This window comes from Westiellopsis prolifica IICB1, from assembly GCF_004323185.1.
Lineage (GTDB): Bacteria > Cyanobacteriota > Cyanobacteriia > Cyanobacteriales > Nostocaceae > Pelatocladus > Pelatocladus prolificus_A.
The window spans coordinates 638,946-752,714 of sequence record NZ_NAPS01000002.1; the positions used below are offsets into that span (position 1 = coordinate 638,946).

The 113,769-nt window shown below is 40.2% G+C and carries 97 protein-coding genes and 1 pseudogene; 51 read left to right on the top strand and 47 right to left on the bottom strand.

From position 1 onward, the window contains the following. Nucleotides 1-445 precede the first annotated feature (445 nt). The 3 genes from B4U84_RS17005 (at nt 446) to B4U84_RS17015 (ending at nt 3,810) form a co-directional block, all read left to right on the top strand. The gene (locus B4U84_RS17005; protein ID WP_131119630.1) at nt 446-1,540 is read left to right on the top strand and encodes a HEAT repeat domain-containing protein; all 1,095 of its coding nucleotides are present in this window, start codon (nt 446-448) and stop codon (nt 1,538-1,540) included. Nucleotides 1,541-1,715: 175 nt separating this feature from the next. Beyond that, a complete protein-coding gene (locus B4U84_RS17010) occupies nt 1,716-2,654 on the top strand; it encodes a LysR family transcriptional regulator (protein WP_017310286.1) in 939 nt (312 codons plus the stop codon). A gap of 76 nt (nt 2,655-2,730) precedes the next feature. Further along, nucleotides 2,731-3,810 (top strand): anthranilate phosphoribosyltransferase family protein, encoded by a 1,080-nt coding sequence (locus B4U84_RS17015; RefSeq protein ID WP_017310287.1) that lies wholly within the window; start codon nt 2,731-2,733, stop codon nt 3,808-3,810. A gap of 174 nt (nt 3,811-3,984) precedes the next feature. On the opposite strand, the gene B4U84_RS17020 is transcribed toward B4U84_RS17015, so the two are convergent. The 3 genes from B4U84_RS17020 to B4U84_RS17030 all read right to left on the bottom strand — a co-directional run bounded on the left by B4U84_RS17020 (nt 3,985) and on the right by B4U84_RS17030 (nt 5,904). Further along, nucleotides 3,985-4,905 (bottom strand): MBL fold metallo-hydrolase, encoded by a 921-nt coding sequence (locus tag B4U84_RS17020; protein WP_017310288.1) that lies wholly within the window; start codon nt 4,903-4,905, stop codon nt 3,985-3,987. An 11-nt stretch (nt 4,906-4,916) separates the two neighbouring features. Further along, nucleotides 4,917-5,300 (bottom strand): aspartate 1-decarboxylase, encoded by a 384-nt coding sequence (gene panD / locus B4U84_RS17025; protein WP_017310289.1) that lies wholly within the window; start codon nt 5,298-5,300, stop codon nt 4,917-4,919. 91 nt (nt 5,301-5,391) lie between these two features. Next, complete coding sequence (locus B4U84_RS17030) at nt 5,392-5,904, bottom strand: inorganic diphosphatase (RefSeq protein WP_016861634.1); 513 nt, start codon at nt 5,902-5,904, stop codon at nt 5,392-5,394. Nucleotides 5,905-6,907: 1,003 nt separating this feature from the next. On the opposite strand from B4U84_RS17030, the gene B4U84_RS17045 reads away from it, so the two are divergent. From B4U84_RS17045 to B4U84_RS17060, 4 genes are all read left to right on the top strand, one after another. After that, entirely contained in the window at nt 6,908-7,426 is a 519-nt protein-coding gene (locus tag B4U84_RS17045; RefSeq protein WP_017310292.1) for a universal stress protein, read from the top strand. A 463-nt stretch (nt 7,427-7,889) separates the two neighbouring features. Beyond that, the gene (locus tag B4U84_RS17050) at nt 7,890-8,201 is read left to right on the top strand and encodes a ChaB family protein (protein ID WP_131119636.1); all 312 of its coding nucleotides are present in this window, start codon (nt 7,890-7,892) and stop codon (nt 8,199-8,201) included. Between the two features lie 149 nt (nt 8,202-8,350). Then, nucleotides 8,351-9,544, top strand: a complete 1,194-nt coding sequence (locus tag B4U84_RS17055; protein WP_131119638.1) for an NAD(P)/FAD-dependent oxidoreductase — start codon at nt 8,351-8,353, stop codon at nt 9,542-9,544. 302 nt (nt 9,545-9,846) lie between these two features. Continuing rightward, nucleotides 9,847-10,494, top strand: coding sequence for an HAD-IA family hydrolase (locus B4U84_RS17060; RefSeq protein WP_017310295.1), 648 nt, complete (start codon nt 9,847-9,849; stop codon nt 10,492-10,494). A 19-nt stretch (nt 10,495-10,513) separates the two neighbouring features. On the opposite strand, the gene pirA is transcribed toward B4U84_RS17060, so the two are convergent. Then, on the bottom strand, nt 10,514-10,912 hold the full coding sequence (gene pirA / locus B4U84_RS17065) for an arginine synthesis PII-interacting regulator PirA (protein WP_131119640.1): 399 nt from the start codon (nt 10,910-10,912) through the stop codon (nt 10,514-10,516). Nucleotides 10,913-11,571: 659 nt separating this feature from the next. Between pirA and B4U84_RS17070 the strand changes: the two genes are divergently transcribed. Further along, complete coding sequence (locus B4U84_RS17070) at nt 11,572-12,648, top strand: tetratricopeptide repeat protein (RefSeq protein WP_131119642.1); 1,077 nt, start codon at nt 11,572-11,574, stop codon at nt 12,646-12,648. 92 nt (nt 12,649-12,740) lie between these two features. Here the strand turns inward: B4U84_RS17070 and B4U84_RS17075 are convergent, their stop codons facing one another. Together B4U84_RS17075 and B4U84_RS17080 are read right to left on the bottom strand one after the other, a co-directional pair. After that, the gene (locus tag B4U84_RS17075) at nt 12,741-13,436 is read right to left on the bottom strand and encodes a potassium channel family protein (RefSeq protein ID WP_131119644.1); all 696 of its coding nucleotides are present in this window, start codon (nt 13,434-13,436) and stop codon (nt 12,741-12,743) included. Between the two features lie 258 nt (nt 13,437-13,694). Further along, complete coding sequence (locus B4U84_RS17080) at nt 13,695-15,029, bottom strand: TrkH family potassium uptake protein (protein WP_017310299.1); 1,335 nt, start codon at nt 15,027-15,029, stop codon at nt 13,695-13,697. Nucleotides 15,030-15,159: 130 nt separating this feature from the next. Here B4U84_RS17080 and B4U84_RS17085 point away from each other — a divergent pair, with 130 nt between their 5' ends. The 9 genes from B4U84_RS17085 to B4U84_RS17125 all read left to right on the top strand — a co-directional run bounded on the left by B4U84_RS17085 (nt 15,160) and on the right by B4U84_RS17125 (nt 24,664). Continuing rightward, entirely contained in the window at nt 15,160-16,041 is an 882-nt protein-coding gene (locus B4U84_RS17085; RefSeq protein WP_131119646.1) for a methyltransferase domain-containing protein, read from the top strand. A gap of 44 nt (nt 16,042-16,085) precedes the next feature. Continuing rightward, a complete protein-coding gene (locus B4U84_RS17090) occupies nt 16,086-17,027 on the top strand; it encodes a homogentisate phytyltransferase (RefSeq protein ID WP_131119648.1) in 942 nt (313 codons plus the stop codon). A gap of 172 nt (nt 17,028-17,199) precedes the next feature. Continuing rightward, on the top strand, nt 17,200-19,101 hold the full coding sequence (locus tag B4U84_RS17095) for an ATP-binding protein (protein WP_131119650.1): 1,902 nt from the start codon (nt 17,200-17,202) through the stop codon (nt 19,099-19,101). A gap of 131 nt (nt 19,102-19,232) precedes the next feature. Then, nucleotides 19,233-20,516 (top strand): sensor histidine kinase, encoded by a 1,284-nt coding sequence (locus B4U84_RS17100; protein ID WP_131119652.1) that lies wholly within the window; start codon nt 19,233-19,235, stop codon nt 20,514-20,516. Nucleotides 20,517-20,561: 45 nt separating this feature from the next. Beyond that, nucleotides 20,562-21,032, top strand: coding sequence for a tetratricopeptide repeat protein (locus B4U84_RS17105; RefSeq protein ID WP_131119653.1), 471 nt, complete (start codon nt 20,562-20,564; stop codon nt 21,030-21,032). A 434-nt stretch (nt 21,033-21,466) separates the two neighbouring features. Next, nucleotides 21,467-22,183 carry a uroporphyrinogen-III C-methyltransferase gene (cobA, locus tag B4U84_RS17110; RefSeq protein ID WP_131119655.1) on the top strand — a complete coding sequence of 239 codons (717 nt, stop codon included), beginning with the start codon at nt 21,467-21,469 and terminating at the stop codon, nt 22,181-22,183. A gap of 53 nt (nt 22,184-22,236) precedes the next feature. After that, entirely contained in the window at nt 22,237-23,112 is an 876-nt protein-coding gene (locus B4U84_RS17115; RefSeq protein WP_131119658.1) for a uroporphyrinogen-III synthase, read from the top strand. 82 nt (nt 23,113-23,194) lie between these two features. Beyond that, nucleotides 23,195-23,776: a dephospho-CoA kinase gene (gene coaE / locus B4U84_RS17120; RefSeq protein ID WP_044449953.1), complete on the top strand. Its 582-nt coding sequence runs from the start codon at nt 23,195-23,197 to the stop codon at nt 23,774-23,776. Then, nucleotides 23,777-24,664: a LysR family transcriptional regulator gene (locus tag B4U84_RS17125; RefSeq protein ID WP_131119660.1), complete on the top strand. Its 888-nt coding sequence runs from the start codon at nt 23,777-23,779 to the stop codon at nt 24,662-24,664. A gap of 115 nt (nt 24,665-24,779) precedes the next feature. On the opposite strand, the gene B4U84_RS17130 is transcribed toward B4U84_RS17125, so the two are convergent. Together B4U84_RS17130 and B4U84_RS17135 are read right to left on the bottom strand one after the other, a co-directional pair. Continuing rightward, nucleotides 24,780-25,967, bottom strand: a complete 1,188-nt coding sequence (locus B4U84_RS17130; RefSeq protein ID WP_131119662.1) for a glycosyltransferase family 4 protein — start codon at nt 25,965-25,967, stop codon at nt 24,780-24,782. Between the two features lie 143 nt (nt 25,968-26,110). Beyond that, nucleotides 26,111-27,745 carry a DUF2079 domain-containing protein gene (locus B4U84_RS17135; protein WP_044450073.1) on the bottom strand — a complete coding sequence of 545 codons (1,635 nt, stop codon included), beginning with the start codon at nt 27,743-27,745 and terminating at the stop codon, nt 26,111-26,113. A 198-nt stretch (nt 27,746-27,943) separates the two neighbouring features. Here B4U84_RS17135 and B4U84_RS17140 point away from each other — a divergent pair, with 198 nt between their 5' ends. From B4U84_RS17140 to B4U84_RS17150, 3 genes are all read left to right on the top strand, one after another. Further along, nucleotides 27,944-29,338 carry a TldD/PmbA family protein gene (locus B4U84_RS17140; RefSeq protein ID WP_131119664.1) on the top strand — a complete coding sequence of 465 codons (1,395 nt, stop codon included), beginning with the start codon at nt 27,944-27,946 and terminating at the stop codon, nt 29,336-29,338. A gap of 1,406 nt (nt 29,339-30,744) precedes the next feature. After that, complete coding sequence (locus B4U84_RS17145) at nt 30,745-31,122, top strand: hypothetical protein (RefSeq protein WP_131119666.1); 378 nt, start codon at nt 30,745-30,747, stop codon at nt 31,120-31,122. 148 nt (nt 31,123-31,270) lie between these two features. After that, a complete protein-coding gene (locus tag B4U84_RS17150; RefSeq protein ID WP_207390965.1) occupies nt 31,271-33,034 on the top strand; it encodes an alpha/beta hydrolase in 1,764 nt (587 codons plus the stop codon). 77 nt (nt 33,035-33,111) lie between these two features. On the opposite strand, the gene B4U84_RS17155 is transcribed toward B4U84_RS17150, so the two are convergent. After that, the gene (locus B4U84_RS17155; RefSeq protein ID WP_044449949.1) at nt 33,112-33,666 is read right to left on the bottom strand and encodes a Uma2 family endonuclease; all 555 of its coding nucleotides are present in this window, start codon (nt 33,664-33,666) and stop codon (nt 33,112-33,114) included. A gap of 52 nt (nt 33,667-33,718) precedes the next feature. On the opposite strand from B4U84_RS17155, the gene B4U84_RS17160 reads away from it, so the two are divergent. Next, nucleotides 33,719-34,885: a cysteine desulfurase family protein gene (locus tag B4U84_RS17160; RefSeq protein ID WP_131119668.1), complete on the top strand. Its 1,167-nt coding sequence runs from the start codon at nt 33,719-33,721 to the stop codon at nt 34,883-34,885. 113 nt (nt 34,886-34,998) lie between these two features. Here B4U84_RS17160 and B4U84_RS17165 read toward each other — a convergent pair whose 3' ends face one another. Further along, nucleotides 34,999-36,285, bottom strand: coding sequence for a S41 family peptidase (locus B4U84_RS17165; RefSeq protein WP_131119670.1), 1,287 nt, complete (start codon nt 36,283-36,285; stop codon nt 34,999-35,001). A gap of 20 nt (nt 36,286-36,305) precedes the next feature. After that, a complete protein-coding gene (locus tag B4U84_RS17170) occupies nt 36,306-37,433 on the bottom strand; it encodes an ATP-binding protein (protein WP_017310318.1) in 1,128 nt (375 codons plus the stop codon). 133 nt (nt 37,434-37,566) lie between these two features. Here B4U84_RS17170 and B4U84_RS30650 point away from each other — a divergent pair, with 133 nt between their 5' ends. Genes B4U84_RS30650 through B4U84_RS17205 form a run of 8 tightly spaced genes read left to right on the top strand, consistent with a single transcriptional unit; the run spans nt 37,567 to nt 41,736 of the window. Then, nucleotides 37,567-37,719: a hypothetical protein gene (locus B4U84_RS30650; RefSeq protein WP_017310319.1), complete on the top strand. Its 153-nt coding sequence runs from the start codon at nt 37,567-37,569 to the stop codon at nt 37,717-37,719. A gap of 58 nt (nt 37,720-37,777) precedes the next feature. Beyond that, nucleotides 37,778-38,113, top strand: coding sequence for an NADH-quinone oxidoreductase subunit K (locus B4U84_RS17175; RefSeq protein ID WP_017310320.1), 336 nt, complete (start codon nt 37,778-37,780; stop codon nt 38,111-38,113). Beyond that, a complete protein-coding gene (locus tag B4U84_RS17180; RefSeq protein WP_131119672.1) occupies nt 38,110-39,546 on the top strand; it encodes a cation:proton antiporter in 1,437 nt (478 codons plus the stop codon). The genes B4U84_RS17175 and B4U84_RS17180 overlap by 4 nt, the downstream gene beginning before the upstream one ends. Then, nucleotides 39,543-39,932 carry a Na+/H+ antiporter subunit E gene (locus B4U84_RS17185; RefSeq protein ID WP_131119674.1) on the top strand — a complete coding sequence of 130 codons (390 nt, stop codon included), beginning with the start codon at nt 39,543-39,545 and terminating at the stop codon, nt 39,930-39,932. The genes B4U84_RS17180 and B4U84_RS17185 overlap by 4 nt, the downstream gene beginning before the upstream one ends. Beyond that, the gene (locus tag B4U84_RS17190) at nt 39,929-40,195 is read left to right on the top strand and encodes a hypothetical protein (RefSeq protein WP_016858899.1); all 267 of its coding nucleotides are present in this window, start codon (nt 39,929-39,931) and stop codon (nt 40,193-40,195) included. The genes B4U84_RS17185 and B4U84_RS17190 overlap by 4 nt, the downstream gene beginning before the upstream one ends. Then, nucleotides 40,192-40,470, top strand: coding sequence for a monovalent cation/H(+) antiporter subunit G (locus B4U84_RS17195; RefSeq protein WP_131119676.1), 279 nt, complete (start codon nt 40,192-40,194; stop codon nt 40,468-40,470). The genes B4U84_RS17190 and B4U84_RS17195 overlap by 4 nt, the downstream gene beginning before the upstream one ends. After that, on the top strand, nt 40,463-41,080 hold the full coding sequence (locus B4U84_RS17200) for a DUF4040 domain-containing protein (protein ID WP_131119678.1): 618 nt from the start codon (nt 40,463-40,465) through the stop codon (nt 41,078-41,080). The genes B4U84_RS17195 and B4U84_RS17200 overlap by 8 nt, the downstream gene beginning before the upstream one ends. Next, nucleotides 41,077-41,736: a Na(+)/H(+) antiporter subunit B gene (locus B4U84_RS17205; protein ID WP_131119680.1), complete on the top strand. Its 660-nt coding sequence runs from the start codon at nt 41,077-41,079 to the stop codon at nt 41,734-41,736. The genes B4U84_RS17200 and B4U84_RS17205 overlap by 4 nt, the downstream gene beginning before the upstream one ends. Here B4U84_RS17205 and dapF read toward each other — a convergent pair. Continuing rightward, a complete protein-coding gene (gene dapF / locus B4U84_RS17210; RefSeq protein WP_131119682.1) occupies nt 41,718-42,572 on the bottom strand; it encodes a diaminopimelate epimerase in 855 nt (284 codons plus the stop codon). The genes B4U84_RS17205 and dapF overlap by 19 nt on opposite strands. A gap of 222 nt (nt 42,573-42,794) precedes the next feature. On the opposite strand from dapF, the gene B4U84_RS17215 reads away from it, so the two are divergent. Further along, nucleotides 42,795-42,983 (top strand): hypothetical protein, encoded by a 189-nt coding sequence (locus tag B4U84_RS17215; protein ID WP_131119684.1) that lies wholly within the window; start codon nt 42,795-42,797, stop codon nt 42,981-42,983. 174 nt (nt 42,984-43,157) lie between these two features. Here the strand turns inward: B4U84_RS17215 and B4U84_RS17220 are convergent, their stop codons facing one another. Beyond that, complete coding sequence (locus B4U84_RS17220; protein ID WP_017310327.1) at nt 43,158-43,547, bottom strand: hypothetical protein; 390 nt, start codon at nt 43,545-43,547, stop codon at nt 43,158-43,160. 451 nt (nt 43,548-43,998) lie between these two features. On the opposite strand from B4U84_RS17220, the gene cutA reads away from it, so the two are divergent. Then, on the top strand, nt 43,999-44,322 hold the full coding sequence (gene cutA, locus B4U84_RS17225; RefSeq protein WP_131119686.1) for a divalent-cation tolerance protein CutA: 324 nt from the start codon (nt 43,999-44,001) through the stop codon (nt 44,320-44,322). Between the two features lie 79 nt (nt 44,323-44,401). After that, on the top strand, nt 44,402-44,797 hold the full coding sequence (locus B4U84_RS17230) for a phosphomannose isomerase type II C-terminal cupin domain (protein WP_131119688.1): 396 nt from the start codon (nt 44,402-44,404) through the stop codon (nt 44,795-44,797). Between the two features lie 354 nt (nt 44,798-45,151). Here B4U84_RS17230 and B4U84_RS17235 read toward each other — a convergent pair whose 3' ends face one another. Both B4U84_RS17235 and B4U84_RS17240 read right to left on the bottom strand, forming a co-directional pair. Continuing rightward, nucleotides 45,152-45,436, bottom strand: a complete 285-nt coding sequence (locus B4U84_RS17235; protein WP_017310330.1) for a hypothetical protein — start codon at nt 45,434-45,436, stop codon at nt 45,152-45,154. Between the two features lie 114 nt (nt 45,437-45,550). Beyond that, complete coding sequence (locus B4U84_RS17240) at nt 45,551-46,012, bottom strand: VOC family protein (protein WP_131119690.1); 462 nt, start codon at nt 46,010-46,012, stop codon at nt 45,551-45,553. Nucleotides 46,013-46,159: 147 nt separating this feature from the next. On the opposite strand from B4U84_RS17240, the gene B4U84_RS17245 reads away from it, so the two are divergent. Continuing rightward, nucleotides 46,160-46,654: a DUF4385 domain-containing protein gene (locus B4U84_RS17245; protein WP_131119691.1), complete on the top strand. Its 495-nt coding sequence runs from the start codon at nt 46,160-46,162 to the stop codon at nt 46,652-46,654. A 40-nt stretch (nt 46,655-46,694) separates the two neighbouring features. Here the strand turns inward: B4U84_RS17245 and B4U84_RS17250 are convergent, their stop codons facing one another. Next, entirely contained in the window at nt 46,695-47,138 is a 444-nt protein-coding gene (locus tag B4U84_RS17250; RefSeq protein WP_131119693.1) for a DUF4278 domain-containing protein, read from the bottom strand. Between the two features lie 251 nt (nt 47,139-47,389). Here B4U84_RS17250 and B4U84_RS17255 point away from each other — a divergent pair, with 251 nt between their 5' ends. The 4 genes from B4U84_RS17255 (at nt 47,390) to B4U84_RS17270 (ending at nt 52,153) form a co-directional block, all read left to right on the top strand. After that, the gene (locus tag B4U84_RS17255) at nt 47,390-49,549 is read left to right on the top strand and encodes a Tex family protein (protein ID WP_131119695.1); all 2,160 of its coding nucleotides are present in this window, start codon (nt 47,390-47,392) and stop codon (nt 49,547-49,549) included. A gap of 173 nt (nt 49,550-49,722) precedes the next feature. Then, nucleotides 49,723-50,502 carry a DUF1883 domain-containing protein gene (locus B4U84_RS17260; protein WP_131119697.1) on the top strand — a complete coding sequence of 260 codons (780 nt, stop codon included), beginning with the start codon at nt 49,723-49,725 and terminating at the stop codon, nt 50,500-50,502. Between the two features lie 92 nt (nt 50,503-50,594). Then, a complete protein-coding gene (locus B4U84_RS17265; RefSeq protein WP_017310337.1) occupies nt 50,595-50,813 on the top strand; it encodes a type II toxin-antitoxin system HicB family antitoxin in 219 nt (72 codons plus the stop codon). A gap of 215 nt (nt 50,814-51,028) precedes the next feature. Next, nucleotides 51,029-52,153: a protein kinase family protein gene (locus B4U84_RS17270; RefSeq protein ID WP_131119700.1), complete on the top strand. Its 1,125-nt coding sequence runs from the start codon at nt 51,029-51,031 to the stop codon at nt 52,151-52,153. A gap of 182 nt (nt 52,154-52,335) precedes the next feature. Here B4U84_RS17270 and B4U84_RS17275 read toward each other — a convergent pair whose 3' ends face one another. Continuing rightward, nucleotides 52,336-53,208: a DUF4397 domain-containing protein gene (locus B4U84_RS17275; protein ID WP_131119702.1), complete on the bottom strand. Its 873-nt coding sequence runs from the start codon at nt 53,206-53,208 to the stop codon at nt 52,336-52,338. Nucleotides 53,209-54,167: 959 nt separating this feature from the next. On the opposite strand from B4U84_RS17275, the gene B4U84_RS17280 reads away from it, so the two are divergent. Continuing rightward, nucleotides 54,168-55,202 (top strand): DUF2278 family protein, encoded by a 1,035-nt coding sequence (locus tag B4U84_RS17280; protein ID WP_017310340.1) that lies wholly within the window; start codon nt 54,168-54,170, stop codon nt 55,200-55,202. Nucleotides 55,203-55,459: 257 nt separating this feature from the next. On the opposite strand, the gene B4U84_RS17285 is transcribed toward B4U84_RS17280, so the two are convergent. From B4U84_RS17285 to B4U84_RS17385, 21 genes are all read right to left on the bottom strand, one after another. Next, nucleotides 55,460-56,857, bottom strand: coding sequence for a GAF domain-containing SpoIIE family protein phosphatase (locus tag B4U84_RS17285; protein ID WP_017310341.1), 1,398 nt, complete (start codon nt 56,855-56,857; stop codon nt 55,460-55,462). A gap of 793 nt (nt 56,858-57,650) precedes the next feature. Continuing rightward, on the bottom strand, nt 57,651-59,351 hold the full coding sequence (ftsY, locus tag B4U84_RS17290; protein ID WP_131119704.1) for a signal recognition particle-docking protein FtsY: 1,701 nt from the start codon (nt 59,349-59,351) through the stop codon (nt 57,651-57,653). Between the two features lie 163 nt (nt 59,352-59,514). Further along, nucleotides 59,515-60,147, bottom strand: a complete 633-nt coding sequence (gene nusB, locus B4U84_RS17295) for a transcription antitermination factor NusB (RefSeq protein WP_131119706.1) — start codon at nt 60,145-60,147, stop codon at nt 59,515-59,517. A 103-nt stretch (nt 60,148-60,250) separates the two neighbouring features. Next, entirely contained in the window at nt 60,251-61,024 is a 774-nt protein-coding gene (locus B4U84_RS17300) for a DUF502 domain-containing protein (RefSeq protein WP_017310344.1), read from the bottom strand. 460 nt (nt 61,025-61,484) lie between these two features. After that, on the bottom strand, nt 61,485-62,318 hold the full coding sequence (locus tag B4U84_RS17305; RefSeq protein ID WP_131120997.1) for a glycosyltransferase family 2 protein: 834 nt from the start codon (nt 62,316-62,318) through the stop codon (nt 61,485-61,487). Between the two features lie 130 nt (nt 62,319-62,448). Then, a complete protein-coding gene (gene hpsJ-B / locus B4U84_RS17310; protein ID WP_131119708.1) occupies nt 62,449-63,276 on the bottom strand; it encodes a hormogonium polysaccharide biosynthesis protein HpsJ in 828 nt (275 codons plus the stop codon). 79 nt (nt 63,277-63,355) lie between these two features. Continuing rightward, a complete protein-coding gene (locus B4U84_RS17315; protein ID WP_044449872.1) occupies nt 63,356-64,015 on the bottom strand; it encodes a TIGR04282 family arsenosugar biosynthesis glycosyltransferase in 660 nt (219 codons plus the stop codon). Nucleotides 64,016-64,046: 31 nt separating this feature from the next. After that, on the bottom strand, nt 64,047-64,670 hold the full coding sequence (locus tag B4U84_RS17320) for a pilus assembly FimT family protein (RefSeq protein ID WP_131119710.1): 624 nt from the start codon (nt 64,668-64,670) through the stop codon (nt 64,047-64,049). Nucleotides 64,671-64,810: 140 nt separating this feature from the next. Then, on the bottom strand, nt 64,811-65,881 hold the full coding sequence (gene hpsE / locus B4U84_RS17325) for a hormogonium polysaccharide biosynthesis glycosyltransferase HpsE (protein WP_131119713.1): 1,071 nt from the start codon (nt 65,879-65,881) through the stop codon (nt 64,811-64,813). Nucleotides 65,882-66,049: 168 nt separating this feature from the next. Further along, nucleotides 66,050-66,772: a type II secretion system protein gene (locus tag B4U84_RS17330; RefSeq protein WP_131119715.1), complete on the bottom strand. Its 723-nt coding sequence runs from the start codon at nt 66,770-66,772 to the stop codon at nt 66,050-66,052. 202 nt (nt 66,773-66,974) lie between these two features. After that, entirely contained in the window at nt 66,975-67,976 is a 1,002-nt protein-coding gene (hpsC, locus tag B4U84_RS17335) for a hormogonium polysaccharide secretion pseudopilin HpsC (RefSeq protein ID WP_131119717.1), read from the bottom strand. A 32-nt stretch (nt 67,977-68,008) separates the two neighbouring features. Then, nucleotides 68,009-68,701, bottom strand: a complete 693-nt coding sequence (gene hpsB / locus B4U84_RS17340) for a hormogonium polysaccharide secretion pseudopilin HpsB (RefSeq protein ID WP_131119719.1) — start codon at nt 68,699-68,701, stop codon at nt 68,009-68,011. Nucleotides 68,702-68,784: 83 nt separating this feature from the next. After that, nucleotides 68,785-73,701: a hormogonium polysaccharide biosynthesis protein HpsA gene (hpsA, locus tag B4U84_RS17345; protein WP_165490311.1), complete on the bottom strand. Its 4,917-nt coding sequence runs from the start codon at nt 73,699-73,701 to the stop codon at nt 68,785-68,787. 525 nt (nt 73,702-74,226) lie between these two features. Beyond that, on the bottom strand, nt 74,227-74,463 hold the full coding sequence (gene rpmB, locus B4U84_RS17350) for a 50S ribosomal protein L28 (protein WP_017310354.1): 237 nt from the start codon (nt 74,461-74,463) through the stop codon (nt 74,227-74,229). A gap of 217 nt (nt 74,464-74,680) precedes the next feature. Then, on the bottom strand, nt 74,681-76,657 hold the full coding sequence (gene htpG / locus B4U84_RS17355) for a molecular chaperone HtpG (RefSeq protein WP_131119721.1): 1,977 nt from the start codon (nt 76,655-76,657) through the stop codon (nt 74,681-74,683). A gap of 281 nt (nt 76,658-76,938) precedes the next feature. Beyond that, the gene (locus B4U84_RS17360) at nt 76,939-78,111 is read right to left on the bottom strand and encodes a glycosyltransferase family 4 protein (RefSeq protein WP_131119723.1); all 1,173 of its coding nucleotides are present in this window, start codon (nt 78,109-78,111) and stop codon (nt 76,939-76,941) included. A 6-nt stretch (nt 78,112-78,117) separates the two neighbouring features. Then, on the bottom strand, nt 78,118-79,158 hold the full coding sequence (locus B4U84_RS17365; RefSeq protein WP_131119725.1) for a glycosyltransferase family 4 protein: 1,041 nt from the start codon (nt 79,156-79,158) through the stop codon (nt 78,118-78,120). Nucleotides 79,159-79,673: 515 nt separating this feature from the next. Further along, on the bottom strand, nt 79,674-81,062 hold the full coding sequence (gene hisS, locus B4U84_RS17370) for a histidine--tRNA ligase (RefSeq protein ID WP_131119727.1): 1,389 nt from the start codon (nt 81,060-81,062) through the stop codon (nt 79,674-79,676). A 105-nt stretch (nt 81,063-81,167) separates the two neighbouring features. Next, nucleotides 81,168-81,614, bottom strand: coding sequence for a DUF3598 family protein (locus tag B4U84_RS17375; protein ID WP_017310359.1), 447 nt, complete (start codon nt 81,612-81,614; stop codon nt 81,168-81,170). A gap of 13 nt (nt 81,615-81,627) precedes the next feature. Continuing rightward, entirely contained in the window at nt 81,628-82,218 is a 591-nt protein-coding gene (locus B4U84_RS17380; RefSeq protein ID WP_131119729.1) for a hypothetical protein, read from the bottom strand. After that, a complete protein-coding gene (locus B4U84_RS17385; protein WP_131119731.1) occupies nt 82,211-83,626 on the bottom strand; it encodes an aldehyde dehydrogenase family protein in 1,416 nt (471 codons plus the stop codon). The genes B4U84_RS17380 and B4U84_RS17385 overlap by 8 nt, the downstream gene beginning before the upstream one ends. A 61-nt stretch (nt 83,627-83,687) precedes the next feature. On the opposite strand from B4U84_RS17385, the pseudogene B4U84_RS31640 reads away from it, so the two are divergent. Further along, nucleotides 83,688-83,778: pseudogene (locus tag B4U84_RS31640) on the top strand (2Fe-2S iron-sulfur cluster-binding protein); the annotation flags it as partial. Nucleotides 83,779-83,899: 121 nt separating this feature from the next. Here the strand turns inward: B4U84_RS31640 and B4U84_RS17395 are convergent. Beyond that, nucleotides 83,900-84,937 (bottom strand): nitrilase-related carbon-nitrogen hydrolase, encoded by a 1,038-nt coding sequence (locus B4U84_RS17395; protein WP_131119733.1) that lies wholly within the window; start codon nt 84,935-84,937, stop codon nt 83,900-83,902. Between the two features lie 173 nt (nt 84,938-85,110). On the opposite strand from B4U84_RS17395, the gene hslO reads away from it, so the two are divergent. The 3 genes from hslO to B4U84_RS17410 all read left to right on the top strand — a co-directional run bounded on the left by hslO (nt 85,111) and on the right by B4U84_RS17410 (nt 89,339). Then, on the top strand, nt 85,111-86,016 hold the full coding sequence (gene hslO, locus B4U84_RS17400) for an Hsp33 family molecular chaperone HslO (protein WP_131119735.1): 906 nt from the start codon (nt 85,111-85,113) through the stop codon (nt 86,014-86,016). 154 nt (nt 86,017-86,170) lie between these two features. Further along, nucleotides 86,171-88,204 (top strand): coiled-coil domain-containing protein, encoded by a 2,034-nt coding sequence (locus B4U84_RS17405; RefSeq protein WP_131119737.1) that lies wholly within the window; start codon nt 86,171-86,173, stop codon nt 88,202-88,204. A 472-nt stretch (nt 88,205-88,676) separates the two neighbouring features. Beyond that, the gene (locus tag B4U84_RS17410) at nt 88,677-89,339 is read left to right on the top strand and encodes a LabA-like NYN domain-containing protein (protein WP_017310366.1); all 663 of its coding nucleotides are present in this window, start codon (nt 88,677-88,679) and stop codon (nt 89,337-89,339) included. Between the two features lie 101 nt (nt 89,340-89,440). Here the strand turns inward: B4U84_RS17410 and B4U84_RS17415 are convergent, their stop codons facing one another. Both B4U84_RS17415 and B4U84_RS32125 read right to left on the bottom strand, forming a co-directional pair. Next, nucleotides 89,441-90,421 carry an aldo/keto reductase gene (locus B4U84_RS17415; RefSeq protein ID WP_131119739.1) on the bottom strand — a complete coding sequence of 327 codons (981 nt, stop codon included), beginning with the start codon at nt 90,419-90,421 and terminating at the stop codon, nt 89,441-89,443. Between the two features lie 346 nt (nt 90,422-90,767). After that, nucleotides 90,768-90,899 carry a hypothetical protein gene (locus B4U84_RS32125; protein WP_476426484.1) on the bottom strand — a complete coding sequence of 44 codons (132 nt, stop codon included), beginning with the start codon at nt 90,897-90,899 and terminating at the stop codon, nt 90,768-90,770. On the opposite strand from B4U84_RS32125, the gene B4U84_RS17420 reads away from it, so the two are divergent. Next, nucleotides 90,893-92,050, top strand: a complete 1,158-nt coding sequence (locus tag B4U84_RS17420) for a glycoside hydrolase family 10-like protein (RefSeq protein WP_131120999.1) — start codon at nt 90,893-90,895, stop codon at nt 92,048-92,050. The two genes, B4U84_RS32125 and B4U84_RS17420, sit on opposite strands and share 7 nt — an antisense overlap. Nucleotides 92,051-92,125: 75 nt before the next feature. Here the strand turns inward: B4U84_RS17420 and B4U84_RS17425 are convergent, their stop codons facing one another. Next, the gene (locus tag B4U84_RS17425) at nt 92,126-92,743 is read right to left on the bottom strand and encodes a Uma2 family endonuclease (protein WP_131119741.1); all 618 of its coding nucleotides are present in this window, start codon (nt 92,741-92,743) and stop codon (nt 92,126-92,128) included. 40 nt (nt 92,744-92,783) lie between these two features. Beyond that, complete coding sequence (locus B4U84_RS17430) at nt 92,784-93,749, bottom strand: phosphatase PAP2 family protein (protein ID WP_131119743.1); 966 nt, start codon at nt 93,747-93,749, stop codon at nt 92,784-92,786. 520 nt (nt 93,750-94,269) lie between these two features. On the opposite strand from B4U84_RS17430, the gene B4U84_RS17435 reads away from it, so the two are divergent. From B4U84_RS17435 to ppk1, 6 genes are all read left to right on the top strand, one after another. Beyond that, complete coding sequence (locus B4U84_RS17435) at nt 94,270-95,238, top strand: sodium-dependent bicarbonate transport family permease (RefSeq protein WP_017310373.1); 969 nt, start codon at nt 94,270-94,272, stop codon at nt 95,236-95,238. 4 nt (nt 95,239-95,242) lie between these two features. Continuing rightward, on the top strand, nt 95,243-95,554 hold the full coding sequence (locus tag B4U84_RS17440; protein ID WP_017310374.1) for a P-II family nitrogen regulator: 312 nt from the start codon (nt 95,243-95,245) through the stop codon (nt 95,552-95,554). A gap of 27 nt (nt 95,555-95,581) precedes the next feature. Continuing rightward, nucleotides 95,582-96,283 carry a carbonic anhydrase gene (locus tag B4U84_RS17445; protein ID WP_131119746.1) on the top strand — a complete coding sequence of 234 codons (702 nt, stop codon included), beginning with the start codon at nt 95,582-95,584 and terminating at the stop codon, nt 96,281-96,283. A gap of 780 nt (nt 96,284-97,063) precedes the next feature. Then, nucleotides 97,064-98,389, top strand: a complete 1,326-nt coding sequence (locus tag B4U84_RS17455; RefSeq protein WP_131119750.1) for an efflux RND transporter periplasmic adaptor subunit — start codon at nt 97,064-97,066, stop codon at nt 98,387-98,389. 172 nt (nt 98,390-98,561) lie between these two features. Next, the gene (locus B4U84_RS17460) at nt 98,562-101,747 is read left to right on the top strand and encodes an efflux RND transporter permease subunit (RefSeq protein ID WP_131119752.1); all 3,186 of its coding nucleotides are present in this window, start codon (nt 98,562-98,564) and stop codon (nt 101,745-101,747) included. A gap of 677 nt (nt 101,748-102,424) precedes the next feature. Next, nucleotides 102,425-104,566 (top strand): polyphosphate kinase 1, encoded by a 2,142-nt coding sequence (gene ppk1, locus B4U84_RS17465; protein ID WP_131119754.1) that lies wholly within the window; start codon nt 102,425-102,427, stop codon nt 104,564-104,566. A gap of 129 nt (nt 104,567-104,695) precedes the next feature. Here the strand turns inward: ppk1 and B4U84_RS17475 are convergent, their stop codons facing one another. From B4U84_RS17475 to B4U84_RS17490, 4 genes are all read right to left on the bottom strand, one after another. After that, nucleotides 104,696-104,986 carry a hypothetical protein gene (locus tag B4U84_RS17475; protein ID WP_017310381.1) on the bottom strand — a complete coding sequence of 97 codons (291 nt, stop codon included), beginning with the start codon at nt 104,984-104,986 and terminating at the stop codon, nt 104,696-104,698. A 334-nt stretch (nt 104,987-105,320) separates the two neighbouring features. Then, on the bottom strand, nt 105,321-109,037 hold the full coding sequence (locus B4U84_RS17480; protein WP_131119756.1) for a two-partner secretion domain-containing protein: 3,717 nt from the start codon (nt 109,035-109,037) through the stop codon (nt 105,321-105,323). Between the two features lie 291 nt (nt 109,038-109,328). Further along, the gene (locus B4U84_RS17485; protein WP_131119758.1) at nt 109,329-110,774 is read right to left on the bottom strand and encodes a serine/threonine-protein kinase; all 1,446 of its coding nucleotides are present in this window, start codon (nt 110,772-110,774) and stop codon (nt 109,329-109,331) included. A gap of 133 nt (nt 110,775-110,907) precedes the next feature. After that, on the bottom strand, nt 110,908-111,927 hold the full coding sequence (locus B4U84_RS17490; protein ID WP_017310384.1) for a LysR family transcriptional regulator: 1,020 nt from the start codon (nt 111,925-111,927) through the stop codon (nt 110,908-110,910). A gap of 214 nt (nt 111,928-112,141) precedes the next feature. On the opposite strand from B4U84_RS17490, the gene B4U84_RS17495 reads away from it, so the two are divergent. Then, a complete protein-coding gene (locus B4U84_RS17495) occupies nt 112,142-112,858 on the top strand; it encodes an NnrU family protein (protein ID WP_242677658.1) in 717 nt (238 codons plus the stop codon). A gap of 432 nt (nt 112,859-113,290) precedes the next feature. Then, entirely contained in the window at nt 113,291-113,677 is a 387-nt protein-coding gene (locus tag B4U84_RS17500; protein WP_044449833.1) for a thioredoxin family protein, read from the top strand. Nucleotides 113,678-113,769: the final 92 nt, after the last annotated feature.

Below are 113,769 nucleotides of genomic sequence, written 5' to 3' on the forward strand. Positions count from 1 at the left end.
TGGGCATTGGGCATTGGGCATCAGTTATTCTCCCCACACTCCCAGACGCGATGAATCGCGTCTCTACATTACTCCCCATACTCCCCACACTCCCTATTTCCTGTTTCCTATCCCTGACAAATGACAAATAACAAATGACAAATAACTAAGATATGTGGTTAGTTGGTCAATTCTTTTTGAGTACTGAATCGCAATTTTGATTCACATGTACTTAGGTTAAAGTTGCAAAAACATAAAAATCGTATACTTTGTTACGAATTATCTGCAAATATGTACAAAATGTATTAAAAACATGCATTAAATGCATGAAATGTCACGAAAATATAGTCGTAAAGCGTTTAGATACAAGCGATCGCCAGTATTTTTTTGTTAGTTGTTAATTGGTGTTGATTGTTTTCACGGAAGACGCCCTATGGCGTACTCAGGCTAAATAAAGATTTAAAAAATGATAGAAAATCAACAAGAACAGTTGGAATTAGCACTCTCTGCTTTGCTAATGGGAGATTTTCAGCAACGATGGGAGATCACCAAGGTATTTAAACATTTGGGAGCGATCGCGATTCCTCAATTGATAGAGATATTGACAGATGAAGAACTCGAAGAAGAATTGCGCTGGTATGCAGCACGAATTTTGGGAGAATTTCACCACCCAGATGCAATTTCTGCTCTGATAGAATTACTGAAAACCGAAGCAGATGAAGAACTGACAACAATGGCAGTATCGGTACTCGGGCAAATGGGTACCCTTGCGATTGCTGCTTTAAGTGAACTTTTAACAGATGATGAAACGCGCTTGTTAGCAGTGCGATCGCTTTCCCTAATTCGCCACCCAGAAGTTATTACACCATTGTTAACTGTGGTAGACGATCCACTTGTAGCCGTTCGCGCTACTGCGATTGAAGCCCTGAGCAGCTTTCATGATGAACGTATACCACCAGTACTTCTACAGGCGTTAAATGATATTGCTGCCCCGGTTCGGCGGGAAGCTATATTAGGTTTGAGCTTCCGCCCAGAATTACGCGACACATTAGATTTAGTCACAAAATTGCAACCTAGACTCTATGACTTTAATCTGGAAGTCTGTTGTACGGCCGCAGTTGCTTTGTCGCGTATGGGTGGTGACAATGCAGGTCAATTTTTATTTCAAGTACTGGTGTCGCCCCACACACCAATAAAATTGCAAATCGAAACGATCCATGCTTTAAGCTGGATAGAAATACCCTCCAGCTTGGAATATCTTGGCACAGCGCTTAATCAATTAGAATCAGTGGCATTGTGTCAAGAAATCGTAACAGTTCTGGGAAGAATCAAACAACCACAGTTAATCCCAATCGCAACAGAGATATTATTGGCTGTGCTGCAAAAACAGCACCCAGCACTGGAAAATGTAGCATTTAGAGGAGTAACAGCCTTATCTCTGGGACAATTAGGCAGAATAGAAGCTAAAAAAGCTGTAATTGCTCTTGCGGAAGATACAGATGAACGAGTCAGACTACATGCGATCGCAGCACTGAAGAATCTGGATCTCAACAGGGAGTGAGGAGTGGACATTGGAGATTGGGCATTGGGCATTGGGTATGGCTAACAACAACCAATAACTATAATTGTTGTTTTGATTACTAATACAAAATATAGATGTAACAAAGTCTACTAAAATATTGCTAAAAATACGTTAAGTTAGTTTCACTCATAAATGTAATTCAGGCTACATCCACATGCGACTAGAGCAGTTGCAAGCCTTTCTAGCGATCACGGACACTGGTAGCTTCCAAGGGGCAGCAAGAAAATGTAGTGTTACTCAATCGACTATCAGTCGCCAAATCCAGGCACTGGAAGCAGATTTGGGTTTGGAATTATTTCATAGAACTGGTCAAGCAAAGCTGACTTTGGCTGGTGAACGGTTGCTACCTCGTGCGCGTAAAATTTGCCAAGAGTGGCAAACAGCAACTAATGAGATAGCAGATTTAGTAGCAGGAAAACAGCCTGAGTTATGTATAGCAGTAATTCACTCGCTGTGTGCTTATTACTTGCCACCAGTATTGCAACAATTTTGTCACGATTATCCAAACGTGCAACTGCGGGTGACATCCTTGGGTAGCGATCGCGCTTTAAAAGTCCTCAAAGATGGGCTAGTAGATATGGCGATTGTGATGAATAATCGCTTTTTAACTGCGGGTAAAGAAATGGTGGTAGAAGTTTTATATGATGAACCAATAGAAGTCCTGATCGCGGCCAATCATCCACTAGCCCAGTATGAACGCATTCCTTGGTCTGAGTTAGTTCGTTATCCACAAGTAGTTTTTAAAGATGGTTATGGAATGCAACGTCTTGTTCAAGATCGATTTGAGCGCCTGCAAGCTACACTCCGAGCGGTTTTAGAAGTCAACACTTTAGACGCTTTCCGGGGAGTAGTGCGTCAAGGAGAATTAATCGCTTTGCTGCCTAATTCAGCATTGGTAGAAGCACGTAAAGACCCCACCTTAGCTGTTCGTCCTTTGGCTAGTAATGGTTCTGCTGACAACTCCAATCTGACTCGTCGAGTGGTGATGGTGACAACTCAAGATCGTTTGCAAATTCCTCCTATCTTACATTTTTGGCAGTTAGTGAGGGACAATGTACCACCACAAGTTCCTTTAGAGAAATCCGCTTGTTAGATAAAATTAGTCCAAAGTCCAAAGTCAAGAGTCAAAAGTCAAAATCTTGACCCTTGACACTTGACACTTGACAACTATGAGCAATACATTTCGGGATTTACTGAAAAAGGTTGGTAGTGGTAATCACACGGGAGAAAATTTGACTCGTGAGGAAGCTGCTACTGCTACTAGGATGATGCTGTTGGGTGAAGCGACACCAGCCCAAATAGGTGCTTTTCTGATTGCTCACCGCATTAAACGTCCGACCGGAGAAGAATTAGCAGGGATGTTAGATGCCTATGATCAACTAGGACCAAAACTAACACCCATATCTTCTGTAAAACCAGTTATAGTTTTGGGTATACCCTATGATGGCAGAAGCCGCACAGCACCGATTAGCCCGATCACGGCGTTGATCTTAGCTACTGCTGGACAACCAGTAGTAATGCATGGGGGCGATCGCTTACCAACTAAATATGGTTTACCTTTGGTAGAAATTTGGCAGGGTTTGGGGGTTGATTGGACTGGGTTAACCTTGGAAAAAACTCAACAGGTGCTTGAGGAGACGGGTATTGGTTTTGTTTATCAGCCTCAGCATTTTCCATTAACGCAAAGTATTTGGGAGTACCGTGATCAAATAGGTAAGCGCCCGCCCTTTGCCACCATGGAATTAATTTGGTGTCCTTATGCTGGCAATGCTCACATTGTGTCGGGGTTTGTTCATCCTCCCACAGAAGCGATGTTTCAAGATGCTTTGACTCGGCGAGGAGTAACTAATTTTACAACTGTTAAAGGATTAGAAGGTAGTTGTGATTTACCACGCGATCGTACCGCGATTATTGGTTTGTTAACACCTGCAACTAGCAATCAAATAGATAGATTGCATTTGGCGCCCCGCGACTATGGCTTTACTACCAAAAATGTACCCTTGGATACTACTGAACAACTAGTAGCAGATATGCAGGGTGTATTGCAAGGTATATCTTGTGAACTCATGGAAACAGCTTTATGGAACGGTGGGTTTTACCTGTGGCGTTCTGGTATTTGCTCAGATATGCAATCAGGTATCGCCAAAGCAAAAGAATTACTGACAACTGGTGCAGTAGCAGTCAAACTTCAAGAAGTAACCAAAGTATTGATAAACAGAAGTCCACAGTTCATAATTCCAAGCTGCTAACAATTGACTATTGACCTATACTTCCGAACATGGTATAATTAAACACGTTTATCAGTGGGGACGGCACTCAATGTGGCGACGCAGGTAACTCCCTCCGGGACGCTACGCGTAGACCCGCTATACGTGGCTTCTCTTAGAGTACGCCACCGTACCTCGTGAATCCAAAATCTAAAATCAAAAATCCAAAATCGGTTGACCAACATCCAAAATTAACCCTTCACGGGCTATTAGGGCTTTTGGAAAAGCAGATGCAATTTCTATTTGCACCTGATCAAGCCAATCGTCAGAATCGTCTGGGTGATGGTGAGAAAAAACAATTTGCCTAATGTTATATACATTAGCTAAATCCACAACTGTTTGCCAATGTGAATTACCAGAGTCAGTTTTGTGGAAGCTCAAAGGAGTGCTGATATTAGTAATCAGCAAATCAACATCTTGAACTAGCTGAATGATGTTTTCTTGCTCAGTAGGATCAACTTCCTTGGGTAAATCAGTTACATAGGCAACATTATAATTTTGCCAACTGATTTTATAACCTATAGACTTTTGGATTTTATTTACTAGGGCGGTGGTAATCGTGACATCATCTAGCTTTACTATCTTACCCGGATGAAAATTGTGAAACTGCAACTCAGATTGCATTACTTGTAACGGGTAAGGAAAGTGTGGTAGCAGCATTTGGTCATATAAACATTGCTTGATTGAAGCTCCATTTGAAGCTGCTGTTCCATAGATGTGAAAACTATTTTCAGAAATAAATGCTGGCGCAAAAAATGGAAATCCTTGAATCCGATTTGATTGGGAGTTAGTAAAAAATAAATGAGCTTCTAGTGGTTGTTGCTGTTTTAGCCAACTTTTACCAAGTATACGTAAACCAGTTCCTCCATCAAAAACAAGGTGTTTGTTGGCTAACTGCATTTCTACACAAGCGGTATTACCACCATAGCGGCTTGTACTGCTATCTGGAGTGGGAATTAAACCCCGTACACCCCAAAATTGCACTAGGAATTTTCCCTGGTGATTAGAGACTTGAGTACGAGTAACTTGCTTTTGAGTTATGTATATCTGGGATGATGACTGCTCAAGATGTGACATTTTTTTTGCTATTAGGTCTTACTGAGCAGGTCATCGTAGTAGCGAATTTCCGAAATACAATTTTTTGCGTCCACAATGACAACAGTTGGAGAGTAACTTTTTAACTCTTCTGTAGTAAACTGCCCGTAAGTCATTATAATCAAGCGATCGCCTATCATGCCTAGACGTGCTGCTGCACCATTTAGTTCAATCGCCCCAGAATTTTCTGAAGCGGGGATCGCATAAGTAATAAAGCGCTCACCATTAGTACTGTTTACTACTTGTACCTGCTCATAAGGCAAAATACCAGCTTTCTCCATCAACATGCGATCTATACTGATACTACCTACGTAGTTGAGATTTGCTGCTGTAATTGTACAGTTGTGAATTTTTGCTAAAAGAAGTGTGCGCTGCATTGATTGTAGGGGATCGGGGATTGGGGATTGGGGATTGGGGATTGGGGATCGGGGAAGGTGGGGCCCCACCTTCCCCGATCCCCGATCCCTTCTAACCTTTACCAGCTTGAATGCATTTTTCCACTAAAGGCATCACTTTATCAACATCATGCCAACCAAGAATTTCTGTAACTTTTTTTTCCAGATTTTTATATGTGCGGAAAAACTCTGCTATTTCTTCTAACCGATGTGGGGCTATGTCTTTGATTGATTTGACGTTGGTATAGCGAGGATCTTTGTCAGGTACACAAAGGATTTTTTCGTCGCGATCGCCACCGTCTATCATTTCTAACATACCAATAGGTCGGGCGGCAATTACACATCCTGGGAAGGTAGGTTCGTCCATGATCACCATACCATCAAGTGGGTCGCCATCGTCAGCTAATGTGTTGGGAACAAAGCCATAGTCATATGGATACTGCACTGATGCGTAAAGTACTCTATCTAGAGCAAAAGCCTGTAGCTCTTTGTCATACTCATATTTATTTTTACTTCCACCTGTAATTTCAATCAGAACGTTAATGAGACCTGGTTTGGGTTGAGGGGGAATAAGGGATAAGTCCACAATAAAACTCCTGAGATAATGGTAATACACGGGTCAAGCCTTGATTGGCTCCCCGTGTAGAATTTTAGGGCCAAGAGGGACATATCCCAATAGGGAAAAAGGATCAAACTTTCAAAGGGATGGGGAAAGGGGAAGGTAGGGGTCCCCACTCCTTTGGGGGAGTGGGGATTAGGGGCGAAGGGGAACGGGGAATAGGGAAGGGAGAGCGAGTTATTGACTTGATGAAGCAACAGCACAAAGAGTTAAATCTTTCACTAATAACTTAGAGGATGAAATGTGATTTTCCCAGTTCAGCACAGGCATTTCTTCCCAACAATGACGACAAAACCAGTATATTTCAGATCCACGTATATGTAACAAAAGAGGGCTGGAACAGCAAGGGCAGTAATTCATAGTTTTTTGAAAAAATAGTTTAAATTATGTTGATTACGAAAAAACAAACTACAAAATCATTTGTTTATTTATCCATAATCATTACCTACTATAAGAATTAGGTGAATAATATTTAAATAGTTTAAATATTATGTAATCTGTCTCAAGCTTAGAGCGATTATCTATTTTGTCAAATGTAAAGATGAATAAATATAATTTGGTTATCTACTGTAGGAATCTTATTTAATTTTTGTTGGTTTAGCCTGCTCTCTACGTTGAAAATTCAGTTTTATATTCAGAGTTCCCTATTCTCCGTTCCCGATCTTGATAAGATAAGTTCACCCAACCAAACCTGATATCTATATTTGTTTTCACGGTTCGTTCTTCACAAGATCCTCAAATTAATTTTATATAGTTGTAAATGCGAAAAGTAACAATTGCACTTTGAATCTTAATAAATCTAAATAGCGTTTCTCATGAAAGTTATTTTCGCAGGACTTACGCAAAACATAACGAAAGTAGAGGTAATTCATGAATTACCTCTACGCAAGAATAAGGTTTTCGGTCACATCTTGCGTAAGTTCTGTTTCGTAAAAACTTATACATTGTTTTCAAGTAAGGAACAATTAGTATGTTTAAGAAAATTTTGGTTGGTATAGACAACTCTGAAATTGGACAATACGTTTTTGATGAAGCTCTTGCTTTAGCACAAAAACTCAATGCTCGTTTGATGTTGCTTCATGTCCTTGATCCTTTCGATGAAAGTTACCCAAGTTCTATAGCTTTACAAACAGATAGTCTTTATCCAAGTTTTCACTCGGAAGCTGTAAATTACTACATGAGTCGGTGGGAAACACTTAAGCAAGAAGGTATAGAATTTTTAAAAATTTTTTCTAATCAAGCGATCGCCAAAGGTGTAACAACTGAATATACCCAAAATTTTGGTGAACCAGGTAGAGTGATTTGTGAAGTAGCCCGAAATTGGGAAGCTGAGTTAATCATAGTTGGTCGTCGAGGTCGTCGAGGTCTGAGTGAAATTTTCCTTGGTAGTGTTAGTAATTATGTTCTGCATCATGCTTCTTGCTCTGTTTTGACAGTACAAGGATTAATTCATGCAATTGAACCAAATGAGCTAACTGCAAAAACTTAAGTAAGTACACTTTAACTTCTACCAAAGGTATGATTTATTTGTGTGTTTTTGAAACTTTTTCTTTCTAAAGACACCCTTCTCTAGAAAGAAGAAAAAGACTCTTTTACCTTCATAGCATCTGAATAATTGCAAATGTTTGCTCTTCAAAATTTTATAGATGCTTTGGAGGTAAAACTTTATGAGACTAAACTTGATGCTATTTTGGGTAACGTTAGGGTTCGTAGTTGTAGGAGCGATCGCATTAGTTCTGCAACCTTATATTGATACTCATTGATCTTGATATTGATGTCATTAAACTTTGAGACTATTCCCAAAACTGAATGACAACAGGAAAACTCAATTTCTGCAATTACTACTGTGGACTAACTCATATCTATGCTTACAGAAAGAGGAGAATGAGTCTTTGAGTTTTTACGATGAAGTCAAGACTAATTTGAGATAAGATCATATTCGGAGTGGACTAATGACTGATATCAACGTCGAGCAATCAGAAAATCAAAATAATAATGAAGAGCAAACTTCAGCAGAAAGCAAAAATAATAATGCTGGGGTTTTAACTGAAGAAATTAAAGCAGAATTACCTCAAGAAGCCCAACAAATTTTTGCGGCTGCTTTCAAAGCTGCCCAAAGTGATGGTATAAGCGAAGAGGGCGCTCGCCAAGTTGCTTGGAATAGCGTGAAAAATCAATACGAAAAAGGCGCTGACGGTAAATGGCACTCTAAAGGTGAAGTTACTGCCCAACATTATAAAGCTGTCACTTCTGGTGGTAATTAGTTTGTTGCTCACTAGATATTAGACCGAAGGCGGTTTGTGATTGGCGCAAACCGCCTATTGAATTTCATACTGTTTATTAAGAAAAATTCTAGAATTAATTATTAAACTGATAGAAGTTGCCCTACTGGGATTTATTGCCCATTAGAAAAATGAGCGAACATAAAACAAGAATCTGTATACTGGGTGGAGGCTTTGGTGGTCTCTACACAGCTTTGAGGCTGAGTCAGTTACCTTGGGAATCGTTACCCAAACCCGAAATAATTTTAGTAGATCAAAGCGATCGCTTTGTTTTTTCTCCCCTTCTTTACGAACTGCTAACTGGAGAACTGCAAACCTGGGAAATTGCGCCTCCCTTTGCGGAACTATTAAAAGATACGGGTGTGCGTTTTTATCAAGCTGCTGTATCGGGAATTGACATAGAACAGCAACGAGTCCATTTACAGGATGGGCCGGAAATTGGTTATGATCGCTTGGTGTTGGCGCTGGGTGGCGAAACGCCTTTGGATATCGTACCAGGTGCAACTTCTTATGCTTATCCTTTCCGTACAATTGCTGATGCTTACCATTTAGAAGAACGCTTGCGAGTATTAGAAGACTCTGACACAGATAAAATTCGAGTAGCAATTGTTGGTGCTGGTTACAGTGGTGTCGAGTTAGCGTGTAAACTAGCAGACAGACTTGGCTCAAGAGGACGCTTCCGGTTAATAGAACTTACTGACCAAATTTTGCGAACCTCGCCAGATTTTAACCGGGAAGCCGCTAGAAAAGCCCTAGAAGAACGAGGTATATTTATTGACCTAGAAACCAAAGTAGAAGCGATCGCCCAAGATACGATTTCTCTGGAATACAAAGGTCAAATAGATACTATTCCTGTAGATTTAGTAATTTGGACAGTGGGAACGCGAGTCTCACCTGTAGTCCGAAATCTTGGTTTAAAGCAAAATCAACGTGGGCAAATTACGACTACACCAACTCTGCAAGTCCCTGATCATCCAGAAATCTTCGCCTTGGGAGATTTGGCAGAATCTTACGATGCGGAAGGACAACTAATCCCCGCTACAGCCCAAGCAGCTTTTCAACAAGCCGATTACACAGCTTGGAATATTTGGGCAAGTCTGACTCATCGTCCTCAAATTCCATTCCGCTACCAATATTTAGGTGAGATGATGGCATTGGGAACAGACAACGCGACTTTGAGTGGATTAGGCATCAAATTAGAGGGTTCTTTGGCTTATCTAGCCCGTCGTCTAGCCTATCTGTATCGAATGCCAACTCTAGATCATAAACTCAAAGTTGGTTTTAACTGGCTCGCTCGTCCTATTATAGAAACATTATCAAAATAATAGATGGTGTATTGAACGTAGACGTCCTAGTCTGTGTTTTCAAACTGCTTAATACCTTTTCAAGGTAAACGGTAGTCGCTACAAAGGGTACAACACCCGCAAGCGCGCTACCCCAGCTAGATAAACTTAGTCTGTGTATACAGGCTAAATATTATAATTTGGGCAAAATATTTTTAACTCCAGATTGCAATCTGTGAGATAATCAGCTTGAAAATACGCCTATCGTTTTGTCGTAAGACATTGCGTTTCGCACCGAATACATTATTTCTCTAAAATCTAAAATCCAAAATAGTTATAGGTTGATGGAACGACCGAAAGTTATTTTTTTAGATGCAGTTGGCACTCTCTTCGGCGTCAAAGGCAGTGTGGGCGAAGTTTATAGTCAAATCGCACGAGAATTTGGTGTCGAAGTTTCTACTGAAACTTTGAACAAAACCTTTGCCCAAAGCTTGAAAGCTGCACCACCACCTGTATTTGCAACCGCACAAGCGCAAGATATCCCGCAGTGGGAATTTGAGTGGTGGCTTCGTATTGCTTCCGATACTTTTGAAAAAGCAGGTGTTCTAGAGAAATTTTCTGATTTTTCAGCTTTTTTTAGCGAAGTTTATATTCACTTTGGCACAGGTGAACCGTGGTTTGTCTATGCTGATGTTTTACCATCTTTGACAAATTGGCAAAAGATGGGTATAGAACTAGGAATAATATCAAACTTTGATTCTCGTATCTTTTCTGTATTACAGGCTTTAGAACTCAGAGACTATTTCGATTCCGTTACCATTTCTACTCAAGCAGGTGCAGCCAAACCAGACCCCAAAATTTTTACTATTGCTTTGGAGAAACATAACTGTCCACCAACAGCCGCATGGCACATTGGGGACAGTGTTGCAGAAGACTATCAAGCAGCAAAAGCAGCTGGATTACGAGGTATTTGGATAAATCGCGAAAAGTAGAGATGCAAAGCGCCTCTACCTAACTACCAACCATTATTTGTCTTGCTTCATCTTCTAACAGACGAATCAGAGTTTGATCACCTTTTTGTCTGGCTACTTGCAGGCGATATTCTAAATTACTCCGGATATGGGCAAGATGAGTATTTGCTAATTCTTGCCCTGTTTTTTGTGTTGTGTTTGCAGTGGCGATCGCTTGCGGTTGTCTGCCTAGTTTCATTGCTTCTATATCTAGAGGATCACCAACACAATAAGCTACGCCGCGATACTTCAACTCTGCTACTGGTTGAGGTGTAGGAATGTGTCTTGGATAATGACGTCTCCATTGCTGACCACGATACTTACCACTAATTTCCCCTGGAATCGTTTCTACAGCTAGGGGATGAGATTCATAATCTACGCCGCGATAGGTTAGTTTCATTTGCTTCGCCTCGGTTTTAATTGTTTTGTAGGTTGGAATTAAATAGAGGCGCGTTCCTTCAGGATATCTCCTTACTTCCGTCTCTTAAGGTGATTTCCCCCATTCGCTGTAATGTAATCAAAAGCGTCATTTGGTCATTGGCTTGTAAGTAGCTCGTAGTAGGCACTTTTCGTGCTTAGTTGATCGCTTAAGCGCTCACTACGGGAGCATCCCAAATGTTCAAAAAAACGCCTGCGATTGAAATCGCAGTCTTATAGTCAAAGTCTGCTTAAGCAGACTGTTTGATTTTATGAAGTCGTATAAAGACGACTTGCGCTATTAGCAAAGTTTAAACCCTTTGCTTTGCGGTATTTTGAAAAAATTGGTATGCTCCCCTCACTACAAACATTTTGGTTTTTTCTGTTAACCAGATAAGTTACCTGATCAAGACACAATGTGGTATCACAGTCTTAAAGAGATGAACGATTTTATTTCTGTATTTATTGTAACACTTTTGTGAAAAAGTCAAGAAAATCGCATAAAAAATTAATTATTATTCCTCTACAATTTAGATGCTAAATAGTCCAAAATCAGAAATTTTGTTACACATTCATTTTTGCTCTATGTACTGGGTAATCTGACTTTATGAGGATTTAGCTATCAGTACAGGTCTGCCGAACATGTCTCAAAAATATCAAACTAGTCTGTGGTTTTCCGATACTTACAAGGTAATTTTCTTCTGTTATTCCGCTTTTTTGGTGTTGGTGCTACCAGGAAACAAGCTGCTAGCGCAGAATGTTGTTTCTCAGAATTTGGAAGCAGCGAGTTACTTTCAACAGGGAGTGATGCGCTATCACCACAAAGATTTAGCAGGTGCAGAATATGCGTTTCGTCAAGCCTTGCAGCTAGATTCCAGTATTGGTTCTGCACATAATTATTTAGGTAACATTTTATTGCAGCAAAATCGTTTTGATGCTGCAACACAAGAATATGCAGAGGCGATCAAACTCAATCCCAACTTGGGCGAAGCTTATTATAACTTGGGTTTGGCATTGCATAAACAAGGACAAGCCCAAGCCGCGATTACTGCTTATCGTCAAGCTTTAATTATCAATCCGATGATGGCAAATGCTCAGTATAACTTGGGTTTAGCATTATATGAAAAAGGACAACCAGAAGCAGCGATCGCAGCCTATAACCAAGCAGTAAATTTAGATAGCAACAATGCTAATGCTTACTTTAACTTAGCGATCGCTCTCCAAGAGCAAGGAAAATTAAAACAAGCGATCGCAGCTTATCGTCAAACCCTCAACCTGAATCCTGACAACGCCGTAGCTTATAATAACATGGGCAGCCTATTGACCATTCAAGGTCAAACATCTGAAGCGATCGCTACCTATCAAACAGCTATTAAACGCCTTCCCCATAATGCTGATGTTTACTACAACTTGGGAGTAGCTTTCTATAATCAAGGCGAGTTCAAAAAAGCCAGCAGTGCTTTTAAGCGGGCGCGTAATCAATATCGTCAACAGGATAACACAGAGCGAGCTAACAAGATTGAGCAGTTAATGCAGCAAGTTGCACAGATGCAAGAATCCAAGCAACCGCAAGTTAGCCAAGCTTCCCAAGACGACTTGTTAAACCCAGACACTCCTATGGATACAGAAGCGAACCCAAGTGATATCCCGACTCCAGAGGAAATCAATCCCGAAGAAGTACCTTTTTCTTTAGAACCATCACCTGGGTTGAAGCAGTGATCGTTAGTAGTTAGCTATGTGCCTTGCTTGGTGTTGAAAAAATTATTTTTGAAACACCAAGACACTAAGACACTAAGAGGAAAGATGGCTTTTTAAATTGGTAAACGATTTATGTCTTTGTTGCAACCAATGACTACAATTGCGGAACCGCGTTCTAGACGTTGGGTTGGATAAGGATTTATTTGAAATTTCCCATCGTGACTTACTGCCAATAAATTTAAGCCATAGCGATTACGCAGCTGTAATTCGGAGATCGTTTTTCCATGAAATTCATCTGGAACAATTAACTCTACAATACTGTGATCTGGGTCGAGATCAAATCGTTCTAAGATTGATGGTTTAGTGAGCGATCGCGCTAGTGAACATCCTGCTTCATATTCAGGAAATACAACATGATCTGCTCCCACTCGTAGCAGTAGTTTCTGGTGAACTTCACTAGAAGCTTTTGCTACTACATGAGGTACACCTCCTTCTTTCATATTGAGGGTGGTGATGATACTTTCTTGAATGTAATTTCCAATGGCGACGATTACTGTATCAAACTCAAAAATACCTGCTTCTTTTAGTGCTGCTGGTTCTGTTGAATCTAGTTGTAAAGCATGACCAACTATTTGATCTGTTAAAGCATCAGATACTCGCTTTTCATCAATATCTGTTCCTAACACTTGATATCCCAATTTATGAAGTGTTGCACAGACAGCACGCCCAAATCTACCTAAGCCAACTACAGCAAATTGATGATTGTCTTTATGCAAACTACGAAAAAAACCTAACGATGACAGATTCACAATTGTGTCCTTTGTAAATGTTCCCTATGTTGAGAGAATAAAGTTTATTGATGTGGAAAGATTCAAAAGCGTTATTTTTTAGTTGGTGGTTTATATTTTATCAGTCATTTGTCATTAGAGACGCGATGATATTCTTACCTTGAAGCCGCTCTTACGAGCGTCTACGCGTCTGTACAATGGTCATTGGTCATTTGTTATTGGTGACTCCAATTACCTATTACCAATAACCATCAACTATCAATAACCAATAATCTATTATCAACCAACCAGCAAATTTTCTTCTGGATAATGTATTCTGCTGGGGCGAGGATCTCCTAGCATTGCTGACATTAGTAGTAAAATACCCACTCTACCCACATACATTGTGACAATTAATATCAGTTTAGCTGCTGTGGAAACAGTGCCTGTAATCCCAGTTGAAAGTCCTACTGTAGCGAAGGCTGACACGACTTCAAATAAGATTTGAATAAACTCAAGTTTTGGATCGCTCAGAGCTATTAAGATTGTTGAGATAATCACTGTACCAACTGAGCCAATTAATACGCCAACGGCTTTTAAAACTAAAGATACTGCGATTTTTCTTTCATATAACAAAACTTCTTCTTTTCCTTGGAGAATTGCTTTTGTGCAACTTGTGAGTACTCTTAAAGTTGTAGTTTTAATTCCACCGCCTGTACCACCTGGGCTTGCACCAATAAACATGAATGCAATGGTAATGAATAAGCCTGCTGTTGTCATTTTACCGATATCAATGGTATTGAAACCAGCTGTTCTGGGGGTCACAGATTGAAACCAAGCGACTAAAATTTTATCGGTAAAACTGAGATTGGCAAATGTTTCGGGATTTCGTAGTTCTACAAAGAAAAAAGCAATTGTTCCCATAATTAAAAGTACAATTGTTGTACTTAATGCAACTTTAAAATCGAGGGAAAATAAGAGTTTTTCTTGTCGATTGCGGATGCGATCGCGTACCCAGAAGTAGGTTTCTAAAATTACTTGATAGCCAATACCACCAAAAATAATTAACCCTGTAATTGTCAAGACGACTAAAACTGAAGATTGATAACCAATCAGGTTATCTTTAAACAGGCTAAATCCTGCATTATTCCAAGCATTGACACTATGAAAAATTGCTAGCCACAGTCCTTTTTGCCATCCATAATCGGGGACAAAAGCTGGTAATAGTAAAAATACACCTGTGATTTCAAAGATTAATGTTGTAGCAATTATTGACCGAATAATTTGAGTACTACCGCTCATTCCCGGACGATCTAAAGCTTGTTGAATGGCAATTTTTTGGCGCATGTCAAATCGACGTCCAATTAACAAAATCAAAAAGGTAGTAGTTGTCATGTAACCCAATCCACCAATTTGTGCTAGCAGCACAATCCACAACTCGCCCCAAAAGGAAAAATAAGTACCAGGATCAACAACAGATAAACCTGTGACACACACTGCGGAAGTTGAGGTGAACAGGGCGACAATGGGGTCATTCCATGTACCGCTACTGGTAGAAAAAGGCATCATCAACAGGATAGTTCCGACTGTGATTACTGCCAAAAATCCCAAACAAATTGTCCGAGAAACAGTCATATTTAGCTAAAAAACAAATAAATTGAGGAATTGTGTGCAGTGTTGTAACTGCCTCACAAAAAAAATCCCTACTTTAAATAAAAACACACATGGTAGCCTACGATTATGTGTTTTTTAAACCTGCTTTTCCATGAGTGCAACTCTTTACAAGCAAATTCAGCAATTTTACGATGCTTCTTCTGGTTTGTGGGAAGAAATATGGGGTGAACATATGCACCATGGTTACTATGGTGCAGATGGTACAGAGAAAAAAAACCGTCGTCAGGCACAGATTGATTTAATTGAAGAGATCCTCAATTGGGCAGATGTACAGCAAGCAGAAAACATTTTAGATGTCGGTTGTGGTATTGGTGGTAGTTCTCTATACTTAGCAACCAAGTTTGATGCTCAGGCAACTGGAATTACTTTGAGTCCTGTGCAAGCTGCTAGAGCTAAGGAAAGGGCTGATGAGGCGAATTTAGGTAGCCGGACTAATTTTCAAGTGGCAAATGCTCTAGAAATGCCCTTTGCGGATAATTCTTTTGACTTGGTATGGTCGCTAGAAAGTGGTGAACACATGCCCGATAAAACCAAGTTTATGCAAGAGTGTTATCGGGTATTAAAACCTGGTGGAAAGTTAGTCATGGTGACTTGGTGTCATCGTCCTACGGAGAATTCGCCACTGACGGATGATGAGCGGCAGCATTTAGCAAAAATTTATCAGGTATATTGTTTACCCTATGTGATTTCTTTGCCAGAGTATGAAGCGATCGCTCTGCAATTAGGCTTACAAAATATTCGCACTGCTGATTGGTCACAAGCTGTAGCACCTTTTTGGAATGTGGTGATTGATTCGGCTTTCACTCCGAAAGCAATTTTTGGGTTGTTGCTATCGGGTTGGAGTACGATTGTTGGCGCGTTGTCGTTGGGATTGATGCGTCACGGTTACGAGCGTGGGTTAATTAGATTTGGATTGTTGTGTGGGGATCGGGGATCGGGGATCGGGGATCGGGGACATGGGGATAATAAGTAATGATTATTGACTATTGACTATTGACTATTGACTATTGACCAATTATGAATCAAGTTTCACAATCAGCTTCTCAAAGCAGTTGGCTGTATGCTTTTTGGAAATTTTCTCGCCCCCATACAATTATTGGTACGAGTTTAAGTGTATGGGGATTATATTTAATTGCCTTTGCTTTAGAAAATAGCAGTTTTTCTTTCTCACCTATTTTGTTAGCATGGCTTTCTTGTTTGTGTGGCAATGTTTATATTGTGGGTTTGAATCAACTAGAAGATGTGGCAATTGATAAGATTAATAAACCACATTTGCCGATTGCTGCTGGAGAGTTTTCTCAAAAAACAGGTAAATTAATTGTGGGAATTACTGGTGTTTTGGCGTTGGTAGTTGCTTGGTTAGGTGGACCTTTTTTATTGGGGATGCTGGGAATCAGTTTAGCTATTGGTACAGCTTATTCTTTACCTCCAATCCGTTTGAAAAGGTTTCCTTTTTGGGCAGCTTTATGTATTTTTTCTGTGCGGGGAGCAATTGTTAATTTAGGATTGTTTTTACATTTTAATTGGGTGTTGAGACCAAAGAATTTGATTGGAGTGATTCCAGTAATTCCAGCCGCAGTATGGGTATTAACTATATTTGTGTTGGTATTTACGTTTGCGATCGCTATCTTTAAAGATATCCCTGATTTGGAAGGCGACTTGCAATACAATATCACTACTTTTACAATTAAACTTGGTAAGCAAGCAGTATTTAATCTTGCTCTTTGGGTATTGAGTGTGTGTTATGGAGGAATGATTTTAATTGGGTTGCTGCATCTAGCAGAAGTTAATTCTGTGTTTTTAATTATTACTCATTTAGTCGCGCTGGGTATGATGTGGTGGCAAAGTCGGGGTGTAGATTTAGAAGATAAAAGTGCGATTGCGAGTTTCTATCAATTTATTTGGAAACTGTTTTTTATTGAGTATTTAATTTTTCCGATGGCTTGTCTTTTAGCTTAGTTGAGTTTTGAATGCGATCGCCAGCATTAGACTATCTTTTCTAGTACATTCATAACTTGCGGAAAAATTTCATCCACATGTCAAAATTATGCGATCGCGCCTCTATCGTTTAAAGTTATGGGAATACTAGAGTTATAGGTATTTATTTCAAAATCACATAAACTCTAGTTTTATGCCGGCATTTTTCAATCATCTTTTCCAAACAAGCGGTTTTATCCCCCACGGACATTGTTATCTGTGGAAAAGTGGACTAGTTTGGCTTCACATTATTTCTGATGCAACAATCGGTGTTGCCTATTATTATATTCCCCTCTCACTGCTTTACTTTATTTCCAAGCGCAATGATGTTCCTTTTAACGGAATCTTTTTACTATTTAGTGCTTTTATCGTTGCTTGTGGTACTGGACACTTCATGGATATTTGGACGCTTTGGCATCCTGATTATTGGATTGCAGGTAGTCTCAAAGCGATCACTGCTATTATTTCGATCTATACAGCATTTACATTAGTTTATCTTATTCCTCAAGCTTTGGCATTACCTAGCCCTGCTCAGTTAGAAGCTATCAATCGGATACTCAGCAGTGAAATTATCCAGCGTAAGCGCATTGAACATGAACTACGTCAGGCAGAGGAAATTGCTCAAAACTCCAGCCAAGCCAAGAGTGAATTTCTTGCCAATATGAGTCATGAGCTACGTACACCCCTCAACGGGATCTTAGGCTATGCCCAAATTCTGCAACGCACGGAACCGTTAACAGAAAAAGGACGCAAAGGAGTTGGAGTTATTTATCAATGTGCTTGCCATCTGTTAACGCTGATTAATGATATCCTGGATCTCTCCAAAATCGAAGCTCGCAAACTGGAATTGAATCCAATTGATTTTTACTTGCCTGCGTTTCTAGACAGTGTGATTGAAATTTCCCGCATCCGAGCAGAACAAAAGGTGATTGGGTTTCACGTCCAACTTGATCCTGATTTACCAACGGGGATTCGTACTGACGAAAAACGCTTGCGTCAGGTGCTGATTAATTTGCTTGGTAATGCGATTAAATTTACTCATCAAGGTAATATTACTTTCAAAGTTGAAGTCATCAGTCAAGAGCCAGAACAAAGCACAAATGATCATAGACAAATGACAAACTACACTATTCGCTTTGAGGTAACAGATACAGGGGTGGGTATCAACTCTGAGCAAATCGAGAAAATCTTTTTGCCCTTTGAGCAAGCAGGAAATCAGAAACGACAAATAGAAGGTACAGGCTTGGGATTAGCTATCAGCCAAAAAATTGTGGCGTTGATGGGTAGTCAGATTCAGGTGCAAAGTGAGTTTGGCAAAGGTAGCACTTTTTGGTTTGAGGTGCAGTTACCAGAAGCAAGAGATTGGGCAAAGATGTCCATAGTAAATGATCAGCGAAGGATAATTAATTATCAAGGGCAAAGGCGTACCATTCTGGTTGTGGATGACAGATGGGAAAACCAATCAGTAATTGTCAATTTACTGGAACCAGTTGGATTTACTGTTGTCGAAGCTAGTCACGGACAGGAAGCATGGAAACGAGCGATCGCTCACCAACCAGACTTGATTATTACCGATTTAGTCATGCCAATGATGGATGGATTTGAGTTCATCAAACGTTTGCGTCAGTCTTCGCCTTTCAAACAGATTCCTGTGATTGCTTCCTCTGCTAGTGTGTTTGTGACAGATCAGTACAAAAGTATTGATGCAGGTGCAGATGCTTTTCTGCCAAAGCCTGTAGAAGCTGACGCGCTGTTGGAAGTGCTGCGACAATATTTGCAATTGGAATGGATTTATGACCGCAAGGCAGAAAACATCAAAAAAACTAATGCAGTTAGTCTGGATGTTCCAGTTGATGTAATTCCTCCTGCCAAAGATGTTTTACAAAAGTTACTTGAATTGTCACAAGACGGTGATATTCAAGGAATTTTAGAAATGGCTGCACAACTTTCTGCAATTGATGAGAATTTGACGGCTTTTACTGGGCAAATCATCCAGCTTGCTAGCAATTTTCAACTCAAACGTTTAGAAAGTTTTATTCAACAACACATTACTTAAGTTCGCCATTTGTCATTGGTAAGGGTTTGGTGCGTGTTGGCTTTTTGTAACTCCGGTGTTTAGTTTATGTTCACTCACTTACTGACATTAAAAGTAAATAATAAGAGGTAAATTTTATTATTCCATCCACCATGGTAACTACTTTAAATACTGGATTTATTTTGATTGTCGATGATAATCCCACAAATTTGTCTGTTTTGTGTGAAGCACTCAATAGTGAGGGGTTTCGTTTCCGTGTTGCAGTCGATGGAGAAAGTGCGATCGCCCAAGTCGAACGTCAGCAACCAGAGTTAATTTTACTCGATGTACAAATGCCTGGTATCGACGGATTTGAAACCTGTCGTCGCCTCAAAGCTAATCCTGTGACTCAAAACATTCCGATTATTTTCACTACTGCTTCAAGTGATATTGAAAGCAAAACAAAGGGATTTGCTTTGGGTGCTGTAGACTATATTCCCAAACCCTTTGCCCAAGAAGAAGTAATTGCTAGGGTGCGTGTACATTTGCAGCTCAAACGACTAACCGAATCTTTAGAACAACAAGTCAGCGATCGCACTACGGCTTTGCAAACAGCTCAAGTGCAATTGGTGCAGCAAGAAAAACTATCAACTTTGGGAGAGTTAATTGCTGGTATTGCTCACGAAATGAATAATCCCATCAGTTTTATTGCTAACAATCTCCCGCCTTTAGAAGAATACATCGCTGGAGTGAGTGAAATTATCCAACTCTATCAACAAGAATATCCCAACCCAACAAGCAAAATCACCACTGCTATTGAAAGATTAGATTTGGAATTCGTTCTTGAAGATATGGTCAAAATCTTAGAATCACTCAAGGTAGGATCTCAACGGATTGAGAAAATTTCTACATCACTCCGCAGTTTCTGTCGTTCGGATAGCGATGTCAAAATACCTACGGATTTGCATGAAGGACTTGATAGTACGTTGATGATTTTGCAACATCGCCTCAAGGGTAATGGCGATCGCCCCAGCATCGAAGTCAGCAAAACTTATGGTAAATTACCAGAGGTAGACTGCTATGTCGGGCAGATTAATCAAGTATTTATGAATATTCTAGCAAATGCAATTGACGCCCTTGATGAAGCGATCGCCCAAGACAAAATTAACGATCCTATTCCTCAAATTCAAATTTTCACAGAGGTAGATTCTGAGAAATGGGTTGTGATTAAGATTAGTGACAATGGCATGGGTATTCCAGAATCTGTCCAACAACGGTTGTTTGAGCCTTTATTTACTACAAAACCTGTTGGCAAAGGAACCGGACTTGGCTTATCGATCGCCCATCAAATAGTTGTAGATAAACACAATGGTGAATTAGTAGTTAATTCTCAACCAGGTAAAGGAACTGAGTTTATCATCAAAATTCCAATCATTCAGTACGACAGTATAGACTAGTTTGCGAGGACTATATGCCAAACTAGGATAGGTAGAGTAAAAAAGATGGAATTCTTTCAAACGAGTAACTTCATAGCTGTATTTATAGTTTTAGTCAGTCTGTCTACTCTCATTTATTTGGCTATCAGAACTATCATTACCGATAAACATTTCCAAACAGGAATCACACTTTACCAGCAAAAAGATTTTCCAGGTGCAGAAGCAGCCTTTCGTCAGGTAATCGCGATTAACTCTACTAACGATGTTGTGCATTTATTGTTAGGTGATGCACTGATGCAGCAAGGCAAGGTTGAAGCCGCAATTACTGAATTTCAAGATGTCATTGAGCGCGCTCCCAAAAAAGTCGATGCTTATTTACGCCTAGCTCAAGCTTTGATGCAACAACAAAAACCCCAGCAAGCAGTTACAGTCTTGCAACAAGCCGAAGCTTTATTTCAAAAACAGCGTCAGGTTGATAAAGCCGAAAAAATTCAACAGTTACTACAAAAAATTTGTTCAGCAGAGAATAATGCCTAATTTTTGAGGTGAAAACTAGCTGGAATCACAAGACTTGAAAAAGTTACAGAAACAGCCAGCTTACTCAGAAATTTTAGCATATCGAAAATGACTGTTTTTAACCAAATCCTGAAACGAAAGAAAATCGTTGAATAATTGATAAATATTAGCGTCAAGATAACATTACTTAACAGATTTAATAATTTTTATAAAGTTGAAAATCTTCCTCTTTCTGATAAGAAATATTGATATGTAGCTTTCTTACGCACAGGTAACGGAAAAACAAACCGCAGAGGACGCAGCGAAAAGTTTGTAGACGCTTTGCGGCTTCCCGTTAGGGTGCGCCGGCTTCCGGCGTACTCTTACGAGAAGTCGCTTACGCGCCTACGCGCAGCGTCCCGGAGGGAACTTCAAAGCTTTTCAAGAGAGAGTACACGGAGAAATAAGAGTTTGAGATGACAAATCAACAGGGTAAAGTCTATCTCGTGGGTGCGGGACTACCAGATGTGGCATACTTAACGCTAAAGGCTTATAAACTTTTAGCGATCGCTCAAGTTTTGGTTTACGATGCCCTTGTCGATGGGGAATTATTAGAGTTAGTATCAGCCGATTGTTTGAAGCTAGATGTGGGTAAGCGTGGTGGTCAACCCAGCACACCGCAAGCAGAAATTAATAATTTACTTGTTAAATACTGTCAGCAGGGTAAACAAGTCGTCCGCCTCAAAAGTGGCGATCCGTTTATTTTTGGTCGCTGTAATTCGGAAATGGCTGCTTTGACAGCCGCAAATTGTGAATTTGAAGTTGTACCAGGAATATCTTCGGCTTTAGCAGCACCTCTATTAGCAGGAATTCCCCTGACCGATCCGCTGATGAGTCGCTGCTTTGCTGTGTTTACTGCTCACGAACCCGATGTTTTAGATTGGGAGGCGCTATCACGACTAGAAACATTAGTGATTTTGATGGGTGGACAGAACCTAAATCAGGTTATCACACGGTTGCAGCAACAGGGGCGATCACCATCTACACCAATCGCGATTATTCTCTGGGCAGGAACTAAAAAACAACAAATTTGGATAGGAACACTCGAAACCATTGTGGAGCAAACCTTAGAAATTTTCCTCTCACCAACAGTAATTGTAATTGGGGAAGTGGTGGGGTTACGCAGAAACTAACAACCTGAGAATATAGACTTAGACATTCCCAGAATGCACTACTCCCAAACACTATGGCAAGTAACCTCTCCTCCTCTGGCTCTATTGCCGTTCCCACAACTTCCCACTTACCTCTCAACGGTAAAACGATTTTAGTAACACGTTCAGTTGGACAGTCGAGTCAATTTGCAGAACTCTTAACAGCAGCAGGCGCTTATGTTGTGGAAATGCCTGCCTTAGAAATTGGCCCCCCTTCTAGTTGGCAAGCTTTAGATCAGGCGATCGCTCGGTTATCTGAGTTTGACTGGTTAATTCTAACTTCCAGCAACGGTGTCGGCTACTTCTGCGAACGACTCCTGGCTCAGGGTAAAGACATTCGCGCCTTGGCAGAAGTCAAAATTGCCGCAGTTGGTGAAAAAACTGCCCAAACCCTGAGACACCATTGTTTACAACCTGATTTTATCCCACCAGACTTTGTTGCTGACTCCCTAGTCGAACACTTTCCCGAAGAACTTACAGGTAAGAAAATTCTATTTCCCAGAGTCGAAAGCGGTGGACGGGAAATTTTGATTCGAGAACTCAGCGCCAAAGGTGCAGAAGTCATCGAAGTTCCCGCTTATCAATCTTGCTGTCCAAAGAGTATTCCTCCCTCAGCAGAACTCGCTTTACAAAGTGGTACTGTTGATGTGATCACTTTTGCCAGTTCCAAAACAGTGCAATTTTTCTATCAACTGGCAGAACAAATCTTCTCTGGTCACTCATCACAAAGTCAATTGTCTGTAGTAGCAGATTCTTTAGAAGGAGTTTGTATTGCTTCTATTGGTCCCCAGACTTCAAACACTTGTCGTTCTCTATTTGGACGTGTAGATGTCGAAGCCCAAGAATATACACTAGAGGGTTTAACACAAGCACTAATTCAATGGGCAATAGTCAATAGTAGACCCGATTAATCGCGTCTGTACAATAGTCAATCGTCAATAGTCCAGAGAATTTAAAATTAACTAACGACTAATGACAAATGACGCTTGACCAATGACCAAAAAAATCATCGGCTTAACAGGTGGTATTGCTACAGGCAAAACAACAGTTGCTAATTACTTGGCACAAGCTTATGATTTGCCAATTTTGGATGCGGATATTTATGCTCGACAAGCTGTCTGTGTTGGTTCACCTATTCTCGATGCGATCGCCATTCATTACGGTAATCAAATTTTACTACCAAATGGTGATCTCAATCGTCAAAAATTAGGTGAAATCATCTTTCATCATCATGATGAACGCGCTTGGGTAGAGAATTTGATTCATCCTTACGTACGCGATCGCTTTTTAGCCGAAATTCAAGCATCTACCGCAAAAATACTAGTATTAGTTGTGCCTTTATTATTTGAAGCCGGAATGACTGATTTAGTCACAGAAATTTGGGTCGTGTGTTGTTCCCAGCAACAGCAATTAGCAAGATTAATGCAAAGAAACAATCTCACATTCGAGCAAGCACAAGCGAGAATTCACACTCAAATGCCAATCGCAGAAAAAGCCGCGCGTGCTGATATAGTCTTAGATAATTCCTCTACTTTAGAAGCATTGTTGAAACAAGTTGACCAAGCTATTTCATGAATGGAACTGCGACACCTACGATACTTTGTGACATTGGCTGAGGAATTGCATTTTGGACGGGCGGCGGAACGCTTACACATCGCTCAACCTCCTCTGAGTCAACAAATTCGTCAATTAGAGGTAGAGTTGGGTTTTCAATTGTTTCACCGCACTAAAAGAACTGTGCAGTTAACCGCAGCTGGAGAGGTGTTTTTAGGTGAAGTTCAACAAATTCTCAAGCAGCTAGAACAAGCGGTGCAATTGGGAAGACAAACCAGTCGTGGTTTAGGGGGACAGGTTGTAGTTGGCTTTGTCAGTTCTGCGGCATATAATATATTGCCAAACATCCTGCGAAAATTTCGTAGTTCTATCCCCGACGTCAATCTGGAATTACATGAATTGACTACAGACCAACAATTACAATGGTTGCGAGATAATAGAATTGATGTTGGATTTCTGCGTCCACCGATAGAAGAAGATATATTTTGCTGGGAAGTTATTTTTTACGAATCCTTAGTGGTGGCGTTACCAGAAACCCATGTGCTAGCTAATAAATCCAGTGTATCGCTGTTTTCACTCCAAGGTGAACCCTTCATTTTATTTCCTCGTCCTTTAGCTCCTGGAGTGTACGACTCAATTATTAGTTTTTGCCAGCAAGCTAATTTTAGCCCTATGGTTGCCCAAGAAGCAATTCAGATGCAAACAATTGTGAGTTTAGTTGCAGCAGAGATGGGTGTGGCGATCGTACCGGAGTCGCTGCAACATTTGCAAAGAACTGGGGTAGTTTATAAACCAACCCAAGAACCCACACCCAAGGTAGCGCTGGCGATGATTTGGCGACGCGACAATTCATCTGCAACGGTGCAGAGGTTTTTGGAAGTAGTCAGACAAGTTGTCTATTTAGATTGAGAGCGCAGCTGACTAAAGAAAGTGTCAATTAGTAGCATGTACCGATTTACTTAAACTTGCATATATTAAAGACGCAAAGAATTATATCTCTGTGCGTCCCTGTGTATTCTACCTCCTACCAAACTACGAGCGATCGCTCATGTACTACTCTCTCATACACCTGTTCTGTTTGCTTACCTAATTTCGGCCAGCTAAAGCGCCGTTCTAAATCTTCATAAGCATTATCAGTCAACCATTGCCGATATCCGGGGTTTTTTAGCACTTCCAAAATTCCCCATGCCAGAGAATCAGGATTATTAGTATACGTGATAATACCTGTTTTTGTATGTTGTACTACTTCTGGAAAACCACCAGTGTCAGATACAACTACGGGTACACGAGAAGCAAAGCTTTCTAATGCCACAATTCCAAAGGGTTCGTAAAGACTGGGGAAAACAGCACAGTCGGCGATAGTTTGAAATTTATCTAAGTATTCATCAGACATAAAGCCTGTGAAATAACATTTATCCCAAATGCCTGTATCCCAAGCCTGTTTTTTGAGATGATCAGTATTGCCACCACCGATAATTACAAACTTAACATAACCACCCATTTCCCACAAAACTTTAGGAGCCGCAGCAAGCAGTGAAGATACACCCTTTTCGTAGGTCATGCGACCGACATAGTAAACTATTTTTTCGCCATCTTCAGCAAATTGGCGACGAAAGTCTAAAGCGTGAAAATCTTCATGATGACGTTTCTTTTCTGGACGGATACCGTTATAAATAACGTCAATTTTACCCCAAGGACTGTGTAACGCTCGTTCTACTTCCCGGCGCATGTAGTCGGTGCAGACGATAACCCGCCAAGCGTTGTAGGCTAATAGTTGTTCTTTACCACTTATATAACGTTGAGTATCTGTATAAATACCATTGTAGCGTCCGTATTCAGTAGCGTGGATTGTAGCAATCAAGGGAACTTTAAAAGTATGCTTGAGAGCGATCGCTGCATCTGCTACTAACCAATCATGAGCATGGATAATATCAAAAGGGCCTTCCTCTGCGATCAATTTTCCGCCATGACTACCCATACTCTGGTTCATGTTTACTACCCAGTGGAAAAAGTCGTTTCCACCGACTACGGGAATCCGATGTATACACATCCCTTCCACTAATTCATACATGGGTGCATGACCAAATTCAGGTGTGATCAGATGAACTTCATGTCCTAACTTGACGAGTTCAGGATACAACTCTGAGACATGACGCGCAATTCCTCCAACAATACGGGGCGGAAATTCCCAACTCAGTACTAGTATTTTCATTGGATGCAATCCCCCAAGCTTTTACATTTCTCTAAAATTTGTCATTTGTCATTGGTCATTGGTCAATAGTCAATAATCAATGGTTGGTTTTTCTCCCGTGTCCCCCGTGTCCTCCTTGTCCCCGATCCCTGATCCCTGATCCCCTATCCCCGATCCCCTTCTGCCAACTCTTGCCGGAATTGTAACCAAGCTGCTGTTGCTTGTGTGTCCGAACTGGCAGCTTTTTTTAAGAGAATGATGCCATGTTGAAAGCTGATGATTCCATATTCGCGATTATTGGTAAGCTGGTCAATTAGTGGTACTAAATCTTTTAATAAACTGCGATCGCTTTTAAATGCAGCTTGATATTTTTGTAATTGCCAAAGATCAGCGATCGCATAATCTACTTTAATCACTTCTTGAGCATCATTACGTAGTTCTAAACCAGGTAAACGCAGGATTTCTCGCCGACTAGAAAGATGGGGAACCAAATAAGTTGTTGCAGATACGCTCGCATCAGAGGGAATTTGTGACAGCAAGGGACGCATCTGATTTACATGCTGCCATTGTTCTGACAATGACACATATACTAGTGGTTTTACGGAATCAGGAATCAGAAAATAAAAAGTGCGATTTGGGTTAGATGTAAAGCTCAAAACCAAAGACAGACAAATACAACCTATCCACAAGCGGCGAAATGCAGGTTTAAATTTTTGCTGACGCTGTGACCACCACAGAATAGAGCCGTAAAATAATCCTGGGACTACAGTTAAAGCATAACGAATTGTAATAGATAAAACAGACTCTCCTTTGCCCAATAATAACTTCAATAGGGGAAAACCAGCTATCATCCAAGAACCAGGAGCAACAGCAGGTACAAATGCTAAGGGCAACCACTGCCCAAGTAAGTACCTAATAGTTCTGTCTACTGGCGTAAATAACTCTACTAATAAACGCAGGGGATTGCTAATCATCCCCCAAATAATTTCCAGGGTGGAAGCTTCGTCACCATCGGCATATTGTCCAAACCGTTCTAACATAAACCGTTGCGAAATATCTTTAGAAAACAACGGCATGATCAGATTAGTCAGCACCAATATGTAACCAAAACTGAAGATACACACAGCAACACCAGCGCGGGGAAAGCGTTGACTCAAAATCATGTAAACTCCTACCCCAAATAATCCTATACCTGCATCTTCCCGTACAGCTACAATCAAAACTGCCATCAACCAAAATAACCACCACCAGCGTTTTTCCATTGCCAGCAGCAGGGTAAATACAAATAAGGGAATCTGGCAAATGTCGTGAAAGTTACTTAAAGTCGGGCCGATTACCGCATTAGCACCGTAAAAACTGGCAGTAATCATCACTGCTAATTGTGGTTGAAGATACAGCCTAGCCAGTACGTACAACACTAAACCCGCCGCCGTGATCAGTGTAACTTGCAAAACAGTCAAAGTGGCAGGAGAGGGAAACAAAGCGTAAATTGGTAGCCACAACAATAACGCTGGTGTGAAGTGTTGCCCAAGCCGATGGTAATATACTGTGGGAAATTCCCCCGCATGAACTACATTAGTAGAAAGACTGGAAGAAAGAGAACTTTGAAAAAAGCGACCATGCAGATTATTCCAAAAAACTTGGTTAAAAATGCCTTGGTCGAAGGAAGCGTAAAAACTATAGTAGCGGTGCAGGGTAAATAACAGACACAGGAAAAAAAAGATTCCTGCCAACAGTAAGACGGTCTTGCTGGCATTACCTGCCTCTAATTTAAAGATTTTTGGCAGCTTTTCTTGCATTTTTAACCACATCAAGGATAAATAATCAAGGCTTTCTGTACGTTTTATGGCGATCGCATTAAAAAAGAATACAGGATAAACGAGCAAAAAATATCTACTTTACTCTGTTTACTCTTCTCCCTTCTCCCTTCTCCCTTCTCCCTTCACACTTTATTGGAGAATAAATTCAAGTCGTCGTTGTTCCTAGCAGTAAAATAAATGCCTAGCTTACTTGTAGATGTGCAGAATTTGCTTTCTGACTTACTTCATCGCTATTCTTCCCAGGTAGATTATTTAATGATTCGTCTAGAAGAAGCTGAAGGTACAGATATATTTTTGCGTGGCGAAAAAGTCGAAACTCTCAGCGAAGCGATCTCCATTGGTGGACATATTCGTGCTGCTTATAAAGGTGGATGGGGATTCAGCAGTTTCAACCGCTTGACAACAATTGCTGAACGCATCGAAGAAGCAATTGGTGCAGCTCGAATAGTTGGTGGTGAAGAAACTGTACTAGCTCCCATTGAACCAGTGCAAGTAGTTTGTCAATTACCCTTAACAGGTACTAATCCCCGGTATATTTCCTTAACTCGCAAAAAAGAATTGTGCGATCGCTATTGTGATCTCCTCAAAAGTGTAGATCATCGCATCACTACCACATCTGTACGCTACAGTGATACCAGTCAACGAGTAATAATTGCTACTAGTGAAGGTACTTTCATTGAACAATCTTGGGTAGATATGGAAATGCGTTTTGCTGCCACAGCCAGAAATGATGATACTGTCCAAACTGGTAGAGAAACCATCGGCTCTCGCCAAGCTTTTGAAGATTTAATTAATCTAGACACTCAAGTCAAAAGCGCCGCCCAAAGAGCAGTAGCAGCCTTAGCACTACCATCAGTCAAAGGTAACACCTACACTGTAGTTATCGATCCCATTCTCACAGGTTTATTTGTCCACGAAGCCTTTGGACATCTTTCAGAAGCAGATATGGCTTACGAAAACCCAGATTTGCTAGAAGTGATGACGATTGGACGCAGGTTTGGCCCCAAAGAATTGCAAATTTTTGATGGTGCAGCTCCAAATGGACATAGAGGTAGTTATTTATACGACGACGAAGGGACGCCCGCGACAACTACGCAGTTAATTCAAGATGGAATATTAGTCGGAAGGTTGCATTCTCGCGAAACCGCAGGTAAATTAGGCGAAGCAGCAACAGGTAACGCTAGATGTCTTAATTATCACTATGTACCCATTGTTCGTATGACCAACACATGGATAGAAAAAGGTAAAACACCTGTAGCTGATTTATTTAGTGGTATCAAAGAAGGAGTTTACGCCCGTAATTGGTTGGGTGGAATGACTAACGGCGAAATGTTCACCTTTAGCGCTGGGGAAGCTTGGATGATTAGAAATGGGAAAATCGCCGAACCAGTCAAAGATGTGACTCTTTCAGGAAACGTATTTCAAACCCTAACAGATATAGAAGCAATTGGTGACGACTTTTACTGGGACGAATCCGGTGGTTGTGGTAAAGGTGGACAAAATGGTTTATCTGTAGGTTGTGGCGGACCAAGTCTGCGAATACGCGATGTGGTTGTTGGGGGAGAGGCGTAATAGGAATCCGGTATGGGGGGTTTTCAACCTACGTTCTTATAAATCATTTCGGCGCACACAAAAATCATTTCGGCGCACACAAAAATCATTTCCGCGCACACAAAAAACATTTCCGCGTGCATCTACAGGAATTTTCAGCACCCAAAAAACATTTCCAGATGGATCTACAAAAGTATAGTCAGGGAAAGACGTTGAAGAAGGTAAAGCATTGGTAAGCTCTCCAATAAACAGGAGTGCTAATGATTTCTTAAGTTATACAGCATTCATGAATCATTAGTGAACCACAAGATCCMCGATTTCGGCGAACCCAAAAATGATTTCGGCGAACCCAAAAATGATTTCGGTGAACCCAAAAATGATTTCGGTGAACCCAAAAACTATTTTGGATTTATAACTTCCTTATATGCATCCGGTAATTTGATTAAGGTGGTCTATGTTGCTTGTTGCTTGATTTAATATTATTTGTTGCAATATTAAATCAAGGCAAACTTAACAATAAGAGTTCAACAGGCATCAAATAATCCCTTCTATCAGTTTGGAAGGGATTTTTTTTTATTAATACTAGTTTTTTTAATAAAGCAAATACCCTTATTTTGACCAAGCCCCTACGCTACGGGAAGGCTGCGCCTACGGGGCGGGAACTCTTAACAGAGAAAGAATTAGCCCCGATTATGGAAGGATACAAGCCCCTAATTTTAATTATGGGGATTTCCCTATTCCCTCTTAAAGAATTTACAAGATTTAAGAGCAAATTTATTATGAATTTCTTACAAGTTCCTTATTTTTACCCAGTAAATTTATTAAGGATGCTCAAAAACTCCTTATTGCTTGATTTAAGTATCCTAATTGTTTGATAAGTCATAGATAAAATTTCATAAAATGCCATGTCTTTGATTAAATTTCTGAATCTGTTTTCAGGATTAAAGCTGACATATTTTTGTCAGAATTTATCTGGTAAAAATCATTTAGATACTCAATAATTTTTCAAAATTTCCGGTACTATTGCTTCCAATACGGTTCGGATAAGACAAATCGATTGGCATTTAAATCCTGTAGAGACGCGATATATCGCGTCTCTACATATCCAAAATTATGACGAAAAATTCTTAACCGAACCGTATTGCTATTGCTTCTCAAAACTGTATGAGTTCTTGAGAGGAATATGACTGCAAAAAAACTATAAGTTAGTCTGAGTAAGACTTGTAGTGCTTTATATCAATTTAATATGAAGTTACAGAGAAAGAACCCCACCCCCCTCCCCGATTTCGGGGAGGGGATTAAGGGGTGGGGTAAAATTCTGTGCAGCTTCACGAAGAATTGGTATTAGACACTTGGTGTTAGCTTTCCTAGCATTGCCTCACCATGGTGTATTTTTCTATCAATAAAACATCTACCTTCGGCGAATTATGAACCACATTGAAATCAAACCGCTGTTCTCACTTCCCAAAGATGTAGCAAAAATCATTTACAGAATAGCTGATCAAGTTGTACAACCTCAATGTTGTTTTGGAAACGCTATGTTGTTATCACAACACTTTCCAGACGTAGATTATGTCGAAGGATACTATCGTTTGTGCATTCATCACGCCTGGAATTGCTACAAAGGTATTCACTTTGATATTACATCTGAAAGATTTGGTGGAGGAAAACCACCTTATAAAGCAGTCATTCAAGGCTGTTTGAGCGATTTGGAGGAAAAATATCCAATCCCGACTGATTACCCAGTTTATGATGGAATAGTAATTCCTTTTCTAAATCGGTGGCAAGAAAAGCGATCGCATTAGCGATTCACAATATATCAAATGATAGTATCCCTTAACACCCTCATTTTTACTACTGAGATAATCAGAAAGTAAAGCGAACTCGATAATTTGCTGTCACTAACAAGCTAAATTCCCATATTTATAGCAAAAAAGAGGTGAGGGTGTTCCAATGTCAAACTTAAAATTTGCTCAAAAAATATCCAAAAGCATAGATAAATTTATATTTAATGTCAAAAATAATACAAAGAAACAATTTTCGCAACCCAATTCCAGAAATGTATTGCTAATCCAAAATCACATTAAGTGGTTCTGTGGTACTTTTATAATCACCGCCTGTTTGATACCAACTCTTATTCCCCGTCCTGTGTTGAGTGCAGAACGCTTAACCTTATCCTACGGTTTATTGGAGCGTTCAATACCAGTTAAATCTCTAGAAATTTACGCTAGAACAGGTAAAATAGATAACGAATTAGCTGCGTATTTCCAGTATGCACCCAAAGAACAACTACAGCAGATTAAAGAAGTATTGTTGACTCCTATTCCCTTGAATGCAGTACAAGTTTCGCAGTTTCTCTACACACCAATAGGCGAAAGATTACTAGAAAATTTAGCAACAGTGATTGAGGGTGATAGTCGAGCTACTGGTTTATACGGAATTCGTGCAGCATTAATTTTAGCTGCGGCACAACCGGAAGGCTTAACATTATTGAATGTACTACGTAAGTTTCCCTCAAGTCAGATTGCGATTAATTTAGCCCGCGCCCTAGAGTTAGCCAACTTAGCCCAGAATTTTTTAAATCAGACTCAAAAAGCGATCACACTGATTGAAAAAGAAGCTAGCCAACAACTAACAACTAATTCCGCAGAGAATACCAATACTGCCAAAAACTTACTGCAACCAGGGCTTTACAAATGGCAAAAGCAAACTATTAGCCTCTATGACACTTCTCGGAGTCGTACATACCAGGCGGATATTTACTTACCGCAAATTTCTAGCCCTAGACCAGTGATTGTCATCTCCCACGGACTTGGTTCTGATCGAACCAGCTTTGTTTACTTAGCCGAACATCTAGTTTCCTATGGATTTGTGGTTGCAGTTCCAGAACATCCTGGTAGCAACGCGGCGCAGTTGCAAGCCCTATTATCAGGTAGATCAGCAGATATTACTAGTCCCAGAGAATTTATTGATCGACCTTTAGATGTGAAATTTCTTTTGGATCAACTCAGTAAGCTTTCCCAATCCAATCCAATTTTTCAAGGACGTTTGAATTTAGAACAAGTAGGCGTGATTGGTCAATCCTTTGGAGGTTACACAGCTTTAGCATTAGCAGGCGCACCGATTAACTTTCCCCAAATCCAAAAAAGTTGTCCACCTTCAAAAGATACGCTAAATGTCTCACTTTTGCTTCAGTGCTTAACTGCGGAATTACCTTTAACTGGTCAGTATGATCTGTCTGATTCACGCATTAAAGCAGCGATCGCCATTAACCCAGTTGACAGTATAGTTCTTGGTAAAGACAGCCTTAGTCAAATTAAAATACCAGTGATGATTGTCAGTAGTACTAAAGATACAGCCGCTCCACCTTTACCTGAACAAATTCAACCTTTTACTTGGTTAACAACTGCCAACAAATATTTAGCATTAATTGGTAATGGTACACACTTTTCGACAATTGCAGAATCACCAAACTCTGCTATTCCAGTACCAGAACAAGTTATTGGTCCAAATCCAGCCTTAGCACAACGCTATGTTAAATTTTTAGGTCTGTCTTTTTTCCAAACCTATGTTGCTAATCAGCTAAATTACTTGCCTTACCTGAATGGAGATTATATTAACAGAATTAGTCAACAACCATTACCACTTTCATTAGTGCGATCGCTAGAATTAAATACCAATAATACTTCCCAAGTCCAGATCACTAGTGATAAATAACATCAATTCTAAAATATAAGCTTGTAGTGAGTGCTTCAGTACTCATAACCACACCACTAAGGGTAAACTAAGAGACACTAATCAAACACAGGTGGCCATAACTCAGAAATTGCAATTTCCCAACCAGGAAACAACTCAGGAATAGCTAACTTATCCTCACCAGCTAATAGTTCCATCTCACCAGTTGGACGATACACACTCACAGTTAATTCATCTGGATTTATCAATATTCCAACCTGCGCTCCTAATTCCAAAAATAGCTTGATTTTTTCTTCAATCGGGCGCACACGGTCTGTTTTCGATTTAATTTCTACTACCAAATCTGGAACCAAATTAGCAAAATCACGCACAGTACGTTTTAATCTTCCTGCTGACACAAAAGAAACATCTGGCGCTCTTAGATCTGTGTTGGGCATAATAAATCCACCACTCGAATCAAATATCCTTCCCAACTTGCGAGGATTCGCCCACAATTTCAATAGGTAAATTAACTGAGCGCCTATTTCACTTGATTCAATATCTGATGGTCCCATTACGACGATGTTTCCTTGCTGTAATTCTAGTTGGTAGTCACGTTGTTCTTCTTGCAGGTTTTCTTGCAGTTTTTCTAAATCCTGAATTGTGAGAGTCATAAAAACCTCCGCAAAGTATCATTGTAATTTTATCTTTATTTATTCATTAATTATGTCTCATCGTCCTATTTATCTCGATAACCACGCCACCACAACTGTTGATGAACGAGTACTAGCGGCAATGCTACCCTATTTCACCGAACACTTTGGGAACCCTTCTAGCATCAATCATATTTACGGTTGGGAAGCCGAAGCAGCTGTCAAAAAATCACGAGAAATATTAGCAGCAGCCATCAACACAACGCCAGAAGAAATTGTTTTTACTAGTGGTGCAACAGAAGCCAATAATTTAGCAATTAAAGGAGTTGCAGAAGCTTATTTTCAAAAAGGTCAGCATATTATTACTGTTGCGACTGAACATAATGCTGTACTTGATCCTTGTAAATATCTGCAAACTCTCGGTTTTGAAATTACAATTCTTCCTGTTCAAAAAGACGGACTGATAGATTTTACTCAATTAGAAAAAGCCTTTCGTCCTGACACAATTTTAGTTTCGGTGATGGCTGCAAATAACGAAATTGGAGTATTACAACCATTGACAGAAATTGGTGAAATGTGTCGGGAACGTGGTGTAATTTTTCATAGTGATGCTGCTCAAGCTATTGGTAAAATTCCTCTAGATGTACAGGCAATGCAAATTGACCTGATGTCATTCACAGCACATAAAGTCTACGGTCCTAAGGGGATCGGTGCATTGTACGTCCGACGCCGTAACCCCAGAGTACAACTAGCTCCCCAGCAGCACGGTGGTGGACATGAACGGGGAATGCGTTCTGGCACTTTGTATACACCGCAAATCGTCGGATTTGGTAAGGCGGTGGAAATAGCTTTGCAAGTACAAGCTACAGAAAATCAATACCTCACCCAACTCCGACAAAGATTATGGGAGCAACTTTCCCAGTTAGAGGGAATTTATCTCAATGGTCATCCTACTCAACGATTAGCAGGAAATTTAAATATTAGTATTGACGGCGTAGATGGAGCAGCATTACTGTTAGGATTGCAACCAGTTATGGCAGTATCTTCGGGTTCAGCTTGCTCTTCAGCAACCACTGCACCTTCTCATGTTCTCACAGCCTTGGGACATACAGAAAAATTAGCTTATGCGTCACTAAGATTTGGTATTGGTAGGTTTAATACAGCAGAGGAGATAGAGCAAGTAGCACAACACACTATTTCTACGGTTGAAAGTTTAAGGAAGCAGAAGACATTAGTGTGAACAGTCCAGGACTTACGCACGGGTCACAGAAAAACAAACCACAGAGACGCAGAGTACACAGAGGAATAAGAGTTTGAGAAGTTTTTTGCGTAAGTCCTACAGTCATTTTGTATTCAGCCTCTTTGCTTAATAGCCCCTAGTACAGCTTCTATAGCTCGTTCTTTTTGTGGGTCTGCACCTTGAGCATATTCTAATGGTAAAGGAACGTTGATATCTGGTGTCACGCCTTTACCTTCTAATCTTTGATTTCCGTTTACAAATACATCTGCAACTGCTACATAAAGTAAGCTACCATCATCCATGAAAAAAGGACGACCAGCAACTACTGCTCCGGCTGTTTTGGTACCAATTACAGGCCCAATTTTATGTTGCTGAAAGCCATAGGCATAAATTTCTTTGCTGCTTCTGCTTCCTTCATTGATCACCATCGCTACTGGTTTTTTCCACTGAGATATATAAGTATACTTTTTCCCATTACGAGAAACACTAGTGACACTTGGTCCAGATTCAGCTGTGAACAGATTAAGAGAATTGACATCTCCCCCACCCCAACCGTCTCTAAAGTCTAAAACTAATCCATCTGCATCTTTGAGGCGACCATAAATCATTTCTGATTGCAGCTGCTGTTGGTCTTCGTTGGCTGCGTGTGACCAAATATGGATGTAGCCAATTTTTTTACCTTCTCGTTGTATGTTTTGGATACTGGCTTGTTGAGCATCGATAAACATGGTTTTGGCATCAAAATTTTTGGGTGCGATCGCAATTTCTGTTTTACTATTTGTTTTGGCTGAACGCTGAATTAATAATTTGACTTCTTCTGTTGCTTTTCCTTTAAAAGATTGTATTGCTTGATAGGGGCGACCATCGACACTGAGGATTTGATCGCCAATTTTTAACCCAGCTGCGGCGGGACTTTTTTCAAGAATGGCACTAACAAATGTTTTGCCGTTAATGTTTTTAGTGAATGCACCAATGCCAGTGTATTCTATTTTGCCCTTAGGTAAAAATTTTGTTAACTGTTTTTGTAATTCACCACTTCTGGGTACAAAAATACCTAAAATTTCATAGTAAGCAGGCTCATCTTGAGTATAGTAGCGGGTGTGAGAAGTTTGCAATTCGCCAAGCATCTGATTAATAACCGCTGCAAATTCTTGGTTAGATTTAGTTTGTGTGGCTTGCGATTTATACTTTTCCCGCATTGCTTTCCAGTCCACACCGTTAAATTTTGAATCGTAAAAATTATCATTGACGGTTTGCCAAACTTGTTCAAAAATTTTAGTTTCTGGTTTAGCAAGTGTTTTTGGTAATGGGGAGGCGAGCCAAAACAGGAGCAACACTGAAAAACTGATGAGCGTTACTGTAGTGAATTTAAGTAAGCTAGATATTTTAGGTCTTTTCATAAAAATACTTATATTTATAATTAACTCAATCTGTGCCGCAACCATAAAGCTAGTAACGGCATCGCCAACTTATAAGCTTGCTCTGCACCGTAAATCAAACCTTTGTGCTGTAAACCAGTCAGCGCACCTTGTAAGCTACCACCTCTAGAAAGACCATGTTTTTGAATATAATCTTTACTTTGTGGTTTTTCTGTGGGGTCTAAGGCTAGACATTCCAAAAGATGCACTTGATTGGCTGGTAGAAGCATCAGTAAGGATTCGTACGTCATCGATAAGTCTTTGAGCAATCCTTCGATGGCCTCTGTGACATCTTGTTCAGTAATGAAACTATCAGGCAGACATGAAGTTTGTAGACGACGAATCAGTGCCATTGCATCACCAATGTGTCCTTGTACAGCATCTAAAAATAGTGGTAGTGCTTTGGAACGAGAATCAAATGTTAGTCTCTGTACGTGTAGCATTTCCCTAGCCCATACCGCTAAGATGTCTCTGGCTAAGGGGGGCAATTGCACAGTTTCTAAAGGATAATTCTCTTCATCTGAGTGGTGGTTTGTCTCAGCGATCGTTGCAATCAAAACATAGTTAACATGAGCGTCCTGATTGATTTTACGCCGGAATGTTGCTTCCCATAAACTATGGCGATCCCAAGAACGGATATGAGGGAAACTATGCAAAATTAGCACTAACCGCTTCTGTAAATCTACAGCCATGATTTGTGGCAACTCTAACAACATCTCAAATGCTTGCCATAGCTGCTTTTGGCTGAGAGAACGCAACAGCTTGAGTTTTTTTTCGACATCTAAGATAAAAAACTCACTAGCATGGTGATTTACCCAATTTTGAATTTTGGCTATTTCCCAGTTTTGGCTAATAGCTTCTGCTAGCAGTTGTAAAAATCTTTCCCCATCTGTGGCGCGAATACAATCTATCTCCAGTACAACTGCTCCAACTTCTTGCGCTCCTCCCTTGACTAAGGTACGCCTGCCACTACCAGGTACGCCGGTGATTAATAAATCACCATCTTCTGACAACACTTCGACAATACGCTGAAACTCTGCTGATCGCCCAATCAATTGCAACGGAGTAGACAAATCCAGACTCACAACTTTTTCGCCTTCGGGTTTAATCCTGACTGTAATGGCAAGCATAACTCAATTTTTGGACAACCATTGATGGGAATTATAGTAATTATTATATTTTTAATTAGTGCTTATTATTTTAAAACACTAATTAATAGTGTTATTGTTAACATAACACTTATTTCATGGAAATTAAATAACTATGGTTCAAGCTGCATCTACCGTTGCTGCACTAGGAGATAGACAGCCGGAAGTTTGGCATTTCTTGGAAATTGGGGGAGCGATTCTCCCAAAGGAGAGACGCTACGCGATGGTGCAAAGCACCCGCCTTACGGCGATCGCGCACAACCTGTAGATAAAAATATCACTCCTCCTACACCCTTTTTCAAAACCCTACCCAACAGGCAATTCCCGTGTTAGAAGCGTGCGTATTCACGACAGTATTATGCGGATTTTTCGGCATTATCTTTAAAAAGAACCTGGTGATGAAGATCGTCTCTATGGATGTCATGAACACGGGGGTGATCGCCTATTACGTGCTGATTGCATCGCGAAATGGCTTGTTCACACCTATTGTTTCAGATGTCAAAAATGGGGCTTACTCCGATCCAGTTCCCCAGGCGGTCATATTGACGGCGATTGTGATCGGCTTGTCAATTCAAGCCTTAATGCTAGTTGGTGTCATGAAGTTGGCACGGGATAATCCGACATTGGAAACCAAAGAGATCGAAAAGAGCAATACGCCATGAATACCCTTACGATTGCATGGATCGGACTACCGTTTTTTGTCGGGTTCACTATTTATCTGCTCCCCAAACTTGATCGCTATCTCGCACTGGGCATGGCCCTTGTTTCAGGCGCATATGCGTTGCAGCTATTTGCCGAGCAAACACCCCTGACACTGCAATTACTAGATAATTTTGGCGTCACATTAGTGGTCGATCAATTGAGCGGCTACTTTATATTAACCAATGCGCTGGTAACAGCAGCGGTCATCCTCTACTGTTGGCACAGCGATAAGACGGCTTTTTTTTATGCACAGACGATCATTTTACATGGCAGTCTGAATGCCGCGTTTGTCTGTTCCGATTTTATTAGCTTATACGTGGCGTTAGAGGTAAGTGGAATTGCCGCGTTTCTCTTGATTGCCTATTCCCGGTCTAATCGGTCAATTTGGGTTGCCTTGCGTTATCTGTTTGTCAGCAACGTGGCAATGCTATTTTACCTAGTTGGCGCGGTACTGGTCTATCAGACCCATCATTCGTTTGCTTTTGCAGGTTTGCGGGGCGCACCGACCGAGGCGCTTGCTCTGATTTTTCTGGGACTCTTGGTCAAGGGAGGGATCTTTGTATCAGGATTGTGGCTACCGTTGACTCACTCCGAATCGGAAACGCCGGTGTCGGCGATGCTGTCGGGAATTGTGGTCAAAGCTGGCGTCTATCCGTTGGTGCGTTGTGCTTTGATTTTGGATGAGGTTGATCCGATAGTCAGGCTCTTCGGAGTTGGGACGGCGCTTCTGGGAGTGTGCTATGCCGTCTTTGAAAAGGATACCAAGCGGATGCTAGCGTTCCACACGGTTTCGCAGTTAGGCTTTATCCTTGCTGCACCTAAAGTAGGGGGTTTTTATGCGCTAACACATGGACTGGTCAAATCAGCCCTGTTTCTGATCGCGGGTGCTTTACCGAGTCGAAACTTCAAGGAACTACAACACAAACCAATCAGTACCCCGGTCTGGATTGCTCTAGTCATGGCCAGCTTTTCGATCTCAGGCTTTCCCATGTTATCCGGCTTCGGGGCGAAGGTGTTGACGACCAAGAATTTGATGCCCTGGCAAATTATTGCCATGAACTTTGCAGCCTTAGGAACTGCAATATCCTTTGCCAAATTCATCTTTCTGCCCCATGAGAAACAAGAGGGAAAAGGGGATGTAAAACCCGGTTTCTGGACAGCGGTGATCCTATTGATCGGTGGCCTGATTGCAGCAAATGTTGTGTATTTCGAGGCTTATACCATCGCTAATATCACGAAACCACTTGCAATCATCGGCGTTGGCTGGGTGGCATATTTTTTGATTTTTCGACGGACAGAACTCAAGCTGCCGCGTTTGCTGGAGCAATTTGAGCATCTGGTTGGTGTGATGAGTCTAATGTTGATCCTGCTGTTCTGGATGGTATTGGCATGATTGGGTATCTGAATCTGATATTGCGACTAGTCATCTGGTTTCTGCTCACTGCTAACCTAAGTGTGGCAAACATCATTATCGGCGTCAGCATCGCAGTCCTATTGCCGGGACGTCCCAAATCTGTGGGAAGATTAAAGGATTGGCTGCGGGCGCTGGGTGAGATCATCGTGGCAATTCCACAGGCATATATTGAAGCATTTGAAATTATCCTCCGTCCGCATAACGAAGAACATGTAACCTTGGAACGAGTCCCACCACGACGGACACCCGCTCTTATATTCTTGGATGTATTTTTAATCACCTTTACCCCCAAGACCATTGTTTTGAAATACCACGAAGAAGGCTGGTACGAAGTGCATCGAGTCCGACGGAGGAAAAAGAAATGAACCTAGTACTGATAGCAATGATTCTGGCGCTGCTCATCCCCATGTACGAAGCATGGCAGGATGATGATATCTGGCAGACGATGTTGGCCTTTGCCAGTATTGCCACCAAGACATCAGTCATGATCCTGGTCGTCTCTGTCTTGCGGGATGATTGGATGATCGGTGTTGTCGGGGTCATCATTCTGAGTGTGGGAAATGCCGCATTAATGCTCCTGGCCCATGTGATCAAACGAATGAACGATGGATTGAAGAGTGATCTATGATAGATGTCTTTAGTTATACCTGCATAGGTATAGGAATCGTCTTTTGGTTTTGGGGTACTTTACCCCTGCTTGGCAAGCGATCGCTCTTATTTAAATTGCATAGTCTTTCGGTTGCCGATACCCTCGGTTCGATGAGTATCGTGGTTGGGCTACTCGTGAAAAGACCCAGTGAATGGCCCCTGCTCATCCTTGCCATCATCTCCTTAGCGATTTGGAATACAGTACTGGGGTATGTGTTGGCATACTGTTCCAGTAGCGGAGAAAAGTATGAATAATATCGATATCTATGTATATGTGATTATCGCCTTGCTGCCCTTGGCAGCCTCTATGGTGGTACTTCAGGTCAATCCATACCATGCCCTGGTCATTCGCGGCATATTGGGAGCTGTGGCAGCATTGGTATACACCCTTTTGGGGGCGGCGGATGTTGCTTTGACCGAAGCATTGGTGGGTACCATGCTTGCGATTACTCTTTATGCGGTTGCGGTGCGTTCATCACTGGTCATGCGTCTTGGTGTGATCCAAGACTCGGCGAGCGAGACAGATGAGGATTCTCAAGCAGACGAGAAAGGCGATCGCCTTTTTGGGCAACTGATGAATAACTTACGAACCATTTTTGGCAAACGCCATATGCGTCTTGAGTTAGTGACCTACACAAATACGCAGGCTTTGCAACGAGCGCTGATGGAAAAAGAAGTCCATGCCATCTGTACCCAATCTCAAGACAGCAAACCAGACGGTGCAGTGTCTGGGGACGGAAAGCAACCCTATCACACCACGACCAGGGTTCAACGCATCTATGACATCATAAAAAACGAACTTTCATTACCAGGGACAACCCTAACCTATGTAAATATACCAGACTTAGGGGAGAAGCATTCATGAAATGGCTTTATATCATAGCAGGGATAGCGCTATTTATCAAAATGCTTGTCATCCCCAACCCGGCACCGGACTCGTCTATCTCTATCGTCGAGGCGATTGTACAAGATACTGGAGTGCCGAATGCGGTTTCGGGTATCATCTTTATGAATCGTCTGTACGACACTATCTTTGAAGTAGTGGTATTTACAATTGCGATTTTGGGCGCTAATTTTCTGCTGGCGAATGAAAGACCGTCCTGCACAATCTATCAATTTACAGATCAACCATCAATTATTTTGGCGCGTCTGGGGGCAACAATTTCCGCGTTGGTGGGTATCGAACTGGCGATTCGAGGACATCTGAGTCCGGGCGGTGGTTTTGCGGCCGGGGTGGCGGGTGGAACGGCGATTGGGCTTGTTGCGATTACCTCATCACCGGAGTGGATGCAGGCGATTTACAAGCGCTGGCACGCCGCCACATGGGAGAAGGTTTCGGTTCTTGTTTTCATTGTACTGGCCGTTGTAACTCTAGCCGGAGTAGAACTACCGCACGGAGAGTTAGCCGCACTTGTCAGTGGAGGAGTTATCCCTCTGCTCAACATTCTGGTTGCAGTCAAAGTTGCGTTGGGATCATGGGCGGTGATTTTGGTCTTTATTCGTTATCGGGGGTTGTTGTAGTACGTAAACAATTCCTCGGATAGATTTCCTTCAGATATTTTGGTGACAGAGCCTGTCATGATAACTGTGAAGTCGTTTTTGATTTGAATATCAATCAAACCACCAGGCATTTGTACTGTAATATCAGCATCACACAAACCCAGTTTATGGGCAACTGCGGCGGCGGCGCTGCTGCTACTACCAGAAGCTAGAGTGTAACCTGCACCACGTTCCCAAATTTCGATTTGTATTTGATTTCTATTCAGAATTTTCATGAACTGAACATTAATTCGTTTGGGAAAGGATGGATGGATTTCTAGCTTCGGCCCATATTGTTTAGCAAGAATAGGTGACACTTCTGGTAAAGGAATTACACAGTGTGGATTTCCAATCGTCGCCGCACAGAAAGAAAAAGTTTGGTCATCAACACAGATTGATTCTCTGATGACTTCTCTGCGATCGCCAACAACTGGTATCTCATCACTCCAAAAGCTAACTTTCCCCATTTCCACCTGAACGGTTTTCGCAGCATCCTTGACTAGAGAACGTACAATCCCACCAACGGTTTGAATTGTAAAGGATTTTTCGCTCACTAATCCTAAATCCCAGAGGTAGCGGGAAAAAATACGCAAGCCATTACCACTTTTTTCTGCTTCACTACCGTCAGGATTGAAAATACGAAGTGCAAACTCTGCAATTTCTGAAGGTAATGGCCCGAATAAAATACCGTCTGAACCAATTCCAAAATGGCGATCGCAAATTGCTTTAATTTTCTCAGGTGTAAGCGTAAACGGTAAACCTTGGGGATTAATTACCAAATAATCGTTACCAAGAGCATGATATTTATAAAACTTCATTTTATCTATTCTTTAATAGCAACTACGTAAATTCTAAGATTAAGGATAATTATAGGTGTCACCTCACAACTTTCTCACATTGTTGTTTTATTTTTAAAAGTAAAACTAAATTAGTAAGCTTTTGCTTAATAGTCAAATAATCTTTGTGGAAGAAAAATTGGATTTCAAAGTTTAGTGCAATTTCGGGAAAATTGGGTTAATAATCTGGGAGGATAAATAAAGATGCAATCCAAAGCTAATGAAGTCAAACAAATTGCTACACAGTTGTTAGCTAGTATGCTTTCTAATCCTCATATTTATGCAACCGTAAGTGATGAAGGTGCTAAAGGTCAGCAAGAGCAAGAATTAATTATGGTTGCTATTGAAATGGCAGAATATTTAGTTGCCAAGGTTAATCAGAAAAAATCATAAAACAATTTTGAAAACTTCGTGAGGTGACTTTGATTTATTTTCTCAGAAAGCAAAATTAGTTACACCATTTCATTTTAATTATGTAAAGACATCGGTGTGGGCGTACATATGTACGCCCATTAAATAAATTTAATATCTATCAGGATTCTAGTTATTTTAACTAATTTGGTAAAATCAAAATTTAGTAACTGTAACGTTAATACCAGAGTTGATTTGTTTGGGAGTCTTGAAATACTCTATTGGCTGGAGATACTCAGGAGTTTGGTTTTTTCGTTCTTCGCATTCCTTTATGATCAGACCAGGATTTTGAATAATCTCAAGTGGGTCAATTTTGGTGCATCCTTGCTGTCTGAGGACTGAAATTGAACCCGCAGTTTGTCTTAGCTTATTATTTCGGTTGCTAACATTACCCCAGTTATTCTTAATCGTCACTGGTTTGGTAACTAAAAAACCAGCCCGATTACTACGATTGGTGATTTGACTATTCACTGGGTTAGCATAAGCACTAGGAATAATGCTGAATGTACTAACTAAAACTACCAAATTCAGAAGTAAGCGTTTCATAAATCAAATCTCTCATCAATACCTACTATTAATTTTGGCTACTTTTATCTTTAATTGCACTATCGTTAGACACTTTTTGATTGTGTAACATTTAGATTAAAGATAGATTAAAGATTTTGGCGAGATAGATTCACCTTGTTCTTGAACCCATCATTAGCTGTATAGCCTGTACTGTAAACAACAGCAAAGATCTATTATTATTTTTCCTGTAAAATAAATTAAGATGCAGCACAGTGTGACTAACTAGAGGCGATGTGACAGTTATTTTTACTCTACCTGTTGTCAAATTAATCAGCATGATAAGGAGATTTAATATTCGACAAAAGTAGCGATCGCAAACTTTATTAAGATTACTAGTAATATATTGTGGAAAAACTTAAGTTACACTGAAAATAATCATTTTTTTGGAAAAGTCAAGTATTTTGATCACAATAAGCAAAATTTTTTGGAAATGAAACTTTACTACATTACCCTAAATAACGCAGATGAAGCACGTCAAATCAGTCGTGCTTTATTGGAACAAAAATTAGCTGTTTGCGTCAATTGGTTTCCTATTACTTGCGCTTACATATGGAAAGGAGAAATTACAGAAGAGCCAGAAATGGTGCTAATTGTGAAAACTCAAGCAGGTTATCGGGAACAAATTGAAGCAGTGATTCGTCAATATATCAATTACACTAACTTTATTGCCGAAATTTCACCCACAGAAATCAACCAAAGTTTTCTTGAATGGTTAAATGCTGAAGTTCCCTTCAATTCATTACAAAAAATGTAGTTAAAAATTCTATACTACTCAACATTTTTTCCTAACAGTAGAGAAGAATGGTAATAGCTGTCTAGTTGAGAAACTAGTTATGATTCAGAATGAAAACAGTAATACTCAGTCGCCAGTCTATCAACCTTCTTCATATACTGATAGCCGATATTGGGGTAAAGTAGAAGTTATAGAAAAAGGGAAAAACTACAGAATTAATCGTATTGAAATTAAGCCAAAGCAAGGCATTAAACCACAAATCCATTATCACCGCAGTGAACACTGGGTTATCGTTTCTGGCACAGCAAAGGTTACTTGTGGTCAAGAGGAAAAATTGCTTAATAAAAATCAATCAACTTTTGTTCCTCCAGCAACACTTCACAAAGTAGAAAATCCAGGATTTATCCCACTTATTATTCTGGAAGTTCAAAATGGCGAATATTTGGGTGAAGATGACATAGAACGCCCAATAGATTGCAATTTAGCTACCCTGTAGCGTAAATTCAATTTTAATAAAACTTTATAGGGTAAGCACTACTTGTTGATTAAAGGGAAGAGGGAACTTCAGATTAAGAGTTTTTTGTTCCCTCTCAAAAAACTTTAGTAGTGGGTTTAAACCTCACTAAAAAAGATGTTTTCACCAGACGCGCAGCGTCAGTAAAAACGGAGTTCTTGTTTCCTGTTCACTAGACCTCTTGCAAAAGTCGAATTAACTCTCCTCAATCCCCCCGTGAACGAGGGGAAGATTTAGTTCCCTCCCCGATTTCGCTTAGGGTTAGGGTGGGGTAAAAATATTTTTGCAAGAAGTCTACTGTTAAAAGTTCCCTATGAACTTGATTTTTTTCAGTTGCTATTGCGGAGGAACAAGACTAGCAGTTTTTGTCGTGCTATCCCAAACTATCCAACCAAATTGATGCTCTAAATTATCGTCAGTATTTGCTACTTTAAAATAAATTTTGTCGCCACCCTTCATTTCAATAGCAAAATCAGCATTTTGAGCATACACCACCTTAAAACCTCTGTCTCGCAAACAATACATCGCCCAAGCTTTTAATGACTGTCTTGCTGGTTCGTGTGGAATTGGAGGTTTTGTGATTGCTTGTTCAATAACTTGGAAAATTTGCATTTTTGTCATTGGTCATTGGTCATTGGTCATTGGTCATTGGAATAAATTCTCCCTTCCCTTGTCTCCCTTCCCTTGTCTCCCTTGTCCTCCTTGTCCCCCTTCCCTTGTCTCTCTTGTCCTCCCTCAATTGGGATCGCACCGAATTTCGATCATAAAGCCATCGGGGTCATAAAAATAAACGCCTCGTCCGGTGGGACGAGTGACTGGGCCGTGTGCGATCGCAATTTGGTTTTGTCTGAGTACTTCGACAGCGCGATCAAAACTCAGAGGATCTATATCGAAAGCTAGATGATAAGCTCTGGTAAAAGTGCGTTCTGGATTAGAATCTGGAGGTGATAATTCTGGTTCCCAAAATAAATCTAAGATAGTCGCATCAGGAGTAACAAAATTAGCGACTTTTCCCTGCGCGACTAAATCCTTTAATGTTTCTGGAACCTCATCACCAGTCAACTCGTGTAAACCCAAAATATTCCCGTAGAAGTAGCGCGAAGCTTGCATATCTTGCACATTCAAAGCAATATGATGTACACGACGCAAGTCTCCGGGAGTCAGAACAGTATTGAGAGAGTGCGGACTAGATAGCATGGCGTCATTCTATTTTAGATTTTGGATTTTGGATTTTGGAATTAATTCCATCTGTACTATGAAATAAGTATCGATCACTAGAATTTACTTTTGCGGATAGATGGCAAATATTTTTTGAACGTCTATTTTTAATAATAAAAATCTAACATGCTATTTGATTATTCATTAGACTTTCAAAATATTAATTTTCGACAACACCCTGAATTATATCGTGTTGGCAAAGGTGAGCAGGGTGTACTTTTAGTAGAACCATATAAATCGGAAATTTTGCCGTATTGGCGGTTTAAAACACCAGATATCGCCAAAAAATCTAGCGAAAAAATCTATGAAATGTTTTTGGCTTACCTTGAACAAGATGATTTTGTAGGCGCGGATATGGCGCGGAAATTTTTACAAATGGGTTATACGCGATCGCGTCGTTATGCAAACCACAAAAGTGGCAAAAAATATAAAACAAATCCACAAAAGGAAAATTCCGCAGAAGCACAAAAGCAAGCGCGAACAGAAATTTTACCTTATGAAGAAGATCCTGTGAAGGCTGAATCTGCAAAAATTTTTAAACAAAAGTGGATACAAGCTAAAACTAACGAGAAATATCTCCAGCTTCTAGCAAAACATAAACAAATGTACGAACAAAATTAATTGCCAATGATCAATGACACTTGACCAATGACCAATAAAATTATTCCATACTTCTGGGTGCATTAACTACTTGATGCATTCTCCAAGGAATACCACGATACCTTCCAACCACTTCTCTGTCTTGAATTTCAACATTTACATCTGGTGCTTGGTAGTTACTACCGCGATACTTACGTATTGGTTCACTCTCTATTTTTTGAGCTTGAGAACTAATTAATTCTTGATTCTGATTATTATTTAGTTGTTCTTGATCTTTTTCCTGCGACTTAAGTTTGTATTCGTTTTGTTGTAGGAGTTTTTTTGTACTCACGAAAACGACGATTAGCAACAAAAGTTGTACTTGCCAAGGCGCTAAGATCAAACCTAAAGCTAGACTAATAGCTGCAACTACACCTATAATCTGGCCAATTTCATCAGTGCTTTTCTTGAAGATATAGCCAGCTACTAGACCAGTAAAAATTGGTATCACAAACAACAAAGTCATTTTTCTTTCACCTCTGAACTAAACCAGAAGCGCTAAATTTTCGGTATTCAAATATTGGGGCTATTGTTTAAAGACGTGTAGTAATTATACATTCACGCTTTTTTTTGAGCCACAATGTGCTACTAATAAACAACAGCACCATTAATAATAATTACAAAAAAGCTAATATATTATATTACCATCATACGCTTGCATCATCAAAGCTATCTAAAGTATGACCTTGATTGAGTAGCTTTTCTGACTGACACCCAATGCTGAACATTCCTCAACTACTAGCAACTGAACTCAACCTCAAAGCCTATCAGGTGCAAAATGCGCTGGAACTACTGGCGGAGGGTGCAACAATTCCCTTCATTGCACGTTACCGTAAAGAACGCACAGGGGAAATGAATGAAGTCCAGCTGCGCGATTTAGCAGATAGACATACCTACTTAAGCGAACTAGAAGAACGAAAATCGGCAATTTTGAATGCGATCGCCGAACAAGGTAAACTGAGTGACGAACTCAAAGCGAAAATCGAAGCTTGTTTACAAAAAACGGAACTGGAGGATTTATACTTACCCTTCCGTCCCAAACGCCGCACCCGCGCTACTGTCGCTAGAGAAAAAGGACTAGAACCGCTAGCTGAATTGATCAAATCGCTGAATACCAAAAACGCTGCACCCACATCTTTGGAAGAAGCAGCAGCAAATTATGTTTCTGAAGAAAAGGGAGTGAAAACACCAGAAGAAGCGCTCAGAGGTGCTTCTGATATCCTAGCTGAGGAAGTAGCAGAAAAAGCCGAATTACGCGCATATCTGCGTGAATATTTGCTAGAAGAAGGAATATTTACCTCGCGGATCAAAGATGAACATCCTGAAGGTACAACAAAGTTTGAGATGTACCGCAATTATCAGATCAAAGTTAAGAATATTGCACCTCATAATCTCCTGGCACTGTGCCGCGGGGAAAATGAGGAAGTGTTGAGTTTCGGGATTAGCTTTGATGAGGATATGGTGCTTTCCTATTTAGAATCCCAGGAAATTCGCTCCAAACATCGTCCTATCCGTAGTTTTTATCAGGAAATGCTTAAAGATGCATTCAATCGCCTGATGAAAACTTCTTTAATCAGCGAGGTAATTTCTGAGAAGAAATTATACGCCGATGTTGAGTCGATTAAGACATTTGAAGCAAACTTGCGGGAGTTGCTGTTGTCTGCACCTGCGGGAATGAAACCAACAATGGCGATCGATCCGGGTTTTAGAACTGGTTGTAAAGTTGCTATAATGGATGAAACTGGAAAATTCTTGGAATATCAAGCAGTATTTCCCCACCAAGCAGCCGAACAACGCCTCAAAGCTGCACAAACACTCAAAAATCTGATTGAAAAATACAAGATAGAGTTAATCGCTATTGGTAATGGTACAGCTTCCCGCGAAACAGATGAGTTTGTCGCGCAAGTATTGCAAAGTTTGGAACGCAAACCAATCAAAGTAATAGTCAACGAATCTGGTGCATCCATATATAGTGCTAGCAAAGTTGCAGCCCAAGAATTCCCCGATTTAGATGTTACCGTACGTGGAGCAATTAGTATCGGTCGGCGCTTGCAAGATCCCCTAGCAGAACTAGTGAAGATAGACCCCAAATCTATTGGCGTGGGACAATATCAACACGACGTAGATCAGAAATTGCTGAAAAAGAAATTAGACGAAACAGTCGAAAGTTGCGTTAACTACGTCGGCGTAGATTTGAATACTGCTTCCAAGGAACTTTTGACTTTTGTCTCCGGGATTACACTTACTGTTGCTAATAATATTGTCACATACCGTAACCAAAACGGAGCCTTTAAAAATCGTCGAGAACTGCTGAAAGTTCCCAAGTTAGGACCAAAGGCATTTGAACAAGCAGCAGGATTTCTACGGATTCGTAATGGTAAAAATCCTTTAGATAATACCGCAGTGCATCCAGAAAGTTATGCAGTAGTGGAGGCGATCGCCCACGATTTAGGTGTAAACTTACAAAAAGTTACCGAAATTGCCGAAAAACTCCACAAAGCCAACCTGAAAAAATACGTCACCGAAACCGTAGGTGAACCCACCCTACGCGACATCCTCAAAGAACTAGAAAAACCAGGCAGAGATCCCCGTGCCGAGTTTAAGTATGCCACTTTCCAAGAGGGAATTAAAGAAATTTCTGATTTGAAAGAAGGGATGGAATTAGAAGGTATTGTGACAAATGTGGCTAATTTTGGCGCATTTGTAGATATTGGCGTTCATCAGGATGGTTTGGTGCATATTTCTCAACTTGCTGACAGATTTGTGGATGATCCAAAGAAAATTGTGAAGGTAGGACAAGTTGTGAAAGTGCGAGTCATGGAAGTGAATGAGAAATTGAAGCGGATTGGTTTGTCAATGAAGGGTGTGAAGCAGTAAATTCTCAGTTTTCACATCATGTATAAAACTTGTTCTTAGTAAGGTCTGTAGTCAATACTGCGCCGTTAAGGATCTTTCGTCGTAATTTTGCGGTTGTAGAGATGCACCATGGTTCGTCTCTACAGGATTTCAACTATAATACAAATTAACTACAAAATTCAAATGATACCTGCATGAAATTTATGTATTACGATCTAGGTCAATGCACAAGTGGCGAAATAGTAGAAATCATCCTTTCAGGTAGTGCCGCGAATGTACGTCTAATGGATAGTTCAAATTTGAATAGCTACAAAAATGGTCGTAATCATAAATATATTGGAGGGCTAGCAAAGAAATCGCCAGTTCGCCTGCAAATTCCTAGTTCAGGGCATTGGCATGTTGCTGTAGACATGACTGGTTTGCGTGGCAATGTCAAATCGTCTGCCCGTTTGCTTCCAAGTCCGTTACCGACGATTCAACAGAGTCCACTTTCTTCAGTTCCCAGTTTGGTGCAGCCTGAATTCCTACCTGATGTGGCTGAATATACAAGGGAGTATGATGTATTTATTTCTCATGCTTCGGAGGATAAAGAAGGGATAGTAACACCCTTGGCAAAGGCTCTAAAAAATGAAGGGTTGAGGGTTTGGTATGACGAGTTTGAATTAAAAATCGGGGATAGCCTCCGGCGGAAAATTGATCGTGGATTAGCAAACAGCCGCGTAGGGCTTGTTGTTCTCTCACAATCATTCATTAGTAAAGGCTGGACAAACTATGAGTTAGATGGAATTGTTACACGAACCATAACAGGAGAACAAATCTTACTTCCTATCTGGCATAAGATTTCAAAGCAAGAAGTAATCGAGTTTAGTCCTTCACTTGCCGACAAAGTTGCAAGAAGTACAGCAACACATACAGTTGAGGAAATTGCAAGTGAAATTGCGGAGTTAATTAGAAGTGTCAGCGATGCAACATAAAACTAGCCAACAGATGATGTACCAATCTATCTGGAAAAACAGGTAGCAAAATTACTTACTGCACTCGAACAGCTAAGGGAGAACGAAGATTCATGAGTCGATACAGCATGATTATTCAATGGTCTGACGAAGATCAGCTTTTCCTGGTTACGATTCCAGAGTTTGCTGATCGCGTTGTTATGCCTTGCACTCATGGCAAAACCCGTGAGGAAGCAATACGTAACGGCGAGGAAGTAATTGAAATGTACTTAGAAGCTTGGCAAACAGAAGGTGAATCTATTCCTAATCCAAGTACGCTTCAAATTGCCTAATTATTGTTGTGAGGGGCAGTATCACAAATCTTTAAAGTAGCTTGATTATTGAGATTTATCAAAGCTAGGCTACAGCTTGTTGATCGTAAACAATGCGCGATCGCTCATCATCAAATCCAGATACTAGCAAAATACCTGTAAGCGATCGCCTTTGAAAATGTGAGGTTATTGGTTACGGGATAATTGCGAGGGCGTAGAGGGCTGGACAGGGGAAAATGGATAAGAACCATATAGAACTTAGAAGGAAAAGATACTTCAAGCTCAGTTCACAAATCGCTCAGTTGGATAATGTACAATTGCGTTCTCAGCTTGGCGATAATCAGTCAAGTTTGGGTTGGGGACTAACTCACACCATAGTTCTTGGACAATCCAAAGTCTTTGTGAAACGCATTCCAGTCACAAACATCGAATATGACAACTTGTTCTCTACCAAAAATCTCTATGATCTGCCGACTTACTTTAATTACGGACTCGGTTCCGCTGGTTTAGGGGTCGCTGGTTTAGGGGTTTTCCGTGAACTCGTGACACATATCAAGACCACCAACTGGGTATTAGAGGGGGCGATCGCTACCTTCCCACTGATGTACCATTATCGGATTATTCCGTTCTCTGGGCAACATGTGGACGTCGATAGGGATCGTCTAAAAGGCTTTGTGGAGTACTGGGGCAATAATGCGAACGTCGGCAATTATATGTTAGATAGAGCGAACGCCAACCATGAGTTAGTTCTGTTCCTGGAATATATTCCACATGTTCTGGAAATATGGCTGCGGGAAAACCCCAACAAACTCCAGAAACATCTGGATGACTTGTGTACGACGATTACCTTTTTGAGGACGAAAGAGATCATCCACTTTGACGCACATTTTCGCAACGTCCTCACCGATGGCGAGCAAATCTATTTAACCGATTTTGGTTTGGCACTTGACAAAAGTTTTACGTTGACGAAGGATGAAGAATCTTTCTTTGATGAAAACACATTTTACGACTACGGAGAGATCCTGCGGAATCTTAGCCACCTGATTCGATCATCGTATGATTCATGTTCGGAGGACGATAAACGCAGAATCATGGAAAAATATGGCATAAAAGAAGGCTTACAACATTATCAATTGGTGTCTCTATTACTCGACAACATCGAGCAGATACATGCTGACGGGATCATGAAGCTAGATGAATTCTATGTTGCCAGCATCGTGAAGTACCATAGCATCATTGCACTGATGCGAAACTTCTATTTTGATATATGGGGAAATAACAAAAAAGACACGAAACTTCCTCATGTGAAACTACAGCTACTACTCAAAGAGACGGGGTTTCTTGCTGGTGCTTTCAGTTGACCTTATCAAGCAAAGCTGTAATTTGTTCAAGAGCAGAGAGATAAACATTGATATGTCAACCCTAGAACAAATTGAAGCGGGGTCTGATTGAATCAGCCGCTTCCGCTTCAATAGTTATACGGTTTTTTCAAAAATTAAATAAGATTCCTATGGCTAAAAATGCCTCACTAAGTTGATATTGCTTACTGCAAAATCCGATTACACCCATTAGCATCAGGAGGCGCTGTTTGTGTTGAGGCAGTTGTGAGTAGCAGTGAGTTAGGTGCTTGGCCTAAGGCATTACCTGTAGCAATTACATCAAAAATGACTCCGGCCGGGACTTGTTGATTCGCAACTTCTACTGTGATTGGTGGGTTGAAGGCATTATTTATCAATGGGTCAAATTGGTCAGGTAGAACTGGATTGAAGTTATATGTACCAGCCGTAAGTTCTGGGTAAGGAATAGCAGTTTTGGGTGTTAGGTCTGTGATACGAGTTTCATCCACATTTGGGCTAGAAGATTTGCTAATACGGAAATCTATAACAGCGTTAGTTTCCGAAAAGCGATACCAACGTCCTTTAAATTTACCTGGATTAGGCTGTGTTAAATCCTCTGGAATCACAAAGGGTGATTGATTAAATAATGGTTGACCTGAGGGGCCTTGTATTGTTCCTGTTATCGCTACTGTATAAGCACTATTAGGCGCTCCTTTAAAGGTTCTAGAAGCAATTGTACTGAGAGTACCAGATTGCACAAAAAGTACCTGAAGATTTCCTGGTGTTACATTTACATATTGACTAGCTTGACGAAAACCTACATTCTGCAAAATTTTTTGACCATTGACAATGACATCAACTGGTGATGCAGTACCAACCGCAGCGTTAATAACTCTTAATTTGGTAGGGCATTTATAAGGGTTTAGAAGAGGATCTAGTAGGCTTATGGTTTGAGTGGACGATTGTTGTAAAGACTTTGTAGACAGTGGAGAATTGGCTAAACTTTTGTATGGATAACTAGTCCAACTCATTAAAGATAATGCCAAACCACCTAAGAATAATCGTCTTGTTAGAAACATATCTTCCTCCTATCGTGAGACAAAAATAACCAATGAGTAAGCTTTATTCTGCATAAAAAATGATGCGATAATCATCGCAAAGATTTTTTATGTATAGGGCTATAGATATTGCAATGGTAGATATCTAAGTTGAGAAGACACGTTATTTTTTTTCTGTTGTTTTCCCAACCATTAAATATTAAATAGTGTTGGTTCTTCAGTAACTAGTATGCTAAAAACACAGTAAATTATGTACTAAAGAAGGTGGCCAGCCAAGATACGTGTAAAATGAGACACGTTGTAAAGTTATGTTATTTAGCATAGTGTTTGCTGTTTATTTGATTGCTAATATTTAATAAGTAATATAAAGATTAGGTAAAATACAAGCCTAAATAAGGAATTTTTACAAAAAATTTAATTAATTGGTAAAAAAAAATAACTACGCACAGCCTGACTACTTAAATTTAAAGTTTTAGTAAACTTAATATAAGTTAATATATGCGGTCACGAGTTCATAGGCGATGGCGCTTTTATCATCGACTAAAACCCCGCCCCCGTTGTGAGGAGCGCTCTTGTTGCAGTTGTTGGGGAAGTATTAGGGTAGCTTTCACGAAGTGCCAATTAGCCTCAAACCCTTACCTAGAGTTGCTTTCAGTTCTTTAATAACCGCATCCATAGTATCACGTCTCTAGACAAGTAAAGTTCCGAATTTACTAAGGGAGTTAGCACTTTGCAGTAAAGGAACGCGAAATTTTGGTTTAAAGACCGCAATGCACGGCTGTATTAAGCAATAGAAAGTAAATAAATATACTGAATAAATAATTAAAAAAACTCAAGTATATAGAAACAATAAAGTAATATATAAAACAGTTGATTGAATAGCTAATTCTATTCTTAACCTAAGTTTTACCTTGATTGGCGAGCATTAGACTTAAGTAACTCAAAGAATAATAGTCACTTTCATCACAAGGATATTATTTATGGGCTTGAAAGATTACGGTGTATTAAAGTGTCATGCGATCGCTGGCATAATGGAACTAGACGACGATTCTCCACACTATCAAGTACATGTCAACGACGGTAATTTTGATTATCGTATAGCAATTAATGTTAGATCAGTTCAGAAACCCTACGATTTGTTGTACTTGATTGACAATAATTTTGAACACTACATCACCCAAAAGCTGAAAACATTAAATTTTGGGTTTAACAAAATTGAAGTTTCTCAAAGACAAGCTGGAGGAATTGCCCTAGATTACATTCGAGGCAATTTGTTTAAAGTCAATGAGATGAAAGCTTTGCCCTACAGTGTTCCTGGAGAAAATAACGACCTCAATGAATTTATTGACTTATACATTCAAAGGGCAATAGCAACTAAAGCTGAAATCTACGCCTTTGGCGAACCTTGGGGACCAGAAGAAAAAGCTGATAAAATATTCGACTTTAAACCAGGTAGAGGTATTCATGATATACACATGAACCAAGGCAGCAGTGGAAAGTTTCAAAAAGATAATGGAGTTTATCAGGATGGAGGGTTATTAATTCACTATAAATCTGCACCTCAAGATTATTGGGTTGCTGCCTTTTTTGCATTCCAGTCTCAGTCCTTCCACACAGATGACAACACTGGTAATCCCATCGATAAGAATGTGGGAAACGAACCAAAAATACCTGATACTCCAGCAGTGAAGCCACAGGTAAGAATCATTGCTGCCCTACTTAATCCTAGTGGAGAAGATGTTGGCAAAGAGTCAATCACTTTAATTAATTCTTCACCAAACAAAGTAGATTTAACAGGCTGGGCGATCGTCAACCAACTTAAACAAAAAGCCAGTCTAGACGGATTCAACATTGAGCCTGGTGCAGTTGTCAAAGTGCCTTTGAGTGGAAAAGATGTGCAGTTGTCCAACAAAGGTGGAACTCTATCTCTTCTCAATCAAGAAGGTATCAAAGTTGATGGTGTTTCCTACACTAAAAAAGATACTCAAGAAGAAGGGTGGACGACGTTATTTTAACGTGAGTTCCATAGATTTCATGAGCAAAGACATCCCGCCCTCAAATAAATAGCTGGCTCATAGCTAAAACCCACTTAAAGTGGGTTAAAAGGCTTATTGATTCAGTCTACTTAAAGTAGACTTTGATTATTAGCCGTGCAGTTTACTTGCGGGCGATTCAATTGTTTAGTCTGATAATACTTATCGAACTCACGTTATTTTAATATTAAGGATTGGTAGTTAATAGTTGTTACAAACAAAAAACAACTAACAACTAATTAATTAGTAACTTGCAAAACCACCAACGTCATATCATCGGTGTTCTGTTTTTCAGCGCCGATGAATTGTTCTACTCGCTCAAATAAGTAATCTAGTATTTCCTCTGGACCATTACAATACCTACAAGCGAGGCTGAATTCATTGACGAGATTTTCTTCGTCAAAGCGATCGCCACTAGCTGCTGCTGCATCAGTCAGTCCATCTGTATAGTAAATAATTGTATCTCCTGGCTCTAAGCGTGCTTGGCCATCTTCGTATTGGCTGTTAGCATCTAAACCAATCAACATCCCCAAAGTATCTAAACGCGTCACTGTTTTCGTACTAGCGTGCCACCACATCGGAGGATTATGTGCGGCGTTGCTGTAGGATAATATCTGGTTTTTCGGGTCATATTCTGAATAAAACAAGGTGACGAAGCGGTTAGAATTTTCTAAATCCGCATACATGACTCGATTTAAGTTTTGCAAAATCTGTGCTGGGGTGTTACTGTGCAGCACCTCACCCCGTAACATTCCCCGCATCATAGTCATAATTAGACCTGCGGGGACTCCTTTTCCCATCACATCACCGATTACTAAAGCCCAACGAACAGATTCCACAGTTTCCTTAGGATTGGGCGGTAAAATTAAGTTGTGATTCGTAGGAACAAAGTCGTAGTAATCCCCACCTACACGATTGGCTGGTTTACAGCGCGCAGCTAGAGTTACTCCCTCAATACTGGGACATTGACGTGGTAAAAGTCGCCGTTGAATTTCAGCACCAATTTCTAATTCTTGATCTAGGCGTTCTTTTTTCCTTAGTTCTACAGCCAGTTCATCGTTTTCAATGGCGACTGCTGTTTGATCTGCAACTAGCCTAACTAATTTTTGTCTGGTTTCTGTCCATCCGTACTCAGGATCGCGGCTCAAAACGTACAGCCATCCCCTTTCAACATGCTTGACTAGAATTGCCGTACCAAATATTTGTACATCCGGTCCTAGATGATAATGCATCTGGGCATTTAAAATACTGGTTGTAGTTGCTAGCCCAGATGCATGTTGTTGATGGGTAATTTGACTACTGACTGTCTCTAATGCCTTACGAATATTTTTTCTTTGGTGAGTGTCCTGCCAGTGTAGCTGTTCTAGCCTTACTTGACCATTTGGTTTATAGAGAAACAGGGCGCTACCGTCTGCGTCTGTCACTCTTGTAGCCATGAGCGGTATTAACTCCAAAAACTGGTTTAAGTTGTTGAAGCTTCTCAGAGCAAATCCCAGAGAACTGAGTAAATCTTGGATTTTGTTCTGCTCTCGGTGCAGCCTTGCCACGAGTTCTTTAAGCGCCACAACTGGAGTAACATCTGTTGCAGCACTGGTATTACTGTCGGTAGGTTCAGAGGGCAGTTTAGGCACAGGCACGGGTATTATTTAACTTCAGTAAGCAAATTTGAGATTACTAAATAAATGAGCTAGCCTCAGAATCGCTAAACCATATTTAGATAAGATTCGTCATTTTAGCAAGAGTAGAAAGACGTAAGTGCAAGTTTTATAGGTATTTCATTTTTAGAGTGATTTTTTCATCAAGGCTAGGTGTTTCAAGGTCTGTATTTTAGTTTAAAACCGATCCTTTATTAGCAGTCATTTTTACTAAGTATTAGAAAGTAATGAATTATTTCATAACTTTATGGATAATTCATATACCTTAAGATAGAAAAATGAATTGGGACATCCATATAAATTTTTAGCTGTGACGATGAACACTGAGTGGTGAAATTCATGAAGGTCTTAACTATGTTGAACTTATGCAAGTTAATATCTTGTTGAAGTTTTTCCATACACTTATACAAGTTATTAAAGAAGACTCACGGAAAATCATAACTCAATATTTTTCTTCGTTACATTAAAAATAGTGTTGATATGCAGCTACTAAATTGACAAAGTTAAACTACCTCCAGAGAATATTGAGTGAAAGTCAAACATAAGTCTTAGTAAAACAGGAAAACAGCTTGTACATCAACTTATACTCAGTTAACTATTGTGTAACAAAAATTAACAACCATAAAAAAGGTTGTTAATAGTTAAACTATTAAGTTGCAATTCTAGCAGAGGTTTTCCATCCGTTAGCAAAAACTTGCTGGTTTGAGTTAGATTTCAGATTTTTGAATTAAGGGGACGGATATTTATCCCCTAACCCTTCACCTTAATCTGACTACTAGCCACTCAAAAGTGCTTCTACAAACTCATAGCTAGAAAAAGGACGTAGGTCTTCAATACCTTCACCAGCACCGATAAAGCGAATTGGTAAACCTAGCTGCTGGACTACAGCCAAAGCCACACCGCCTTTAGCAGTGCTATCGAGCTTTGTCAAGACTACACCAGTGAGTTCTGCTGCTTGCGAGAATACTTCAGCTTGACGCAATCCGTTCTGACCTAAAGTTGCATCTAATACTAGTAAAGATTCTATTTTGGCTTGAGGTGCTTTTTTGTTGATAATCCGACGGATTTTGCTGAGTTCCTCCATTAAGTTCTTTTTATTTTGTAGTCTACCTGCGGTGTCTACCAAAAGTAATTCGGTTTGTCGTGCTGTGGCTGCATCGATCGCATCAAACACAACAGCAGCCGGATCAGTATTCTTACCAGGATTGGCAATGACTTCTACACCACTGCGATCGCCCCACACTTTCACCTGTTGCACAGCAGCAGCACGAAAAGTATCAGCGGCCCCAATCAAGCATTGATAACCAGATTTTTGAGCCAAGTGAGCAATTTTACCGATAGTTGTAGTTTTACCAGCGCCATTGACCCCTGTAATCAACCAAATATTAAAAGAATCTTTTTCTGGCGCGAAAAACGGCTTTTGGGATTTTTGAATTGGTCGATCCAGCATATCCCGAAGGATTTGTTTGAGGTAGGCGATCGCCTCTTCTGGTGGTAAAGCTTCTTCGCGCAGTTTGTTCTGCAAGGTCGTGATGATGTAATCTGTGGCTTCTACACCCACATCTGCCTGTAATAATAATGCTTCAATTTCTGTAACCCCAGCTTGGTTAAGGGGTCCTTGACCAACAATAGCTTTGAGTTGGTTAACAATATTACGACGGGTTTTATCTAAACCCTGTCTTAGCCTTTTAAGCCAGGTAATTTCTTCAATTGAAACGTCTTCCGCCCGTCTCCCCTGTGCAGCTAGTACTTCTGTTGACCATAAAAATCCTTCGTCAAACTCTAATCCAGTTATAGGCTCGGTTATTTCTGGACTCGTAGTAGCAGATGTCACTGGTTGTACTTGTTGCGGTTGTGTGACTTCAATAGCAGTTGCGATTAAACGTTCCTGCTTTGCTTGTCGTTCTGCTGCTGCCTTTGCTAGTAAGGATAGACTAGCAGGTTCTTGTTTTGGTATTACTGCTTCAGTTGATGTATTTTCTGAGTTTTCTTCTAACGTAGTAACTGGGGTTGTAAGAGTGGCTTCTTCTAATGTTGGTTCGCTAACTTCAGCGACAGTTTCAAAATTTTCTTGTGGTGCTTCTGTTGTTGGTTCGCTAACTTCAGCGATAGTTTCAACACTTTCTTGTGGTGTTTCTGTTGTGGGTTCGCTAAATTCAGCTACAGTTTCAACACTTTCTTCTGTTGCTGGCGTTTCTGATATTGGTATTTCTGGTGTAGTCTCAGTTGTTTGCGTTGTTTCCTCAGTAAACAGAGTTTCTACTGGCTGAGATTGTTGCTTTTGCTGGATATTTTTATAAGCAGCTTTTGCAAACGCAAGTAAATCTGTCGCCACAGGTTGTTCTGCTTCTGTTGTAGACTCTGTGGCTGATTCTGTAAGAGATGGTGTTGAGACAGCAGAAGTTTCTGCTTCTTTTTCTGGGGATGAAGTATCAGAAGAATCGTTATGTTGACGACGGAACCAGTTAAAAGCCATGTTTATTTAGTAGTTGGTGGTTGGTGGTTAGTGATTATTTTGGTGGTTTGTGGTTAGTAGTAATTGGTTAGTTTTCTCCCTTGTCTTCCTTGTCTCCCTTGTCCCTTCATACTCTTCACACTTTCCATCTCTCCATCTTCCCACCTCCCGATTCCCACTATTTCTAGACAGGCTGTTTTTGCTGTTGTGTAACTCGACGGAGAACTCCGTTAATAAACCGATGACCTTCATCTCCACTGTAGCGTTTCGCTAGTTCCACAGCTTCATCGATCGCGACACTATTGGGAACTCCGAGATACATGATTTCTGCTACAGCAATTCGTAAGATATCACGGTCAATTTGAGCTAGACGAGTCACTTGCCAATCTACTAAGGCTAGGCTGATTTGATGATCTATATTTTTACGTTCTTCATCGATTGTCCTCACTATTTCAATCGCGTATCTACCAACTTCTTTGTCTTGATTTGCTAACTGAATCAATTCTGGAAACTCAACCGCTGCACTCAACTGATTAATAGCTGTTTGAGTAGAGCTGATAGCCTCTTTTAGCATTGTTCTGGCAACATTCAGGTCACTGGTACGAGTTTCGCTACTGAGAATGCGATCGTTACTCCGTTGGAGTTCGCCAACAGCATTATCCAGAGTATCTTGTACTTCTGAACGCAAGGTACGTACTGCTGCTAACACCAATTTGGGTATTTGGTCTTCAGTTAATTTTTTGGGATTGGCTGGAAGCTGAGAAAGGCTCAGAAGTGCCAATTCGCGAGCAATTTGACGGGGTTTTCTGGTTTGCATATTAAGTTAAATAAAAATGTATGAGGAATATTGTGTTCAGATGAATATTAACGGAGTTAACAGTATATCAGTAGCAGTTACTCCTTAATTTACATTCACAACTTTAAGTGTCTTCAACAGGAAAAACCTGCCGTTTTGCTTCTAAAGGTGATACTTCTAATTTGCGGTCTTTGGTAATAATTACAGGTGGTAGGGGAGTGTTTGGGGCGACAATACCGCCAGAAACAATGATTTTAAAGGCGTCTTCTATCGACATCGACAGATTGACTACCTCATCTTCAGGAATTACAGCATACCATCCAGTTGTAGGATTAGGTGTTGTGGGAATAAAAATACTGAGCATAGGACGAGACATATTAGCTTGGATGTCGCTGCTGACTATACCAGTCACGAAAGCGATCGCCCAAATTCCCTGACGCGGATACTCTACCAATATTACACGGCGAAATTTGCCATTAGTATCTTTGAGTATTGTCTCCAAAAGTTGCTTGAGGGTTTTATATACTTGTCCAGCTAGGGGGATCGCTTGTAAAATTCGCTCACCAAAATCTAGTAACCACCGACCCACAATATTCCTAGCCATCAAGCCAATCAGGAGAATACTTAGTAGTGGCACCATTAGTCCCACTAATAAATTTAGTACATTCACTAAGATGGGGTGCATTCCATCAAAGGGATTTAATTGGTTGGGAATACGGGTGAGAAAGTTAATTACCCAACTAGCAATGGTAATTGTCAGCCAAATGGTAGTTGCTAGAGGAATCACTACCAACAAACCAGCAATCAGGTCATTTTTTAAGTCCTGCTTCCAGCGATCAATTACCAAATCGTGATTCTCCTTTTTTAAGCTTGTGGAATTTCTGTTATCAATATTCATAACAACAGTTTGATCAAATAGCTAAGATAGACCTCAGCCAAAAAGGATGAAGGATAAAGAGTGTAAATGCTCTTGAGATTAACAACTTACGAAGTTGATTGGTTTGCAGTTCCTCATAGCCACACAGACCGATGTAGATCTCTACCAACCATATCTCAGTTGGATAGTCTCAACAGAGCATTACTTTATTTTTTAAAGCTTGTAAACGATTGTTGCAAGTTTTAAGGTTATCTCTAATACTACCGCGCCCAATCCCAAGCTGCTCACATTCTGCAAACTAGTCTACAAAGTATTTAATAAACAGTCTTAATAATTGACTTTTTTAGCCAGTTAATCTCATAGTCGCACTGCTGATTGTTATCAAAAATTTATTTATAAAATATTAATTAATATAACTTATATTAAGTTAACACAATTCTTGAGGGATGTGTGGGCATTGGGGATTGGGGATTGGGCATGGTTAACCATCTGGACTCGGTTTAAGCATGTGCTTTATTTCCCAGAGTTTGAGTAAAATTAGATACTCATAGAATGTTTGCAAAAAACACCATGCAAAACCAGCGCGCCCATCCAAGCAACCACCTAAGAGAAAATACATATAGATAAAACGTAGCAATGGTCTTGCGGGTAGACGCAAAGATAAATCTTTGAGGGCGCGACGGCGTTCAACTTCTGACTGAGCAAAAAATAAATCCCACCAGCGAATTTTTCCATGTTCTAGTTGATGTAGCGTTTCTTTAGCTTCATCAGTAGAATAACGGTTGTGCTTTTCAATCCAACGGCTTAAGCCTTTGCTGCAAGTATAGTGGGGATAAGTTTCCTTTAAAAAGCTTGTGGCTCCGTCACAAACTTCTCTTTCCGTATGACCATAATCTATAAACCAAACTTTACCGTGACGGAAAAGCCGCATTTGGTAACGAGGATACTGGGTACTGCGGCGAATCCAAGTATTCATGAACATGACACGTTCAGCAACATAGTAGCCAATGTAACTTGGATTCTGAAGTGCTTGATTGCATTCAGCAAATAGTTCTGGTGTCATGCGCTCGTCAGCCTCTAGAATATATACCCATTCGTATTTGGGAGGTATATTTTCTAGCATCCAAGTCCGTTGACGACCGTGGCTTTCAAAAGCATGTTGCACCACACTAACAGGATAGCGGCTGGCGATTTCCACAGTGCGATCGCTACTGCATGAGTCCACAACAATAATGTCATCTGATACCATTGCTGACTCAATACAAGCCGCAATATCTAGTTCTTCGTTATGAGTCAATATATAGATTGAGAACATTGGGCATTGGGCATTGGGCATTGGGCATTGGGCATTGGGCATTGGGCATCAGCCATTGGGTATTGGGAACAGACTTGTTAAATAATTCCCTCCACACTTCTTCCACACCCCACACTCCCGACTATCTAAACTAACGTGCAGTTGCTTTACGTACACCATTACCTTGGGCTGAACCCATACCTCTTAAACCTGTCCAGCCGATAATAATGTATCCGATAGACAGCAATAAGCTGCTCATACCAATTCGCATTCCAGACTTCCAAGCTCTTTCCTTGGCTTGTTTTTCTGCTTCCTCTTTACCTTGACGAATTCGGTTCAGTTCTTGATCAGCAGCTTTCTGTGGATCGGTTTGCTGGGCGATGAGTTTGTCAATATCTTGAGGATTTGCTTTAGCCTTCTTTAACAATTCTTTTTGTGCTGGGGGAACTTGAGGATTATTGAGAATTAGATTGTATTGTTGCTCATTCTTAATAACTTCTGTTAATTGAGCTTTGATTTGGCTACGTCGGCTTTCTAACGCAGTTTGGACTTGCTGATTGCCATATAGTGAGAGCTGATTTTGTAGTTGTGTTTCTAGCTGATCTGCTTGTTTATTAATTTGATCTACCTGTTGCACGCTAGCTTGACGTACATTGTTTAGGTGCAATGGGAAAATCAGCAAGAATATCAAGCCTAAGAGACTAGCTAATACTAATGCTGGAAATCTCAAGTCTATTCCAGACGGGCGACCATCTTCAGTAATATCAGCCCAATATCCAGCAAACAGCATGGCTAATCCTACTAAAGGTACAATTCCTCGATCAACTAAATTTGTTGCTAAATCAATCTGCCAAAGACGATTTGTAGGCTGGAAGGGAAACAGCAGAATCACAAAGTCAAGCACAAAAGACAAAAGTAATATTATTCCAACCACCTTAAGTGTACGAGCAGCAGTGACGGCAGCAAAATTGTTATTCATAATTCATCTTGAATCAATAAAAGAATGAGTGACTATTTTATGTCAATTTACCTAGATATTGTTCCCTATACCTGAGCAACTATTGAAAAGCTGGAGTATCTTTTCGATTGAAAACTATTTTCTCCCAAATAGGCAAATCCTCTGGGCGATCAACATCAGCTAAAGTTGGTAAGTAATCTATTGATAAATTAAGTTGATGGCAAATAGCTACAGTTTGTTGCAAGACTTGGGAAGTTCCCCAGTTGATATCAAGGAATAATTCTCCAAAAAGACGCTGTAAACCGATTAAATAATAACCACCATCCACCGCTGGGCCAAGTACTATGTCGCGCTGCTGGAGATTTGTAAAAGCTTTGGCAAGAATCTGGGTATTGACGTCGGGGCAATCAGTGCCAATAATGATTACTTGGTGCGCGCCTGCACTAAAAGCATATTCGAGCGATCGCTCCATCCGTTTTCCTAAATCTCCTTCACCTTGAGATTGATAAATCAAATCAGCTCCCAGCCAACTTTGCATTAATTCTAAATTTCCACCAGTAAAGCGTACTTCAATGGAGATGGCGATCGCTTTTTGCAATTCTCGAACTTTCAATAGAGTATATTCAGTCATCTGGCGCTGAAGATGTGCAGCACCTCCAGTTCCCAAAGCAGGTATCAACCGAGTTTTTGTCAAACCTGGTTCTGGATAGCGAGTGAAAATAATTAAGTGCTGCTGGGCAATTTTAGGTGATTTCACCACGCAATATTTTTTGAATTCAACCAAGAATATCTTAATAGCAATATTTATCGTTTTCATTAGCTTTGGTATGGTCTTTTCCCATTCGCATTGCTCCTAAAATAGTAGAGACATAGACACAGCGCTTTGCTTTACCACCGTACTGACTGTAAAAAGTTATCTGTCCTAGTACTCTCAGTGATGTATGGAGACATTCATCTCCAACTTCATAAATTGGACAACCTTGGTAGTTAAATACTACTCTCCAAGTTTTTTGTGAAGATTGTTTTCTTAAAGTGGTCTCAGATTTGCCTTTTTGATTTTTTTCTTGATAAATGCGAATATTATGATCGAGATTATTCCATAAATGATTGTTTGCACTAATAGCATTAGGAATAAATTGTCCTGCCTCAGCTTGGTGGATTGTCCACTGAATAAGACTATTTTGTTCACGAAAGCTAGCTTGCCAACTCAACTTTTTCTTCGTGGCTTCGCTTTGAGCTTGGCGCATGGCGCGATAAACTTCATTTTGAGCAGTATTAAGGCGCTGAATATCTATAAAAGAGATCCAATTGGGGAGTGCGAGCGCACTCAATATACCAATAATTAAAATAATTACCAAATTCTCCAGCAATGTGAAGCCACTGCTTGAGTTTTTGCTTATAAATTGCTTTGGCATTAATCAAAAATCTAAAATCATAATTGTATATTTTTATATACTAAAACTTCTCCACTATCAATACGGTTCGGTTAAGGATTTTTCGTCATAATTTTGGTATGTAGAGACGCGATATATCGCGTCTCTACAGGGTTTAAATGTCAATTGATTTGTCTTAACCGAACCGTATTGTCTCCACTATTCCGGATGTTTCTTTTTCTCAGTTTTGTACTACACTTATAAATTACATTAATGAAAAATGATAAATTCCGATTTTTATACCTTTTTAGATATCCTTGTTTATATAAATAAAAAGGACTAATAAAACTACTCAATAAAAGTTGCATTTCACATGCTGCTACTAATTCAGTTTTAATTTTAAAACGATATTTTAATAAATGAAAAATTATCTTACGTAGATCATTTATCATATAAGCACAAAAAGCTATTGGTTTCATCCAATCTTTTATAGTTACTGTACGAGTTACATAACGACTAAGTCCAATTCCACGAAAAAATGGAACTAAGTACTCTCTTTTTAGACGCGAATGAGGAATTTTATGATAAATTTCCATCTCTGGGTTGTACCAAATTTCCCATCCTGATTTTTGAATATAAGATAAGACTTCTAAATCTTCACTAGTAAGCATATTACCAGTTACTCTGCCAGTCAAAATAGTTTCTTGAGGTAAGCTTTCTAACCAAGCTTTTCGGTAAACAACAAGTCCCGCAGATGGTGGTAGTAATTTCTTATAAGGCAAATATAAAAGAGGCAAATTTCCTCGTTCAGTGATAGCCAAAAAAGGCGCTATTCGTTGAAAATTTGCTGGTGGTTCCACTTCCCAATCTGGATGAATTTGGCTACCATAAGCTCCTGCTTGTGGGTGATTTTGATGGAAAGCGTAAGCTGCTGCAACCCAGTTATAAGTTGGGTAGTTATCATCATCTAAAAACCCGATTAATTCACTCTGGCTTTCTTGAATTGCACGTTTTCTAGCATATGCAGCGCCTTGTTGTGCTTCAAAACAATATTTTAAAGGATAACGGGATGGCCAATTTTCTTGATAGCTTTGAACAACTTTTATTGTATCGTCGCTGCTGTTGTTATCTACAATAATAATTTCCCAAGAAAAATTTTCGGTATCAAGTTGATTTCGCAGTCTTTCTAATAGTTCAGGTAAACGCTTTGCCCCATTATAAGTTGGGATAGCTACAGTGAAGTCAATACACATTATTATCTATAGCAAAAAAATTTAGTTGATATATCCATTGTTAATTCTATTCACACTTGCTGTATTCAGTGAACCCACTGAAATTGATATAGCATTCCTAAATTATTTGTGAGAGACAAGATCCCCGATTTCTTGAAGAAGTCGGGGATCTATTCAATAAATATATATTTAGCTACACTCACTATCTTTTCCACTTTTTATTGAACCTAAGATAGTTTTCATAATTACGCACCTTTTAACATTAGTAGCTTGGGTTGGATTTCCAGATTTAGCCACGGCTACAGAGATAATTAAACCTTTACTGCCAAGCTTGCTATTTTGCACCGACGTTATATTATCACTTTTTGTTTTTACTAATAGATCTAATGCTCCGGTATAATCGAAAGTAATTGTTTGTGGCTTGCTTGTATCTGTAAATGTAGGATTAGTTGCGGAAGTTAGGGTATTGCTACTGGTGTTTTCATTGGTAATATTTGTCTCAATAACAATTTGTCCTGCTTTGATTTCTAAATCTTTACCCAAATTACGCCAGAGATTAGAGTCATCAGTGAGGTTAGAACCTTTGGGATATACAGCAACTTGTGGAACATTATTATAAGTTCTAAAACTAACACTATAAGCACGTTTTTGTTTTGTCGCTTCTTGTTGAGCTTCTCGGATAGCAGATAGAACAACATCGCTAGCTTTATTTGCTTGTTGTCTATTCACAAAGGTTAGCCAATTGGGAGCTATACTAGCTGCTAATATGCCCAACATCACTAGTAGAACTAAAAGCTCGATTAAACTAAATCCATCATCATTTATATCAGGATGAAAATATATTGTTTTTTGTAATTTAAATTGTTGTAAAGTTTTTTTATTAGCTATGATTTCTAAAAATATTTTAAGCATAATTTTTTAAAAAATATTTTAAATTATTTATATAAAATCAATTAAATATTGAATTTTAAACTGATTTTTGAATCAATGATATATAGATATAGGACTCATATTTGATTTCTGAAAAAAACTCAGTACACTTTTATTCCCTGTTCCCTGTTCCCTGTTCCCTGTCTCTACGAGTAGTTCAGGAATCAAATCGGATTCCTATATATTATTTAGTAACCAAGTATCCTAATCCTTGTACTCGTATACTTGACTGAGGAAAATAGACTTTTATGCTATTCTGATTGTCATTAAAATTCAGATTATTTTTCTGAATACGAGCCAAGGCATTACCACGTAAATAAACTTCTGCTACATTTTTACCTGAGTCTACACATACATAAAAACCCCGTGTTTTAACGTTATCTGTAGCAACGTCATCTCCACTACCAGAGAATTTTGGTACTAACTGACCATTTGCACAAGCTGGTTCTGGGTTTTTGGGCTTTGGAGTACCTGTAGTATCTATAAGAGTTTGATCAATATAATCAACTAAAGGTAAAACCTGCTGCTGGTAATTTTCACCAGTCTTCTTTGTCCATTTATTCATCTTGGTTTTAAGACTTCCTTCGTTGTCCAGACTAAACATCTGAAACCCAGCGTCTCTAGTATTGTTTTTTTCTGTATCAGTTAACCCATAGCCATTACTGATTTGAAATCTACCAATCCTAGCTGCATTAGACCATGTAGAATTATTATCTTTAATCAAATAATAGGCAACTAAAGAATAAACGAAAATATCATCTTTTTCATCTGTAGTTGTTGTGGTTCCATCTCCATTATCTGTAGTTGTTGTCTTGGCAGTTAATCCCTCGGAAATATATTGCCGCTTCCAAAAAACTAACACAGGAAAATATTTATCTTTTTGGTCGTAATGAGGTAATTCATCTCTAATTTCTTTGATACCATCAGCATCATAGATATATACCGACTGTTGCAAATCGCGTGAAATATAATCAAGTGCTGCTTTGATATCTTGCTCAGTAGTAGCCTTAGCTTGCTCTTTACGATCATTATCCATAATGTTGAGCATAAATCCCAGCAAAGGTGTGATCACAAGAAAAGCTAAGAGAAGACCTACTAATAATTCAATGAGAGTAAAGCCACTTGTTTTTTGTCTGATTTTAAATAATTTTAATTGATTAATTAAAAGCCATTTGAGCGATTTCATGATGTTATGTTGTTCTTATAAATTGCTAACATTTAGGGTTTACAATCAGAAGCTGTATTGTTAGTATCTTGAAGCCGATCGCACAAATTACTAAATTTTGTCTCGTCATTTGCTACCTCTGTTGTGACTTCTAATAACGGTGCTTTGCGATCGCCTAACCCACCAGTAAAAGTTGCTTGTTTACTAGGTGCTTTCTTCAGGTCTCCACCAGCACTAGCAAAGCCATCTGCTCTATATACTCGTAAGCCTAACTGATAGCCTTTCGTGGGGTCAGTTATATTTGTTGTGCTTCCCCCGCTAGTCTGGGTGGCTTTGTTATAGCGAATTGCTTGAATCACATAGTTACTGGTGCTGGTAGTGGTACAGTTATTGCCATCTACAGAGACACAGTACAAATTATTTGTAGGTGCAGAACAGTAATTATTTAGTGTGCAGGTTAAGCTTCCCACTGTAGGAGCAGGGTAATCTGCTATAGTTGTGCCGTCCGTAATGGGAGAATTAGGAGCAGTAATTGTTCCAGATTGGATACCATCAATGTAGGTTTTAGCCGCGTCAGTAGCTGTCTCAATACGTTTTGCTTGTACTCGCGTAGCTACTGATATAACGAACACAGGTGCGATCGCAGCTAGTAAAATTGCAACAACCAGAATAGCCACTAATGACTCAATAATCGTAAAACCAGACTCATTGGATAGGGATGTGTGCCGCAATTTGTAGTGAATCATATTTGCTTCTAATTAAGATTAGTCCGCCTTTGCGGACTTCGTTTGTGTAGCGGTGACTGGAAGTCGCCAGGAAAAATATGAAATCAAGGACATGTAGGACGTTGATCTTGGCTAATAGCGTATTTCTTGTCACTACCGTAGGTGGTGCTGGGAGCATCACCGTACCCACCAGATATATCCTTCTCTTGAGCAGCACATAGCAAAGTTTTCACCCAAGTATCATCTCGACCGACTTCCCTATAAAACTCATTAGGATCATTTGTAGAAGGCGCAGTGAAGCGTTGAGAGAATAAATCTGGTAACTGGGTTAGTAAAGCTACGTCATAACCCCAACCACGGCTAGGAGGAGCATAAAAAGGTGAACGACCACCATTTGCAGTGCTAGCTTGATAAAGTTGCGGGTATTCAAAAGTGCCACTTGTCCCTGCTGGATCAGCAATCAGAGGTTGCCAAGGCGCTGTTGCATAACTACTGCGTTTAAACTGGATGAAAGAACCAAGAGCTTTGTGTTTAAGGCTAGTACTACCCAAATCCCAAGTTTCTAAGTAACGCACAAAGTTTTCTAAACCACCATTAGATTCACCTATATTCCCAGTTGTAGAGGGACGTTCTGGAGTATTACCTTGAGCAAATACTAGATTGGTTTCCGTTGCTGTCGCACGTTGCATCCAGTGTAATGATGTTGCGTCTCCACTAGTACTAAGAGTATTTGAGCCTGAAGTTATGGTGGGATACTGAAGTTGCAAAACTGGGACTAAAAGCGGCTGTTCTATGGGATTTGTCCCGGTTAAGGTGTTGGCAATCCAAAGAGGATATGTCGCACTATAGTTGATTGCAGAATTATTATTTGTTCTAAACCATAGAGCATTACTCTGGGTGTGAGGACGGTTAGGGTTACTAGCAGTAGCTGTACTGTATCTTTGGTATGGAATATTGTTGATACGAATCGTACTAGAAAAGGGATAATAATTCACTGCTATAGTACTTCCATTAGAGGAAATTGCTAGAGGAATTGGAGTGTTATCGTCTGGATCTAGTACGAGTGTGTTTTCTGCTCCAGTTATGGAAGTACCACCTTCTTTAGCAGTTATAAGACCAGGCCCATGTCTTAAAAATGCCACTCGTCTTGGATAATGCTTAATTGCTGAGTCGTTAGAATCTGTTGCTGGTACTGCTGTTGTACCTGCTCTTATTCTTGTATTTACTATTGAAGTAATACCAGCATCAGCTATGGCTTTTACTAATTGATTAGCTTTAATGTTTCGCTCAGTTGTACTAAAATTTCCATCTCCATTTAAGTCATACCCAACAACCCAATCACCAGGTTTGCAAGCTGTCACTATCAGCTTGGGACAAATTTCCATGACGTACTCAGAAAATGTCACTCTGCGCTGAATCGGGGTGACAAAGTTATTGAAGTAAGAACTACCTGTGGGAATGGTAGTAGTACTGTTGCTCCTATATTCACTATCTGTAAAACTGCGACTGGTGACAAAGTTGTTATCCCAAAAACCATTCAATCTAGTAGCTACAGTTGCAGTGATGTTGCTTTCAGTAATTGGTACAGATGTGTCAGCCTGATCACCATCATTATTGAGGTCAGCCTTAATGATTGTTTCATCTAAGGTATTGAGGCTGTCAGCCACGTCGTTATCTTGATTGAGGTCTAACTTGATAGTTGCTTCATTTAGTGTTATTTGTGTTGTTCCATCAAGAGTTCCATCATTATTCAAATCATAACCGAGAGCATAATTACCATAATTGTCTCTCAAGTTATAATCACCATCTTCGCGGAAGCCTAAGCGAAAATTACTAGATAATACCGTAATTCCATCAGCAATCACTGTAGCCGATCGCCAAGTTTCTCCAGCGGTACAGCTAGTAAACTGTCCCTGACGACAGGCAAAATTAGGATCTAATGTCTTGCGTTTATAAAAGTCATCACCCCAAGTGTTTAATTCTGTAAACTCTTCTTTAGTGTGCTTGTTAAAATCCCCTTGGATGTAAACTGGCAAATTAGATGCTACAATCAGACCCTTTTCTTCTGCCTTATAGGTAGCATTACGGCTTAAGTCACTGCCATTGATCAGCATGATCCCATTAGGGCGACGAGTTGGATCTAGCTTAAAATCAGTAGCACTTACCTCTGGACTGGTAGTATCACTTTCGTCTGCTAGCGCATCATCACGAGTGGCATAAATAATTCCACTATTTGGCAATAAAAATTCTCCGCCCGTCTTAGATTTTTTTCTCAATAAATCTAAATCTAAAACCGTGGCACGAATTTCTAAGGGCTGACGAAATGCTAGTTCTAAATCATAATTTCTTGAACCTGTGACTTTATCAACAGCCTTAATCTCTCTTGCATCCAGAAAAGCAGTTTCCATAATAGTGCCATGAGGAATAGCGCTATCTGTGGGACTACCGATGGTACCATCTAATATTTTTAAGGCACACATAGCAGAATCAACAGCAGATTGTTCTGAAAGGGTGAGATTCTTACTAGCTGCAATTTTATCTAAAGCACTCTTGAGTCGTTCATTTACCAAACGTCCATTGGGGTATTTTAGTGCTGCTTGGTAATCTAAAACTGCTTCATAACCTGTGATTGCCGTTGGTGGAGCGGGATAGACAACACCGTTATTAGAGAGACCTGGATTAGTGCTAACTGTGGGTAATCCTGTTAAAGCTCTGTTAGGAGAAGCTAACTTTGTATTTCTCAAGCTAACGTCTGGTAGACCATTTTGATTTTGGGCTGTAGTGTTGCTTGTGGGATTATAAAAGCTGCTAACACAGGCTATGGGTGTTTGGTAATTTGCAGGAGTCTTGGGATTGTAGGAATCATCTTGGTAGTGATAAACTGCTGTAGCCCGCATTTGCAGATATGGTGTTTCCGCCTTGGGTAATCCCTGAGTAGTATTTGTAACTCCCATTGGCATACTGTCTGCCCAGACTTTATCTGTAACAGCAAGATCAGCATTAAATTCAGTATCAGTGCTACTAGGAGTACGATTATTAGGTAAGTAAATTCCTGCACCCGTGATGACTCGCAAACCTCCAAACACATCTAGAGTTCCATTTGGTTGTTGTGCTGCTGATTTTTCCCAGAAGTCATCCCGGTTTGTAATGCCTAAATCGTCTAATTGATAAGCTTGGGAGAATCGCTTACGAGGCTTTTTATTTGACGTTGTTGAATCATCCCATTCTTTACCAGAAATCAGTTGTCCTTGGTCTGGTGAACTAACAAAAGCATTGTTGGTTGAGTCGTACCACAATTGTGGCATATTGTTACCAACTAGAACGCGATCGCCCAAACGATCCTCTTTACCAGCTTTTGATTGTGTGACTGGTTCTGTGGCAGGTAGATAAATTTTCTTTGTACTGTTTTCTTTGATACCTATTCCGGTATAGCCAGTAGCAGTTGTACCATCAGATGGAGCGAAAGGAAATACCCATGAATCTACAGGTCGTAGAGAGTTCCGATCTCCCTGAAGAGGACTGTTAGTTATATAGTCAACACTTCCATATTTAAGTGGGTCACTATTAAAGCCAATTTCGTTATAGGGAACGCGACGTGTTCGTTTTCTAAAATAAATCTTTAGCTGCTCTTTACGAACACTGGCTGCATCTAAACTTGCATCAGCTGCTAGACTCCTATCAATTGCTTGTTGAACTTCATCTGGTAGAATTAGGGTTGCAGCTGTTAATCCTGCTTCTGTTGCGGCTACTAAGCGATTAATGCGTTTGGCGTATGCTTCATCGTTATAAGCTGCTGTGTTACCGTATGTAGTCTGAGGTACGGTTTTGTTTGTGTCGTTAATATTTGCACTTCTAAGGGAGAGATTATCAACATCATAAGATTTATCAAATAAATCTACTCTGACATCGCTACCTTTTTCGGTTTCATTCACGCGGCTGTTAATCACATTACCAGCCACAACAATTTTGCTATTATCTTCTGTGTAATAACAAGATTTAGGGCTACTTACTAAGTAATACCTAATATTAGAACCGTTTTTCCTAGTCAGAAAATTACCATTAGTGAAAATGCGTCCATTCAAATCCAAACCCGCACCAGGAGTTATTTCTAAGTCATCTTCATAGATAACTGCGTTGTTAGCAAGGGGAATTCGCTCTCGGTCTTGCTGATATTCTAAAGCTACAAAGCCTTTATTACCTCTAAACTTCTCATACTTGTTACTATTAAGTCCTGTGTCCGTTAAGTCTGTAATAGGTAGACTAGTAATAGGTAGACTAACAGTATAAACAAAAATACTCCTTTTTAGTTTACTGCCAACCTTATACCAACCTTGGCTACCGATTAAATTAGCACTAGTAGCAATATCACTTTGACATCGCTGGCTAGCTGCTCCTTCGTCCATTGGTTGGGTTCTAGCCTCTAGCGGACTTCTGGCTCTAGTACTAGTAGGAGTCCGAAAGTAAATTCCATAGATGGTATAACTATCAAACTTGCCATTATTATCTGTATCTACAGGATATTTCCAAGCTGTCTTGAGAGTTTCTTCGTCTTCTTGAATACCGCTAGTATTATTGAACTCTTTGACAAGTTTTAACTGTGTTTCGTCACCAAATGTAAATTCCTTGATGTTGTCTCTAATGACTTGATACAAAGATACATCTGAGGGTGTGGCTCGCGGTAATCTAGGATCTAGAAATAACTGATCTATTTTGGCTTTTGCTCGATCAAGAGCTGGTGATGCTGCTCTAATCACAACTTCATTCACTCTGACATTACTAGCGTTTTTGGCTCGATCAAAAGACCGAAATAAAATTGCTGTAGTTAGTAGCACAACTATTAGTGCTACCATTGCCACTGTCGGTAAAACGAAACCATGATTAACAACACTTCCTGTTCTTCTATTAAAAAAAAGAGTTCGTAGTAGCCGAACTATATGCTTTTTCAATACAGAAGAAGAATTTTTTTTTAATTTTTTAGATATTTTTCTTATTGTCTTGACTAGGTGGCGTTTTATAGACATAACTGCTTTCGTGTCAAGTATTTTGATAAAAATTTATATTTTTGCGATTAACAATTATGCCTATAGATGAAATCTAAAGGCATATTTAGAGATGATATTTATGACTTCATGAAGATGTTTTGAGGAAAGTAGACTTATAGTACCCACCCTTTACAGGAAATATGTCAGTTAGCAAGAAAATAATATGAGTGAATTTAAAATGTCCGCGTTTTGAAGAGAAGAGGGTAGTTTTGCTAAATATTCTCTGGAAAAGTGGAAATCATCATAGTATTCCTAGATTATTCGTGAGATACAATATCCCCGACTTCTCTAAGAAGTCGGGGATATGCGCTTTACGACTCTCACAAATATATAAGAGTGCTATAGAAAATGAGGCGTTGCTGATTTGACCTATTAACCTAAATGTAGAGACGTCGCAATGCTACGTCTCTACAAGGGTTTTGGAATCACACAAAATCCTGAATCATACATGGATTCAGCAATATCGAAATTGAAATCGAAAAAGTTAGTTTTTGCTTGAGAGATTTAGTAATGATTAAGGTTAATCCCTGCTTCTTTAGCCATAGTTGCTAAACCTTTCTTTTCTAAGGTTTTAATCGCTTTGGTAGACAATTTGAGTTTTACCCAACGATTACCTTGGGGCCACCAAACGCGCTTGGTTTGAAGGTTGACGTGCTGAATCCGTTTAGTGCGACGGTGGGAGTGGGAAATTGTAAAGCCGTTGTTGGCTGTTTTGCCGGTTAAATCACAGCGACGGGACATAGGAGAATCTCCGATTTATTTTGAACACAATCTTCTATTGTATAGCTGCTTGTGGGTAGAAGAGAAAACCATTGACGGGAAAAGGGTAAGGGGTAAAGTGAAATATATATTACACTTACCCAATATCCCGCCCTGAATTAAAGTTCGGGCTAATAGCTTAAGTCAGTTTCAACTGACTGAAAGGTTATTGAACCTAAGTGTGAACTGGTTTTAAAGGTTATTTAGCAGCTTGTTCTGTCAACTTGGTTAAGACGTCATTAGAACGTTCAACAAAACCTTTCATTCCTTCAGCATCAAAACCTTTTTGAGACATGAGTGCTAAATCATAGATATGTTGGCAAATCATGTTGACTAATTTACCTGTGGGTGATTCGCCTTCACCCTGAATAATACTACTTTGACTGAGGGTCGCCAAATGTTGAATCAAGGGGTGGCTAGTATTTACCAGCAAAATATGCTCTTCTGGAAATTCTGCCATTTGCTGCTGCATGAGTGCATTCATTTCCCGGAATCGGCGCAAAATTTCTGGTAATAACACCATTGCAGGAGGTGTACTTTGGGGATTATCTGATTTTAATGCTTCGGTGCGGATATTTAATTTCGGTTTGTTGAGCGCTTTCTCAAATAACTCTTTGATTACCTCGCCACGAGTTTTATTTGTTTTGGGATCTACTATTTCTGTCGCTTGATCTTTGTCTAAGAGAGTCTGATCTAAATCAGAGTCTACCCGTGTAAACTTAGCATCTTGGAATTCGCGTTCTAGGAAGTTGATAAAATGGGTATCGATGAAAGAGTCCATAAACAGGACTTCTAACCCTTGTTTTTTGTGAAGTTCGACGTAGGTGGCTTGTGTTGCTTCGTCGGTGCAGTAGAAAACGCGGTTTTCGTGGCGTTCTTTGTTGCGTTCTAAATATTCTTTGATGGTTGTGTAAGAATCACCCTCTGAGGATGCAGCTGGAGTCACATCTTGCCAAGCGTCTTCCCCTTCGGATTGTACTTGTACTGCTGGGGTTTCGGAAGTGGTTTGGTTAGATTGCTTGGCTGTACTGCGGAAAATCAGGATATCTTCGACTTGTTTTTTGAACTTTTCATCGTTCATCACCCCGAATTTCACGAAAGTACCGAGGTCTTTCCAAGCGCTAATATATTGATCGCGACTGTCGCGGTAAAGTTCTTTGAGGCGATCGCCTACTTTTTTGGCGATGTAATCACCGATTTTTTTAACAGTGCGATCGGTCTGTAAAGCACTGCGTGATACATTCAGAGGAATATCGCTGCTATCAATTACACCCCGCATCGGTAAGAGAAATTGGGGAATAATTTCTTCGCAGTGATCACTGACAAAAACTTGATTGCAGAATAACTTAATCTGTCCTTTGGTGACATCAACATCCGGTCTTAACTTTGGAAAATACAGAATTCCATTGATGATAAAAGGATAATCTGTATTCAAATGCACCCATAGCAGGGGTTCTTCTTGGAAAGGATAGAGGTAGCGATAAAACTCTATATAGTCTTCCTGATTTAAATTACTGGGAGACTCGCGCCATGGTGCTTTTTGCCGATTTAACACCTCGCCATCAAGTTTGATTGGCACTGGCATAAAATCGCAGTAAGTCTTGATCAGATTTTTAATGCGTGCTGATTCTAAATAATCTAGTTCTTCCTCCATTAAATGGAGAGTAATTGTCGTTCCAAGAGTTGTACGAGATGATTCCTCTAAGGTAAACTCTGGTGAGCCATCACAACTCCAGTGAACAGCCTGCGCCCCTTCTTTGTAAGATAGGGTATCGATCTCGACTTTTTGTGCCACCATGAAGGAAGAGTAAAAGCCTAGACCAAAGTGACCGATAATAGGCTGGTCAGATGTGCTTTTATACTTGTGAATAAATTCTTCGGCGCTAGAAAAAGCAACCTGATTGATATACTTTTTCACCTCATCTGCTGTCATCCCAATGCCATTATCGGTGATAGAGAGGGTTTTATTGTTTTTGTCTATAGCAATTTGAATTTCCGGTTCATCCATGTCGCCAGAGTATTCTCCAGCGCGGGATACCATGTTTAGCTTTTGGATAGCATCAACGGCGTTGGATACAAGTTCCCGCAAGAATATTTGGTGATCTGAGTAAAGAGACTTCTTGATAATCGGGAAAATATTTTCAGTATGAATACTGATGGTTCCTTGTTCTAGCATAATTGATGATCTTCAGTACAAATATGTGAGTATTGAATGTGGCAAACATACCCTAGTCTTTTGCTTCCAGGGTAAGACCAAAAGCAATAGGAGATTATACCAAGTAAAATTTTAAAGCTATACTTCAGGCGATCGCTCTTATTATCTAGGATTGTTTGCCCCCAAGACGCGATTCGGATTTCCGTACTCGATTAATTTAATATACCCATATTCGATTTCACTATCAATAATATAATTAATTTCTACTTTACTGAGTACAATTTATCACTCATATAACGCCATTACATTAAATCTAAAAATAATTGATTTGCTATTTGACCAGCTATGGACCAATTTAAACGATTTACATATTCGTTAAAAGACGATATCGCCAGATTTTCATATTTTTGATAGTCACTAAGATAACTTTTAATATATGCACAGTATTCATTGACATCAGCATCTATAGGAAAAACTTTGCCATTAATATCATCTTTTATAATGCTAGGAATACCAGCTAAATTAGTTGTCAAGCAGGGAACTCCAAAAGCATTGGCTTCTATTAATACATTAGGAGTGACATCGGCTTGTGTGGGTAAAATTAGAAAATGTGAATCTGCTAGCAAACTATAAAATTTATTTTTACCTTCAAGTTTAGACTTGTTAATGTATCCTATTGGTTTGACAAAATCGGGAAGAGATTCTCTAGATTTTGGTAAATCACCAATAAGTCTTAATTCAACATTCCAGCCTGTTATTTTTAACTCTTTTGTGATATCTAGGGCTAATATACCCCCTTTTCTTACCCAATCAATGCCAATAAAAATTAATTTATAAGTTTGTGTACCCCGCGATTTTATCAAATTTTTAATATCTGCAATTTTTCGATTTGATTTAAGTTCGAGATTTGAACCTCTAGAAATAATTTTTACTTTATTTAGGTCTACATTGTAAATTTCTATGGCTTTTTGAGCAGCCCATTCTGACGAAAAAATTACTAATTTGCATTTTTCTAAAGCAAGTTTTTCTAGGATGTAAATATTTTTTATTGTTTCTTGACAAAGATTGCTGAGATATGGATAAAAATCAATTAAAGCTGCTAAGACTGTATCTACCCAAAGAACAATAGGCTGACAACAATCAAGATAGGCGATTGGTGCTGCACCTTCTGTACACAAAACTAGATCTACATTTAATTTTGACAAACGTTTACTAATTTGACTAGCATAGTTTTTACTAACTAAAATTTCTGCCCATCTATAATAATCTTTGTGATATAAATTCCTGTAAAAGCTCCATTTACTTCTAGTCAAAAAAGAGTAGCTTTTCTTAAAATCACCTATAGCTTCAATAGATATACCCTGAGCAGCTAGGGTTTGTATTATATAATAGTTGGAACCATAATTTCCTACATTATGTTTTGTCCATCCTGAAGAATTGAGTACATTATAGGTATTGACACAAGCGACTTTCATAAAAAACTATCTTTTGATTAATTGATAAAAATCTAAAGTTTTTTGGCTGATTATATGCCAATCTAATTGATTTAGAAGTGGATTTTGCTCCTGTTTTTTTTGTATTGACCAAGTTAATCCTTCGCTAAGAATTTCTGTTGTTAATTCTCCAGTATAAAGCTTTATCCAATCTTCTCCTATTTGTGACTGTAGTTCAGGCATCGAACCTAGATTGGGTACTAAAATAGGACAATCAAAGGAAAGCGCTAGTAAAGCACTTCCAGAGTTAAGAATTTCTTTAAATGGTAAAATAACTAGTTCCGCAGCTTTGAAATAGAACTGAACCTGAGCGTCAGGAATATAATTTAAAAATAACTTAATTCTCAAATCATTTTCAGACACAGATAATATTTCTTCTTTTAACAAAGGGCGTTCTATTTTTCCTGCAATTACTAACAACCAATTTTCAGGAGACAATTTTCTAAATATTTTGATTAAATGAGGAATATTTTTATAAAAATCTATATATCCAAAAAATAAAAGTACTTTGAAATGATCAGAAATTCCAAATTTTTCTCTAGCCTGACTGTGGTTAATTTGATTCGGATAAAAGTTCCGATAGTGTCCATGATAAACAATAGAAGACGATTTATTTATTAATGATGTGAAGATTTGTTCAGCAATATTTTTTCCCTTTTTACTTAAACTAATATACCCATCAATACGTTTGACAAATTCTTTTTGAAACCAATCTGCTATCTGTACATGTAAAATAGAGTGAGGATTTTCATCATGAATAGTCCAGATAATACGAGTTCCTCTAGCCTTTGCCCAGTCTATCAAGATAAGCATACTTATAACTCTTATCCACACGATTAAGGGATTGGGATGTCTGACAATAGTTTCTACAACCCAATGCAGATGAAAAATATCGTATTTGTTATTCAGAATTTTATGAAATGAAAATTCTTCAACTATTACTCCTTGTGAGAGCATATTAGTATACAGCAACCAATTGTAAGGATTTTTATATTTTGTTTTAAAAGCTGGGTAGGCTATTATTTTCATGTTTTTTTAGATTAAATGCATACTGTATAAATCACAATCAAGAGATGATGATGTGATTTGTCAGTAGTAGTGTCAATCACGGTTGCGATAAGTAAGGGTAGAAATCAGAATTTATCAGAATTTTGCGTAAGTCCTAATAGCAGCACTTTCTGTATAGATAGAAAAAAAAGAATTATCTTAGTTAATAAGCTATATTTCCTCTTGGTGTCTTAGTGTCTTGGTGGTGAAAAAATAATTATTTAAACACCAAGACACTAAGATAGCAATAAAATTTATACTTTGAAAAAATTCGTCCTGACAGTTGAATGTTATTGATAGTATTTATATAATTTTACACATGTAAATTAGCAAACGACCAGAGCAAAAATTTGTTTGTTATAAAATAAATTTCGGCTCAAAGCTTAAACTCATGAAAATGGGTTGAAACCTGAGCCAGTGCGTTTTTAACCGACTTTAGCTTTAAAGTCAAGGCGATTATTACAGGGAAACAAAGCGTGTTCTCGCCTTTCCAATCCCTATTGAAGTCTCCGTTTTACTTCCTCCGCTAAATTAGCGAGTGAAACTTCTACTTGTTCCCCTGTTTTTAAGTCTTTGAGGGAAGACTTTTGTGCTACTGCTTCATCCGCACCCATAATCACGCAAAATTGTATCCCCTGTTTATCAGCTAACTGGAATTGTTTACCCAAACCCCGTTTATCAAAGCTAGTGATTACGTTAATTCCTGCTTTGCGTAAATCTTGAGATACTTTTAAGTAAAGTGGCATTAATTCCTCTTGTAAATTTACCACCATTACCTGTGCTGGAGTCGCAGCTAAAGTATTTAAGACTCCAGCTTTAATTAAGCGACTCATTAAACGGGTTAAACCAATTGAAATACCGACACCAGGCATTTTTTCGCCTAAAAATACCCCAACCAATTCTTCATATCTACCACCAGAGCAAATACTTCCCAAAGCTTCGTGTCCTAGCAAAGTTGTTTCGTAAACTGTTCCAGTGTAGTAATCTAAACCACGAGCAATTGATAAATCAATACAGAAACGATTTTCAGGAACTCCCAAATTACGAACACCTGTAATTACCGTTTCTAGTTCGGTAACTCCCAGATTAAATTGCTCGGCTTCTGGCATAGTTTGAGCGAGATGCTTCAGCTTATCTAGCATATCGTCTACTGTGCCTTTAATATTAACGAACTCAATAATTTTTTGGGTTTGTTCTGGTGAAATACCTTCTGTTTCTAACTCTTGTTTAACTTTAGTTTCACCAATTTTTTCCAAATTATCAATAATGCCGATACAGAATTTAATTTTGCTTTCCTCAATTCCTACAGATTGAAAAAAGCCTGTGAGAATTTTTCGATTATTGATGCGAATAACAAAATCACCAATATTAATAGCTGTAAATATTTCTGTGATGATAGCAGGCATTTGAGCGTCATAAAGCAAGCTCAATTCTCGACGACTGACGACATCAATATCACACTGACGAAACTGACGAAATCGTCCATCTTTTGCTCGTTCACCACGAAATACCACATCCATTTGGTAGCGAGCAAAAGGAAAATTTAAATCATTAAGATGACGAGCAATATAAGCTGCTAAAGGAACTGTTTGGTCAAATTTTAATGCTCGTGCTTCGGAACCGCTTTCGCCAGATTTATCCTTTTCTGCTTGGCGATTTGGAGGCAAAATTGGATCAATACCATAAATAATATTGTCGCCTTGATTACCTTTAGCTTGTAGAACTTCTAAACGTTCGACTGCGGGAGTTTCAATAGGAGTAAATCCGTAGCTTTCAAATACTTTACGGATAGTATCAATTAAATATACTTCGAGGCGCTTTTCGCCAGGAAGGAACTCTGGAAAACCACTAGGAGTAGAAAAGTTAATTTTTTCGCTTTTTACCATGCTTGGAATTGAGAACAGTTGGGTGTTGATTGTTGGTTGTTGATTGTTAATGACTGGTAATTATAAACAACAAACCACTACCAACCAATAATATCAACACTTACTTTATCGCATCCGCTCCTCTTGAATCAGGGTGCGTTGAAATATTCGATTATCCTTAAACCATTGCCAAGTACGAGCGCGATAATTATTGCAGGGACTAATTTGTATCATTTCATACAAATATGTTCCCGGCATTCCTTTATAGGAAAACCACAAAATAATTGTGTTATCGTCTATTTCCCAAGCTTTACCTTCAATCCGTTCTGTATCAAACCAAATTGCTTGATCTCGATAGGTTGCAGGAAATTTATGCTCTTCTTTTCTACCATCAGACCAGTTATAGCGATTAGTCTGGTAGTAGGAATAAGCACTATCTTCCGGAAATTCACAAGTTAAGTGAGATTGATGCTGGTCGAGAATTTTTCCTTGTGTATCAACTAATATATATGTACCTACCCAATCTCCTTCATGACGGACTAAAACGGGCATTTCTTCTCGAATGGAAGACATGATTACCCTCCTTTTACTGATAGTGATTTGTTAATAACCATACAAGCATGATACCTGTGACTAAGCCACTTCCAGTCCAACCAGTACTATAGGCGATCGCACCCACCATTTGTGCATTTATTTTGATTGCTAGAGTTTGCAGTCCCAAAGTCAACATCGCTGCTAACGCCCCATTTACCAATCCTCCGACGCTACTAGCCAGAATCCACCGCCATGCTTGTTGGAAATGACGACTTAAAACTAACCATTGGGCTACCCCCAAAACAGCGAAGGTGACAGACTGATTAATCACATGTAACCAGAATGGTTCCCAGGATTTGCTTACAGTTAATAGTATTTCTGTAATTATGGGATTGACAATTTCTCTTGTGATTAGAGTCACTAGAATACCCAAGTACCATCCTACACTACTGGCTAATATCCACCAGCCTGCTTGTCTTATGTAACGCTTTAAAACAAACCATTGGGCAATTCCGAGAATAGGGCCAGTTAAAATTAATGTGGCGAAAAACTGGAATCCACCTTCCTCCAAAGTGCCAACCACAGCACCACCAACAGCATTAGCTAGTACCCACCATAATAATAATTTTCTATTTTTAACCATCAAACCACCAAGGATCGCGATCAGAATTTGTTTTAATTAAGAGGGCTTTTTTCCGCATAAACCGCATCAACGCAGCTGTACCCATGCGTGAACCACCTAAACCGGAGTATTTAAAAGAATTTTTTTCACCCTCGTAAATGAGAGCAGTCAAACCTGCATCATTAATACAAATAGCACCTGCATCTATGTATTGAGCAACTGCTAAAGCTTCTGCTTCATCTCCTGCAAAAACTGCTGCACTTAAACCATAAATGCTATCATTTGTCAAGTATATTGCTTCTTCTACCTTTGAAAAAGCCATGACTGGCATTATCGGGCCAAATGTCTCTTCAGTCATGATCTTCATGTTGTGATTCACTTGGGTGAGAACTGTCGGACGACACCACCATCCGCCGCCAGTGTTTTCTACTTTTCCTCCACAGTGTACAACTGCTCCTTCTTCTATAGCCTGTAGTAAATGATCATTAATAATTGCAGCTTGTCTCTCAGCAATAATCGGGCCAATTTCGCCACTTTCAAGTTTAGGGTAGGCTAATTGCAACCGTTCGGCTTTGGTGACTAGTTGTTCAACAAACTGTTTAAAAATTGATTCAGCAACATAGATGCGTTCAATGGAAAGACACGACTGTCCTGTATTGACTACTGAACCCCACAAAACTGCTGAGGTTGCTAATTCTAAATCAGCCGATGCCAAAACGATCGCTGCATCTTTACCTCCCAATTCTAAAAAAGCTGGAATAAAACGTCTAGCTGCGGCTTCTGCAACTTTTCGCCCTGTGGGTACACTTCCTGTAAAGCAAACCAAGTCTACATTTTCGATCAGATGAGCGCCTGTTTGACCTGCTCCTTCTACAAAAGTAAATATTTCCCGCAATTGGGGAACAGTATTAACAGCATTTAACAGTGGTGTCATAAACCGGGGTGCTATTTCACTCGGTTTGACAACCACAGCACAACCCGCTATCAGTGCTGGAATAACATCAATAGTTGAGAGCAACAATGGTAAATTCCACGGACTAATTACTCCTACCAGAGGATAAGGTACTGCTGTTTGTTGTAGCTGGATAAATGGTACTGCTGTTTGTTTTTCTGTTTCTTCTAGTAAACCTGGTGCTAATTTACACCATCTATCAAGATTAGAGAGGAACGAGTCAATTTCTAGTACCGAAATTGACAATCTTCCTGTATCAGCAACTAAAGCTTCAGTAAGTTTATCCCGGCCTGCAATAATGGCTTGCTTCCATTGTTGCAAAGCTGCTATTCTCCCTTCTAAACCGAGTTGTTCCCAGGCTTTTTGCGCCCTCCGCAAGCGATTACATAGCTGTCCTAAAAGCTTTGGTGGCGGCGGTATAATTACGTAATCATATTTCCCCGTACGGGGATTACGAACATCTATAGGTTTGGTCATAGGGGATCGGGGATTGGGGAAGGTGGGGTCCCCTCTGGGGATAAGGGGTAACGGGGATTGNACAAGACGAAGATGAAGTTTATGAACTCCAGTTTGGGCGATACTTTGGCAAAGGAAAAGTGCGCGCAGGTTTACCGTTAGACGAGGAGTAGGGATTGGGGATTGGGGAAGGTAGGGGCCCCCTCTGGGGATAAGGGGTAACGGGGATTGGGGATCGGGGATCGGGGGTTGGGGAAGGTGGGGTCCCCTCTGGGGACCCCACCTTCCCCAATCTCAAATCACTCCCAATCTAGCTAAACGCTCGATTGTTTGTTGCTGGGTTTGGATGAAGTGTTGTCGGTATACTTCTTTATTCAGCATAGTGTTTGGTGGGTAAAATTTTGACTGACTGTAGCTGTCTGCGTATAGTTCAAAGCGCTGGCGAGAAAGTAAATTATTTAACCCTGGACGGTGGCGATCGCTCCGTAAGGCTGTGAGGTTTATCTCTGCAAAAGCTGCCATGCTTTCTCCTGATCCTGTCTCAGCAAGCACTAATCCTCGGTAATCAATGATTTTAGAACCACCATCTGTGGAAGCTTGCGGAATCGAAGTATTGACTATACCCGCGGTATTTGATGAGACTACGTATGCCATGTTTTCTACGGCACGAGAAATTTTTGCAGCTTCTTTGGGGGCGCGCTCTTTACCGTAAACTTCTGATGTGGAGTGCAGAAAAATCTCCGCACCTCGCATCGCTAAACACCGCGCTACTTCTGGATATAAAATTTCTTCTGATGCTAAAGCTGCTAAATTACCTATTTCGGTTTTCGCTACTGGAAAAACACCATCCAAACCGTAACAATCAAGATATTTATCCCAAACGTCATGAGGTGTCGGTGCAAACATTGAATTTAAACGCCGATAACGCAAAACTATTTCACCAGATGGGTTGATAATAAAGCAAGTTTGAAAATATAAGTCTGGAAAATTAGGGTCGAGTTCGTAGGCGTTACCAGCAAGAAAAATTTTTAGTTTCTGAGCAATTTTACTGAGGCTATCATACTCTGCACCTCTGATTTCTAAACAAGCTTTTTCCGCCCACACAGCAAGTGGTTCTCCCATGGGAAAACCTGTGAGAAAGTACTCTGGTAAGACAATTAAACGACAGTCGGAACCAATAAAAGCGATACTGGCAGCAATTTGCTGTCCTAAGCGCTCAATAGTATTTTGTATTAAAGAACGAGCTGCTTGGCGATCGCCTGCTTGGTTAACTGCATGACATGTTACTTGCAGTGCTAAGGCGCGATATGAATCGATGGTTTTAGCTTCCATGCTGCTTGCCACCTAATGTCTAAGTATTTATTATCAACGCGATCGCTTTTTTGTCGCCGAGTTTGCTGCAAAAGTTTATCAACTTTCAATATGCCTAAGTCCTACTTAACTTTTGAGCTAGTTATGAATTTAAAATAAGGAAAGTAAAATTGTAAAGAAATGTAAGGATTTTCATGGCGGATCAATTAATTCGCGCTACAGCAGCCGATGGTGGAATTCGTGCGGTCGGTGCAATTACTACTCGTCTGACAGAAGAAGCACGACGGCGCCATCAGATGTCTTATGTAGCAACAGCTGCTTTGGGTCGGACGATGACAGCTGGCTTGTTGATGGCATCTAGCATGAAGCGAACTGGCTCCAGAGTCAACATCCGAGTTAAAGGTGATGGCCCTTTGGGTGGTATACTCATAGATGCAGGTCTAGATGGCACAGTACGTGGTTATGTAGGCAACCCAGCGGTGGAACTACCCCCCAATATTAAAGGCAAGTTAGATGTTGGTGGTGCAGTTGGTGATGGCTTTCTTTATGTAGTACGGGATATTGGTTACGGCTACCCCTACTCTAGTACGGTTGAACTGATTTCTGGTGAAATCGGAGATGACGTAGCTCATTACCTGGTGACATCAGAACAAACGCCTTCAGCCCTAGTATTAGGTGTATTTGTAGAACCAAGTGGAGTGACACAAGCAGGTGGTCTACTAGTGCAAGTCTTGCCGAAAGCAGCCAGGGATGAAGCTTTAATCGAAACTTTAGAATCACGAGTTGCAGCTTTAAGCGGGTTTACACCTCTGCTGCAAGCTGGTAAATCTTTAATAGAAATTTTTCAAGACTTGCTCGGAGATATGGGAGTGTCGTTATTTCCCGAAACCCAAATGCTACGTTTCCACTGTGGTTGCTCTTTTGATAGAGTTTTAGGAGCGCTGAAAATGTTGGGAGAAGAAGAACTGCAAGACATGATTATAAAAGACAATGGTGCAGAGGCAACTTGTGATTTTTGTGGCACAGTTTACCAAGCAAGTCGTGACCATTTAGCTCAATTAATCGTTGATTTGCAAGCAGAATCATCTGCTACAAGATAAAAGTATATAATCATGCTGGATTTGAAGGGTGGTAATGATATCTATGGAGATAGAACTATGCAAGAGGTAGATTTTTATTGGTGAGAAAGTTACCATGGCAACAGCATAGTTGCGATTCAGAGCAGATCGCTATTAAACTACTTTGGTGTGAGAGATGACAGAACGGGATATTCCAGAAAGTTGGTCACTAGGCAAAGCCAAAGAGCCAGAGATAACAACAATATTATCCCGCTCAGGGCAAGTAAATGAAACTAAAATGTCTGGTGTACCACCTGCCGACTCTAGCTCCAAGTCTGTGAAGCAGTCAAAACCAAACACTTATGAACAACTACCTCCCAGTGGTCGCAGTTCTGGAAAAGTTCCACGCTGGTTACAAAGCTGGGTTTTGTGGGCGCTAGTGTTAACATTAGTACCCGGAAGTATAGCATTTATGGCAACATCAATGCTGTTAAAGTTGCCATCTGCCCCGAATTGTCCATCTATTTTTTGGCCTTTGGCTAGTGCGTCAGTACGCTTACATTGCGCTCAACTAGCTGCTTCTAAGCAAACTGTCAAAGACTTACTGCAAGCGATCGCTCTGGTGAAACAATTACCACAAAGCCATCCTTTACGATCAGAAATAGACCGTCTCCTAGAACAATGGTCACGGGATATTTTAAAATTAGCTGACGAAAGTTTCCAACAAGGCAAATTAGAAGAAGCGATCGCCACTGCTAGAGAAATCCCTGAAGACATGGCTGCTCATACATTGGTGAGAGAGCAAATTACTGAGTGGGAGAAAATTTGGTCAGAAGCAGAAGGTATTTACCAACAAGCAGAAAATGAAATGCGCGAACAACACTGGCACGACGCATTTATGGCAGCTGCTAAATTATTACGAGTAGATAACAAGTATTGGTCGAGTATCAGATATGATCAGTTAAATAGATTGATCACGACCGCACGGGAAGATGGCGAGAAATTGGCAAAAGCTGAAAATCTAGCCCAAAGCCGTAGGATAGATAATCTACTCAAAGCGATCAAAATTGCAGAGTCAATACAAAAGGAAAGTTACGTTTACCAAAAAGCCCAAGAAGCAATCCCCCAATTTGGGCGCACAATGCTAGAGTTGGCACAGAAAAAACTTGACAATCGTGAAGCTGATGAAGCCATTTCTATTGCTCAACAAATTCCTCTAACTACAGGCTTACAATCAGAAACAGAGGACTTTGTTGCCATAGCAGAAGCCCAAAGAAATGCTTGGATTGGTACTGTTGCAGGTTTAGAGACAGCAATTAGCCAAGCTCAACAAATTGATCCATCAAGAGCAGTCTACGACAAAGCACAACAGTTAATTACATTTTGGCAACTGGAAATTGAAGATGTCTCAAAACTGGAAAAAGCAAGGGAGATCGCAAGTCAAGGAACAATCAACGATTTAACAGCAGCTATTGCTGAAGCACAACAAGTTCCCGAAAACAACCCCCGTGGGGAAGAAGCCAGATCAGAAATCAATAGTTGGGTTGCTCAAATACAGACAATCGAAGATAGACCCTATTTAGAACGCGCTGAAGAGATCGCTGTGTTAGAAGATATCAACTCTTTGGGTGCGGCGATCGCAGAAGCTAACCAAATTCGCCGAGGACGGGCATTATATAGAGAAGCACAGAAGAAAATAGCCATTTGGACGGCGAAGATAGAGCGCATAGAAGACCAACCTTACTTGGATCAAGCGCGAGAACTAGCTAGTAATGGCAATCTTACCGCCGCTATTAACGTTGCTCAACAAATACCCTCAGGTAGGGCGCTATCTGGTGAAGCACAAGCTGCAATAGATGATTGGCGATCGCAAATTCGCGCCCGCGAAAACTGGAAAAGAGCGCGAGAAGTGGCTTTAACTGGTACTCCCCAAGCTCTAGCAGAGGCAATTAGATTAGCCAATCGAATACCTCGTAGTAATATTTTAAGTAGTGATGCCAGCATCGCGATCGACCAATGGAGTCAACAATTATTGGATATGGCACGCTCTCAAGGTGAGTCTGATATTCCTAGAGCGATCGAAACAGCCAAGCTCATTCCCCGAAATTCGGCTGCTTACTATGCTGCACAAGAACAAATTCGTAGTTGGCGCGAATTTCTCAATCCCGCACCTGTACCAGAGCAACAATTTGATCCATTATTGCCGAATAGATTTCAACCGCAGCAGTAAAAGTGTATCCAATACGGTTCGCTTAAGGTACAGTTATCTGTTAAGGCAGACAGAAAAAACATAACACAGACAAAAAAACAAACAGGACAAGGAAGCAGTCTTTATTGCTGATCAGAACCGTACTGAAAGTAAAAGAATCCGATGAAAAAAGGCGTCTTTACACCTTTTTTCATTGAAATCAGAAATCTAACATAATTCAGTTGAATTCATACATACATGTTATTAAAATGATTAAAAACTTTCCTGCCAACTTTGAATTCGGCACGGATAATTTAATGATGAGCTATGATTTTTCAGTAGAAAGTAATAATATGACCAAGGGTTTATTCTCGTCTAACCTGGTCGATGAAACTTCTGCGGCAAAAAATAAAATTGCTTGCACAATAACATATTTTACTTTGATTGTGCTAAATATAGCCTGCTACTGGCTCCAATATCAATAAATTTCTTGAATTTTTATATAGAGGCAATAATGACTAACATTACTAACTTTAATAAAAAAAACAATCAAAATCAAGCATTGCGGCATCAATCCCCAAATCATGAACAAAATTTTTCCCAGGGAGACAATCAAGATACCGACATTCAAATACCAAATTTTTCGGAAGAAAGTGCTATTTGTAACATTTCAAATCGCGGTCGCATAGTTGTTTTGATTGATGGTTCCAACCTTTTTTATGCAGCTTTGCAATTAGGGATTGAAATTGATTACTCCAAGCTACTGTCTCATATAGCAAAGGGCGGTAAATTGCTGCGTGCTTTCTTTTATAGTGGAGTTGACCGCACCAACGACAAACAACAAGGTTTTTTGTTATGGATGCGTCGCAATGGATATCGTGTTGTCACCAAAGATGTAGTTCAGTTTCCTGACGGTTCTAAAAAAGCCAATTTGGAAGTAGAAATTGCTGTAGACATGCTGACTTTGGCTTCCTACTGCGACACTGTAGTTTTAGTAAGTGGAGATGGAGACTTAGCCTATGCTGTCAATGCAGTTTCCTACAAAGGAGTGAGAGTAGAAATTGTCAGTCTGCACTCAATGACTAGCGAAAGTCTCATTAATTATGCCGACTGCTTTATTGATCTCGATAGCATCAAAGAAGAAATCCAAAAAGTTTCTAATACTAGTTATATGTAGTCATTAGTGATTGGTGATTGGTCATTTGTGATTGGTCATTTGTGTTTATTCTCCTGCTTGTCCTCCTTCCCTTGTCCCCCGCTCCCCGCTCCCCGATCGCTCTACTTCGTCTGAAAAATATTCTGTACCATTTTTTTATCTGTATTTGCAGCAGCTTTGTCTAGTTCTGCAATCTCATTAGAGTTGAGTTCCCAACCTAAAGCACCAATATTATCTTGCGCTTGTTCTGCACTTTTGGCTCCTGGGATGGGAATTGCTCCTTTACAGATGCACCAGTTGAGAGCTACTTGGGACATGGTTTTATTTCTATAGTTCGCGATCGCTCGCAAACACTCTAAGAGCGGTCGCACTCCTGGTAATAATTGGCGAAACAATAGTCCCCGGATACCTTTGGGGAACGGGCCTTGCTCAGAATATTTACCTGTTAATATTCCCAACGCCAAAGGACTGTAAGCAATTAATTTAATCCCCAGTTCGTCACAAACCTCTTTAATTCCCAGTTGAGTGACAGGATAAGTAGATAGTAATGAGTATTGAACTTGCAGAGTCGCAATTGGTATTCCTCGCTCTGCAAATTTTTTATGTACCTGTTTGAGTCGTTTCGAGCCGAAATTAGATAAACCGACTCCTTTGACCAAACCTTGTTCATAGAGATCCCCTAAACCATTCAACAGCGCTTTTTCTTGCCAAGGAGCATAGTTAGCTGTAGACCAGTGCATTTGTACCAAATCTACATTTTTTCCCAAGCGTTCAGCAGAAGCTTGACAAGCTCGTATCATTGACTGACGCGTCAATCTCCAAGGATAAGCAGCAAGTTTAGTTGCAATACAAATATTTTCTTTATTTATACCTTGATATTCTTGAGTAAATTTTCCCAAAAGTAACTCACTACGACCATTTAATTTCCCCGTTCCGTAAGAGTCACCCGTATCAAACAAAGTCACACCATTACTCACGCAAAGATCAAAGACTGCTTGCAATTGGTGATCCATATTTTCATCGTATCCCCATAGCAGCCGATTGCCCCATGCCCAAGTTCCGCAACCCATTGTTGGTAGAAAAAGTTTTTTGTCATTTGTCATTTGTCATTTGTTATTTGTTATTGGTAGAGACGCGAGGAACATCGCGTCTGTACAATAGCGATGTTGCTCGCGTCTGTACTTTTTAGGCTTGTTTACTGAATCACTGATTAGTTTTTTGTGATTAAGTCTTTCCAACATTCATTATTCAACAATTCAATACATTGAATAAACTTATTCTTTGATTAAGTATTTACTCTTCATGGGAAAGTAATACTAGGCACTAATGTGTTAGTACCTGCGTCAATTATTTCACTGTGCTAAGTCTGCTTCAGTTTCAAAAGACAGACATGAACTCAATTCGCACGGAATGAACAACTACTGATTAACCAGTTCGTAGACACGATGGCTAGTAAACTTCATCAACCAAGCAGACGATCGCACATGTGGCTAGAGCAAAAATCACATAAACCTCAAACTTGGTGGCGCCTTCGGAGGCGATCGCTAAAATTTCTTCTCCCACTACTTTTTTTAATTTCATTCTTGACGGTGTCCCTAAACAACCTTAACTTTGCAACAGCACAGGTTCCTCGTCAGGAAATTCGTGGTGTGTGGATGACCAACAATGACTTTAACACCCTTAAAGATCGTGCCAAAGTCGAAAATGCCGTTAGTCAATTACGGGATTTGAACTTTAACACAATCTATCCTGTGGTGTGGAATTCTGGTTATGTCATGTATCCCAGCGCCGTAGCTAGACGCGAAGGTATTCAACCCTTTGTATTGCGAGGCTCAGACGGACATGATATTTTAGCAGACTTAATTAACCAAGCCCATCGCAAAGGACTACTTGCGATTCCCTGGTTTGAATTTGGTTTCATGGCTCCCCAGATGTCGGAACTAGCCTTAAATCATCCAAATTGGTTTACCCAAAAACGGGATGGTAGCCAAACTTCTATTAGTGCTGCGGGTGAGGTAATGTGGCTCAATCCCTTTCATCCAAAAGTTCAAGAGTTTATCACTAATCTTGTGGTGGAAATTGTCACTCAATACGATGTCGATGGTATTCAGTTTGACGACCACATGAGTTTACCCCGCGAATTTGGCTACGATAAATACACAACTGCCTTATATACCCAGGAAACTAAAAAAACCCCACCCAGTAATCCTGAAGATGCAGCATGGGTGCGCTGGCGGGCAGATAAAATCACAGCCTTTATGGTACAACTCCATCAAGCTGTGAAAACCAGAAAACCTGGTGCAATTTTCTCTGTTTCTCCTAATTACTACGACTTTGCTTATAAATTTCAGTTGCAAGATTGGCTAGCTTGGCTCGATCAAAATATTGTCGATGAGCTAATCATGCAAGTGTATCGTTCCAACTTGCAAAGTTTCGTCGCCAAGATTTCCCGTCCGGAAATTCAACTATCCCAACAAAAGATTCCAACTGGCATTGGTATTATGACAGGGTTGCGAAATAATCCAGTACCAATACAACAAATTAATTCTCAGGTGCGATCTGCTCAAGAACGCGGTTTGGGTGTAGCTTTCTTTTATTACGAAAGCCTGTGGGAATACGCACCCGAACCACCAGACAAGCGACAAGCTGCATTTAGAACTTTGTTTGTAAATCCTGCACTCCGCGCCAGAGTTGAACAACCATTAGAAGCTACAGTCAACACTCAACAGTAAACAGTTATCAGTTATCAGTCAAAATTTTATACCTGTTAACTGATAACTGGTAACTGGTTACTCGCGATCGCCCCACTATTTCCCTCTCCCAGCTAGAAAAACTTGTTGAGCAGTTAGATTTAATTCTGGAAATGTTGGTGATACTATGCGATCGCTGTTCTGAAACTGGGTGACAGTGTACTCACCTTCAACCAAGGAATAGACCGATATAGTTGGTTGTTTAGGATTGCCAATAAATCGCTTACCGCCTAAAGCTAGGTAATCTACAATCCAGTATTCTGAGATTCCAATTTCTTCATATTTACCTAATTTTGTAAAATAATCATCACGCCAGTTAGTACTAACCACTTCAATCACTAAAGGAATTGATGATCCGTAAATTACAGTTGATTCCCTTTCCCAAAGCGGTTCATTTTGTAGTTGCGCTTGGTTAACAATTAGTATATCTGGTGAGTAAGCAGACTCGCTTTGTTGAGATTTAACTAATGCTGTTTTTGGTATGAGATAGGGGAGCTTTGATTGATAGCATTGAACACCCAGCTGTATTGATAAAAATCCTGTAACCTCTTCATGACCTCCTAGCGGCTGTGGCATTTTAATAATCACTCCATCATGCAATTCATAGCGTCCCTCATTAGGCTTCCACTCTACAAATTCTTCAAACGTCAAGAGTTTTGGTAAAGCTTGTGTCATTTTTACCTCCTGATTACGCCTTCATGCAGTGTGCCGTAATTCAACCATATGCATTTTTCAATTTAATCGAGCCTTGGTTGACAATTTTGAAACACACAACCAACCACACTAAACCTGCGGCGTACCCAACCAACACATCAGTCGGCCAGTGTACACCGAGATAAAGTCTAGTCAAACCGATCGCACTAATCAAGCCAGCAGTCGAAGCAAAAATCAGCCGCTGATGTTGTGGAAATTGCTTGGCTAAGGTGTAACCAATAAAACCATAAATCACCATTGATACCATAGCGTGTCCGCTAGGAAAACTGTAGTGACCGACATTTACCAGATGATCCCACAGTGCAGGACGCGCTCTACAAAATAGTTCTTTGAGCAAAATATTCAAGCCGATCGCACCAACTGCGGCTATACCCAAACTGGTTGCTTCCCCATGGCGCTGATTGTACGCCGATCTAGTTCCCAATCCCAGACAAAGCAATAGCAAAAAAAGCGGATCACCCAAAAAAGTGATACTAAGCATGATCCGGTTTAAAAGTGGCGTATGCACTTTTTGAATTGTTAATAAAATTACTTCGTCTAACCCAAATCTATGTAGTAATACAGTGCTAAAACCTAAGGTGGAAATAGCCCCCGACACCAAAGCAAGTTCACTACCTGCTTTGGCTAATTGTTTCTGCACAGGAGGTGTACTCAGGATAGGTAAATTCTTGTTTGGAGCTAGTTTTTGATTCTGTTTGCTGTAATCTACAACAATTTCTTGGATCAGCCAAGCGATCGCATTGGAATTAATCTCTGGATGAAAAAGCACTAGAACATTTCCTGTCACAGGATTAGCACGAACTTGTGTGACAACTTTCTCCTCTGACAATCTAGATTCAAGGTATATTTTGAAACTTGGTGAATCATACAATCCACTTACCTTATATCTAGCTCTACCTTTGACAGCAGTGTGTATTGCTCGGATCAAAGAATTACCAGTGGAAAAATAATTAACAGAATTGCCCATTTTTAGAGATTGGGGAAAGGGGAAAGGGGATCGGGAATCGGGGAAAGGGGAAAGGGGATTCTCCAGAGAAGACGCTATGCGTAGACGCGCAAGCGGCTTCACAACCCTCTCCTTACTAAGGAGAGGGGTAGGGGGTGAGGTTTTTCAGGATTTGAGGTGATTCGCGAATTTGTGTGTACACTGTAGCTGGGCATAAAAGGCAACGGGGATTGCTGTTTATTCTCTCTTTTTTTTTCCAGTCTCTATCTTACTAATATCTATATTTTAAGTAGCTAAACAGAGTTAATTACACACATTGTTTCCTTTCTCCTTTCCCCTTTCCCCAATCCCCGATCCCCTTTCCCCAATCCCCAATCCCCGATCCCCTTTCCCCTTTCCCCAATTCCTAAGTTTTGAGATACTTCACATTCAATTGACATCAGGTAGGGATACACGATACACCAAAGCTTATGGTTGTGTAAGTTTTTTCAATGCAAAGTTTTTTAAACTTCGAGTTTTATCAGCATAAGGAGGGATGGACATGGATGCCAATTTGATCGTATCCAACATCCTGAATCCACCAGTTTTGTTTTTTTTCCTGGGGATGACTGCTGTTTTTGTCAAGTCTGATTTAGAAATTCCCGCACCCATACCCAAACTTTTTTCGCTTTATCTGCTGTTTGCAATTGGGTTTAAGGGAGGAGTTGAACTGATGAAAAGCGGCGTCACCCAGGAAGTAGTGCTGACGCTTTTCGCAGCAATCCTGATGGCTTGTGCTGTGCCGATTTATACGTTTTTTATTCTGAAGCTGAAACTGGATACTTACGATGCAGCAGCTGTTGCAGCCACTTATGGCTCTATCAGTGCTGTCACCTTTATCACAGCCAGCGCCTTTTTGAATGAACTGGGTATTACTTTTGATGGCTACATGGTAGCAGCTTTGGCTCTGATGGAATCGCCAGCCATTATTGTTGGTTTGATTTTGGTGAATTTATTTACTACTGATGGTAAGCGAGACTTTTCTTGGCCGGAAGTTTTAAGAGATGCATTTCTCAACAGTTCAGTTTTTCTTTTAGTTGGTAGTCTGGTGATCGGATTCTTAACAGGAGAACACGGTTGGCAGGTTTTAGAACCCTTTACTCAGGGAATGTTTTATGGCGTTCTCACTTTCTTTTTATTAGATATGGGGTTGGTTGCAGCCAGAAGAATTAAAGACTTGCAAAAAACCGGAGTTTTTCTGATCTCATTTGCCATACTAATTCCCATCGTCAATGCAGTGATTGGGTTAGCGATCGCCAAAGCAATTGCGATGGCTAAAGGGGATGCACTTTTATTTGCTGTGCTGTGTGCGAGTGCTTCTTACATAGCTGTCCCAGCAGCAATGCGATTAACCGTTCCAGAAGCAAATCCCAGTCTGTACGTTTCTACTGCTTTAGCAGTCACATTCCCGTTCAACATTATTGTGGGAATTCCGCTATATCTCTACGGAATTAACCTATTTTGGAGCTAATGTTATGCACTTAGTCAAAAAAATAGAAATTATTGCCAACTCTTTTGAACTGGCTAAAATTTTGGAGAGTTTGGACAAATCAGGTGTCCATGGTCACATTGTGATTCGTAATGTCGCTGGTAAGGGATTACGAGGAATGGCTGAAGATTTGGACATGACAATGCTTGATAATGTTTACATTATTGCTTTCTGTCTGCCAGAACAACTCAAGTCAGCCGTGGAACATATCAAACCAGTACTCAATAAATTTGGGGGAACCTGTTACATCTCAGATGTGATGGAAATCAGCTCATTAAAATGTGTTGCGTCACTGTAAAAAACTGTACATGCAAGGAAGCGTTTCATGGAACGTCGTGACTTTTTAAAGTGGGGAGCGATTGGGGGATTTGGTTTGGTGGTAACTGCTGGTGATTTACTCTGGCAGATTGAACAAGTTCAAGCCGCTGAATTACCCCCAACGGCTCCTGTTTCTCTTGATTCAGATGCTGCACTACAAAAGCTGATGGCGGGAAATCAGCGCTTTGTCAAGCATAAACCCGAATATCCCGATCAAACTCAGGCTCGATTGCAGGAAGTTGCTCAAGCTCAACATCCCTTTGCAACTATTTTAAGTTGTGCAGATTCGCGAGTCCCGGCGGAGATTATTTTTGATCAGGGTATCGGAGATATCTTTGATGTTCGCATTGCGGGGAATATTGCCATACCGGAAGCTATTGGCAGTATTGAGTATGCAGTTGCTTTGTTAAATACTCCTTTACTGATGGTATTGGGTCATGAGCGATGTGGAGCAGTTACCGCCGCCGTCCAAAATGAAGTGTTACCTGGTGATATTAGCACGTTTGTCAAAGCAATTAAGCCAGTTGTGCAAAAGTTCAAAGATCAATCAGGCGATATAGTTGACAAAGTTGTTGTTGCCAATGTGCATTATCAAATTGAACGGTTAAAGCGATCGCCCCTGTTATCTGAACGCTTGCAGTCCGGTAAATTGAAAATTGTGGGTGGTCGTTATGATTTAGATACCGGAAGCGTAAGCATTATCACTTAGAATAAAATTTGGTTAACAGGGAAAGATCCCCGACTTTTTATAAAAGTCGGGGATCTGATGTATTTGGAGTTTTTAACAAAAATCGTCTTATCCATAGAGAATATCGCGACATTTGTGGCAAACGTCGTGACGTTGTTTATGAATGAGACGACGTTTGTGGCAAACGTCGTGATGTTGTTTATGAATGAGACGATATTTACCACATACGTGAAAGCGATGCTGCAAAGCAGCCGCTACGCGAACGCCCCTGTTATTGACATTTAAGTAATTGAATAGTTTTATGCTTTAGATAGATGACAAAATAATCAAATTGACGATTTGAAAGAATACACTCTACTTTCATGCCTTTGATTGTAGGAGAGAAGTGATTATACGAAGAGAGATCTTACTTTTAGTAGAGTGTGATTACTTAAATTACCACAAGATAAAAAATTAAATTCTCCAGAGAAGTAGCCACTATCAACAAAGCATTTTGTCAAACACAAATAACTGTCTGAGATCTGAGAAATTAGTGTTTTTACCTTATTAATTACTCAGTGTCAGTGGTTTCCAAAATCGCAATATTAGAACATTTTTAGCAAGAATAGGAAAGACAATAAGCTCATTTTCTTCGTAAACTAGGTGAAATAATTTACCTTTAGGTGGATTAGTTTTAGAATAAAAAATAGTATATTTTTGATGGGTTGTTGCATAATTAACCCAAAAAAAACAGTAATATCTATATCGCTTACCTAGTTCGTATTTTACGCATCCTTAATTTGTATTTAGTCTCTGCTAATCATGACATCCCCGCAGTCTGATACTAAAGTTGAAAATAATCCTCCACACACAGAAAGCCAGCCACCTCGCAAACAAAGCCGGTGGCTTTGGTTATTGTTGGCTCTGGTAACCTTGACAGGAGGAGGGATAACAGTTTGGCGTGTGTTTGCTTCAGAAAACCAAACACCTGCAAATGCTAATGCAACGGCTCAACCCCCAGCAATACCAGTGAAAGTAGCTGCCGTTGAATCAGGCACAATAGAAGAAAGTTCAGAATATATTGCTAATATCGAATCGCGCCGTTCAGTAGCTCTGCAACCAAGAATTCAAGGTCAAGTCAGTCAAATATTTGTCAGAGCAGGAGATCCAGTCAAAGATGGAGACCCGATAATTCAAGTAGACCCAAGAGAGCAACAAGCAGCAGTTAATAGTGTGAATGCAGCTGCACAAGCAGCGCGATCGCAAGTAGAAAACGCTAAAGCTACCCTGAGATCCTTAGAAGCAGATAGACAATCCTTTATTGCGGATGTGAAATTGAACCAGGAAGATTACAACCGCTACGTCGAGCTTGCCAACCAAGGAGCCGTATCTCAACAAACAAAAGAACAGTATGCAAATAGACTAGCTGTAGCAAGAGCAGCTTTCAGTGCCAATGAATCCAAAATCAAAGCGCAACAAGCCGCAGTCGCCGAAGCCGAAAAATCTTTACAGCAAGCTGTAGCCAATACAAACCAACAAAAAGTCCAACTCCAGTACTACAGAGTCACAGCTCCGTTTGCTGGTACAGTCGGTGATATACCCGTAAAAATAGGTGATTTTGTTAACACATCCACACAGCTAGCTACTATTACTCAAAATCGACCATTAGAAATAAATGTATCTGTACCAGTAGAACGTGCATCTCAACTGCGTAACGGAATGGCGGTAGAGCTGATTAATGCTCAAGGTCAGACTATTGGTACTAGTCGAGTATTTTTTATCTCTCCGAGAGCGAATAATGAAGATCGAATGATACAGATGAAAGCTCTGTATGACAATGAGAATAATCAGCTCAGAGCAGATGAATATGTACGAGCAAGAGTGATCTTTAGTCAAAGCTCAGGAGTAGTTATCCCCACTACAGCAGTGGCTCGCATCGCTGGACAAAACTTTGTCTTTGTTGAGCAAACACAAAAATCACCTCAAGGTAAATCCCAATTAGTAGCCAAACAAAAGCGCGTTGAGTTAGGCAATATCAAGGGTAATAACTATCAAGTATTGAAAGGATTACAACCAGGAGAAAGAATAATTGTTTCGGGACTACTCAACCTTCAAGATGGAGCTCCTATTAATCCAGAAGCTCAATAAGAATTAGTCAATGGTCATTGGTCATTGGTAGAGACGCGATAAATCGCGTCTGTACAATAGTCATTGGTCATGAATCAGTTACCAGTTACCAGTTACCAGTTACCAGTTTAATTTGATAACTGATAAGTAGTCCCCCTTCCCTTTTCCCAATCCCCAATCCCCGATCCCCAATATGTTTGTCGATTTCTTTATCAGGCGACCTGTTTTTACCAGTGTCTGCGCTATTATCATTCTGCTAGTAGGGGCGATAAGCATTCCTACCTTACCTACAGAGCAGTATCCAGAAATTAGTCCGACTCAAATCGAAGTTACTGCTAACTATGTTGGTGCTAGTGCTGAGGTAGTAGAAAACACCGTTACAACAATTTTAGAACGGCAAATTAACGGTGTTGAAGGCATGAAGTACATGACTTCTAGTAGCAGTAACAGTGGTACTAGTATAATTACGGTTACATTTGACGCATCACGAGATGCGGATATTGCTGCCGTCGATGTGCAGAATCGTGTATCTTTAGCTGAACCACAGCTACCAGAGCCAGTTACGCAAACTGGAGTCACCGTTAGCAAACAATCAAATAACATTCTGTTAGCGATGGGCTTATACAGTGAGAAAGGAGAGTACGACACTGTATTTTTAAGCAATTACACCGATCTTTACATATCAGATGCCTTAAAAAGAATCAAGGGTGTAAGTGAGGCACGAATTTTTGGTGAACGTCGCTATGCGATGCGTTTGTGGCTTGATCCAAACCGCCTTGCAAGTCGTGACCTCACTGCTCAGGATGTGATTGATGCCCTGGATGAACAAAACCTGCAAGTGGGTGCTGGACAAATCGGTCAGCAACCATCGGCAGAGGATCAAATGTATCAAATTGACCTGCGCGCTATTAGTAGGCTTACAGATGCATCCGAATTTGAGGATATAGTGATCAAAACGAGTCAAGATGGATCACTAATTAAACTCAAAGACGTAGGACGGGCAGAACTAGGAGCAGAAAATTACAGTTCTTTCTTGCGATTTCGAGGTAACGAGGGCGTGGGAATTGGTATATTTCCCACTCCGGGAAGTAACGTTTTAGATGTTGCCAAAGCAGTCAAAGCCGAAATGGCGGTACTAGCTAAAAAATTTCCACCAGGGATGAAGTATCAAGTTGCTTTTGATACAACTACCTTTGTAGAAGAGTCCCTTGCAGAAGTTGTCAAAACATTGTTTGAGGCCGTCGCCCTCGTGGTCTTGGTCATTTTTGTTTTCTTACAAGACTGGCGTACTACTCTAATACCCGTAATTGTTATTCCCCTGGGACTAATTGGTACCTTTGCCTTTATCAAAGCTTTTGGGTTTTCCATTAACACCCTGACTTTATTCGGTCTGACCTTAGCTACAGGTTTGGTGGTGGATGACGCAATTATCGTAGTTGAGGATATCTCTCGTCTGATTGAAGAAGGAATTCCACCTCGTCAGGCAGCATCTGAAGCAATGCGCGAACTATTGGGAGCAGTCATTGCCACTTCTTTAGTTTTAATGGCTGTATTTGTTCCAGTGGCATTCTTTCCAGGTTCTACAGGACAAATTTACCGTCAATTTGCCCTAACTATTGCTTTTTCGGTGGCAATTTCTACCTTTCTGGCTATCACCCTTACACCTTCGCTATCGGCTTTAGTGCTAAGACGGGGGCAAAAATCGACTGGTTGGCTAGGTTGGGTGTTTGCGCGATTTAATAACGTCATTGATTGGTCACGCCGAAAATATGAGCGATCGCTCATTCGCTTAAGTCGCGTTAAAGCAATTGTAGTACTGCTATTTATCCTGTCCTTGGGGCTAACTGGTTGGCTTTATTTGCGCGTACCTTCAGCTTTTCTTCCTGAGGAAGACCAAGGTTATTTCATCACAATTATTCAAGGGCCAGAAGGAGTTTCACTGAACTACACCAGCAAGGTAATGCGGCAAGTAGAAGAAGAAATTCTCAAATTGCCAGAAGTCACAGGCACTTTTGCTGTAGGTGGATTTAGTTTCAGTGGTAGCACTTCTAACAATGGTGTTATTTTTACAACTCTCAAACCTTGGGATGAGCGTACTAAAGAAGGACAGTCAGCCCAAGGAATTATTGCTAATTTACAAGGCAAACTAGGGGTAATTACAGAAGCCAGAGTGTTCCCAGTTAATCCCCCCACAATTCAAGGTTTAGGTAGTTTCGGTGGCTTCCAATTTCAACTCCAAGACAGAGCAAATAACAGCGATTTAGAAACGATGCTGCAAGTCATGGGTCAATTACTTCAGCAAGGCAATCAAACACCAGGATTACAGGCTGTCTTCAGTACATTTGCCGCCAATACTCCACAAATATTGATTGAAGTAGACCGCAGTCGCGCTAAAGCTCTGCAAGTTGATGTTGATGAAGTATTTAATACTCTCCAGAATTACTTAGGTTCAAGATACGTCAACGACTTTAATTTTGAACGCCGAACTTATCGGGTATACGTCCAAGCTGATACACAGTTTCGCTCTAATCCGGAGGATATCGGGAAATTATACGTCCGCTCTGCCAATGATCAAATGATTCCTCTAAGCGATCTTGTCAAACTAACTCCCACTACTGGAGCGCAAACAATCAACCATTACAACTTGTTCCGATCAATTGAAATCAACGGTTCAGCAGCTCCTGGAACTAGTTCTGGAGGAGCAATCCAAGCAATGGAGAACATAGCACAAAAGGTTTTACCAACGACTTTTGGCTATGAATGGTCGGGGATAGCTGAGGAAGAAAAAACATCTGGTGGTCAAGCACCGCTGATTTTTCTTTTGGGACTAGTCTTTGTTTTCTTGGTACTAGCTGCTCAGTATGAAAACTACATTGATCCGTTGGTTATTATGCTGTCGGTTCCTCTCGCTATTTTAGGAGCGCTAGCAGCACAGTCATTACGAGGTTTACCGAATGATATATATTGTCAGGTTGGTCTGGTGATGTTGATTGGTTTGGCAAGTAAGAACGCAATTTTGATTGTAGAATTTGCCAATCAGCTACGAGAAACTGGTCTTAGCTATACCAAAGCTGTGGTGAGAGCAGCACAAGAGCGTTTGCGACCGATTCTGATGACTTCTTTTGCTTTTATTTTGGGTATTTATCCCTTGCTGTTTCCCGAAGGTGCAGGTGCAGGGAGTAGAAGATCTCTAGGTACAGCTGTCGTTGGTGGAATGCTGGTTTCTACTTTCTTGAGTTTGTTTATAGTGCCAATTTTATATATTGTCATTGGTAGCTTACGCGATCGCTTCTTAAAACGTCCTCGTCCACCTCAACAACCACCACACCATATCGAAGAAGTAGAAGAAGATGGTCGAGTTACTACCAAAACTTATTGATAGGAGATAGGGGGATCGGGGAAAGGGGAGCAGTGAGCAGGGGGTGTGGTAAGAAACTTGTTAAATAATTTCCCCTTTTCCTCTTTGTCTCCTTTGTCCCCCAATTCCTAATCCCCTTTCCCCTTTCCCCTTCACATTCGCAATACTCTTAAATAAACCAGTTGAACTCGTGTGAATTAATTGATGCTTAATTTATATTTAAGACTTAGTTAATCTTTTATTTAAGTTTCATTAATATAAAATTAAGAGACTAATATACAGCATTACTAAATCATCTGTGAACAACAAGATCCCGAACTTCTTAAAGAAATCCGGGATCTAGATCTCTCACTTTTCATAACATAAATAAAGTAGAGACGGGATGTTCCTCGCGTCTGTACAATCCTCATTGGTAAGGGTTTTAGGCATGTTGATTTTTCGTAACTCAGTTATGTTTATTCTCACAAACTTATACCATTTCACAAAAAACCTGATACAAATACACACCCTGTAGAGACGCGATATATCGCGTCTGGGACAAAATTTATATGTATCGTGATTAATGTGAATTGGTATTACTCATAGCTAGGCAAAAAAATAAATAGAAAAATTAACTTAATTATTAATTTATATTAGGTTATTAAATTTCCTAGTTTTATTCAAAAAATGTTAAGCATTCGTAAAAATTAAAAACTAACATGACTAAATCCAAAGAAATAGCCAAAACGATAAATTTCAGCGACTCACAGTATTACCTAAATCGGGAATTAAGTTGGTTAGAATTCAATCGTCGAGTTTTGCATGAGGCGTTAGATAACCGTACACCGTTACTCGAAAAACTTAAATTTGCTGCTATCTTCAGCTCGAATTTAGATGAATTTTTCATGATTCGTGTGGCGATAATTAAAGACCAAGTGCAAGCACTCTTAAGCAAACGAACCCCAGATGGACGTACAGCACAAGAACAATTAGAAGCGATCGCTCAACTTTTGCGTCCAATGATCATAGAACAACATAGCCTGTTTGAGAAGGTGCTACGAAAAGAAATGGCTGCTCATGGTATCCATCTTCTCAATTACACAGACATCAGTAGAGAACAACGTTCTTACTTAGAAGATTTATTTAAACAACGAATTTTTCCAGTTCTCACACCCCTAGCAGTAGATCCGAGTCATCCCTTCCCCTTAATGGCAAATCTCAGTCTTAATTGGGCGGTAGTTGTCAAAGATCCAGTCACAGGAGATGAAAAGTTTGCTAGAGTCAAAGTCCCGGATATTTTACCTCGATTTATTGCCTTACCCAAAGAACTAGAACCACAAAATGGCAAATTAAATCATTGGACTGGTGTACCCATTGAACAGGTAGTAGCTCACAATTTAGATGCCTTATTTCCAGGCATGATCATTAAAGAATATCACCTGTTTCGACTAACTCGCAAAGCCGATTTATCAGTAGTTGAAGAAGAAGCAGATGACTTATTACTAGCAATTCAACAAGAATTACGCGGACGACACTTTCGTGGTTCTGTGGTGCGGTTGGAAATTCAACCATCAATTCCCAAATCTGTGCGAAAGATGCTAGTCCAAGAAATGGAAATATCTGAAAGTGATGTCTATGAAATAGATGGTTTAATCAATTTAAAGGATTTAATGTCCTTCATGGCTTTACCATTGCCAGAACTCAAAGATCAACCTTGGACACCTGTAATTCCTCCACGTCTGCGTCATTTTCATCAACCAAATAATATTGCTCAATTAGACGAAGCAGAGAATATTTTCTCCGTAATTCAGCAAAATGATTTACTGGTACATCATCCCTACGAATCCTTTAACGCTTCTGTAGAACAATTTATCGCCCAAGCAGCTCATGATGCTCAAGTCTTAGCGATCAAAGTGACACTGTATCGCACTTCTGGGGATTCGGAAATTGTTAGCTCCTTAATTACTGCGGCAGAAAGTGGTAAGCAAGTTGCAGCCCTGGTAGAATTAAAAGCCCGTTTTGATGAAGAAAATAATATTACTTGGGCGCAGAAATTAGAAAAATCCGGTGTGCATGTCGTTTATGGATTGGTAGGATTAAAAACCCACACCAAAATTGTGTTAGTAGTACGTCAGGAAGGAGAGAAAATTTGTCGCTACGTCCACATCGGTACTGGTAACTACAATCCCAAAACAGCCAAGTTATACACAGATTTAGGACTGCTGAGTTGTCGAGAAGAATTAGGCGCAGATTTAACAGATTTATTTAATTACCTCACTGGCTACTCTTGTCAAAATTATTACCGTAAATTGCTAGTATCGCCCGTAACTATGCGCGATCGCATGATTGCCCTAATTCAACGAGAAATCGAACACAGCCAAAACGGTAGAAAGGGTCGAATCATCGCCAAAATGAACTCATTAGTAGACCCAAAAATCATTGCCACCTTGTACGAAGCATCACAAGCTGGTGTAGAAATTGACTTGATTATTCGGGGTATATGCTGCTTACGTCCCGGAGTTCCCGACGTCAGCGAAAATATCCGAGTGATTAGTATCATCGGTCGCTTTTTAGAACACTCACGCATTTTTCACTTCCACAACAACAGCAGTGACGAAATATACATTGGTAGTGCTGATTGGATGCCCCGCAACCTAGATCGCCGTGTCGAAGCCGTGACACCAGTGGAAGATCCAAAGATTTTACAAAACTTGCAAAACATTCTCCAAATTATGCTACAGGACAATCGCCAAGCTTGGGAACTAAAATCAGATGGCTCCTATACTCAGCGTCATCCCGGCAAAAATGAACCAGAACGCCATACCCAAAATATACTGATGGAAATGGCAGCCAAATCCTGAAAAATCATTTCTTGGGAATACAAAATGCCTCACAATCCGGCATTATTGCCAGTATCGCATTAGCATAATCATTATTTTCATCTACCAAACACCAACTAATTGCTACAGAACAATCCAAAACAAACTGCATTAAAATCTTCGCCCCTCTTCAATCATGGAGCGGATTGAGGTTTTATCCAACGCAACTTCTCGCTGCAATTGTCGCATTCTAGTAATTGCATGACTTATCGATTTTTTAGTAGTGGGCTTTCCCCAAGCGTTATAACGCTCATAGGTTTCTTCTGATGGTGCAACTTCTACATCGGGTAACGGCTGCACAACCACCACTACCTCAACAGAAGTATCTTTAAAATCAGTGGGTGTCTGGATTTGCAATATACCATCCGTCCCAATATGTACTCGTAACTTCATCGTTTCCATATCCGCATCCAATGACCAATCATTCTTTGATGGTACAAGCCCCCGGATTTATCCGTAGAATAAATCGAAAATCCAAAATCCTCAAGCCCCCGGATTGATCCGTGGGGTCAATCCAAAATCCTGTTATAATTTCACAAAAATCTTGATACAAATACAGGCGGTGTAGAGACGCGAAATTTCGCGTCTCTACAAATTCATATGTATCGCTATTAACGTGAAATGGTATTACGCGTCTACGCGCAGCGTCCCGGAGGGAACTACCCGAAGGGAGGAGCGCAGAGCATTAAGCAGAGCTACTTCATTTTGTGTTTTGAAAAAATTGGGATGCTCCCATTTAAAATGCAGGACAAGCAGCTGTGGGTTGAGAAGTGCGTTGAGGGTTGGTAGTTGTGGGGTCATAGGCTGTCAGCACAACTTCACCTTTGTCGTTAAATATCCAACCTTGGGCGGGGATAATTTGTTTAGCTGCGGATTGGGTTTTTGGTTGGTTGATAGTTGAACTTTGGGAACTGCTGGTACTAGTAGATGGGTTGACTAAACCAACGCGAACATTATCATTACTTAAAGAGTCATTTGGGCTAGATGGTAAACCACCACGTCCGGTGATGATAAACGAGCTACCAAAACCTTTTTGACAAGGGTTTTGGGCGATTTGACTACTTGGGTCTGTAAGATTAGCTTGTAATTCGAGTAATCCCTGACTGGGGTCAACATCTAGAGTATTTATTTCCACAGTTCCACTCAAAGTAGGACTTTGTTGGGAAATAGCTGTGATGTCATTGGTGGGTAGCTTACTTGGATCAAAGCCGTTAGAACTCAGTTCGCTGTCTTCTCGACTACGGGGTACAAACCCAAAAATACCATAGGAATTGATAATTACCTTACCTCCCTGACCTGTAGATGCATTGGCGGTGATATCGCTGTTTTGCATGGGTGTAGCAATCACAAAGCCTCGATAACCTGGGTCATTGTTGATAAATATGTTACCGCCATCATTTCCCCCGGAAGCGGTAATGTTACTATTGCGACGCATGAATAAGTAGTCACGGACGTTTAGGGTAATATTGCCACCGTCACCTGAACTAGTGCTAGCAGTAAGCGTTCCCTGATTGTCCAGCTTGATAGAGCGAGCATTTACTTGCAGATTGCCTGCATTACCTGTTCCTAAACTTCTAACAAATACTCCTGCTCCATCGCGTACGAATAACTGTTGAGTGTTAATAGTCAAATCTCCAGCATTTCCTGTTGAACCTCGGTTAGCTTGAGCAAACAAACCACTAGTCGAACCAATCAGTTCTACAGTATCAGCAGTGACAGTCAAATTCCCGCCATTACCTGCACCAAAAGTACTTGCACTGACTTGTGCTCCATCGCGTACGAATAAATTTTGAGTGTTAATCGTTAAGTCTCCAGCATTTGCTTTTGAGCCTGAGTTAGATCGAGTAAACAAACCACTAGGAAACTGACCATTAGCTCTCGAACCAATCAGTTCTACAGTCTCAGCAGTGACAGTCAAATTCCCGCCCTTACCTGCACCCAAAGTGCCAGCACTAACTTGTGCTCCATCGCGTACGAATAAATTTTGAGTGTTAATCGTTAAATCTCCAGCATCTCCTGTTGAGCCTGGGTTAGCTTGAGCAAACAAACCGCTAGAAAACTGATCAGCACTCGAACCAATCAGTTCTACAGTCTCAGCAGTGACAGTCAAATTCCCGCCATTGCCTGCACCAAAAGTACTTGCACTGACTTGTGCTCCATTGCGTACGAATAACTTTTGAGTCTTAATCGTCAAATTTCCAGCATTTACTTTCGAGTCTGAGTCAGCTTGAGCAAACAAACCACTAGGAAACTGACCATTAGCTCTTGAACCAATCAGTTCTACAGTCTCAGCAGTGACAGTCAAATTCCCACCATTACCTGCACCAAAAGTGCTAGCACTGACTTGTGCTCCATCGCGTACGAATAACTTTTGAGTCTTAATCGTTAAGTCTCCAGCGTTTCCTGTTGAGCCTGAGTTAGATCGAGCAAACAAACCACTAGAAAACTGACCATCAGCACTCGAACCAATCAGTTCTATAGTATCAGCACTAACATTTAAGTTCCCGCCCTTACCTGCACCCAAAGTGCTAGCACTGACCCGCGCCCCATCGCGTACAAACAACTTTTGAGTCTTAATCGTTAAATCTCCAGCGTTTCCTGTTGAACCTCGGTTAGCTTGAGCAAACAAACCACTAAGAAACTGACCATCAGCACTTGAACCAATCAGTTCTATAGTATCAGCACTAACATTTAAGTTCCCGCCCTTACCTGCACCCAAAGTGTTGGAATTAAGTCGTCCCCCACCACTGACAAATAGCAATCCTGTGGTGATGTCAATGTTGCCTGCGTTACCTTGTCCTTGATTACTTGTGTTCAGTAAAGCACCATCAGTTACAAAAACCGATTTAGCTGAAATGTCTATATTACTACCATCCCCTACTGCATTAGGATATACATCGGCGTAGATAAAACTGTTTTGGAAAGAGACTTTATCCTTAGCTCGCACAGTTACACTACCAGGATTTCCTTGGGAGTTGGAATAGAAACCAGCTTGCAGTGAAGATCTATTGTTCAAAGAAACATTTCTGCCTTCAACCAGAATCTTTCCAACATTACCAACAGATCGTGTTCCCCCAGAGTTTCCCACATCGCTAACGATGGAGCTATTATCAAGCCTAACAGCGTCTTGAGCCTTTAGCACTACATTGCCAGCATTACCCTGTCTAATACTATCGGTTTCCAGTCCAGTGCGATTAGTCAAAGAAATTGATCCGTCTGTGGCTGTAATATTGATGTTTCCAGCGTTTCCCTGTCCTTGATTCCTAGCTCGCAGTAGAGATTCATCGCTTAAGGAAATCGAACCTGCTACAATTTCGATATTGCTGCCATTACCTGTTGTTCCAGACAATACATCTGTAAAAATACTACTATTTGCCAAAGAGACAGATTCCTTAGCTCGCAAAGTTACACTGCCAGGATTTCCTTGGGAGTTGGAATAGAAACCAGCTTGCAGTTGAGATCCATTGCTCAAAGAAACATTTCTGCCTTCAATCAGAATCTTTCCAACATTACCATTTGATTGTGTTCCCCCAGAGTTTCCCACATCACTAAAGATGAAGCTATTATCAAGCCTAATAGCGTCTTGAGCCTTCACTGATATATTGCCAGCATTACCTTGTCCGATATGATTAGCAATGAGTTGCGTATTATCACTTAAGGAAACAGATTTGCCTTGAATGTTAATGTCACCACTATTTCCCTCTACAGCAAATACAGAAACTATCCCATTGTTAATTGCAACATCTCCTCTCACCACACCATCAGGGAAACTCAAACTATTATCAGGATTCAAGCCAATTGTTCCTGCTTGTGTCAATCCTCCTAATTCAATTCGTCCTCCTGGTGCAAACAGAATTCCTGAATCTAGGTTTACGTTACCGCCTATCAGTGCCAAGGTGTTTCCTGGCTGTACCTCAAGACCAAAATTATTGGCACTAATATTCCCCGGATTATCCCGAAATCTCAACCCAATCGGAATATTTACAGTCAACACTGGTGGTGTTGCCAAATTCGTAGCACTAAACTCCACCCCATCACCAAACAGCAAACTGTTAGCTGTCGTGGCAAAAAATGAACCACCGATGTTGAGCCTAGCATTCGATCCAAAAGCTATACCCGCTGGATTGAGTAAAAATAAATTCGCTCTACCTTGAGCGCGAATCAAACCATCAATATTAGATATCGACCCACCCGTCACCCGACTGATAATATTCTGCACATCGACAGGATTTTGGAATACAGCCGAACGACCATTAGGAACAGAAAATTGGCTAAAGCTGTGAAAAAGGTTTCCCCCGGCTCTATTACCATTCTCAATAATAAAATTTGAGCCATCAAGCCTAACAGTAGTAGATAAAGTTCCATCGGTTGAAACTTCCTGCGCTCTGACGGTATTGACAGTTGCAAGCCAGCCCAAAGTAACAAGGGGTAAGATAACGAAGAGCGATCGCATATAAATTCTTCTATATATTTACGGTAGTATCCTGGATGATTCTGTTGTTTATTAAACAGCTAATGAGATGGTAAATCTACTAGTCTTAAAAAAACTCCATCCAGTTTGCTCATTTAGTTTGAAGAATTATTTTGTGCGCGCGATCGCTCCCAATACATTTCGGTTAAGATCAAAAACATGATATTTAACTTCGTGTCTTAGTGTCTTGGTGTTTCAAAAGTCGATTTTTTAACCACTAAGACACCAAGACACCAAGAAAAGTGCATTACACCTTAAAAGGGCTAGTCCCAATTATTTAGAAAGAAATATAGTTAATAATTTATAAATCAGACGAAATAAAGCTGTAACAGCGATCGCCACCAAACCCCCAGCAATAGCTATAACGATTACTTGCCGAATCGTTAGCTCATTTCGCAAAAAGGGGAAAAAAAATATCGCTGCGAATGTTCCTGCTGCGAACACTAACATCTCAGTTTTTTCAATCCAGCGTTGCTTTTGCCCAAAAAGCAATACTGCCAAAATTACAGCACAAGCAGCTAAAGTAATATTTATCGAACCCAGCACACTATACAATGCGATCGCGAGCAATCCACCTTCAAAACCACTAAATCCAGCCCCGATCAGTAACTCTAAAGTAGACAACGGTGCAACTTGCACAGCCGGAGATAATGTCGTTTGTTGCGGAGACTGAGTATTTACAGACTGTGGTTGTGACTTTGTTTGTGGTGGTAATTGTATGGGTTGGTGGGGGTGAATGTGTGTTGGTATAATGGGCTGAAAATTTAAATTCAGAGCATCTAATACTTCTTGGGCTGACTGAAAGCGCTGATTAACAGCAGGTAAAAGCATTCGATCAAGAGTATTTACCAGTAAAGGACTGACACAAACATGCTCGTGCCATTTCCACTGGTTACTATAAACATCAAATAGCTTGGCTACATCCTTTTCACCGGTTAACAACATTACAATTGTCACAGCCAAAGCATATAAATCTGTAGATGGAAAAACTTGTCCACCGGACATTTGTTCGGGAGGTGCAAACCCCAGAGAAAAAATACCAGTGGAATAACCAACTCCTCCGGGAGGTGCATTTGCTACCTGCTTCACCGCGCCAAAATCTAACAGAAAAAGCTTACCGTTACGATGGCGCATAATGTTGGATGGTTTGATATCTCTATGAATGATGCCTTTGTGATGGACAAACTGCAAGATTTTGAGTATATCTTGCAGCACATCTAATACTTCTTGTTCAGAGAATTTACCTTTCTGCGCTAATTCTTCTTCTAAATTCTGTCCATCTATATATTCTTGAACCAGATAAAAAAATTGCTCTTGTTGTCCTGGTTGAGAAAAGCTAGAAACTATGACTGGGAAATAAGCGAATAAATCAGGAATTTGCTCATGTTTAGAGCCTATTTCTTCTAAAACAGTGGCTTCTCTCTCAAATAAATCTTGTGCGAGTTGTAGTTGAGTTGAACTGAGATTCCCTGCTGGTTGAAATTGCTTCACTACACACTGACGCATTCCTGGAGTATAGCGATCGCAGGCTAAAAACGCAGCCCCAAAACCGCCTCGTCCCAATAATTTTGATGGTAAATAACGACCAACCAAAATCAACGGCATCCCACAAGTAGTACAGTATTTTTGCTGCACCGTTCTCAAAATAGAATGATCATCTAAATCTGAAAAATAGTTGCGTGGACGGGGACAACCAGGACGTGTACAGTAAATTTCCATTTTTGTCAATAGTCAATAGTCATTTAGTCATAAGTCATTGGTCATAGGTCATTAATCATTAGCTTTTTCACAAAGGACAAAGGACAAATGACAAAGGACAAATGACAACTGACTAATGACAAATGACTAAATATTAACTTTCATTTGAGTGAGAATTGTCTAAGTCCAGTGTGGTATTAATTGCTAAACTCTTGTGATTTTGCGATGATTTTAACACATCTATATTCCATCCAGGTGCAGCAAACTGGGGTAGAATTTCCCGGCTAAAAGCTTCTGCTGCTTTGGATCTATAGCGATTGGGATTAAAAATCAGCCACAATGTCCTCTTGACGACAACACCCTCAATGGGAGCACAATGTAATACATCCATTTGCAATTCTTTAGCAATGGCAGAAGTCGAGACAAAAGCAGCTCCCAAGCCAGATTGCACAGCATTTTTAATTGCTTCAATAGAATTGAGTTCCATTTCCACTTTTAAACGCCGTGTATCAATATCATGACGCGCTAAAACTTGGTCTATGACTTTGCGGATTGTTGATTGAGAATCAAGGGCAATGAATTGTAATTTATATAGGTCTTCTTTGTGGATGGTTTCAAGTTTGCCAAAGGGATGAAATACAGGTAAAATCAGCGCTAATTCATCATCTGAGTAAGGAATAATCTCTAAAGATTCTCCCAATTCTCCAGGAATTTCACCACCGATAATTGCCAAATCAACTTGTCCATTGACTACACTCCAAGCAGTGCGGCGGGTAGAGTGGACATGTAATTGTACCGCCACGTCAGGATATTTTTGTCGGAACAACCCAATCATCCGGGGTAAAAGATAAGTACCGGTGGTTTGAGAAGCGCCGACAATTAATGTACCGCCTTGGAGATTTTGTAAATCTTCAATAGCGCGACAAGTTTCCTGACAAAGACTGAGAATTTTTTCTCCATAGCTCAGGAGTAAATGTCCTGCTTCAGTTAACTGAGCGCGACGTCCTCCGCGGTCAAACAAGGGAACATCTAATTGCCGTTCTAAATTTTGCACTTGCAAACTGACGGCTGGTTGGGAAACGTAAAGACTGTCAGCGGCGCGCTTGAAGCTCCCTTCTTGAGCGATCGCTTTCAGAATCCGTAACTGATCTAGTGTGAATGGAAGGTCAGACATATAGGCTCAACCCACAAACAAGAAAGGAGCAGCATTAGCAAAAAACCAGTGATTCATAGTATTCTGACTGGGCATAATTTGTTGCATATTAAAATCGGAGGATTTATCCGAAAAAGACAGTAACACAACATCTTGACTAAAGTCCCCCTTTGAATACTTTGTGGTATTGATTGTACTGAATTAAGTTTTCTTTAAATTACTTCACCTGTGTATTATGATGCTGCCATCATGGTTAACTCCCAGTCATTTTATAATGTTGGGACTACAATTTAGTTTTGCAATTGCTCATAGCGGTGGAGCCGCATTGCGACCTTGGGCAGAAAAATATATTGGCCCACGAGTTTACCGGATTATCTTTGCGTTAGTTAGTTTACCTTTAGCTGGAATTTTAATTGTTTACTTTTTTAACCACCGTTATGATGGTTTGCAAATGTGGCAAGTCCAATATCTACCCTGGGTAAAACCATTGGTTTGGGTGCTATCGGCAATTTCTTTTGTGTTTTTGTACCCTGCTACTTTCAATCTACTAGAAATTGCTGCTATTCAAAAGCCCCAAGTCCATCTCTACGAAACAGGAATTATTCGTATTACTCGCCATCCCCAAATGGTGGGACAGGTTATTTGGTGTATTGCCCATACTTTGTGGTTGGGTACGACTTTTACCTTTGTCACTTCTTTGGGCTTGATTTTGCATCACCTGTTTGGGGTTTGGCACGGCGATCGCCGACTTGGTTGGCGTTATGGCGAAGCTTTTAAAGCAGTTAAGCAGCGTACGAGCATTATTCCCTTTGCAGCTATTTTAGATGGACGTCAATCTCTACGGTGGCAAGAATTCCTTCGTCCCGCTTATATTGGAGTCGCTGTGTTTGTGCTGCTATTGTGGTGGTCCCATCCCCTTTTATTGGTGGCAACTAGTAAGGTACAATGGTAGCCTAGACTAAAACCCAATTCACAACAGCATAAGACAGACAACAAATGAAGATTTAGGCTCATCTGTGATTACCAAATCAATGTACGATGAATGGAAACAGCTGTTCAGTGGAGGGGGTAGGTCAAATCAATCAGAGATTTTGTCCTAGTAGTTGCTGGTCAATTGTCATCATTGGGAGTAAATGATAGATACCGAGCGTCTAATTTCCCTCCCCAGTAAAGGCATAAATTGGAGTTCAAAATCCCCAAATGCCACTGTGTGTAAACGCCGCGCTGGCTTTTTTTGTCAAAGGCAAAATGACCAAGACAAAGGTTGGAAAATTTGCATACCTTCTGTTATGCCTACCAGAGCATCTATCGGCAGTTACTGGCTTACGTTACCCTTGTGCTGATAGCAAGTTGGATATAAAAACCCTATAGTATTAGAGGCATCATGGTGTTGTCGGTTAGTGAGCGGACATTTACTCAAGAAGTTTTAGAATCCCCTATTCCTGTTTTAGTAAATTTTGAAGCTCCTTGGTGTGGTTTGTGCCGCATCATACACCCATTACTGTTGCAATTTAAAGATAAATGCAACGAGCAAATCAAATTCGTGAATGTGAATGCCGATGACAATTTCAAATTGTCTACCAAATATCGGCTCAAGTCACTACCTACTTTACTTTTGATCGAAAACGGCATTGTTAAAAGACGTTTGGAAGGTTTTCGCGGTCGAGAAGATTTACTGCAAGCATTAGAAGAAATCAAACTCAGCTACGACAAGTCTTCCCGTGCATACAATACCCCCACAACCGCGGATTTAGGATGTCGGTCAGCATAATAGTCAATGGTCAAGGGTCAAGGGTCAAGGGTCAATGGTCAATGGTCAATGGTCAATGGTCAATGGTCAATGGTCAATGGTCAATGGTCAAT

Excerpts from the sequence above, each read along its gene's own strand:
- B4U84_RS17005 (WP_131119630.1), top strand. The coding sequence starts at position 446 with ATGATAGAAAATCAACAAGAACAGTTGGAATTAGCACTCTCTGCTTTG.
- B4U84_RS17010 (WP_017310286.1), top strand. The coding sequence starts at position 1,716 with ATGCGACTAGAGCAGTTGCAAGCCTTTCTAGCGATCACGGACACTGGT.
- B4U84_RS17015 (WP_017310287.1), top strand. The coding sequence starts at position 2,731 with ATGAGCAATACATTTCGGGATTTACTGAAAAAGGTTGGTAGTGGTAAT.
- B4U84_RS17020 (WP_017310288.1), bottom strand. The coding sequence starts at position 4,905 with ATGTCACATCTTGAGCAGTCATCATCCCAGATATACATAACTCAAAAG.
- panD (WP_017310289.1), bottom strand. The coding sequence starts at position 5,300 with ATGCAGCGCACACTTCTTTTAGCAAAAATTCACAACTGTACAATTACA.
- B4U84_RS17045 (WP_017310292.1), top strand. The coding sequence starts at position 6,908 with ATGTTTAAGAAAATTTTGGTTGGTATAGACAACTCTGAAATTGGACAA.
- B4U84_RS17050 (WP_131119636.1), top strand. The coding sequence starts at position 7,890 with ATGACTGATATCAACGTCGAGCAATCAGAAAATCAAAATAATAATGAA.
- B4U84_RS17055 (WP_131119638.1), top strand. The coding sequence starts at position 8,351 with ATGAGCGAACATAAAACAAGAATCTGTATACTGGGTGGAGGCTTTGGT.
- B4U84_RS17060 (WP_017310295.1), top strand. The coding sequence starts at position 9,847 with ATGGAACGACCGAAAGTTATTTTTTTAGATGCAGTTGGCACTCTCTTC.
- pirA (WP_131119640.1), bottom strand. The coding sequence starts at position 10,912 with ATGAAACTAACCTATCGCGGCGTAGATTATGAATCTCATCCCCTAGCT.
- B4U84_RS17070 (WP_131119642.1), top strand. The coding sequence starts at position 11,572 with ATGTCTCAAAAATATCAAACTAGTCTGTGGTTTTCCGATACTTACAAG.
- B4U84_RS17080 (WP_017310299.1), bottom strand. The coding sequence starts at position 15,029 with ATGACTGTTTCTCGGACAATTTGTTTGGGATTTTTGGCAGTAATCACA.
- B4U84_RS17085 (WP_131119646.1), top strand. The coding sequence starts at position 15,160 with ATGAGTGCAACTCTTTACAAGCAAATTCAGCAATTTTACGATGCTTCT.
- B4U84_RS17090 (WP_131119648.1), top strand. The coding sequence starts at position 16,086 with ATGAATCAAGTTTCACAATCAGCTTCTCAAAGCAGTTGGCTGTATGCT.
- B4U84_RS17095 (WP_131119650.1), top strand. The coding sequence starts at position 17,200 with ATGCCGGCATTTTTCAATCATCTTTTCCAAACAAGCGGTTTTATCCCC.
- B4U84_RS17100 (WP_131119652.1), top strand. The coding sequence starts at position 19,233 with ATGGTAACTACTTTAAATACTGGATTTATTTTGATTGTCGATGATAAT.
- B4U84_RS17105 (WP_131119653.1), top strand. The coding sequence starts at position 20,562 with ATGGAATTCTTTCAAACGAGTAACTTCATAGCTGTATTTATAGTTTTA.
- cobA (WP_131119655.1), top strand. The coding sequence starts at position 21,467 with ATGACAAATCAACAGGGTAAAGTCTATCTCGTGGGTGCGGGACTACCA.
- B4U84_RS17115 (WP_131119658.1), top strand. The coding sequence starts at position 22,237 with ATGGCAAGTAACCTCTCCTCCTCTGGCTCTATTGCCGTTCCCACAACT.
- coaE (WP_044449953.1), top strand. The coding sequence starts at position 23,195 with ATGACCAAAAAAATCATCGGCTTAACAGGTGGTATTGCTACAGGCAAA.
- B4U84_RS17125 (WP_131119660.1), top strand. The coding sequence starts at position 23,777 with ATGGAACTGCGACACCTACGATACTTTGTGACATTGGCTGAGGAATTG.
- B4U84_RS17130 (WP_131119662.1), bottom strand. The coding sequence starts at position 25,967 with ATGAAAATACTAGTACTGAGTTGGGAATTTCCGCCCCGTATTGTTGGA.
- B4U84_RS17135 (WP_044450073.1), bottom strand. The coding sequence starts at position 27,745 with ATGCAAGAAAAGCTGCCAAAAATCTTTAAATTAGAGGCAGGTAATGCC.
- B4U84_RS17140 (WP_131119664.1), top strand. The coding sequence starts at position 27,944 with ATGCCTAGCTTACTTGTAGATGTGCAGAATTTGCTTTCTGACTTACTT.
- B4U84_RS17145 (WP_131119666.1), top strand. The coding sequence starts at position 30,745 with ATGAACCACATTGAAATCAAACCGCTGTTCTCACTTCCCAAAGATGTA.
- B4U84_RS17150 (WP_207390965.1), top strand. The coding sequence starts at position 31,271 with ATGTCAAACTTAAAATTTGCTCAAAAAATATCCAAAAGCATAGATAAA.
- B4U84_RS17155 (WP_044449949.1), bottom strand. The coding sequence starts at position 33,666 with ATGACTCTCACAATTCAGGATTTAGAAAAACTGCAAGAAAACCTGCAA.
- B4U84_RS17160 (WP_131119668.1), top strand. The coding sequence starts at position 33,719 with ATGTCTCATCGTCCTATTTATCTCGATAACCACGCCACCACAACTGTT.
- B4U84_RS17165 (WP_131119670.1), bottom strand. The coding sequence starts at position 36,285 with ATGAAAAGACCTAAAATATCTAGCTTACTTAAATTCACTACAGTAACG.
- B4U84_RS17170 (WP_017310318.1), bottom strand. The coding sequence starts at position 37,433 with ATGCTTGCCATTACAGTCAGGATTAAACCCGAAGGCGAAAAAGTTGTG.
- B4U84_RS30650 (WP_017310319.1), top strand. The coding sequence starts at position 37,567 with ATGGTTCAAGCTGCATCTACCGTTGCTGCACTAGGAGATAGACAGCCG.
- B4U84_RS17180 (WP_131119672.1), top strand. The coding sequence starts at position 38,110 with ATGAATACCCTTACGATTGCATGGATCGGACTACCGTTTTTTGTCGGG.
- B4U84_RS17185 (WP_131119674.1), top strand. The coding sequence starts at position 39,543 with ATGATTGGGTATCTGAATCTGATATTGCGACTAGTCATCTGGTTTCTG.
- B4U84_RS17190 (WP_016858899.1), top strand. The coding sequence starts at position 39,929 with ATGAACCTAGTACTGATAGCAATGATTCTGGCGCTGCTCATCCCCATG.
- B4U84_RS17195 (WP_131119676.1), top strand. The coding sequence starts at position 40,192 with ATGATAGATGTCTTTAGTTATACCTGCATAGGTATAGGAATCGTCTTT.
- B4U84_RS17200 (WP_131119678.1), top strand. The coding sequence starts at position 40,463 with ATGAATAATATCGATATCTATGTATATGTGATTATCGCCTTGCTGCCC.
- B4U84_RS17205 (WP_131119680.1), top strand. The coding sequence starts at position 41,077 with ATGAAATGGCTTTATATCATAGCAGGGATAGCGCTATTTATCAAAATG.
- dapF (WP_131119682.1), bottom strand. The coding sequence starts at position 42,572 with ATGAAGTTTTATAAATATCATGCTCTTGGTAACGATTATTTGGTAATT.
- B4U84_RS17215 (WP_131119684.1), top strand. The coding sequence starts at position 42,795 with ATGCAATCCAAAGCTAATGAAGTCAAACAAATTGCTACACAGTTGTTA.
- B4U84_RS17220 (WP_017310327.1), bottom strand. The coding sequence starts at position 43,547 with ATGAAACGCTTACTTCTGAATTTGGTAGTTTTAGTTAGTACATTCAGC.
- cutA (WP_131119686.1), top strand. The coding sequence starts at position 43,999 with ATGAAACTTTACTACATTACCCTAAATAACGCAGATGAAGCACGTCAA.
- B4U84_RS17230 (WP_131119688.1), top strand. The coding sequence starts at position 44,402 with ATGATTCAGAATGAAAACAGTAATACTCAGTCGCCAGTCTATCAACCT.
- B4U84_RS17235 (WP_017310330.1), bottom strand. The coding sequence starts at position 45,436 with ATGACAAAAATGCAAATTTTCCAAGTTATTGAACAAGCAATCACAAAA.
- B4U84_RS17240 (WP_131119690.1), bottom strand. The coding sequence starts at position 46,012 with ATGCTATCTAGTCCGCACTCTCTCAATACTGTTCTGACTCCCGGAGAC.
- B4U84_RS17245 (WP_131119691.1), top strand. The coding sequence starts at position 46,160 with ATGCTATTTGATTATTCATTAGACTTTCAAAATATTAATTTTCGACAA.
- B4U84_RS17250 (WP_131119693.1), bottom strand. The coding sequence starts at position 47,138 with ATGACTTTGTTGTTTGTGATACCAATTTTTACTGGTCTAGTAGCTGGC.
- B4U84_RS17255 (WP_131119695.1), top strand. The coding sequence starts at position 47,390 with ATGCTGAACATTCCTCAACTACTAGCAACTGAACTCAACCTCAAAGCC.
- B4U84_RS17260 (WP_131119697.1), top strand. The coding sequence starts at position 49,723 with ATGAAATTTATGTATTACGATCTAGGTCAATGCACAAGTGGCGAAATA.
- B4U84_RS17265 (WP_017310337.1), top strand. The coding sequence starts at position 50,595 with ATGAGTCGATACAGCATGATTATTCAATGGTCTGACGAAGATCAGCTT.
- B4U84_RS17270 (WP_131119700.1), top strand. The coding sequence starts at position 51,029 with ATGGATAAGAACCATATAGAACTTAGAAGGAAAAGATACTTCAAGCTC.
- B4U84_RS17275 (WP_131119702.1), bottom strand. The coding sequence starts at position 53,208 with ATGTTTCTAACAAGACGATTATTCTTAGGTGGTTTGGCATTATCTTTA.
- B4U84_RS17280 (WP_017310340.1), top strand. The coding sequence starts at position 54,168 with ATGGGCTTGAAAGATTACGGTGTATTAAAGTGTCATGCGATCGCTGGC.
- ftsY (WP_131119704.1), bottom strand. The coding sequence starts at position 59,351 with ATGGCTTTTAACTGGTTCCGTCGTCAACATAACGATTCTTCTGATACT.
- nusB (WP_131119706.1), bottom strand. The coding sequence starts at position 60,147 with ATGCAAACCAGAAAACCCCGTCAAATTGCTCGCGAATTGGCACTTCTG.
- B4U84_RS17300 (WP_017310344.1), bottom strand. The coding sequence starts at position 61,024 with ATGAATATTGATAACAGAAATTCCACAAGCTTAAAAAAGGAGAATCAC.
- B4U84_RS17305 (WP_131120997.1), bottom strand. The coding sequence starts at position 62,318 with ATGTTCTCAATCTATATATTGACTCATAACGAAGAACTAGATATTGCG.
- hpsJ-B (WP_131119708.1), bottom strand. The coding sequence starts at position 63,276 with ATGAATAACAATTTTGCTGCCGTCACTGCTGCTCGTACACTTAAGGTG.
- B4U84_RS17320 (WP_131119710.1), bottom strand. The coding sequence starts at position 64,670 with ATGCCAAAGCAATTTATAAGCAAAAACTCAAGCAGTGGCTTCACATTG.
- hpsE (WP_131119713.1), bottom strand. The coding sequence starts at position 65,881 with ATGTGTATTGACTTCACTGTAGCTATCCCAACTTATAATGGGGCAAAG.
- B4U84_RS17330 (WP_131119715.1), bottom strand. The coding sequence starts at position 66,772 with ATGCTTAAAATATTTTTAGAAATCATAGCTAATAAAAAAACTTTACAA.
- hpsC (WP_131119717.1), bottom strand. The coding sequence starts at position 67,976 with ATGAAATCGCTCAAATGGCTTTTAATTAATCAATTAAAATTATTTAAA.
- hpsB (WP_131119719.1), bottom strand. The coding sequence starts at position 68,701 with ATGATTCACTACAAATTGCGGCACACATCCCTATCCAATGAGTCTGGT.
- hpsA (WP_165490311.1), bottom strand. The coding sequence starts at position 73,701 with ATGTCTATAAAACGCCACCTAGTCAAGACAATAAGAAAAATATCTAAA.
- rpmB (WP_017310354.1), bottom strand. The coding sequence starts at position 74,463 with ATGTCCCGTCGCTGTGATTTAACCGGCAAAACAGCCAACAACGGCTTT.
- htpG (WP_131119721.1), bottom strand. The coding sequence starts at position 76,657 with ATGCTAGAACAAGGAACCATCAGTATTCATACTGAAAATATTTTCCCG.
- B4U84_RS17360 (WP_131119723.1), bottom strand. The coding sequence starts at position 78,111 with ATGAAAGTCGCTTGTGTCAATACCTATAATGTACTCAATTCTTCAGGA.
- B4U84_RS17365 (WP_131119725.1), bottom strand. The coding sequence starts at position 79,158 with ATGAAAATAATAGCCTACCCAGCTTTTAAAACAAAATATAAAAATCCT.
- hisS (WP_131119727.1), bottom strand. The coding sequence starts at position 81,062 with ATGGTAAAAAGCGAAAAAATTAACTTTTCTACTCCTAGTGGTTTTCCA.
- B4U84_RS17375 (WP_017310359.1), bottom strand. The coding sequence starts at position 81,614 with ATGTCTTCCATTCGAGAAGAAATGCCCGTTTTAGTCCGTCATGAAGGA.
- B4U84_RS17380 (WP_131119729.1), bottom strand. The coding sequence starts at position 82,218 with ATGGTTAAAAATAGAAAATTATTATTATGGTGGGTACTAGCTAATGCT.
- B4U84_RS17385 (WP_131119731.1), bottom strand. The coding sequence starts at position 83,626 with ATGACCAAACCTATAGATGTTCGTAATCCCCGTACGGGGAAATATGAT.
- B4U84_RS17395 (WP_131119733.1), bottom strand. The coding sequence starts at position 84,937 with ATGGAAGCTAAAACCATCGATTCATATCGCGCCTTAGCACTGCAAGTA.
- hslO (WP_131119735.1), top strand. The coding sequence starts at position 85,111 with ATGGCGGATCAATTAATTCGCGCTACAGCAGCCGATGGTGGAATTCGT.
- B4U84_RS17405 (WP_131119737.1), top strand. The coding sequence starts at position 86,171 with ATGACAGAACGGGATATTCCAGAAAGTTGGTCACTAGGCAAAGCCAAA.
- B4U84_RS17410 (WP_017310366.1), top strand. The coding sequence starts at position 88,677 with ATGACTAACATTACTAACTTTAATAAAAAAAACAATCAAAATCAAGCA.
- B4U84_RS17415 (WP_131119739.1), bottom strand. The coding sequence starts at position 90,421 with ATGACAAATGACAAAAAACTTTTTCTACCAACAATGGGTTGCGGAACT.
- B4U84_RS32125 (WP_476426484.1), bottom strand. The coding sequence starts at position 90,899 with ATGAAATTAAAAAAAGTAGTGGGAGAAGAAATTTTAGCGATCGCCTCC.
- B4U84_RS17425 (WP_131119741.1), bottom strand. The coding sequence starts at position 92,743 with ATGACACAAGCTTTACCAAAACTCTTGACGTTTGAAGAATTTGTAGAG.
- B4U84_RS17430 (WP_131119743.1), bottom strand. The coding sequence starts at position 93,749 with ATGGGCAATTCTGTTAATTATTTTTCCACTGGTAATTCTTTGATCCGA.
- B4U84_RS17435 (WP_017310373.1), top strand. The coding sequence starts at position 94,270 with ATGGATGCCAATTTGATCGTATCCAACATCCTGAATCCACCAGTTTTG.
- B4U84_RS17440 (WP_017310374.1), top strand. The coding sequence starts at position 95,243 with ATGCACTTAGTCAAAAAAATAGAAATTATTGCCAACTCTTTTGAACTG.
- B4U84_RS17445 (WP_131119746.1), top strand. The coding sequence starts at position 95,582 with ATGGAACGTCGTGACTTTTTAAAGTGGGGAGCGATTGGGGGATTTGGT.
- B4U84_RS17455 (WP_131119750.1), top strand. The coding sequence starts at position 97,064 with ATGACATCCCCGCAGTCTGATACTAAAGTTGAAAATAATCCTCCACAC.
- B4U84_RS17460 (WP_131119752.1), top strand. The coding sequence starts at position 98,562 with ATGTTTGTCGATTTCTTTATCAGGCGACCTGTTTTTACCAGTGTCTGC.
- ppk1 (WP_131119754.1), top strand. The coding sequence starts at position 102,425 with ATGACTAAATCCAAAGAAATAGCCAAAACGATAAATTTCAGCGACTCA.
- B4U84_RS17475 (WP_017310381.1), bottom strand. The coding sequence starts at position 104,986 with ATGGAAACGATGAAGTTACGAGTACATATTGGGACGGATGGTATATTG.
- B4U84_RS17480 (WP_131119756.1), bottom strand. The coding sequence starts at position 109,037 with ATGCGATCGCTCTTCGTTATCTTACCCCTTGTTACTTTGGGCTGGCTT.
- B4U84_RS17485 (WP_131119758.1), bottom strand. The coding sequence starts at position 110,774 with ATGGAAATTTACTGTACACGTCCTGGTTGTCCCCGTCCACGCAACTAT.
- B4U84_RS17490 (WP_017310384.1), bottom strand. The coding sequence starts at position 111,927 with ATGTCTGACCTTCCATTCACACTAGATCAGTTACGGATTCTGAAAGCG.
- B4U84_RS17495 (WP_242677658.1), top strand. The coding sequence starts at position 112,142 with ATGATGCTGCCATCATGGTTAACTCCCAGTCATTTTATAATGTTGGGA.
- B4U84_RS17500 (WP_044449833.1), top strand. The coding sequence starts at position 113,291 with ATGGTGTTGTCGGTTAGTGAGCGGACATTTACTCAAGAAGTTTTAGAA.